The sequence below is a fragment of the Paraburkholderia sp. CNPSo 3272 genome (genome assembly GCF_024206495.1).
In the GTDB taxonomy this organism is placed as follows: domain Bacteria; phylum Pseudomonadota; class Gammaproteobacteria; order Burkholderiales; family Burkholderiaceae; genus Paraburkholderia.
This window is the reverse complement of sequence record NZ_JAMBPQ010000026.1, coordinates 1-99,659: the sequence shown is the minus strand read 5'-3', so window position 1 is coordinate 99,659 and position 99,659 is coordinate 1. Positions and strand designations below refer to the sequence as shown.

94 protein-coding genes, 1 pseudogene and 1 riboswitch are annotated in these 99,659 nt (G+C 66.3%); of the genes and pseudogenes, 43 read left to right on the top strand and 52 right to left on the bottom strand.

Annotation, left to right across the window (positions count from 1 at the left end; genetic code table 11):
- Positions 1-490 precede the first annotated feature (490 nt).
- Positions 491-1,750: an SGNH/GDSL hydrolase family protein gene (locus M3I53_RS26425; RefSeq protein ID WP_254318781.1), complete on the bottom strand. Its 1,260-nt coding sequence runs from the start codon at positions 1,748-1,750 to the stop codon at positions 491-493.
- Between the two features lie 257 nt (positions 1,751-2,007).
- Between M3I53_RS26425 and paaA the strand changes: the two genes are divergently transcribed.
- From paaA to M3I53_RS26385, 8 genes are all read left to right on the top strand, one after another.
- A complete protein-coding gene (gene paaA / locus M3I53_RS26420) occupies positions 2,008-3,006 on the top strand; it encodes a 1,2-phenylacetyl-CoA epoxidase subunit PaaA (protein WP_254318779.1) in 999 nt (332 codons plus the stop codon).
- 40 nt (positions 3,007-3,046) lie between these two features.
- Positions 3,047-3,331 carry a 1,2-phenylacetyl-CoA epoxidase subunit PaaB gene (gene paaB, locus M3I53_RS26415; protein WP_112169807.1) on the top strand — a complete coding sequence of 95 codons (285 nt, stop codon included), beginning with the start codon at positions 3,047-3,049 and terminating at the stop codon, positions 3,329-3,331.
- Between the two features lie 9 nt (positions 3,332-3,340).
- A complete protein-coding gene (gene paaC / locus M3I53_RS26410; protein ID WP_254318778.1) occupies positions 3,341-4,147 on the top strand; it encodes a 1,2-phenylacetyl-CoA epoxidase subunit PaaC in 807 nt (268 codons plus the stop codon).
- Positions 4,148-4,176: 29 nt separating this feature from the next.
- Positions 4,177-4,716, top strand: a complete 540-nt coding sequence (paaD, locus tag M3I53_RS26405; protein WP_254318776.1) for a 1,2-phenylacetyl-CoA epoxidase subunit PaaD — start codon at positions 4,177-4,179, stop codon at positions 4,714-4,716.
- 1 nt (position 4,717) lies between these two features.
- Positions 4,718-5,806, top strand: a complete 1,089-nt coding sequence (gene paaE / locus M3I53_RS26400) for a 1,2-phenylacetyl-CoA epoxidase subunit PaaE (RefSeq protein WP_254318775.1) — start codon at positions 4,718-4,720, stop codon at positions 5,804-5,806.
- 165 nt (positions 5,807-5,971) lie between these two features.
- Positions 5,972-6,796 carry a DUF1835 domain-containing protein gene (locus M3I53_RS26395; RefSeq protein ID WP_254318774.1) on the top strand — a complete coding sequence of 275 codons (825 nt, stop codon included), beginning with the start codon at positions 5,972-5,974 and terminating at the stop codon, positions 6,794-6,796.
- A gap of 6 nt (positions 6,797-6,802) precedes the next feature.
- Positions 6,803-7,405 carry a TetR/AcrR family transcriptional regulator gene (locus M3I53_RS26390; RefSeq protein ID WP_042269159.1) on the top strand — a complete coding sequence of 201 codons (603 nt, stop codon included), beginning with the start codon at positions 6,803-6,805 and terminating at the stop codon, positions 7,403-7,405.
- Positions 7,406-7,705: 300 nt separating this feature from the next.
- A complete protein-coding gene (locus M3I53_RS26385) occupies positions 7,706-8,335 on the top strand; it encodes a GNAT family N-acetyltransferase (RefSeq protein ID WP_375542586.1) in 630 nt (209 codons plus the stop codon).
- Positions 8,336-8,417: 82 nt separating this feature from the next.
- Here M3I53_RS26385 and M3I53_RS26380 read toward each other — a convergent pair whose 3' ends face one another.
- The gene (locus M3I53_RS26380; RefSeq protein ID WP_028203439.1) at positions 8,418-8,912 is read right to left on the bottom strand and encodes an Lrp/AsnC family transcriptional regulator; all 495 of its coding nucleotides are present in this window, start codon (positions 8,910-8,912) and stop codon (positions 8,418-8,420) included.
- Between the two features lie 140 nt (positions 8,913-9,052).
- On the opposite strand from M3I53_RS26380, the gene hppD reads away from it, so the two are divergent.
- Complete coding sequence (hppD, locus tag M3I53_RS26375) at positions 9,053-10,150, top strand: 4-hydroxyphenylpyruvate dioxygenase (RefSeq protein WP_254318772.1); 1,098 nt, start codon at positions 9,053-9,055, stop codon at positions 10,148-10,150.
- Positions 10,151-10,295: 145 nt separating this feature from the next.
- Here the strand turns inward: hppD and M3I53_RS26370 are convergent, their stop codons facing one another.
- The gene (locus M3I53_RS26370) at positions 10,296-10,484 is read right to left on the bottom strand and encodes a hypothetical protein (RefSeq protein WP_254318771.1); all 189 of its coding nucleotides are present in this window, start codon (positions 10,482-10,484) and stop codon (positions 10,296-10,298) included.
- 406 nt (positions 10,485-10,890) lie between these two features.
- Between M3I53_RS26370 and M3I53_RS26365 the strand changes: the two genes are divergently transcribed.
- The gene (locus M3I53_RS26365; protein ID WP_254318770.1) at positions 10,891-14,493 is read left to right on the top strand and encodes an indolepyruvate ferredoxin oxidoreductase family protein; all 3,603 of its coding nucleotides are present in this window, start codon (positions 10,891-10,893) and stop codon (positions 14,491-14,493) included.
- A 90-nt stretch (positions 14,494-14,583) separates the two neighbouring features.
- On the opposite strand, the gene M3I53_RS26360 is transcribed toward M3I53_RS26365, so the two are convergent.
- Entirely contained in the window at positions 14,584-16,869 is a 2,286-nt protein-coding gene (locus M3I53_RS26360) for an NADP-dependent malic enzyme (protein ID WP_254318769.1), read from the bottom strand.
- A 210-nt stretch (positions 16,870-17,079) separates the two neighbouring features.
- Positions 17,080-18,321, bottom strand: a complete 1,242-nt coding sequence (locus M3I53_RS26355; RefSeq protein ID WP_254318768.1) for an MFS transporter — start codon at positions 18,319-18,321, stop codon at positions 17,080-17,082.
- A 379-nt stretch (positions 18,322-18,700) separates the two neighbouring features.
- On the opposite strand from M3I53_RS26355, the gene M3I53_RS26350 reads away from it, so the two are divergent.
- The gene (locus M3I53_RS26350) at positions 18,701-19,387 is read left to right on the top strand and encodes an orotate phosphoribosyltransferase (RefSeq protein WP_254318767.1); all 687 of its coding nucleotides are present in this window, start codon (positions 18,701-18,703) and stop codon (positions 19,385-19,387) included.
- A 128-nt stretch (positions 19,388-19,515) separates the two neighbouring features.
- Here M3I53_RS26350 and M3I53_RS26345 read toward each other — a convergent pair whose 3' ends face one another.
- A complete protein-coding gene (locus tag M3I53_RS26345; RefSeq protein WP_254318766.1) occupies positions 19,516-20,223 on the bottom strand; it encodes a response regulator transcription factor in 708 nt (235 codons plus the stop codon).
- Positions 20,224-20,506: 283 nt separating this feature from the next.
- Between M3I53_RS26345 and M3I53_RS26340 the strand changes: the two genes are divergently transcribed.
- On the top strand, positions 20,507-21,031 hold the full coding sequence (locus M3I53_RS26340; RefSeq protein ID WP_254318790.1) for a YbhB/YbcL family Raf kinase inhibitor-like protein: 525 nt from the start codon (positions 20,507-20,509) through the stop codon (positions 21,029-21,031).
- Between the two features lie 160 nt (positions 21,032-21,191).
- The gene (gene argC / locus M3I53_RS26335) at positions 21,192-22,139 is read left to right on the top strand and encodes an N-acetyl-gamma-glutamyl-phosphate reductase (protein WP_254318765.1); all 948 of its coding nucleotides are present in this window, start codon (positions 21,192-21,194) and stop codon (positions 22,137-22,139) included.
- Between the two features lie 242 nt (positions 22,140-22,381).
- Here argC and M3I53_RS26330 read toward each other — a convergent pair whose 3' ends face one another.
- Positions 22,382-22,747: a response regulator gene (locus M3I53_RS26330; protein WP_254318764.1), complete on the bottom strand. Its 366-nt coding sequence runs from the start codon at positions 22,745-22,747 to the stop codon at positions 22,382-22,384.
- Between the two features lie 262 nt (positions 22,748-23,009).
- Positions 23,010-23,882, bottom strand: a complete 873-nt coding sequence (locus M3I53_RS26325; RefSeq protein ID WP_254318763.1) for an NAD(P)-dependent oxidoreductase — start codon at positions 23,880-23,882, stop codon at positions 23,010-23,012.
- A gap of 138 nt (positions 23,883-24,020) precedes the next feature.
- Between M3I53_RS26325 and M3I53_RS26320 the strand changes: the two genes are divergently transcribed.
- Both M3I53_RS26320 and M3I53_RS26315 read left to right on the top strand, forming a co-directional pair.
- A complete protein-coding gene (locus M3I53_RS26320) occupies positions 24,021-24,848 on the top strand; it encodes a Mut7-C RNAse domain-containing protein (RefSeq protein WP_254318762.1) in 828 nt (275 codons plus the stop codon).
- A gap of 116 nt (positions 24,849-24,964) precedes the next feature.
- Entirely contained in the window at positions 24,965-25,249 is a 285-nt protein-coding gene (locus tag M3I53_RS26315) for a hypothetical protein (protein ID WP_254318761.1), read from the top strand.
- Between the two features lie 74 nt (positions 25,250-25,323).
- Here M3I53_RS26315 and M3I53_RS26310 read toward each other — a convergent pair whose 3' ends face one another.
- Complete coding sequence (locus tag M3I53_RS26310) at positions 25,324-25,545, bottom strand: hypothetical protein (protein WP_028203426.1); 222 nt, start codon at positions 25,543-25,545, stop codon at positions 25,324-25,326.
- A 308-nt stretch (positions 25,546-25,853) separates the two neighbouring features.
- Here M3I53_RS26310 and M3I53_RS26305 point away from each other — a divergent pair, with 308 nt between their 5' ends.
- A complete protein-coding gene (locus tag M3I53_RS26305) occupies positions 25,854-26,780 on the top strand; it encodes a DMT family transporter (protein ID WP_375542585.1) in 927 nt (308 codons plus the stop codon).
- 499 nt (positions 26,781-27,279) lie between these two features.
- On the opposite strand, the gene M3I53_RS26300 is transcribed toward M3I53_RS26305, so the two are convergent.
- From M3I53_RS26300 to M3I53_RS26275, 6 genes are all read right to left on the bottom strand, one after another.
- Positions 27,280-28,047, bottom strand: a complete 768-nt coding sequence (locus M3I53_RS26300; protein ID WP_254318759.1) for a Sir2 family NAD-dependent protein deacetylase — start codon at positions 28,045-28,047, stop codon at positions 27,280-27,282.
- A 282-nt stretch (positions 28,048-28,329) separates the two neighbouring features.
- Positions 28,330-30,156 (bottom strand): glutamine--fructose-6-phosphate transaminase (isomerizing), encoded by a 1,827-nt coding sequence (gene glmS, locus M3I53_RS26295; protein ID WP_254318758.1) that lies wholly within the window; start codon positions 30,154-30,156, stop codon positions 28,330-28,332.
- Between the two features lie 76 nt (positions 30,157-30,232).
- Positions 30,233-31,594 (bottom strand): bifunctional UDP-N-acetylglucosamine diphosphorylase/glucosamine-1-phosphate N-acetyltransferase GlmU, encoded by a 1,362-nt coding sequence (gene glmU, locus M3I53_RS26290; RefSeq protein ID WP_254318757.1) that lies wholly within the window; start codon positions 31,592-31,594, stop codon positions 30,233-30,235.
- 196 nt (positions 31,595-31,790) lie between these two features.
- Positions 31,791-32,762, bottom strand: coding sequence for a tRNA 2-thiocytidine(32) synthetase TtcA (gene ttcA / locus M3I53_RS26285; protein ID WP_254318756.1), 972 nt, complete (start codon positions 32,760-32,762; stop codon positions 31,791-31,793).
- Between the two features lie 3 nt (positions 32,763-32,765).
- Entirely contained in the window at positions 32,766-33,161 is a 396-nt protein-coding gene (locus M3I53_RS26280; protein WP_254318755.1) for a dihydroneopterin aldolase, read from the bottom strand.
- A 203-nt stretch (positions 33,162-33,364) separates the two neighbouring features.
- On the bottom strand, positions 33,365-34,222 hold the full coding sequence (locus tag M3I53_RS26275; RefSeq protein ID WP_254318754.1) for an SDR family oxidoreductase: 858 nt from the start codon (positions 34,220-34,222) through the stop codon (positions 33,365-33,367).
- A gap of 13 nt (positions 34,223-34,235) precedes the next feature.
- On the opposite strand from M3I53_RS26275, the gene M3I53_RS26270 reads away from it, so the two are divergent.
- Positions 34,236-35,438 carry a class I SAM-dependent methyltransferase gene (locus M3I53_RS26270; protein ID WP_254318753.1) on the top strand — a complete coding sequence of 401 codons (1,203 nt, stop codon included), beginning with the start codon at positions 34,236-34,238 and terminating at the stop codon, positions 35,436-35,438.
- An 18-nt stretch (positions 35,439-35,456) separates the two neighbouring features.
- Complete coding sequence (locus tag M3I53_RS26265) at positions 35,457-35,651, top strand: DUF2905 domain-containing protein (RefSeq protein WP_254318752.1); 195 nt, start codon at positions 35,457-35,459, stop codon at positions 35,649-35,651.
- Positions 35,652-35,667: 16 nt separating this feature from the next.
- Here M3I53_RS26265 and M3I53_RS26260 read toward each other — a convergent pair whose 3' ends face one another.
- From M3I53_RS26260 to M3I53_RS26245, 4 genes are all read right to left on the bottom strand, one after another.
- Entirely contained in the window at positions 35,668-36,909 is a 1,242-nt protein-coding gene (locus M3I53_RS26260; RefSeq protein WP_254318751.1) for a multifunctional CCA addition/repair protein, read from the bottom strand.
- Complete coding sequence (locus tag M3I53_RS26255; protein WP_254318750.1) at positions 36,906-37,556, bottom strand: glutathione S-transferase family protein; 651 nt, start codon at positions 37,554-37,556, stop codon at positions 36,906-36,908. Before M3I53_RS26255 ends, M3I53_RS26260 begins: the two co-directional genes overlap by 4 nt.
- 54 nt (positions 37,557-37,610) lie before the next feature.
- Positions 37,611-38,567 carry a complex I NDUFA9 subunit family protein gene (locus M3I53_RS26250; RefSeq protein WP_254318749.1) on the bottom strand — a complete coding sequence of 319 codons (957 nt, stop codon included), beginning with the start codon at positions 38,565-38,567 and terminating at the stop codon, positions 37,611-37,613.
- A gap of 147 nt (positions 38,568-38,714) precedes the next feature.
- Entirely contained in the window at positions 38,715-40,688 is a 1,974-nt protein-coding gene (locus M3I53_RS26245; protein ID WP_254318748.1) for a lytic transglycosylase domain-containing protein, read from the bottom strand.
- A 20-nt stretch (positions 40,689-40,708) separates the two neighbouring features.
- On the opposite strand from M3I53_RS26245, the gene M3I53_RS26240 reads away from it, so the two are divergent.
- Complete coding sequence (locus M3I53_RS26240) at positions 40,709-41,323, top strand: 5-formyltetrahydrofolate cyclo-ligase (protein WP_254318747.1); 615 nt, start codon at positions 40,709-40,711, stop codon at positions 41,321-41,323.
- 15 nt (positions 41,324-41,338) lie between these two features.
- On the opposite strand, the gene M3I53_RS26235 is transcribed toward M3I53_RS26240, so the two are convergent.
- Positions 41,339-41,851, bottom strand: coding sequence for a winged helix DNA-binding protein (locus M3I53_RS26235; RefSeq protein WP_028212076.1), 513 nt, complete (start codon positions 41,849-41,851; stop codon positions 41,339-41,341).
- Positions 41,852-42,056: 205 nt separating this feature from the next.
- Between M3I53_RS26235 and pxpB the strand changes: the two genes are divergently transcribed.
- The 5 genes from pxpB (at position 42,057) to M3I53_RS26210 (ending at position 46,514) form a co-directional block, all read left to right on the top strand.
- Positions 42,057-42,716, top strand: a complete 660-nt coding sequence (gene pxpB / locus M3I53_RS26230; RefSeq protein WP_254318746.1) for a 5-oxoprolinase subunit PxpB — start codon at positions 42,057-42,059, stop codon at positions 42,714-42,716.
- Positions 42,713-43,780: a biotin-dependent carboxyltransferase family protein gene (locus tag M3I53_RS26225; RefSeq protein ID WP_254318745.1), complete on the top strand. Its 1,068-nt coding sequence runs from the start codon at positions 42,713-42,715 to the stop codon at positions 43,778-43,780. The genes pxpB and M3I53_RS26225 overlap by 4 nt, the downstream gene beginning before the upstream one ends.
- 44 nt (positions 43,781-43,824) lie before the next feature.
- Positions 43,825-44,580 carry a 5-oxoprolinase subunit PxpA gene (gene pxpA / locus M3I53_RS26220; protein ID WP_254318744.1) on the top strand — a complete coding sequence of 252 codons (756 nt, stop codon included), beginning with the start codon at positions 43,825-43,827 and terminating at the stop codon, positions 44,578-44,580.
- 240 nt (positions 44,581-44,820) lie between these two features.
- Positions 44,821-45,564: a DUF969 domain-containing protein gene (locus M3I53_RS26215; RefSeq protein WP_254318743.1), complete on the top strand. Its 744-nt coding sequence runs from the start codon at positions 44,821-44,823 to the stop codon at positions 45,562-45,564.
- Positions 45,561-46,514 (top strand): DUF979 domain-containing protein, encoded by a 954-nt coding sequence (locus M3I53_RS26210; RefSeq protein ID WP_254318742.1) that lies wholly within the window; start codon positions 45,561-45,563, stop codon positions 46,512-46,514. Before M3I53_RS26215 ends, M3I53_RS26210 begins: the two co-directional genes overlap by 4 nt.
- Positions 46,515-46,617: 103 nt before the next feature.
- Here M3I53_RS26210 and M3I53_RS26205 read toward each other — a convergent pair whose 3' ends face one another.
- From M3I53_RS26205 to M3I53_RS26155, 11 genes are all read right to left on the bottom strand, one after another.
- Positions 46,618-47,760, bottom strand: a complete 1,143-nt coding sequence (locus M3I53_RS26205) for a TraB/GumN family protein (RefSeq protein ID WP_375542583.1) — start codon at positions 47,758-47,760, stop codon at positions 46,618-46,620.
- A gap of 160 nt (positions 47,761-47,920) precedes the next feature.
- Complete coding sequence (locus M3I53_RS26200; protein WP_254318741.1) at positions 47,921-48,955, bottom strand: peptide ABC transporter ATP-binding protein; 1,035 nt, start codon at positions 48,953-48,955, stop codon at positions 47,921-47,923.
- Entirely contained in the window at positions 48,952-49,950 is a 999-nt protein-coding gene (locus M3I53_RS26195; protein ID WP_254318740.1) for an ABC transporter ATP-binding protein, read from the bottom strand. The genes M3I53_RS26200 and M3I53_RS26195 overlap by 4 nt, the downstream gene beginning before the upstream one ends.
- Positions 49,951-50,034: 84 nt before the next feature.
- Positions 50,035-50,952 (bottom strand): ABC transporter permease subunit, encoded by a 918-nt coding sequence (locus M3I53_RS26190; protein ID WP_069264285.1) that lies wholly within the window; start codon positions 50,950-50,952, stop codon positions 50,035-50,037.
- Between the two features lie 54 nt (positions 50,953-51,006).
- Entirely contained in the window at positions 51,007-52,020 is a 1,014-nt protein-coding gene (locus M3I53_RS26185; RefSeq protein WP_254318739.1) for an ABC transporter permease subunit, read from the bottom strand.
- Between the two features lie 129 nt (positions 52,021-52,149).
- On the bottom strand, positions 52,150-53,784 hold the full coding sequence (locus M3I53_RS26180; RefSeq protein ID WP_254318738.1) for an ABC transporter substrate-binding protein: 1,635 nt from the start codon (positions 53,782-53,784) through the stop codon (positions 52,150-52,152).
- Between the two features lie 331 nt (positions 53,785-54,115).
- Positions 54,116-54,946, bottom strand: coding sequence for a methylenetetrahydrofolate reductase [NAD(P)H] (metF, locus tag M3I53_RS26175; protein ID WP_069264291.1), 831 nt, complete (start codon positions 54,944-54,946; stop codon positions 54,116-54,118).
- A gap of 51 nt (positions 54,947-54,997) precedes the next feature.
- Positions 54,998-55,351, bottom strand: coding sequence for a phage holin family protein (locus tag M3I53_RS26170; protein WP_028203399.1), 354 nt, complete (start codon positions 55,349-55,351; stop codon positions 54,998-55,000).
- 162 nt (positions 55,352-55,513) lie between these two features.
- Entirely contained in the window at positions 55,514-56,932 is a 1,419-nt protein-coding gene (gene ahcY / locus M3I53_RS26165) for an adenosylhomocysteinase (protein ID WP_254318737.1), read from the bottom strand.
- 33 nt (positions 56,933-56,965) lie between these two features.
- Positions 56,966-57,073, bottom strand: a riboswitch (S-adenosyl-L-homocysteine riboswitch).
- 84 nt (positions 57,074-57,157) lie between these two features.
- The gene (locus M3I53_RS26160; RefSeq protein ID WP_254318736.1) at positions 57,158-57,880 is read right to left on the bottom strand and encodes an LrgB family protein; all 723 of its coding nucleotides are present in this window, start codon (positions 57,878-57,880) and stop codon (positions 57,158-57,160) included.
- 38 nt (positions 57,881-57,918) lie between these two features.
- Entirely contained in the window at positions 57,919-58,347 is a 429-nt protein-coding gene (locus M3I53_RS26155) for a CidA/LrgA family protein (protein WP_254318787.1), read from the bottom strand.
- A 223-nt stretch (positions 58,348-58,570) separates the two neighbouring features.
- On the opposite strand from M3I53_RS26155, the gene M3I53_RS26150 reads away from it, so the two are divergent.
- A complete protein-coding gene (locus M3I53_RS26150; protein ID WP_254318735.1) occupies positions 58,571-59,518 on the top strand; it encodes a LysR family transcriptional regulator in 948 nt (315 codons plus the stop codon).
- A gap of 43 nt (positions 59,519-59,561) precedes the next feature.
- Here the strand turns inward: M3I53_RS26150 and M3I53_RS26145 are convergent, their stop codons facing one another.
- A complete protein-coding gene (locus tag M3I53_RS26145) occupies positions 59,562-61,190 on the bottom strand; it encodes a GMC family oxidoreductase (protein WP_254318734.1) in 1,629 nt (542 codons plus the stop codon).
- 373 nt (positions 61,191-61,563) lie between these two features.
- Here M3I53_RS26145 and M3I53_RS26140 point away from each other — a divergent pair, with 373 nt between their 5' ends.
- Both M3I53_RS26140 and M3I53_RS26135 read left to right on the top strand, forming a co-directional pair.
- Positions 61,564-63,285: an isovaleryl-CoA dehydrogenase gene (locus M3I53_RS26140; protein WP_254318733.1), complete on the top strand. Its 1,722-nt coding sequence runs from the start codon at positions 61,564-61,566 to the stop codon at positions 63,283-63,285.
- A gap of 83 nt (positions 63,286-63,368) precedes the next feature.
- Positions 63,369-64,820 carry a coniferyl aldehyde dehydrogenase gene (locus M3I53_RS26135; RefSeq protein ID WP_254318732.1) on the top strand — a complete coding sequence of 484 codons (1,452 nt, stop codon included), beginning with the start codon at positions 63,369-63,371 and terminating at the stop codon, positions 64,818-64,820.
- Here the strand turns inward: M3I53_RS26135 and M3I53_RS26130 are convergent.
- The 5 genes from M3I53_RS26130 to fliE form a co-directional block, all read right to left on the bottom strand.
- Entirely contained in the window at positions 64,798-65,211 is a 414-nt protein-coding gene (locus tag M3I53_RS26130; protein WP_254318731.1) for an EscU/YscU/HrcU family type III secretion system export apparatus switch protein, read from the bottom strand. The two genes, M3I53_RS26135 and M3I53_RS26130, sit on opposite strands and share 23 nt — an antisense overlap.
- Entirely contained in the window at positions 65,211-66,770 is a 1,560-nt protein-coding gene (locus M3I53_RS26125; protein WP_254318730.1) for a flagellar hook-length control protein FliK, read from the bottom strand. Before M3I53_RS26125 ends, M3I53_RS26130 begins: the two co-directional genes overlap by 1 nt.
- Before the next feature lie 84 nt (positions 66,771-66,854).
- Positions 66,855-67,187 (bottom strand): flagellar protein FliT, encoded by a 333-nt coding sequence (locus M3I53_RS26120; protein WP_254318729.1) that lies wholly within the window; start codon positions 67,185-67,187, stop codon positions 66,855-66,857.
- Positions 67,184-67,630 carry a flagellar export chaperone FliS gene (fliS, locus tag M3I53_RS26115; protein ID WP_254318728.1) on the bottom strand — a complete coding sequence of 149 codons (447 nt, stop codon included), beginning with the start codon at positions 67,628-67,630 and terminating at the stop codon, positions 67,184-67,186. The genes M3I53_RS26120 and fliS overlap by 4 nt, the downstream gene beginning before the upstream one ends.
- Positions 67,631-67,774: 144 nt before the next feature.
- Positions 67,775-68,110, bottom strand: coding sequence for a flagellar hook-basal body complex protein FliE (fliE, locus tag M3I53_RS26110; protein ID WP_069264308.1), 336 nt, complete (start codon positions 68,108-68,110; stop codon positions 67,775-67,777).
- A 285-nt stretch (positions 68,111-68,395) separates the two neighbouring features.
- Between fliE and fliF the strand changes: the two genes are divergently transcribed.
- The 13 genes from fliF (at position 68,396) to fliR (ending at position 80,444) form a co-directional block, all read left to right on the top strand.
- Positions 68,396-70,204: a flagellar basal-body MS-ring/collar protein FliF gene (fliF, locus tag M3I53_RS26105; RefSeq protein ID WP_254318727.1), complete on the top strand. Its 1,809-nt coding sequence runs from the start codon at positions 68,396-68,398 to the stop codon at positions 70,202-70,204.
- On the top strand, positions 70,194-71,189 hold the full coding sequence (gene fliG, locus M3I53_RS26100; protein ID WP_254318726.1) for a flagellar motor switch protein FliG: 996 nt from the start codon (positions 70,194-70,196) through the stop codon (positions 71,187-71,189). Before fliF ends, fliG begins: the two co-directional genes overlap by 11 nt.
- Positions 71,182-71,859 carry a flagellar assembly protein FliH gene (gene fliH, locus M3I53_RS26095; RefSeq protein ID WP_254318725.1) on the top strand — a complete coding sequence of 226 codons (678 nt, stop codon included), beginning with the start codon at positions 71,182-71,184 and terminating at the stop codon, positions 71,857-71,859. Before fliG ends, fliH begins: the two co-directional genes overlap by 8 nt.
- On the top strand, positions 71,853-73,571 hold the full coding sequence (gene fliI / locus M3I53_RS26090) for a flagellar protein export ATPase FliI (protein ID WP_254318724.1): 1,719 nt from the start codon (positions 71,853-71,855) through the stop codon (positions 73,569-73,571). Before fliH ends, fliI begins: the two co-directional genes overlap by 7 nt.
- Positions 73,568-74,020: a flagellar export protein FliJ gene (gene fliJ, locus M3I53_RS26085; RefSeq protein ID WP_254318723.1), complete on the top strand. Its 453-nt coding sequence runs from the start codon at positions 73,568-73,570 to the stop codon at positions 74,018-74,020. Before fliI ends, fliJ begins: the two co-directional genes overlap by 4 nt.
- A 21-nt stretch (positions 74,021-74,041) precedes the next feature.
- The gene (locus M3I53_RS26080; RefSeq protein WP_254318722.1) at positions 74,042-75,592 is read left to right on the top strand and encodes a flagellar hook-length control protein FliK; all 1,551 of its coding nucleotides are present in this window, start codon (positions 74,042-74,044) and stop codon (positions 75,590-75,592) included.
- Positions 75,593-75,825: 233 nt separating this feature from the next.
- Complete coding sequence (gene fliL / locus M3I53_RS26075) at positions 75,826-76,329, top strand: flagellar basal body-associated protein FliL (protein ID WP_254318721.1); 504 nt, start codon at positions 75,826-75,828, stop codon at positions 76,327-76,329.
- A 46-nt stretch (positions 76,330-76,375) separates the two neighbouring features.
- Positions 76,376-77,374, top strand: coding sequence for a flagellar motor switch protein FliM (gene fliM, locus M3I53_RS26070; protein ID WP_254318786.1), 999 nt, complete (start codon positions 76,376-76,378; stop codon positions 77,372-77,374).
- Positions 77,367-77,825, top strand: coding sequence for a flagellar motor switch protein FliN (gene fliN, locus M3I53_RS26065; protein ID WP_069264329.1), 459 nt, complete (start codon positions 77,367-77,369; stop codon positions 77,823-77,825). Before fliM ends, fliN begins: the two co-directional genes overlap by 8 nt.
- Positions 77,822-78,487: a flagellar biosynthetic protein FliO gene (gene fliO / locus M3I53_RS26060; RefSeq protein ID WP_254318720.1), complete on the top strand. Its 666-nt coding sequence runs from the start codon at positions 77,822-77,824 to the stop codon at positions 78,485-78,487. Before fliN ends, fliO begins: the two co-directional genes overlap by 4 nt.
- A 102-nt stretch (positions 78,488-78,589) precedes the next feature.
- Positions 78,590-79,333, top strand: a complete 744-nt coding sequence (gene fliP / locus M3I53_RS26055; protein WP_254318783.1) for a flagellar type III secretion system pore protein FliP — start codon at positions 78,590-78,592, stop codon at positions 79,331-79,333.
- A 10-nt stretch (positions 79,334-79,343) separates the two neighbouring features.
- Positions 79,344-79,616 carry a flagellar biosynthesis protein FliQ gene (gene fliQ, locus M3I53_RS26050; RefSeq protein ID WP_254318719.1) on the top strand — a complete coding sequence of 91 codons (273 nt, stop codon included), beginning with the start codon at positions 79,344-79,346 and terminating at the stop codon, positions 79,614-79,616.
- 36 nt (positions 79,617-79,652) lie between these two features.
- The gene (fliR, locus tag M3I53_RS26045; RefSeq protein WP_254318718.1) at positions 79,653-80,444 is read left to right on the top strand and encodes a flagellar biosynthetic protein FliR; all 792 of its coding nucleotides are present in this window, start codon (positions 79,653-79,655) and stop codon (positions 80,442-80,444) included.
- A gap of 79 nt (positions 80,445-80,523) precedes the next feature.
- On the opposite strand, the gene flgL is transcribed toward fliR, so the two are convergent.
- The 12 genes from flgL to M3I53_RS25985 all read right to left on the bottom strand — a co-directional run bounded on the left by flgL (position 80,524) and on the right by M3I53_RS25985 (position 92,769).
- Complete coding sequence (flgL, locus tag M3I53_RS26040) at positions 80,524-81,768, bottom strand: flagellar hook-associated protein FlgL (RefSeq protein WP_254318717.1); 1,245 nt, start codon at positions 81,766-81,768, stop codon at positions 80,524-80,526.
- 11 nt (positions 81,769-81,779) lie between these two features.
- The gene (gene flgK, locus M3I53_RS26035; protein WP_254318716.1) at positions 81,780-83,807 is read right to left on the bottom strand and encodes a flagellar hook-associated protein FlgK; all 2,028 of its coding nucleotides are present in this window, start codon (positions 83,805-83,807) and stop codon (positions 81,780-81,782) included.
- A 209-nt stretch (positions 83,808-84,016) separates the two neighbouring features.
- Positions 84,017-84,787 carry a flagellar brake protein gene (locus tag M3I53_RS26030; protein ID WP_254318715.1) on the bottom strand — a complete coding sequence of 257 codons (771 nt, stop codon included), beginning with the start codon at positions 84,785-84,787 and terminating at the stop codon, positions 84,017-84,019.
- Positions 84,788-85,055: 268 nt separating this feature from the next.
- Complete coding sequence (gene flgJ, locus M3I53_RS26025) at positions 85,056-86,048, bottom strand: flagellar assembly peptidoglycan hydrolase FlgJ (protein WP_254318714.1); 993 nt, start codon at positions 86,046-86,048, stop codon at positions 85,056-85,058.
- Positions 86,049-86,058: 10 nt separating this feature from the next.
- Positions 86,059-87,258 (bottom strand): flagellar basal body P-ring protein FlgI, encoded by a 1,200-nt coding sequence (locus M3I53_RS26020; RefSeq protein WP_254318713.1) that lies wholly within the window; start codon positions 87,256-87,258, stop codon positions 86,059-86,061.
- Positions 87,252-87,983 (bottom strand): flagellar basal body L-ring protein FlgH, encoded by a 732-nt coding sequence (locus tag M3I53_RS26015; protein ID WP_375542584.1) that lies wholly within the window; start codon positions 87,981-87,983, stop codon positions 87,252-87,254. Before M3I53_RS26015 ends, M3I53_RS26020 begins: the two co-directional genes overlap by 7 nt.
- A gap of 14 nt (positions 87,984-87,997) precedes the next feature.
- Positions 87,998-88,786 (bottom strand): flagellar basal-body rod protein FlgG, encoded by a 789-nt coding sequence (gene flgG / locus M3I53_RS26010; protein WP_069264346.1) that lies wholly within the window; start codon positions 88,784-88,786, stop codon positions 87,998-88,000.
- A 65-nt stretch (positions 88,787-88,851) separates the two neighbouring features.
- Positions 88,852-89,610 carry a flagellar basal-body rod protein FlgF gene (flgF, locus tag M3I53_RS26005; RefSeq protein WP_254318711.1) on the bottom strand — a complete coding sequence of 253 codons (759 nt, stop codon included), beginning with the start codon at positions 89,608-89,610 and terminating at the stop codon, positions 88,852-88,854.
- 27 nt (positions 89,611-89,637) lie between these two features.
- Positions 89,638-90,876: a flagellar hook protein FlgE gene (flgE, locus tag M3I53_RS26000; protein ID WP_254318710.1), complete on the bottom strand. Its 1,239-nt coding sequence runs from the start codon at positions 90,874-90,876 to the stop codon at positions 89,638-89,640.
- A gap of 26 nt (positions 90,877-90,902) precedes the next feature.
- A complete protein-coding gene (locus tag M3I53_RS25995) occupies positions 90,903-91,547 on the bottom strand; it encodes a flagellar hook assembly protein FlgD (RefSeq protein ID WP_254318782.1) in 645 nt (214 codons plus the stop codon).
- Positions 91,548-91,734: 187 nt separating this feature from the next.
- Positions 91,735-92,160 (bottom strand): flagellar basal body rod protein FlgC, encoded by a 426-nt coding sequence (flgC, locus tag M3I53_RS25990; protein WP_028203363.1) that lies wholly within the window; start codon positions 92,158-92,160, stop codon positions 91,735-91,737.
- 93 nt (positions 92,161-92,253) lie between these two features.
- Positions 92,254-92,769 carry a flagellar basal body protein gene (locus M3I53_RS25985; RefSeq protein ID WP_254318709.1) on the bottom strand — a complete coding sequence of 172 codons (516 nt, stop codon included), beginning with the start codon at positions 92,767-92,769 and terminating at the stop codon, positions 92,254-92,256.
- Between the two features lie 246 nt (positions 92,770-93,015).
- Between M3I53_RS25985 and flgA the strand changes: the two genes are divergently transcribed.
- The 3 genes from flgA (at position 93,016) to M3I53_RS25970 (ending at position 95,330) form a co-directional block, all read left to right on the top strand.
- Positions 93,016-94,314, top strand: a complete 1,299-nt coding sequence (flgA, locus tag M3I53_RS25980; RefSeq protein WP_254318708.1) for a flagellar basal body P-ring formation chaperone FlgA — start codon at positions 93,016-93,018, stop codon at positions 94,312-94,314.
- Positions 94,315-94,492: 178 nt separating this feature from the next.
- Complete coding sequence (flgM, locus tag M3I53_RS25975; protein WP_254318707.1) at positions 94,493-94,837, top strand: flagellar biosynthesis anti-sigma factor FlgM; 345 nt, start codon at positions 94,493-94,495, stop codon at positions 94,835-94,837.
- 49 nt (positions 94,838-94,886) lie between these two features.
- Positions 94,887-95,330, top strand: coding sequence for a flagella synthesis protein FlgN (locus M3I53_RS25970; RefSeq protein WP_254318706.1), 444 nt, complete (start codon positions 94,887-94,889; stop codon positions 95,328-95,330).
- A gap of 162 nt (positions 95,331-95,492) precedes the next feature.
- Here the strand turns inward: M3I53_RS25970 and M3I53_RS25965 are convergent, their stop codons facing one another.
- From M3I53_RS25965 to flhF, 3 genes and pseudogenes are all read right to left on the bottom strand, one after another.
- Complete coding sequence (locus tag M3I53_RS25965) at positions 95,493-96,224, bottom strand: RNA polymerase sigma factor FliA (protein WP_028203358.1); 732 nt, start codon at positions 96,222-96,224, stop codon at positions 95,493-95,495.
- A gap of 295 nt (positions 96,225-96,519) precedes the next feature.
- Positions 96,520-97,362, bottom strand: a pseudogene (locus M3I53_RS25960) (MinD/ParA family protein); the annotation flags it as partial.
- Complete coding sequence (gene flhF, locus M3I53_RS25955; RefSeq protein ID WP_254318705.1) at positions 97,355-99,472, bottom strand: flagellar biosynthesis protein FlhF; 2,118 nt, start codon at positions 99,470-99,472, stop codon at positions 97,355-97,357. The gene flhF and the pseudogene M3I53_RS25960, both read right to left, overlap by 8 nt.
- Positions 99,473-99,659 lie beyond the last annotated feature (187 nt).

Below are 99,659 nucleotides of genomic sequence, written 5' to 3'. Positions count from 1 at the left end.
GAGCCAGGATCAAACTCTTCAGTTCAATACCTGTTACTGTTTTCGGTCTCTCTCGAGACCGGTCGCTCACTCAAAGCTGACAGGTTCTGAATAAATTCAAAAACCTGACTTACTTTAGTGTGAGACTCTTGATACTTTTGCTGCTCCCGATATCGCTCCGAAGAACCATATCGGGTCGCCACCGCATCAAGCGCCCACACTTATCGGCTGTAAATTTTTAAAGATCGTTCGCGAAAGCGCCGTTAAAACTGCTCGACTACCGGCTTCTTTCTGCGTTGCTGCGTCTGCAGCAGAGAAACGAGATTATGAAGAATCCTTTTCGCTTCGTCAACCCCTTTTTTTCGCTCACCGCTTGAAAAAGCTTGCTGACTCCTGCGTCCGCCGGTTTCCGCGGCGGCCCTCGCTGCCTGACGTCTGAGAGACATCGAACGAAGGGGGCGAATCTTATCGCCCCCGCCGAAGCCGTGCAAGGGGGTAGCGAAAATATTCCTCACTTCCGGGTAAGGACCTCCAGCGGCACTGCGTTCGCCATCGCGGCGTAGCCGGCGTCGCTTGGATGGATGTGGTCGCCGCTGTCATAGCCGTAACGCAGTCGCGCCGGATCCGCGGGGTCCCGCAGCGCCGCGTCGAAATCGACCACGCCGTCGAACGCCCCGCCAGTCCGGATCCACTGATTGACCGCCGTGCGGATTGCCTCGCGCTCCGGCGGCAGCGATGCCGGCGTGAGCGTCGCGCCGAAAATGCGTACGCCGCGCCCGTGCGCCTGCGCGATCACGCGGCGGTAGCCCGCGATCACGTCGTTCGCGTCCACGTGCGTATGAGGAAAGTCGCAGTCGAGACCCGATCGCGCCGGCATCGCCTGGAAGTTGATGTCGTTGATGCCGATGAGCAGCACCACGGTCTTCACGCCCGGGTGACCGAGCGCGTCGCGGCCAAAGCGCCGCTCGAGCGCCTCGCCGTAGCAAGGCGAATCGCTCAGCAACCGGTTGCCGCTAATCCCGAGATCGATCACGGCGAGATCCGTGCGCGGCGACTGCGCGATGCGGCGCGCCAACGCGTCCGGCCAGCGACGGTTCTGATTGAGCGAGGAACGCATGCCATCGGTAATGGAATCGCCGATCGCCGCGACCGTCGACGCCCCCGGCGCCTCGACCGCCAGCCCCGTCACCCACGCGTACTGCGTAAAGCGCTGGGCGAACGCACCAATCGACGGATCCGCGACGTGATTGCCCGGACGCGAGACGTAATCCACCTGACTCGCCACGCGGTGCCACGCGACCATCTTTTGCTCGGGTCCCATATAGGAACTGATGGCGTAGGGTGCGTGCGCCTTCAGATCGATCTGCACCGGATCGCTATCGAGCGCAGCACCGGGAGGCACCGACACCGCCGGCCGCCCGCCGAAGGTCACATGCGCCATACCTGCCTCGCTCGCCGCCGCGCCGCCCGCAGACGGCGCAATCGCCATCGCCTCGATCACGAGCGGCGCGCGCCCGTAGAGGTTGCTCAAATGCACGCGCGCAACCGTGCCACCCAGCGACGGATAGACGATCTGCCGAACGGTACGCCCGGCGACCTCGGGCGCGCGGTACAGCGCCGGGAGCGCGTCGCGCTCGGGAATCGACTGCAGGGCCGTCGCCCAGCTCGTGACCCAAGGGCCCGGGGCTTGATCAGCGAACGCGGCAGACGCGCCGCCAAGTGAAATTAATACTGCGGCCGCAGCCGCGAGGGGAGCAAAAGAAATCTTCATCCGTGAACGAGTGCGCAGGCAAAGGCGCATTGTGCCCCATGGCCCGGCGCACAGCCTTCCATCCGCCTGACAGTTCAGCACATCAACGCGTGCAAATGCCCGCGCACAAGGGCCCAAAATTCCAGGCACCCCGCTGCCGCCCCGCTAAAACTGAGCTGTCGGTCCGAATTTCTTTGCCTCACCTCAAAAAATTCATTTACCGACCGGTCGGTTGATTTATACTGCGCGACATACCCAACTTCGACGAGAGCGTCTCCATGTACACGCAATCCCTCGACATCCCCGGCAATGTTGCTCCGCCCGACGCGGACGCAATCTCGCCGGAGCAAGCGCAGTTCGACGCCATCATGGCCGCCGACGGCAAGATCGAGCCGCAGGACTGGATGCCCGACGCCTATCGCAAGACGCTCGTGCGCCAGATCTCGCAGCATGCGCACTCGGAAGTCGTCGGCATGCTGCCGGAAGGCAACTGGATCTCGCGCGCGCCGAGCCTCAAGCGCAAGGCGATCCTGCTCGCCAAGGTGCAGGACGAAGCGGGCCACGGCCTCTATCTTTATAGCGCGGCGGAAACGCTCGGCGTTTCGCGCGACCAGCTAGTCGACGCCCTGCACGCCGGCAAGGCCAAGTATTCGAGCATCTTCAACTACCCGACGCCCACGTGGGCCGATGTCGGCGTGATCGGCTGGCTCGTGGACGGCGCGGCGATCATGAACCAGATTCCGCTGTGCCGCTGCACGTACGGCCCGTACGCGCGCGCCATGATCCGCATCTGCAAGGAAGAGTCTTTCCACCAGCGCCAGGGCTTCGACGCCCTGCTCGCCATGATGAGCGGCACCGAGGCGCAGCGCGAACTCGTTCAGCAATCCGTGAACCGCTGGTGGTGGCCGGTGCTGATGATGTTCGGCCCGAGCGACGCCGATTCGGTCCATAGCAACCAGTCGGCCAAATGGGGCATCAAGCGCATCTCGAACGACGATCTGCGCCAGAAGTTCGTCGATGCCACGGTCGAGCAGGCGAAGGTGCTGGGCGTCACGCTGCCCGATCCCGATCTGAAATGGAACGAAGCGCGCGGCCACTACGACTACGGCACGATCGACTGGGAAGAATTCTGGCGCGTCGTGAACGGCGACGGCCCGTGCAACCGCGAGCGTCTCGGCACGCGAGTGAAGGCGCACAACGAAGGCGCGTGGGTGCGCGAAGCCGCCCTCGCCCACGCCGAAAAGCAGCGTCAGCGCGCCGAAAAGCACGCAGCTTGAGCACACCTCATACATGAATCAGGAAGGAAGGAGATCCACGATGAACAAGGAATGGCCGATCTGGGAAGTGTTCGTGCGCAGCAAGCAGGGCCTCGACCACAAGCACTGCGGCAGCCTGCACGCCTGCGACGCCTCGATGGCGCTGCGCATGGCGCGCGACGTCTACACGCGCCGCCAGGAAGGCGTGAGCATCTGGGTGGTGCCGTCGTCGGCAATTACGGCATCGGATCCGAACGAAAAGGCCGAGCTCTTCGAGCCGGCCGGCGACAAGATCTATCGCCACCCGACGTTCTACACGCTGCCCGACGAAGTCAACCACATGTAAGAGCGCAACATGACGACGCCCACGCCCGAACAACTCGCGTACGTGCTACGCCTCGCCGATACGGCGCTGATCCTCGGTCAGCGCAATACGGAATGGTGCGGCCACGGCCCGATCCTCGAAGAAGACATCGCGCTCGCCAACATGAGCCTGGACCTGATCGGTCAGGCGCGCCTGCTCTACACGCATGCCGCTACGCTCGAAAAGGCGCTCACCGGCCGCGAGCGCACCGAGGACGACTACGCCTACTTCCGCGCAGAGCGCGAGTTCGCGAACTACACGCTCGCAGAGCTGCCGCACTTCGGCCCGCTCGCCGGCACGACGCATTCGGCCAACGACTACGCCGTGACGATCGTGCGCAATTTCCTCTACGCCACGCTGATGGGGCATCTGTGGACCGCGCTGCTGCGCTCCGCCGACCCGCAACTGGCCGCAATCGCCGAGCGCTCGATCAAGGAAACGCGCTACCACGTGCACCATGCGCGCGAGTGGCTGATCCGTTTCGGCGACGGCACCGACGAATCGCACCGCCGCGCCCAGGCCGCCATCGACTGGCTGATGCCGTACACGCGGGAGTTCTTCAGCACCGACGCCGTGGAAACGGCCGTGGCCGAAGCCGGCATCGCACCGCTCACGGCGCAGTTCGAAGCGGCGTGGCGCGCCGACGTGGAAGCCGCGCTCGAAGAAGCCACGCTTACGCTGCCAGAGCAGGTGTTCCACATCACGACCGGCAAGCACGGTGAACACTCGGAGCACATGGGTTTCGTGCTGGCCGAGATGCAGAGCCTCGCGCGCCAGCACCCGGACGCGCGCTGGTAAGCACCCCCGCAGGAACAGAGGAAGTCACGATGCAAGCAACGGCAGATCACGCGCTCGAACGCGCCTGGGAAGTGCTGGAATCGGTGCCCGATCCGGAGATTCCGGTCGTGTCGATTCGCGAACTGGGCATTCTGCGCGACGTGCGCCGCGCCGACGACGGCCAGATCGAAGTGATCATCACGCCCACCTACTCCGGCTGCCCCGCCATGTCGCAGATCGCGGAGGACGTCGCGCACGCGCTCGACGCCGCCGCGCTCGCGCCCTACCGCATCGCGACGACCCTCACGCCCGCGTGGACCACCGACTGGATCACCGACGAAGCGCGCGAGAAGTTGCGCGCCTATGGCATCGCGCCGCCAACGGGTAACTGCGGCTTTGCGCCGCAATCGGCCGAGCAACCGATCACCTTCATCGCGAAGCCGAAGCCGAAGCCATTGCCCGCGCCCGCCTGCCCGCACTGCGGCTCGCAGCATACCGAGCGCCTCGCGCAGTTCGGCTCGACCGCGTGCAAGGCGCTCTACCGCTGCATCGACTGCCGCGAACCCTTCGACTACTTCAAACCGTACTGATATGGCCACTCCGCAATTCCATTCGCTGCGCATCCGCGAAGTGCGGCCCGAAACCGCGGACGCGGTCTCTGTCGCTTTCGAAGTCCCGCCCGAGCTGCGCGAGGCGTTTCGCTTCACCCAGGGGCAGTTCGTGACGCTCAAGACGCACATCGATGGCGAAGAAACGCGTCGTTCGTACTCGATCTGCGTGGGCGTCACCGACTACGACCGCGATGGGGAGCTGCGCATCGGCATCAAGCGCGTGCGCGGCGGGCGTTTTTCGAACTTCGCGTTCGATCAGCTCGCGCCCGGCCACGAGATCGACGTGATGACGCCCGATGGCCGCTTTTTCACGCACCTGAATGCCGAGCACGGCAAGCACTACGTGGCCTTCTCGGGCGGCTCGGGCATCACGCCCGTGCTCGCGATCATCAAGACGACGCTAGAAACGGAGCCGCGCAGCGCGTTCACGCTCGTGTACGGCAACCGCAGCGTCGACTCGATCATGTTCGCCGAAGAGCTGGAAGACCTGAAGAACCGCTTCATGAGCCGCTTGCGCCTCTATCACGTGCTTTCGGACGACCTGCAGGACGTCGAACTCTTCAACGGCGTGCTCGATCAGGCCAAGTGCGCGGCGTTCCTCGAAACGCTCTTGCCCGCCGACGAGATCGACGAAGCCTTCATCTGCGGCCCCGGCCCGATGATGGACGCCGCCGAAGCCGCGTTCAAGGATGCGGGCGTGCCGCCTCAGAAGGTGCACGTGGAGCGTTTCGGCTCGCCGCTGCCGCAGGCGGGCGTGGCGAACGTCGAGATCACTGAAAACACGCCGGCCGCCGACCTCGAAATCGTCATCGACGGCAAGAAGCGCAAGATGCGCCTGCCGTACGAGGGCGTGAGCCTGCTCGACGTCGGCCTGAAGGCGGGTCTGGCGCTGCCTTACGCCTGCAAGGGCGGCGTGTGCTGCACCTGCCGCGCCAAGGTGCTCGAAGGCGAAGTGAAGATGGACAAGAACTACACGCTCGAGGAGCAGGAGGTGAAGGACGGCTTCGTGCTCACCTGCCAGTGCCATCCGGTCAGCGAGCGTGTGGTCGTGAGTTTCGACGAACGTTAAGGCGTTAGAGCAACAGCACGCTTTCGGCCCGCAGGCGATCCGCTTACACTAGGGGCCGCCCGCGGGTGTTGCAGCGCAGCGCTGCGACACCCGCGGGCGGCTCCTTTTGTTATTTGCGCGCTTTCGGGCTTACAGGGCGTTCAGCGTGAACGCAACGAGTTGTCGATGACCACGATTCACCTCATTTACGGCGAGCCGGCCGTGACGGCGCTACGACAGGCTCTCGAAGCGGCAGGCCGTCCGGACCGCGTGATCGCCCTGCGCGATGACCTGACGGTCGGTCCGTTGCGCGACATCGACGTGGCGGGCGACCCAGGCGTCGCGCAACGCGCCGCCTTCTGGGAGCGCCTAAGCGATGCGCCGCCCGCGCTTGCCTACGACGACTGTGCGGCGCTGAATGCGCTCGAAGCCGACGACTCCCATGTGGTGATCTGGCACACGCACGACGCCGCGCACCAACTCGCGCTGCGCCGGGTCTGCTACCGCTTGCGCGACGTCCCGCAGCGCCTGAACGAAGTGCGCCTGACCACCGACGAAATTTCGGGTCTGAACGCTGCAGCCCGCATCGAGGCGCGCTTGCCCGATGCCGCGCCGATCTCGGTACTGCGCATCACGCGTCTCGCGCTGGAGTGGCAAGAAGCCAAGTTCGCCAACGGGGAGACGCGCCGCTGGCGCGACAACACCTTTACGAGCGGCACGTGGAGCGACCTCGACGCGATGATCCTCGACGTGCTCGACGCCTATGAAGACCGTCCGGCGGGCGCATCGTGGCTTCCCAGCGACGCGCTAGGCGAAGCGCTCACGCGTGGCGGCGCCGGCTTCACGGTTGGCGAGCCGGTCGTGCTGTGGCGTCTGCGCGAACTGTGCGCGGCCGAAGAACTGCGCCTGCGCGACGATATGTGCGCCGCCTGCGCCCCGCTTGCCGCCGCCGCGCGCGCCGCGCGTCCGCCCCTGCCGCAAACCGCCGCGCATCTTTCCCTCCCCCGCTGAATTCCCATGGCACGCACCCGAGCGCCCGACCACGAAACCCAACGCGACCAGATCCTCGAGCTCGCCGCCGCCAAATTCGCGCAGACGAGCTACCCGAGCACCTCGATGTCGGATCTCGCGGCCGCCAGCGGCACTTCGAAGGCGCGGCTCTATCACTATTACGAGAGCAAGGAAGCGATCCTCTTCGACCTGCTCGATCGCTACACCAAGCGGCTCATGCTGATCATCGCGGAGGTGGAAGGCGCGAGCCAGCGTCGTGGTCACGACGAGCGCGAGAGCTTCGCGGAGCTGATTCGCGCGTTTCTCGCCGAGTACGAAACCTCGCACAGCCGCCACGTGGCGCTCCTGAACGACGTCAAATACCTCGTCGACGCCCAGCGCGAGATCATCCTGAACCGCCAGCGCGACGTGGTCGCCGCCTTTACGCGTCAACTCGCGCGCGCGTACCCCGGCCAGGTCACGAGCGAAAACCAGACCGCGCTGACGATGATGGTGTTCGGCATGATCAACTGGACCTTTACGTGGCTCAAACCCGGCGGCCGCATGGGCTATCGCGATTTCGCCGAGCAGGTGATCGCCATGGTCGATCACGGCCTAAAGGGCGCCTGAGGGTTGGCTGGACGGTGCTTCGGGCGGCCGATCATTTCGGGCCAGATTGCTGCAATGCGACATGATGCGTCAGGACAACAGTTGACGCGTCAAACGACTCACTCAGAATAAACATTAATAATCAAACGCTTGCGCTCGTATTTTTATTAATTAGGCGCAACACTCAAATTTGCACTCCGGGTTTTCCCTAGAGCGCACCCAGGGTTTCCGCTAGAATGCGTTTTGCGCTGCATCATGCGGCATGCATTCTAAGGAGAACCCACCATGAACCCGCTTTCGACCAAAGCCAACGTGCCGATCATGTCGTCCGTTCGTCCGCTGACGTCCGGTCATGCGCCCGTCATGGTGCGAGTGCTCACCTCGGCAGACCGCGAACGCCTGCTCGCGCACTTTCTCTCGCTCGACAGGGACGACCGGCTGCTGCGCTTCGGCCAAGCCGCGCCGGACCACGTGATCGAAAAGTACGTGCGCTCGATGGACTTCACGCGCGACACCGTGTTCGGCGTGTTCAACCACCAGCTGCAACTCGTCGGCGTCGGCCATCTGGCCTACCTGCCGGCGGACGGCAACGGCCGCACGGCCGAGTTCGGCGTGTCCGTGCAAGAAAGCGCGCGCGGCCAGGGGATCGGTTCGAAGCTCTTCGAGCGCGCAGCGATCCGCAGCCGCAACACGCACGTCACCACGCTCTATATGCACTGCCTGTCGCGCAACTCGACGATGATGCACATCGCGAAGAAGTCGGGTATGAAGATCGAGTACGCCTACGGCGAAGCCGACGCCTATCTGTCGCTCGAACCGGCCGACCAGACCAGCATCATCGCCGAAATGCTCCAGGAACAAGCCGCCGTGTTCGACTACGCGCTCAAGCGTCAGGCGCGCCAGGCCAGCAAGCTGATGGAATCGATCCTGCCGCAGGCTGTCGCGGCGTGACTCCTGCCCTTCGGGATCGGCTGACGCACTGAAAAAGCGGCCTCGGCCGCTTTTTTTGCGGCTGCTGCACGGCGCCGCGCAGTCAGCGGATCGGCAAAGCCGTCGTTTCCTTGAACGTGTCGAGCGAAAAGCTGGACTTCACGTCGATCACCGAAGGATGGTGCAGCAACTGGTCCTGCACGAAGCGCGAAAAGTGCGCCATATCCTCCACCTGCACGCGCAGCAGAAAATCCATGTCGCCCGTCATCGCGTGACAGGCCACCACCTCCGGCCAGGTCTGCACCGCCGCACGAAACAGCTCGGCGTGCGTCACGCCTTCGCGCCCCGCCGCTGTCGGCCCGCGCTTTTCCAACCGCACGTTCACATAGGCAAGCAGGTCCAGCCCCAGCTTCTGCGCATCGAGCAGCGCCACGTAGCTGCGGATCACGCCGCTTTCCTCGAGCCGCCGGATGCGCCGCAAACACGGGCTGGGCGAAAGATTCACGCGCTCGGCGATCTCCTGGTTCGAGAGCCGGCCATTCTCCTGAAGGATTGCGAGAATGCGCCTGTCGATCGCGTCCAATTCGATGCTTGCCATTTTCTGCCTTCCGAACATTCATTGAGGGCAGTTTATAGCGCAGATCGACAGCAGCGCGACCCAACTCGCAAGTTTTCTCCCGATACGGCGGACTACACTGTGCAACACGAAATCTGATCTACATCAGCCAGGAGACAACCATGCAGGTCCCCAACTGGGAGAACCCCGTCGGCACCGACGGCTTCGAATTCATCGAATACACCGCGCCGGACCCCAAGGCGCTCGGCAAACTGTTCGAACGCATGGGTTTCACCGCCATCGCGCGCCATCGCCACAAGGACGTGACGCTCTACCGCCAGGGCGATATCAACTTCATCGTCAACGGCGAACCCGATTCGTTCGCCCAGCGCTTTGCGCGCCTGCACGGCCCGTCGATCTGCGCGATCGCCTTCCGCGTGCAGGACGCCGCCAAAGCCTACAAGCATGCGCTCGAACTCGGCGCGTGGGGCTTCGACAACAAGACGGGCCCGATGGAACTGAACATTCCGGCCATCAAGGGCATTGGCGACTCGCTGATCTATTTCGTCGACCGCTGGCGCGGCAAGAACGGCGCGGCGCCGGGCAGCATTGGCGACATCAGCATCTATGACGTCGACTTCGAGCCGATCGCGGGCGCCGAGCAGAACCCGGTCGGCCACGGCCTCACCTATATCGACCACCTCACGCACAACGTCCATCGCGGCCGCATGAACGAATGGGCCGAGTTCTACGAACGCCTGTTCAACTTCCGCGAAATCCGCTACTTCGACATCGAAGGCAAGGTCACCGGCGTGAAGTCGAAGGCGATGACCTCGCCCTGCGGCAAGATCCGCATTCCGATCAACGAGGAAGGCGGCGAGACGGCGGGCCAGATCCAGGAATACCTCGACGCCTATCACGGCGAAGGCATCCAGCACATCGCGCTCGGCACGAACGACATCTACCGCACCGTGGATGGCCTGCGCGCCAGGGAGATCGCGCTGCTCGACACGATCGACACGTACTACGAGCTCGTGAACCGCCGCATTCCGGGCCACACAGAGCCGCTGGAAGAGCTCAAGAAGCGCAAGATCCTGATCGACGGCATGCCCGAAGACCTGCTGCTGCAGATCTTCACGGAAAACCAGATCGGCCCGATCTTCTTCGAGATCATCCAGCGCAAGGGCAACCAGGGCTTCGGCGAGGGCAACTTCAAGGCGTTGTTCGAGTCGATCGAGCTCGACCAGATCCGCCGTGGCGTGGTGCAGGACAAGGCATGACGCGCCCGCGCCGGTAATTTCGGCCAAGGCCAAACAGAAAGGGCGAAGATCGCACGATCTTCGCCCTTTTTGACTTTTGAATCCGCCGCCGCACACCTCCGCGCCGGATTCGGATGAATGGAATGCTGCGCGGATCAGCGCGGCATCAGGACTTGCGTTCGGCCTTCGCGGCCGGCATGGCGTTCGTATCAGCCTTCATGCTCAGCGTGTACTGGGCGCATCGGGTCGTCGCACTCTCGGCGCTCTTCGTGCTGGCGTTCGAATGCAGTGGCGCGCTCATGGCAAAGAACGCAGCCGAGACCGTCAGGAAGGTCTGGATATGTCGATTATTCATGCTGGACTCCTTTTTTAGACTGCCTGTCGCAGTAGTGCCCCTTTTAATAACTGTTAACAGCCAGGGAAGCTGCGCGGTTCGCACAGGTGAGGGAGTTAGACAGGATATTCAAGTCTGGTTCCCAAGTAGTGCAAGTTTTACACGTTGTTACTCCTCTGAGGAATTCGATACATCCGTTATTACACAAGAGTTTCAGACCGCTTGCGCGACACGGCGCCACAGGCCCGAAACATGCAGCGCAATGCGGGGCGGCGCTCGGACCGCTCGAAGCGGCGGGTTTATCCGAGTGCTACTATCAAAAGAAAGAAGCCAATATGGCGACCCCGGCCCAAGCATTCACAAGATGCCGAGGCCCTGATGTTCTGGCGATCCCACAACGGATTGGTTGGATGGAGGAAGACACATAATGAATGCCCCGCTAGACGCAGGTCAGCGCGCTTCGCTCGAAGCCGCACTCGCTTCCGTCACGCTCGACGATAAATACACCCTCGAACGCGGCCGCGCGTACATGAGCGGCATCCAGGCGCTGGTCCGCCTGCCGATGCTGCAGCAGGAGCGCGACAAGGCCGCCGGTCTCAATACCGCGGGGTTTATCTCCGGCTATCGTGGCTCGCCGCTCGGCGGTCTCGATCAGTCCCTCTGGAAGGCGAAGCAGCATCTCGCCGCGCATCAGATCGTTTTTCAGCCAGGCGTGAACGAAGACCTCGCCGCGACCGCCGTGTGGGGCTCGCAGCAGGTGAACCTGTATCCATCCGCGAAATACGACGGCGTGTTTTCGATGTGGTACGGCAAGGGACCGGGCGTCGACCGCAGCGGCGACGTGTTCAAGCACGGCAATTCCGCCGGCTCGTCGCCGCACGGCGGCGTGCTCGTGCTTGCCGGCGACGACCATGCGGCCAAGTCGTCCACGCTCGCGCACCAGTCGGAGCACGTCTTCAAGGCCTGCGGACTACCGGTGCTGTTCCCCTCGAACGTCCAGGAATATCTCGACTTCGGCCTGCATGGCTGGGCGATGAGCCGTTACTCGGGCCTCTGGGTCGCAATGAAATGCGTGACCGACGTGGTGGAATCGTCGGCTTCGGTCGAACTCGACCCGCATCGCACCAACATCATCCTCCCCGAAGACTTCGCAATGCCCGAGGGCGGCCTGAATATTCGCTGGCCCGATCCGCCGCTCGTGCAGGAAGCGCGTCTGCTCGACTACAAGTGGTACGCGGGGCTCGCCTATGTGCGCGCCAACAAGCTCGACCGCGTCGAGATCGATTCGCCGCACGCGCGCTTTGGCATCATCACAGGCGGCAAGGCATACCTGGACGTGCGCCAGGCGCTCACCGACCTCGGCCTCGACGACGAAACCTGCTCGCGCATCGGAATCCGGCTTTACAAGGTGGGCTGCGTGTGGCCGCTCGAAGCGCAGGGCGCGCACGCCTTCGCGCGCGGCCTGGAAGAGATTCTCGTGGTCGAGGAAAAGCGCCAGATTCTCGAATACGCGATCAAGGAAGAGCTGTACAACTGGCCCGACGCCCAGCGTCCGCGCGTGTACGGCAAGTTCGACGAAAAGGACGGCGCGGGCGGCGAATGGTCGGTGCCGATGGGCAACTGGCTGCTGCCCGCGCACTACGAGCTTTCGCCCGCGATCATCGCCAAGGCCATCTCCACGCGGCTCGACAAGTTCGAATTGCCCTCGGACGTGCGCGCGCGTATCGCGGCGCGCACGAGCGTGATCGAGGCCAAGGAAAAGGCGCTCGCGAAGCCGCGCGTACAGGCGGAGCGCAAGCCGTGGTTCTGTTCTGGCTGCCCGCACAACACGTCGACGAACGTGCCCGAGGGCTCGCGCGCGATGGCCGGCATCGGCTGCCACTACATGACGGTGTGGATGGACCGCAGCACGAGCACCTTCAGCCAGATGGGCGGCGAAGGCGTGGCGTGGGTCGGCCAGGCGCCGTTCACGAACGACAAGCACGTGTTCGCCAACCTCGGCGACGGCACATACTTCCACTCGGGCCTGCTCGCCATCCGCGCGGCGATTGCCTCGAAGGCGAACATCACCTACAAGATTCTCTATAACGATGCGGTCGCGATGACGGGCGGCCAGCCTGTCGACGGCACGCTGACCGTGCCGCAGATCACGCATCAGGTCGCGGCCGAGGGCGCTGCGAAGATCGCGATCGTCACCGACGAACCCGAGAAGTACGAAGGCGAACCCGCCACGAAGCTCGCGCCGGGCGTGACGATCCACCACCGCGACCAGCTCGATGCGATCCAGCGCGAACTGCGCGAGATTCCCGGCACGACGATCCTGATCTACGACCAGACCTGCGCCACCGAAAAGCGCCGCCGCCGCAAACGCGGCGCGTATCCGGACCCGGCCAAGCGCGTGGTCATCAACGAGGCCGTGTGCGAAGGCTGCGGCGATTGCTCGGTGCAGTCGAATTGCCTGAGCGTCGAGCCGCTCGATACGGAATACGGCACGAAGCGCCAGATCAACCAGTCCACCTGCAACAAGGACTTCTCGTGCCTGAAGGGCTTCTGCCCGAGCTTCGTGACGGTGGAAGGCGGCCAGCTACGCAAGCCGAAGACGAGCAGCGTCGCGAACGAAGCGATGCCGACCGTCCCGACGCCCGACGTGCCCGCTATCGACCGTCCCTACGGCGTGCTCGTGACGGGCGTGGGCGGCACCGGCGTGGTGACGATCGGCGCATTGCTCGGCATGGCCGCGCACCTCGAAGCCAAGGGCGTGACCGTGCTCGACGTGACCGGCCTCGCGCAAAAGGGCGGCGCGGTGATGAGCCACGTGCAGATCGCCAACCGGCCCGGCGATATCCACGCCACGCGCATCGCCATGGGCGAGGCGAACCTCGTGATCGGCTGCGACGCCATCGTGACGGCCGGCGACGACTGCGTCTCGCGCATGCAGGAAGGCATGACGCACGTGGTGCTCAACAGCGCGCCCACGCCGACCGCCGAGTTCATCAAGAATCCGCAGTGGCAGTTCCCGGGCTCCAACACCGAAGCCGACGTGCGCGCCGCGGCGGGCACGGACCACGTCGCGACCGTCGATGCGAACCGCTACGCGCTCGCGCTGCTCGGCGACGCGATCTACACGAACCCATTCGTGCTCGGCTACGCGTGGCAAAAGGGTTGGCTGCCGCTCACGCACGAGTCGCTCGTGCGCGCGATCGAGTTGAACGCGGTGCAGGTCGAGAAAAATCTCGCGGCGTTCGAATGGGGCCGCCGCGTGGCGCACGATCGCGCCGCCGTGGATCAGCTCGTGAAGAAGCCGATGCCCGAGCAGAACGCCGAAGCGGCCGGCGCGAAGATCGTCTCGCTGCACACGCCAAAGGCGCTCGACACACTCATCGAAAAGCGCGCGCAGTATCTCGCCGCGTATCAGAGCGCGGCATACGCGCGGCGCTATCGCGCGTTCGTCGAAAGCGTGCGCGAGGCCGAAGCGAAGCTCGAGCACGTCGACGGCCAGTCTCCGCTCACCGAGGCTGTTGCGAAGAACCTGCACAAGCTGATGGCGTACAAGGACGAGTACGAGGTCGCGCGCCTCTACGCGGACCCGGCGTTCATCGAGAAGATCAAGGCGAGCTTCGAAGGCGACTGGAAGGTGAATTTCCATCTCGCGCCGCCCTCGCTCGCGAAGCATGACGACAAAGGCCAGCTCGTGAAGAAGCAGTATGGCCCGCGCATGCTCACGGCCATGCGCGTGCTCGCGAAGTTCAGGTTCCTGCGCGGCACGGCGCTCGACCCGTTCGGCCGCACGGAGGAACGCCGACACGAACGCGCGTTGATCGGCGAGTACGAAATGCTGATGCGCGAAGTGATCGGCGGTCTGAGCGAGGCGAATCTGCCGCTCGCGCTGGAACTCGCGAACCTGCCCGACGCGATTCGCGGTTACGGCCATATCAAGGAGAACAACCTCAAGGCCACGCGTGCGAAGTGGGCCACGTTGCTCGCGAAGTGGCGCTCGCCGGAAAACGGCGCAGCGCGGCACGCGGCTTGACGTTCGCCTGATTTGAGGCGGTAAAAACAAAGGGCGCTCCGTGCAATACGGAGCGCCCTTTTCACATCAGGCGTTTCACGCCAAAGCGATTTACTTCGCCGCAGCCTTCGCCACGTTCGCGTTTGCCGAAGCCACCGCCGTCATGTTGATGATGCGTCGCACGGTGGCCGCCGGCGTGAGGATGTGCACCGGCTTCGACGCGCCCAGCAGGAACGGGCCGACCGTCACGCCTTCGCCGCCGATCACCTTTAGCAGGTTGTACGCGATGTTGGCCGCTTCCACGTTCGGCATGATCAGGAGGTTCGCTTCGCCCGTGAGCGTCGTGCCCGGGAACGACTGCTTGCGGATCAGCTCGGAGAGCGCCGCGTCGCCGTGCATTTCGCCGTCCACTTCGAGCTGCGGATCGCGCGCGGCGATCAGCTCGCGCGCGGCCTGCATGCGCTGCGAGGTCGACGAACGCACGCTGCCGAAGTTCGACGACGACAGCAGCGCGACCTTCGGCGTGATGCCGAACTTCTCGATTTCGCGCGCGGCGAGGATCGTCATGTCGGCGAGCTGCTCGGCGCTCGGCACTTCGTTCACGTAGGTGTCGCTGATGAAGATGTTGCGGCCCGGCAGCATCAGCAGGTTCATCGCCGCGTAGTTCTCGGCTTCCTTCGCCTTGCCGAACACCTGATCGATGAACTTGAGGTGATAGTCGAAGCTGTTGAGCAGGCCGCAGACCATGCCGTCGGCGTCGCCGAGGTGCACGAGAATCGCGCCGATCAGCGTGTTGAACTTGCGCACCGAAGCCTTCGCCACGTCGGGCGTGATGCCCTGACGCGCGCCGAGTTCGTGGTACGCCTGCCAGCTCTTCTGGAAGCGCGGATCGTCTTCGGGATCGACGATCTCGAAGTCGGTGCCCGGACGCAGCTTCGAGCCCATCTTCTTCAGGCGCATTTCCACGACCGACGGACGGCCCACGATGATCGGCCTGGCGATCTTCTCGTTGAGCACGAACTGCGCGGCGCGCAGCACGCGCTCGTCTTCGCCTTCGGCGAACACGATGCGCGCGCAGTTGGCCTTCGCCGCCGCGAACACCGGACGCATCACCATGCCCGAGCGGTAGACCGTCGCGCCAAGCTGCTCGCGATAGGCATCCATGTCCTGGATCGGGCGCGTGGCCACGCCCGAATCCATCGCGGCCTGCGCCACGGCCGGCGCGATCTTGATGATGAGGCGCGGATCGAAAGGCTTCGGAATCAGGTACTCCGGGCCGAATTCGAGCGTGTGGCCTTCATAGGCCTTCGCCACTTCGTCGCCCTGATCCGTTTCCTCGGCGAGTTCCGCGATCGCGCGCACGCACGCGAGCTTCATCTCTTCGGTGATGGTCGTCGCGCCCACGTCCAGCGCGCCACGGAAGATGAACGGGAAGCACAGCACGTTGTTGACCTGGTTCGGATAGTCCGAACGGCCCGTGGCGATGATCGCGTCCGGGCGCACCTTCTTCGCTTCTTCCGGGCGGATTTCCGGCTCCGGGTTCGCGAGTGCGAGGATCAGCGGCTTGTCGCCCATCTCCTTGACCATCTCGGGCTTGAGCACGCCTGCGCTCGAGCAGCCGAGGAACACGTCGGCGGCCTTGATCGCGTCGCCGAGCGTGCGCGCTTCGGTGTTGGCCGCGTAACGCGCCTTAGAGGGATCGAGATTGCCACGACCTTCGTAGATCACACCCTTCGAATCCGTGACGAGGATATTCTCTTTCTTCAGACCGAGCTTCACGAGCAGGTCCAGACACGCGATCGCCGCCGCGCCCGCGCCCGAGCACACGAGCTTCACGCTGCCGAGATCCTTGCCCACGACCTTCAGGCCGTTGAGGATCGCAGCCGACGCGATGATGGCCGTGCCGTGCTGATCGTCGTGGAAGACCGGAATCTTCATGCGCTCGCGCAGCTTCTGCTCGATGTAGAAGCACTCGGGCGCCTTGATGTCTTCGAGGTTGATGCCGCCGAGCGTCGGCTCGAGCATGGCGATGGCGTCGACCAGCTTGTCCGGGTCCAGCTCGTCGAGTTCGATGTCGAACACGTCGATGCCGGCGAACTTCTTGAAGAGGCAGCCCTTGCCTTCCATCACCGGCTTGGCAGCGAGCGGACCGATATTGCCAAGGCCGAGCACGGCCGTGCCGTTCGTCACGACGCCGACGAGGTTGGCGCGCGAGGTGTACTTCTGTGCATCGAGCGGCTCTTCGTGAATCGCCATGCATGCAGCGGCAACGCCGGGCGAATAAGCAAGCGAAAGATCGAGCTGGTTCGAGAGCGGTTTGGTCGGTGTGACCGAGATCTTGCCGGGCCTCGGATTCTGGTGATACGCGAGCGCGCTTTGCTTCAGTTGTTCATCCATTTTTCAGGCCTGCCTGGACGTGAGAGACGTGAGAGAGAGAATCTTTTATGGTCGTAGGCCCGCCGGTTCGCACGGCACGAGCGTTCCAGCAGGGCCGATTAGTGTACACCTGGCGCCGTTCGCGTCCACGTGGGTAAAGACTGATACCGGGAATACGCGCGGCCGATATTGCGGGATGTGCGGCGCTTTCGTCTTACGGATGCGCGCTGCTTATTCGAGCGCGGCGCCGCGGCGTTCGGGAATCAGGAAGAGCGTCGCGAGGATGTCGAGCACGTAGATGGCGGCGAGCATGCCGAGCGCCGCCGTGAAGGAATAGCGCGCGGCCAGCGCGCCCACGGCGAGCGGCCCGAAGCCGCCCACGGCGCGGCCGATGTTGAACAACACGTTCTGCGCGGTGGCGCGTGCCGCGGTCGGATACAGCTCGGAGATGAGCGCGCCATAGCCGCCGATCATGCCGTTGACGAATACGCCCATTGCCGCGCCGCCAATCAACAGCGCGAACGGCGTGGAAAGCTGCGCGTAGACGAACACCATGAGGACGGCGCCCGCCTGATAGAACAGGAACGCGGGCCGTCGGCCGAACCGGTCGGCAGCGATGCCGAACAGCCAGATGCCGAGCGCCATGCCGGCAACCGTCGCGGCGGTCCACAGCCCCGACTTGGTGAGCGAATAGCCGAAGGACTTCGAAAGGTACGCGGGCAACCAGATCATGAGCCCGTAGTAGCCGAAGTTCTGCACCGAGCAGAGCACGGCCACGCCGAGGCTCGCGCGCGCAGTGCGCGCGTCGGCCACGAGCATGCGCAGGGCGCGGGGGCGCTCGGCCCTGGCGGCGGCGGCCGTGCGCCGCGCATGCGCGACGAAAAGCTCGGGCTCCTCCACGCGCCGCCGCACCACGAACGAAACGACCGCCGGCAGCAGCCCGATGGCGAACATGCCGCGCCAGCCGATCACCGGGAGCAGCAGCGGCGTGAGCAGTGCCGCGGCCAGCACGCCCAGCTGCCAGCCGAGCCCGACATATGACGACGCCCGCGCGCGCAGCTGCGCGGGCCACGCCTCGGCAACGAGCGCCATGCCAATGCCGAACTCGCCGCCCAGCCCGATGCCTGCGATCGTGCGGTAGACGAGCAAGTCGCCGTAGCCGCGCGCCAGCGCGCACATGCCGGTGAAGACGGCGAACAGCAGAATGGTCCACGTGAGCACGCGCACGCGCCCGTAGCGGTCGCTCAACAGCCCGAACCCGATACCGCCCACCACCGCGCCGACGAGCGTCCATGTGACGAGCGCGCCCGCCTGCGCGCCGGACAGATGCAAATCGGCGCTGATCGCGGGCAGCATGAAGCCGAGCATCAGCAGATCGAAGCCGTCCATGGCGTAGCCGAGCACCGAGGCGACGAGCGCACGCAGGGCGTGGCCGCGCGTGGCGGCGGCCGGGTTGGTGGAAACGGCGGTCATGTGGGCAGTACTGAGAAATATGCGCGCGCGGGGAGCGCAAACCGGCGTGAGTGTAAAGCTGTGGCCGGGCCGTCACAACCGCGACGCCAACCGCGCGCCGCGGCGCGCCGCCAGCGTTCGCGCCCCACATCGCTGCCGGCGCGTGGCTGTGCGACTCGTCGGCGAACGTCAAGTCGGGTAAAATACCGGCCTACGCGCGCAAGAGAAGCCGTCCGGACCGGGCGAGTCGCCTTGACCCCATGCAGTGAAAAAGGTCAGACGATCCACGCCTTTCGGGCCGCGCACCGCAGGCGCCGAAGCCACGCTTCGTGCCCGCCGTGCCAGCGCCACTGGGCCCCGCGCCCACCCTCCTCCCGCACTCATATCCAAGGATTCGCCCATGACAGGCTACGATCGCCAGACGATCTCGGACGCAACCGCGAAAATGCTGCTCGAAGTGAAGGCCGTGCACTTCAACGCCGAAAAGCCCTTCATCTTCACTTCTGGCTGGGCGAGCCCGGTCTATATCGACTGCCGCAAACTGATCTCGTATCCGCGCGTGCGCCGCGGCCTGATGGAAATGGCCGAAGCCACGATCCTGCGCGACGTTGGCTACGAGCAGATCGACGCCGTGGCCGGCGGCGAAACCGCGGGCATCCCGTTCGCGGCATGGCTCTCCGACCGCCTGATGGTGCCCATGCAGTACGTGCGCAAGAAGCCGAAGGGTTTCGGCCGCAATGCACAGATCGAGGGCCTGCTCACCGAAGGCCAGCGCGTGCTGCTCGTCGAAGACCTGACCACCGACAGCCGCAGCAAGATCAACTTCATCAACGCGCTGCGCACGGCCGGCGCGCAGGTGAACCACTGCTTCGTGCTGTTCCACTACAACATCTTCAAGGAAAGCGTCTCGGTCCTGAAGGACATCGACGTCGACCTGCACGCGCTCGCCACGTGGTGGGACGTGCTGCGCGTCGCCAAGCAATCGGGCTACTTCGAAACGAAGACGCTCGACGAAGTCGAGAAATTCCTGCACGCGCCGGCCGAGTGGTCGGCTGCGCACGGCGGCGCGACGTCGGCGCCGCAGTAAGCGCACAAGCCCCGCGCGCGAGCGCGAGTGCATGGCAAAAAGGTCATCTGCCTCCTGGGCAGATGGCCTTTTTTTCTGGCCGGTGTAGAGATCGAAAGCGGGAGTAAAGCGCGTGTAGCGCGGCAGGATCAACGCGCCGTTTCTGCTTCGCCGCCTGCTTCGGGCACATCGGGCGTATATGAGGAGAGGTTGAGCAAGCCATTGCTCTGCGCATACTGGAAAAGTTCGGAGTCTCGATCGAGTCCGAGCTTGCGCATCGCCGTGTTCTTCTGAGTACTAATCGTCTTAATACTGCGGTTCAGCTTCTCGGATATTTCTTTAATCGTCATGCCCGAAACAAAGAGTCGCACGACCTCGAGTTCCCGCTTTGAGAGAATTACTTCATCGGTTTTCCCGCCGCTGTTGATGCGTAATTGATCGAGCGCAAACTTCACCTGTGGACTCATATATCCGAGATTGCGGCTCACATGCTGCACCGCGAGGCCGATGTGACTCAGGTCGTCGGATTTGTGCACTACCGCGATCACACCGAGTTCACCGAGGCGTTTGAGCAGCGCGGGATTTTCGAGCATCGTGAGGACGACGATGGGAACGTTCGGGAAGTTGCGCCGCAGGTAGCCGATGAGCGGCAAACCGTCGCCGTACTGCCCGCCCGGCATGGCAAGGTCAGTCACCAGCACGTCGCAGGGGCCCGTTTGCAACGCCTTGACGAGTTCGGTGGACTGGCGGGCGCGGCCGACGACCTTGATGCCGGGAAAGTTGAGCAGTGCATGTTCCGCACCAAACAAGATCACCGGATGATCGTCGGCGACTACGACCCTGATTGGTTGCTGCATTCACCCTCCGTGTAGGTGCCGCCGATGGCACCGCTCGCCCGTGCAGGGAGAATATAGAACTATAGCGGAATCCTCCGGCACGTCCGATTACGCGCGCAAGCGAAAGCTCGCTCGCTTAAACCGCTATATTGGATCAAATTCGGATGCGGGAACAATTCAAATAATTCCGTCAGGAAAACGTGGGCCGAATTTTACAAACATGCGGGAGAGCTCGCTGATGCGTACTCCATATGACTTTCAGCCTGGTTGCGCGCGCCGTGCGCGCCTATGCGCGTGGCTCGCAATGGCGAGCGTTGCGGCAACAACCCATTTAGCCTATGCAGGTGAGAAGTTCACGGTATCGAGCATCGATTTCAGCGATGGCGGCAAAATCGGCCCGCGCCAGGTCTTCAACGATGCGGGCTGCAATGGACCGAACCAGTCGCCCAGTTTGACCTGGCGCAATGCTCCTGCAGCTACGCGCAGTTTTGCCATTACGATCTTCGATCGGGACGCGCCAGGACGCGGCTGGTGGCACTGGGCCGTCGCGAATATTCCGGCAGGCGTGACGAGCCTGCCGGAGAACGCCAGCGCCGCGGGCGCGCTGCGCAAGCTCGGCGCGATCGAGGCGCGCAACGACTTCAACATCGAAGGCTATGGAGGACCGTGCCCGCCGCCGGGCAATCCCCACCGCTATGTCGTCACCGTGTACGCGCTGGGCGTCGATACGCTCCCACTCGCGCAAGGCCGCCCGGCAGCACTGTTCGATCGCGAGATCAGCGGCTCGACGCTCGCAAGCGCGCAAATCACCGTGACGTACGGCCGATGACCGGGAGCGGTTGCGCTCGACTGGCGCCAGAGACGTTACGGGTAAGCCCCGGTTTTTTTCCGGACGCGTTCACACGCGCGTCCGCATGACGTCTTAAAATACCGTTCCACCACCGCCCCGGGTGATGGCGCCCCGCAATCCCGCGTTCAGAGAGACTGAGATGAGCACGAAAGTTTTTGTCGACGGACAGGAAGGCACGACCGGCCTGAAGATTTTTGAATACCTGTCGCCGCGCGCCGACGTCGAGATCCTGCGTATCGACGATGCGAAGCGCAAGGACGTCGAGGAACGCCGCCGTCTCATCAACGCTTCGGACGTCACGTTCCTGTGCCTGCCGGACGTCGCCTCGCGCGAGTCGGCCTCGCTCGTCGAGAACGATCGCACCGTGCTGATCGACGCGAGCACGGCGTTCCGCACCCAGGCCGACTGGGCCTACGGCCTGCCCGAGCTGACCAAAGCCCAACGCGACAAGGTGCGCAAGTCGAAGCGCATCGCGGTGCCCGGCTGTCACGCATCGGCGTTCATTCTCGCCATGCGTCCGCTCGTCGAAGCGGGCCTCGTCGCGCCGGATTTTGCCGCGCACAGCTACTCGCTCACGGGCTACAGCGGCGGCGGCAAGAAGATGATTGCGGAGTACGAAGCGGGCGGCAACGCGAAGCTCGCGAGCCCGCGCCCGTACGCGCTCGGCCTCGCGCACAAGCATTTGCCGGAAATGGCGGTGCACGGCGGCCTGAAGTCGGCGCCGGTGTTCACGCCGATCGTCGGACCGTTCTACAAGGGCCTCGCGGTCACGACCTATTTTTCGCCGAAGCAACTCACGCGCAGCGCAAAGCCGCAGGACGTGCAGGCGCTCTTCGCCGAGTACTACGCGGGCGAGCCGTTCGTGCATGTGGCGCCGTTCAACGCGGATGAGAACCTCGACGCCGGCATGTTCGACGTGCAGGCGAACAACGACACGAACCGTGTCGACCTGTTCGTGTTCGGCAACGACGAGCAGTTCGTCACCGTCGCCCGCCTCGACAACCTCGGCAAGGGCGCTTCGGGTGCCGCGATCCAGTGCATGAATCTCGCGACTGGCGCGGCTGAAAATACCGGCCTGCATGCCTGAAGCGGCGGGACTTGCCGCGCAAAAAGACCGGCTCGCTGAGCCGGTCTTTTTTTGCCCCTAGGCCCCTCGCCTTGCGCCCATGCAAAACCCGCAGACGAAAAAAAGCCCGCCAATGGTTGGCGGGCTGAATCCATATCAGAGGAGACATGGAGGAGACAAGAACCAGTATATCGACTAGCGTGATGCAATGCAACATGTAAAGTAGTGCGCACCCTGAATGTTGCGCAACAACAACATGGCCGTCATTGTCCTGTCATCGAGAGAATGAACATTAGCTGATCGAGCCCCACGGGCCGCACGAGATGTACGTCGAAGCCCGCGGCAAGCGCCTCGTCGCGGTGGCGCGACTCTCCCCAGCCTGCGAGCGCGATCAGGAGCGGCAGCCGTGCGCCGCCCAGCGCACGCAATTGCCGCACGATCGTTCCGGGCTCGTCCTGGGCTAGCGAAAGCGCCACGATTGCCACGTCGGGCGCGCCGCGCACGGCAAGATCGCGTGCCTCGTCGAGCGTGCGGGCCACAGATACGCCGTAGCCGAGATCGGTCAGCAAGTTGCTGAGCCCGTCCAGCGACTTCTCGTCGTTATCGGCGATCAGGATGCGCGTCTCCATCCGCCGTTCTCCTACCCTGAAAATGGCCTCGCAGCCGGATCTCCCGTCGGATCCGGTGCGTGCCGTGTCGTCGTCATCGGTTCCCCGTCCCAACATCGCGGGCAGCGCCCCCAATCCGGCCGCCATCCCTCGAGATGCGTCACATTGTGCTCAGCCGCACTCCGGGTCTTTGTGCGTCACCGCGCGGTCGTCTGCAAATTTTGATCGCAAAGCGCCCCCGAACGTTCGCCGCGCCTCATTGCGCCCCTTCATGTCACGCTCGTCAGCCGCGGCCCGCGCGCCGCGCGGCCACCTTGCCGAGCACGGCGAAATCGGAGTCGCCGTCGCCGTGCGCCACGGCTTCGAGCAGGCTGTCGCGCAGCACGCTCGCGAGCGGCATCGGCGTTGCGGCCGCGTCGGCCGCTGCCAGCGCGAGCCGCACGTCCTTCAGACCGAGGCGCGCCTTGAAGAGCGCGGGCTCGTAGCGCCGCTGCGCGATCATGCCGCCATAGCCCGCATACACCGGGCCCGGAAACGGGCCGCCCGTCACGACGTCGAGGAAGTCGCGCATTGCGACGCCGTAGCCGTCGAGCAGCGCCGCCGCCTCGCCGAGCGACTCGACGGCCGCCGCCAGCATGAAGTTCGCGGCGAGTTTCATCACGTTTGCCTGCTGCGGCTCGGCGCCCACGCGCCACGTTTTCTGGCCGATCACGTCGAATAGCGGCTGCACGCGGTCGATCGCCTCGGTCGCCCCTGCCGCCATGATCGTGAGTTTCGCCGCCTGCGCGGCGTCCGGGCGCCCAAGTACCGGCGCCGCCACGTAGTGCAGGCCGCGCCCGCCATGGGCCTGCGCAAGCGCTTCGGCCAGCGCGACGGAAATGGTCGCCATGTTTACGTGCACGAGGCCTTGTGGCGCATGGTCGAGCAGCGACGCGTCGATGACTTCACGCAGCGCGGCGTCGTCGGCGAGCATTGAGAACACGGCGTCGCCGGCAAAGGCCTCGTCCGGCGTGCCGACGATGCGCGCGCCCGCGTCGGCAAGCGCCTGCGCCTTCGCGGCCGTGCGGTTCCACACGCGCACCGCGTGGCCCGCCTTCAGCAGATTGCCGACCATCGCGCCGCCCATTTCGCCAAGCCCGATAAATCCGATGTCCATCGCCTGCTCCTTCCGTGTAAAACGAGGGGAAACCCGGGGCAAAAGTGCAGTACAGCACAAGACGGGCCGCGCTGCAGGCGGGCTCTCACGCCGCGCGATCGCACGCGCGCTCCGGCAGGCGGTGCGATACTGCTTTGCATGGTCACCGCCACCTTCCGCTTTTACGAGGAGCTGAACGACTTTCTTGCGCGGCCGCTGCGCCGGCGGGCGTTCAGCTGCGCCTGCGCGCGCAACGCGACGGCGAAACATATGATCGAAGCGCTCGGCGTGCCGCATACGGAGGTCGAGCTGATCCTCGTGAACGGCGAATCGGTGGGTTTCGATCATCCGCTCGCGGACGGCGACCGCGTGGCCGTCTACCCGAAGTTCGAGGCGCTCGACATCCGGCCGCTGCTGCGCGTGCGCGACGCGCCGCTGCGCGAACTGCGCTTCGTCGCCGACGCGCATCTCGGCGGCCTCGCACAACTGCTGCGGCTGACCGGTTTCGATACGCTCTATGACAACCACTTCCCCGACGACGAGATCGAGGCGCTCGCCGCCGCCGAGCACCGCATCGTCCTCACGCGCGACCGGGAACTGCTCAAACGGCGCAGCATCACGCACGGCTGCTACGTGCGCGCGCTCAAGCCGCGCGCCCAGGTCCACGAGATTTTCGAGCGGCTCGACCTCGCGGCGAGCGCGCGGCCGTTCCGGCTCTGCCTCATGTGCAATGCGCCGCTGCGGCCGATCGAGCGCGCCGCGGTGCGCGAGCGCGTGCCCGCCGGCGTCTACGACCGGCAGACGCGCTTCGCGACCTGCGACGTCTGCCGGCGAGTGTTTTGGGAAGGCTCGCACTGGCAGCGCATGCGCACACTGATCGACGCCCTCACGCGCCCCACAGACGAAGCGCACGAGGCACATGACCGGCACGAGCGGCAGGACCGGCACAACGGCCATGAGGCGCCGGACCGCGGCGGCGGCGCGTAGTGGTATTCACGGGTACTCAATGCGGCTGAATGGCGCCCGGGGGCAAGTCGCCGCGATGGACGCACGCGGGCGTTTGCGTACAATGCGCGCCACCGCCCAACACCGGAGCACGATATATGGCCATGAAGAAAACCGACCTTGAGAAGAACAAGGCACTGAAACTGATGCAAGCGACGCACAAGAGCGGGCCCGACCGCTTCGGCAAGGGCGCGGCGCAACCGGCGCTGGACCGCCGCGAACAGCGCAAGCTGGACCAGGCGCAAGGGCTCGTGCCGTTCGCGTGCAAGCTCAACGCCGATCTCGTCGAGAAGCTGAAGGCTCGCGCCGAGGGTCACCCCGGCGGCGTGAACGGCCTGCTGACCGAATTGCTGGAGGCCGGGCTCGCACGCGACGCGTCCTGAGCTCGTGCTCGCAGCTAACGCGCAAAAAAAAGCCAGAGCAGATGCTCTGGCTTTTTTTACGACTGAAGGGCGCTTTAGTTTGCCTGGCCCTTGTCTGCCGTACCGGCGGCCGATGCGCCTTCCGACACAGCGGCACGCTTGCCGTGGTGCTTGAGTTGCTTGTGCTGCTTCTTGGCCTTTGCGGGCGCGCTGGCTGCCGGTGCGGTTGCAGCGGGAGCCGAAGCGTCTTGTGCGAATGCCGAAGCCGTGACCAGTGCGAACGATGCTGCGATGAGCGAGGCGAGAATCTTTTTCATCTGTTGTTCCCCAAAACCTGACAAATATGACCGGCACGTTGTGAATTAGAACAGCGTGAAACCGCGAAACGATCCGTTTGCCGATCTAGGCGGGCGTTTCGCGCGAAGCAGTATTACGCAGCGTAGGGCGTTTGTCATCCGCTAATGGCCCGGTGTATTTTCCGGGAGACAATTCCCTTTCAATTCGGATACGATCGACCTTTACGCGTCCGTTTTCCTGAAGAAAAACGCTCTCGCGCCCGCCCCCCGCGAAAAGAGATCTCCGCTTGCAATCCACCTCCCGCCGCCACCTGCGCGCCAATCTGCTGATGCTGACCGCCGCGCTGATCTGGGGCTCGGCGTTCGTCGCCCAGCGCCTGAGCCTCGACGCCATCGGCCCGTTCCTGTTCACCGGCCTGCGCTTCCTGCTGGGCGCCGGCGTTGTCTCGATCTTTGTGCTTGCCCGCCGCCGCGTCAGCGCGCGCGGCGCAGCGGACAGCAGCAACGCGGCGGCGCCGGCGCTGTTCAACGGCGCGCTGCTGCGCTCGGGCACCGTGCTCGGCCTCGTGCTGGCCGTCGCCATCTCGCTTCAGCAAATCGGGCTCGGCTACACGAAGATCGCCAACGCCGGCTTCATCAGTTCGCTGTATGTCGTGATCGTGCCGATGCTCGGCGTGCTGCTGCGCCATCGCACGGGCATGGGCACATGGCTCGGCGCCGGCCTCGCCGCGGTTGGGCTCTACTTCCTCAGCATCAACGAACACTTTTCGGTGATGTACGGCGACTGGTACCAGCTCGGCTGCGCGCTCGTGATCTCGATCCAGGTCATGCTCGTGGGCCACTACGCGCCGCGCCACGATCCGCTCGCGCTTTCGATCGTGCAGTTCGTCGCCTGCGGCGTGGTGTGCCTCGCGATAGGGCTCGCGTGCGAACCGCTGCGGGCGGCCGACATTGTGCGCGCCGCGCCCACCATCCTCTATGGCGGCGCGCTTTCGGTGGGCATCGGTTATACGCTGCAGGTCGTCGCGCAGCGCGACGCCGCGCCCGCGCACGCCGCCGTGATCTTCAGCATGGAAGGCGTGTTCGCCGCGCTTGCGGGCTGGGCCGCACTCGGCGAAACGCTGACGCCGCGCGCACTCGCCGGCTGCGCGCTCATGCTCGCCGGCCTGCTAGCTTGCCAACTCCTGCCGGCCTGGCAAGCGCACTTGCTCGCGAAACAGCGGCGCGCCGCAACGCAACCTGCCGAAACGGCCTAGAAACGCGCCATGATTTCCCGGCGTTGATCTCGCGCTCCGCACTGTTTCGACGAATGGCGTCGCTTTCGAGCGACGCCATTTTTTTTCATGTGGATAACGCTAGATTGCGCCGCGCCGGACCAGGTTATCCACGCCTCCCTCTGGACAACCTGGGGACGACCTGGCGAACGACCTGTGGACCACTTCTTGATAACCACGCATCTGGCGTTGCGGCCTGAAAAGTTATCCCAGCAGCTCGCAACGCGTACAAACTTTGTCCGCATGGCTATCCGTTTTGCATCGGTATGAGCCGACAGGCAATTCTCGTGTTGTCCACAGTTAATGCCAGGACTTGTTAACTGCTACTACTTATAAATATAAATACTGAAAAGACTATGGGATAGACGCGACGCTCGCTGCGCTCGCGTGCTGCGCATTCGCGCAAAGCCATTCAAAAAAAAGCGTACCTACCGAGGTGGCACGCCCTTACCGGAATGCATCGCTGAGAACACCGTGGGGGCTACTCGCCCGCCATCATCCGCTCGATAGTCGGCTCGAGGTCGAGCAGACCGATGGTCGCGGGCTTGGCTTCGACGACGCCGAAGCATTCAGTGCGCCGCGGCGCCGGATCGACGAGAAAATTGCGCGCGTAATGCCCGCAACGCGCAGGCGGCAGAAGCCGCTCAGGCGGGATCACCTCGAACGCCGTCCCCACGGCGATGAAGAGATCGTCGGGCGTCATGTCGCCCTGAATGCGCCAGAGCGTTTCGTATTCGGGCGCGGCCTCGTTGAAGAACACCACGCCGGGTTTCACGCCCTCGACCTGCCCGCACGACGGACAGGCCGCTTGCGGATCGAGCGCGCGGCCGGACACGGGAAACCGATAGTCGCAGTCGGTGCACAGCAGCGAAATCATGTCGCCGTGCAGATGCGTCACCTGGCGCGCGCCGGCCTGCTCGAGCATGTCGTCGATGTTCTGGGTGATGAGATGCACGCGCTCCGTGCCCCAGGCGTCCTGCCACTTCGCGAGCCGGTCGTGGGCGGCGTTCGGGCGCGCGTCGCCGCATTCGGCGATGCGCTGGTTGTAGAAACGGAACACCGCGGGCCGGTTGCGGCGCCACGTGAGGTAATTGCAGACCTCGTCGATGCTCGCGTGGGACCAGATGCCGTCGCCGGTGCGGAACGTCGAAATGCCGCTTTCCGCAGACAGTCCCGCCCCGGAAAACACGAACAGGCGGGGGAGTCTGCCGGACTGCCCTGGTTGCCGGGATTGCGCCACGTTTGCCACTTTCGCCTCCTTGATCGAACGGCGACATTATGACCGTCAAGAGGCGTTTCGACAGAGGTTCGCCATGGCGGTGAGGCGAAGGGTCCCGACGAGCGCGTTGCGCGCCCTCAGAGGCGGCGTAACGTGTGTGGCCACCCCTGCCCTCGCACTGAACCGCGGCAGCCGCCTGAGCGGCCTCTGAGCACCTCCTGCTGCGATCGACCGAATAGAGTGGTCCAACAAAAAGGGGATGCCGCAATGGCATCCCCTTATTCAACCGGCCCGATCAGCGCGCGAACGACCTCACTCCACCGTCACCGACTTCGCGAGATTGCGGGGCTTGTCCACATCGGTGCCGCGCACGCACGCCGTGTGATACGCGAGCAGCTGCAGCGGCACGACGTGCAGGATCGGCGACAGCAGCCCGTAGTTTTCCGGCATGCGGATCACGTGGATGCCGTCTTCGCTCGTGATGTGCGTATCGGCATCGGCGAACACGTAGAGCTGGCCGCCGCGCGCGCGCACTTCCTGCATGTTCGACTTGAGCTTCTCGAGCAGCGCGTCGTTGGGCGCGACCGTCACCACGGGCATCGCCTCGGTTACGAGCGCGAGCGGTCCGTGCTTGAGTTCGCCGGCCGGATACGCCTCGGCGTGGATGTACGAGATTTCCTTGAGCTTGAGCGCGCCTTCGAGCGCGATCGGGTAATGCAGCCCGCGCCCGAGGAACAACGCGTTTTCCTTGCGCGCGAATTCTTCGGACCACGCGATGATCTGCGGCTCCAGCGCGAGCACGCCGTTGAGCGCGGCCGGCAGGTGGCGCAGCAGTTTCAGGTGCGCGCTTTCCTGTTCGGCATTCACATGGCCGCGCAGCTTGCCGAGCGTGACGGCGAGAATGAAGAGGCCGACGAGCTGCGTGGTGAACGCCTTCGTCGACGCCACGCCGATCTCGCGCCCTGCGTGAGTGAGGAACTTGAGCGCGGTGAGTCGCACCATCGCGCTCGTCGCCACGTTGCACACGGCGAGCGTGTGCGCCATGCCGAGCGACTGCGCGTGCTTGAGCGCGGCGAGCGTGTCGGCGGTTTCGCCCGACTGCGAGATCGTCACGACGAGCGCGCGCGGATTCGGCACCGACTCGCGATAGCGGTATTCGCTCGCGATCTCGACATCGGTGCGGATCTTCGCCACGGATTCGAGCCAGTACTTCGCCGTGAGGCCTGCGTAATAGCTCGTGCCGCACGCGAGAATCAGGATGCTGTCGATGCCCTTGAACACCTCGCCCGCGTTCTCGCCGAAGAGTTCGGGCGTGAAGGCGTCGGTGGCGGGAATGGTGTCGGAGATCGCCCGCGGCTGCTCGAAGATTTCCTTCTGCATGTAGTGGCGATACGGACCGAGATCGACCGCGCCGCCATACGCGCCATAGGCCTGCACGTCGCGCACTTCGCGCGTCACGAGGTTGCCGGCGCGATCGGCGATGCGCACGCCTTCGAGCGTGATCTCGCACACATCGCCCTCTTCCAGATAGCTGATGTGCTCGGCGCTGCCCGCGATGGCGAGGCCGTCCGATGCAATGAAGTTCTCGCCCTTGCCGTAGCCCACCACGAGCGGCGAACCGGCGCGCGCGCCGACCACCGTATGCGGCTGGCTTTTGTGCACCACGCCGATCGCATACGCGCCCGCGAGTTGCTGGACGGCTACGCGCACGGCGGCGAACAGGTCGCCCTGATACAGGCTGTGGATCAGATGGGCGATGACTTCGGTGTCGGTCTGCGAAACGAATTCGTAGCCCTTCGCGCGCAGCATTTCGCGCAGCGATTCGTAGTTCTCGATGATGCCGTTGTGCACGATCGCGAGCGTGTCGCGCGAGAAGATCGGGTGCGCGTTGTTCACGGTGGGCGCACCGTGCGTGGCCCAGCGCGTGTGCGCGATACCGGTCACGCCTTCGAAGTGCGCCTCGCGCACCTGCTCGTCGAGCTCTGCCACGCGCGCCACGCTGCGCACGCGCTGCGGGCCGTCGGCCGTCACGACGGCCACGCCGCACGAGTCGTAGCCGCGATATTCGAGCCGCCGCAGTCCTTCGATCAGGACAGGAACGATGTTACGAAGCGCTACCGCGCCGACGATGCCGCACATGGATTCGATCCTTTGCAATGAGAGGCGTGGGCGCCGCGCGCTTGTCGCGCGATATGCGGCGCCGGGTTTCAACCGTTCAGTTCTTTTTCTTCACCGGGCGAACGTAGCCGGTTTTGGCGATCTGCGTTTTTTCGTTGAGCGCGAGCGTGGCTTCCGGCACGTCCTTCCACACCGTCGTGCCCGCCGCGATGGTCACGCCGCGCCCCACGCGCACGGGCGCGACGAGCTGCGTATCCGAACCCACGAACACGTTGTCCTCGATGATCGTGCGGTGCTTGTTCGCGCCGTCGTAATTGCAGGTGATGGTGCCCGCGCCGATGTTCACGCCTGCGCCGACATCGGCATCGCCCACGTAGCTCAGGTGATTCGCCTTCGAGCCCACGCCGATGTTCGCGTTCTTCACCTCGACGAAGTTGCCTACGTGAACTTCATCGGCGAGCTTCGCGCCGGGACGCAGGCGCGCATAAGGCCCGAGCACCGCGTTCGCGCCGACCGCCGCGTTTTCGATATGGGTGTAGGCGTCCACGCGCGTGCCCGCGCCGATCGACGCGCTGCGAATCACGCAGTTCGGGCCCACGCTCACGTTGTCCGCGAGCGTCACCTCGCCTTCGAATACGCAGTTCACGTCGATGAACACGTCGCGCCCGCAGGTGAGCGAGCCGCGCACGTCGATGCGCGCCGGGTCCGCGAGCGTCACGCCCGCCACGAGCAGCGCTTCGGCCACGTTGCGCTGATGCACGCGCTCGAGTTCGGCGAGCTGCTGCTTGCTGTTCACGCCGAGCGTTTCCCATTCTTCGTCGGGCTGCGCGGTCACGGCCGGATGACCGGCGGCGATCGCGGCTTCCACCACGTCGGTGAGGTAGTACTCGCCCTGCGCGTTGTCGTTCTTCAGCGCGGCCAGCCAGTCCGCGAGCGGCGCGGTCGGCGTCACGACGATCCCCGTGTTGATCTCGGCGATCTTGCGCTGCGCTTCGTTCGCGTCCTTCTGCTCGACGATGCGCTCGACCTTGCCCGCTGCGTCGCGCAGGATGCGGCCGTAACCGGTCGGATCGCCGAGCGTGACGGTGAGGATGCCGTAGCCGTTCTCGCCAGCGGTCTCGACGAGACGCTTGAGCGTCGACGCGCGCGTGAGCGGCACGTCGCCGTAGAGCACGAGCGTGGGCACGTTCGCGTCGAGGAGCGGCAGCGCCTGCGCGAGCGCGTGGCCCGTGCCGAGCTGCTGCGCCTGCAGCGCGAACTGGACGTCGGGCGCGCCGACGGCTTCGCGCACGGCTTCGCCGCCATGGCCGACCACGACGACGAGGCGAGTGGGCGACAGCGTGCGGGCAGTATCGATGACGTGCGAGAGGAGCGGCTTGCCGGCGAGCGGATGGAGCACTTTCGGCAGCGCGGAGTGCATGCGTTTGCCCATGCCTGCCGCGAGGATCACGATGTTCATTGCATCAGTGACTGAATGAGGATGAAGCGGCCGATTTTAGCATGCGGGATATCCCCGACACGCCGGCCGGCCGGGCTCTCGTGCCCCGAAAAACACTGTTTTACAACTGCTTTTCTTCGGATCGGCAGGCGGAAGTAAAAACGCTCCGATGCGGGGTCGGAGCGTTTCAGAACCACAGAGACGATCTGAAGTAGGCTCAAAGATCGTCGAACGGCGTGAACTTGATCGCCGTGCCTTCCGCTGGCACCGGGTCGGTGGAACACGGCTCTTCGTCGAACGCGATGTCGCCGGCCGGATCGGCCACGCCCGTCGCGCGCAGGTCCGCGAAGTTGAACAGGTTCGCGTCCATGAGGTGCGAAGGCACGACGTTGCCTAGCGCGTTGAACATGTTCTCCACGCGGCCCGGGAAGCGCTTGTCCCACTCGCGGATCAGCGCCTTCATCTCCGCGCGCTTCAGGTTCGGCTGGCTGCCGCACAGGTTGCATGGAATGATCGGGAATTCGCGCAGCACCGCGTACTTCTCGAGATCGGTTTCCTTCACATAGGCAAGCGGCCGGATCACGACGTTCTTGCCGTCGTCGGACTGCAGCTTGGGCGGCATGCCCTTGAGCTTGCCGCCGTAGAACAGGTTCAGCAGCAACGTCTGAAGAATGTCGTCGCGGTGATGGCCGAGCGCGATCTTGGTCGCGCCCAGTTCGCCCGCCACGCGGTACAGAATGCCCCGACGCAGACGCGAGCACAGCGAGCACGTGGTCTTGCCCTCGGGTACGAGGCGCTTGACGATGCTGTACGTGTCCTGGTTCTCGATGTGGTACGGCACGCCTACCTTGTCGAGATATTCGGGCAGCACGTGCTCCGGGAAGCCCGGCTGCTTCTGGTCGAGGTTCACGGCCACGATGTCGAAGTCGATCGGTGCGCGCTCGCGCAGGCGCAGCAGCACGTCGAGCAACGCGTAACTGTCCTTGCCGCCCGACAGGCAAACCATGACCTTGTCGCCGTTCTCGATCATGTTGTAGTCGCCGATCGCCTGGCCGACCTGACGCACGATGCGCTTGAACAGCTTGTTGTTCTCGTAGGCTTCCTTCTGCTCGCGGCGCGTGAGCACCTGGCGGCCCGTCTCTTCGGTCGCGGCGTCCTCGCCAACGGGTAGCGTTTCGGGGGCGTTCATGAATCAGTCCTCTTTGATGCGAAAGACCTCGACGCCCACCGCGTCGCAGTCCGGATAAACGTCGGGCTTCTCGGTCGAGACGCGCACCGCGCGCACGAGTTCGTGCGAAAGCAGCGCCGCGGCGAGATCGTCGCAGAGCGTCTCCTGCAGATGGATATGACCCTTGCCCACGCGTTCGGCAACGGTCGAGCGCATGAAGTCGTAGTCCACGACTTCGCGCAGCTTGTCCTCGTGCGGCGTGGTCGAAGCAAGCGGCACGAACAGGTCGACATTGATGACGACGCGCTGTTCGCCGCGCTTCTCGAACTCATGCACGCCGATGTTGATGTGCACTTCGTAGTCGCGCAGGAAAAGCCGGCGGCAATCGGCGAGCCGGGGGTGGAGCAAAACGGTGGACATACAGGTTCCAGTCGATAAAAGCGTGCGTTCTCTCGCACGTATGCCGGCGCGGCGCGCCCGGCGGGTCGTTCAGCCGGTCTGCAAAACCGCTCGTGCGCGGCGGCTTGCATTCCTTTGTCTTCGTCAGCACCGCTGGCTCGCCGTTCTGCGCGCAGCGGGCTATGCATTTAGTTGCAAAACTAGATGCAATCCACGTTCGGGCGTCAGCCGCCCGTCAAAAACATCACGTCGCGGGGCAGCGGCAGGAGATGCTGGCCGCCGTCCACGACGAGCGTCGTGCCGGTCACGCCGGTTGCCCGCGCCAGATACAGCGCGGCTTCCACGAGATCGGCGGGCCGCGACGCGCGCTTGAGCGGCGTGACCTGATGCGCGGCGGCGAAGCTCGCCGGCGTCTGGTCGCCCGACTGCAGCGTGAGGCCGGGCGCGAGCCCCACCACGCGCACCTTCGGCGCGAGCGCCTGAGCGAGCGCGACGGTGGCGTTCTGCAGCGCGGCCTTCGTCAGCGTGTACGACAGATAGTCGGGATTCATGTTGTACAGCTTCTGGTCGAGCACGTTGATCACACACGGGCGCAGCGTCTCGTCGTCCGCCGCCGCTTCGGGCGTTGCCTCGTACAGCATGCGCGAGAGCACGAGCGGCGCGCCCACGTTGATCGCCATGAGCTGCAGCAGCTTCGTGTAGCCCACATCCTGCGCCGTGTCCTCGTCGAAGCGCGACGCATTGTTGAGCACGCACGCGGGACGACCGAGCGCCGCCGTGCAGTCCGGCACGAGCCGGGCCACCTGGGCTTCGTCGCCAAGGTCGGCGTGCAGCGCCACGGCCCGGCGGCCCAGCGCCGCGATCTGCGCGACGACTTCGTCGGCGGCTTCGCGCGACTCGCCGTAATGGACCGCGACGTCCCAGCCGCGCGCCGCAAAGCCGAGCGAGAACTCGCGGCCAATGCGGCGCGCTCCGCCCGTGACCAGCACGACGGGCGCCGCTACGTCAGAATCGGGGCGCGATCCTTCGCAGGATGCGCTCAGGTCGGCGTCAGCCGGGCGGATGCCGGGAGTTGCGCTCATTTACAATGCCGGGATGAATCCGAAAGCTCACGAACCCGATAGTTTACCTGTTCCCGAGCCGATCGCGCTCGCACAGTCCGAGGCACTCGCGGCCACGTTGCGCGCCGAGATCGCCGCGGCGGGCGGGTGGCTCCCGTTCGACCGCTACATGGAGCGCGCACTCTACGCGCCGGGACTCGGCTACTATGGCGGCGGCGCGCGCAAGTTCGGCCTGTTCGCCGATGACGGCAGCGACTTCGTGACCGCACCCGAGCTTTCGCCGCTGTTTGCCGCAACGCTCGCGCGCGCCGTGGGCGAAGCGCTCGCCGCCAGCGGCACGCACCGCCTGATGGAGTTCGGTGCGGGCACGGGCCGCCTCGCGGCGGGCGTGATGCTCGCACTCGACGCAGCAGGCGTGGCGTTCGACTCCTACGCCATCGTCGATCTGTCCGGCGAGTTGCGCGAACGCCAGCGCAAGACCATCGCGCAGCTCGCGCCGGCACTGCTGAGTCGCGTAACGTGGCTCGATGCGCTGCCCGCGCAGTTCGAAGGCGTGGTGATCGGCAACGAGGTGCTCGACGCCATGCCGGTGCGCCTCTTCTCGCGCAAGGACGCGGTATGGCACGAGCGCGGCGTGAGCGCGAACGCAGAAGGCGCCTTCGTCTTTTCCGATCAGCCGGCGAACTCCGGGCGCGATGCCAACTGGCCCGAGAGCGCGCTCGCAGGCGTGGAAGGCAGCGAAGACTACGTGACCGAAACGCACGAAGCCGCACTCGCCTTCACGCGCACCGTGTGCGCGATGCTCCAGCGCGGCGCGGCGTTCTTCATCGACTACGGATTTCCGCGCCACGAGTACTACCATGCGCAGCGCGCGCAAGGCACGCTGATGTGCCACTACCGGCACCGCGCGCATGGCGACCCGTTCCTCTATCCCGGTTTGCAGGACATCACCGCGCACGTGGAATTCACGGGCATTGCCGAAGCGGGCGTCGAAGCGGGCGCGGAGCTGCTCGGCTACACCACGCAGGCGCGCTTTCTGATGAACGCGGGCATCACCGACGTGCTGAGCGAGATCGATCCGCACGACGTGCAGCGCTTCCTGCCCGCCGCGAACGCGGTGCAGAAACTCGTATCGGAGAGCGAGATGGGCGAGCTGTTCAAGGTGATCGCGTTTTCGCGCGGCATCGACGAGACCATCGCGGCGTTCGCGCGCGGCGACCGCAGCCATACACTCTGAGGCTCACGCCACGCAACCATGATCCGCTGGTTTCTCACCACCTTCATCGCCGTGGCGATCCTCTCGAGCGCCCAGCCGTGGCTCAGAAAGCTCGGCATCGGGCGCCTGCCTGGCGACATCACGCTGCGCATTTTCGGCCGCGAGTATCCGCTGCCCTTCATGTCGACGCTCGTGCTTTCGATGGCGCTTTCGTTTATCGTGCGCGCGCTCTGAGGGAGCGCGCAACCGATCAAGCCGTAGCGAGCGCGCCTTCCACCGCCGCCACGCGCGCCTCGTGCACCGCTTCCTTGATCTTCTCGGCGCCGCCGTGTTCGATCGAGCGCGCAATCGCCCCCGCATCGACGCCGCGCGCAGCCACGAGCGCGACGCGCAGGCGCTCCGCCTGCGGGTAAGGCGCGTTCTCCCAGTTCAGCCGCCCGCGCAAATCCGCCTCGCAGGCCTGCAGCGCCTCGGCAAAACGCGCGGGTTTGCGCAGCGCGTCGCAACGTTCGAGCATGCGCACGAGCGCCGCCGCGCCCATCTCCATCACGCGATGGACGTTGCCGTGCTCGCGCGCGACCAGCACCGCCAGCTCGCGGCAGTCGTTGGGCACGCGCAGACGGTCGCACAGCGGCTTGAGCAGATCGACGCTGCGCCCTTCGTGGCCGATGTGACGCGGCAGCACGTCCTCGGGCGTCGTGCCCTTGCCGAGATCGTGCGTGAGCGCGGCGAAGCGCACCGGCAGCGTGTAGCCCTGCGCGGCCGCATGGTCGATCACCATCATCACATGCACGCCCGTATCGATTTCCGGATGATAGTCGGCGCGCTGCGGTACGCCCCACAGCGCGTCGACCTCGGGCAGCACGCGCGCGAGCGCGCCGCAATCGCGCAGCACCTCGAACATGCGCGAGGGCTTCGCTTCCATGAGACCGCGGGCGATTTCCTGCCAGACGCGCTCAGGCACGAGTGAATCGACTTCGCCTGATGCGACCATCTCGCGCATGAGTTCGAGCGTTTCGGGCGCGACGGTGAAATCGGCGAATCGCGCGGCGAATCGCGCGATACGAAGAATGCGCACGGGGTCTTCGAGAAACGCGTCGCTCACGTGGCGGAACACGCGCGCCTCGAGATCGCGCGCGCCGCCGAACGGATCGACGACCTCCCCCGTGAGCACGCCGCCCGGCTGCACTTCGCGCGCCATCGCGTTGATGGTGAGGTCGCGCCGCGCGAGATCTTCCTCGAGCGTCACGTCAGGCGCGTAGAAAAACTGGAAGCCGTGATAGCCCGCCGCCGTCTTGCGCTCGGTGCGCGCGAGCGCGTACTCCGCATGCGTTTCGGGATGCAGAAAGACCGGAAAGTCCTTGCCCACCGGACGATAGCCCTGCGCGGCCATCTGCTCGGGCGTCGCGCCCACCACGACATAGTCGCGGTCGCGTACGGGCAGCCCGAGCATCTCGTCGCGGATCGCGCCGCCTACGACATAGATCTTCATTCGTCGTCGCGTTCGTCGTCGGCGACGATGTGCGTCTCGCGGCGCGCCGCCTCGACCCACTCGATCACCGCGGGCAGTGCGCTCACCCGCTGCGCGTACGCCGCCGCTTCGGGCGAGAGCTTCGGCTGGTAGCTGTTGAAGCGCATGACGACCGGCGCGTACATCGCGTCGGCAATGCTGAACTCGCCGAACAGGAACGGCCCGCCGCTCGCGGCGAGACATTCGCGCCAGAGCGCGTCGATGCGCGCGACGTCGGCGAGTGCGCCCGGCGTTGCACCTGCGCCTGGCTTCACCTTGCGGATGTTCATCGGCATGTGGTTGCGCACTTCGCCGAAGCCCGAATGCATCTCCGCGCTGACGCTGCGGGCGCGGGCGCGCGCGTTCGCGTCGCGCGGCCACAGCGCGTGCTGGGGGAAGCGCTCGGCGAGCGTCTCGGCAATCGCAAGCGAATCCCACACGGCGAAGCCGTCGTCGCCGACGAGGCACGGCACCTTGCCCGAGGCCGAGAACGCGAGGATCGACGACCTGGTGGCCGGCTCGTCGAGCTCGATCAGCACCTCCTCGAACGCGATGCCGAAGTGCTTGAGCAGCACCCACGGGCGCATCGACCACGACGAATAGTTTTTGTCTCCGATTACGAGCTTCATTGTTCCAATGACCGTTGTGAGTTGAATAAGCGCCGGCTGATAGTCCGCTTACGGCTATCGGCCGGCACTGGCGCGAAAGATGTTCAGCCGCGAACGCAGCGAGGCGTCGGCGAGATAGAGCGGCGCGATCGTCTCGATGCTCGCGGGCTCGATATCGAGCTCGGGGGCGAGCGGCCCGGTCAGCACGCTGTCCACCTTCATCGAATCCAGATTATCGCGCGTGAGGACCGGCACGCCCGGCGCCATTTCGAACGAGAGCGCCTGCAGGCGGCCAAACGCGTCGGGCAGCCGCACGATGCGCGCGTGCCGGCCCACCACTTCCCCGCAATACTGCAGCAACTGTTCGAGCGTGTAGACCGTCGGGCCGCCGAGTTCGTAAGTGTGCCCGCTCGCGGCGTCGAGATCGAGCACGTTGACGATCGCCTTCGACACATCGCCCACGAACACCGGCTGGAACTTCGCCTCGGGCATGGCGAGCGGGATCATCGGGAAGAGCCGCTGCAGGAGCGCGAAACGGTTGAGAAAGGTGTCCTCGGGACCGAACACGACGGAAGGCCGGAAGATGGTCGTGGCGAGCGCCGGGGCCGCGTGCACGGCTTTCTCGCCGTCGCCCTTGGAGCGCAGGTACATGCTCGGCCCGCGCGGGTCGGCGCCGAGGGCGCTCACGTGGATCAGGCGATGCACGCCCTTGCCCTCGCAGGCGGCGACGATCTTCGTCGGCAAGTCGACGTGCAGCTTCGCGAAGCCGGGGCCGTAGGGATCGCCGCGCCCGCCGTTGAGCGTGCCGACAAGATTGATGACCGCGTCCGCGTTTTCGACGAACGCCGCGAGCGCGACCGGATCGGACACATCGGCCTCGATCACGTCGACGGGCAGCAGGGTGAGATGGCGGGCGTTGTAGCGGCGTCGGGTGGCGACGCGCACGTCCTTGCCCGCCTCGACGAGCGCGTTGACGAGATGGCTGCCGATGAATCCCGAACCGCCGATGACCGCAATGGCTTGATGTCGCATCTTCGACCTCCTCGGGCAGACGGCGCCGCCGCGTACGAGGTCCGGTTCGTCCCGCAGCGCGCCAATCAGACAACGGAGCACGCAGCGTGCCGTCACGCCGCGCGGTTTCCGTATGAAGGGAAGCGGCGCGGCCCAGCGGCCCGGCGCTTACGGCGAGATATAGCCGAGACGCGCCTTCAGCGATTGCGGACGGCCCTCGAACAGCGCCGCATAGTAGACCGTGTTCGACAACACGTTTTTTACGTAATCGCGGGTTTCCTGAAACGGAATGGTTTCCGCGAAGATGGCGCCCTCGACGCCGCCCTGCAAAGTCTGGCGCCATGCGCGCGGGCGGCCCGGCCCGGCGTTGTAGCCCGCGGTGGCGAGCACAGCAGAGCCGTCGAACTGATTGTAGATCATCGACAAATAGTTCGTTCCGAGCAGGATATTGGTGTCGAGATCGTTGAGCTGGTCGCGCGACAGGGGCCCGAGGCCGATCTTCTTCGCCACCATCTGCGCCGTGGCCGGCATGATCTGCATGAGGCCGCTCGCGCCCACGCCCGACTTCGCATTGAGAATGAAACGCGATTCCTGGCGAATCAGGCCGTAGGCCCATTCGATGTCGAGGCCGTTGGTTTGCGCGTCGCGCTCCACGACGTCGCGGAACGGCGCGAGATAGCGCAGCGAGAAGTCGTGCTCCGTTTGCGTGCGGTCGGCCGTGTTGACGGTGCGATCGAGCAGCTGGATGCGCTTCGCGTATTCGGCGACGGCGAGCAGTTGCCGATCGCTCATGCCGCGCAGCGGCCAGTTCCATTCGCGATTGCCTTCGAGCCGCAGATTGAGCGCATAGAAGCGCTGCGCGAGCGCGAAGCCCGGCGTTTGCGCAGCCTGGGCGATGTCCGCGTCGCTCACCGTGGTCTTCGGCGGGATGGTGATCTTCTGGCCGAGTTCTTCGGTGGCGAGCTGGCCGTAGAAGTTATAGCCCTGCGAAATCGACGCGAATTCCTGGTTCGCTGCGCCCGCTTCGCCGGCCTGCTTGAGCGCGCGTGCGTGCCAGTACACCCACGACGGCTGCGCGCGCAGCGCGGCCGGCATCTGTTCGATCGACCAGCGCACCATGGTCCAGTCGCCGCCCAGCAGCGCGGCGCGCGTACGCCATTCGTAGGCCGGGTTCGAGAGAGGCGCATTGGCCGAGAGGCGATACCAGCCGAGCGAAGCGGGCAGGCGCTTCAACGCCCCTTGATAGCCGATCGTGCCCCAGCCTGTCGCGCGCTCCGGCGAACTGAGCTGGGGTGCGACGGTGGCGAAGGTGGCCGCCGCCATGGCCGGATCGTTGGCCGCCATCACGGTGACGGCGAGTAGCGCGAGCTGGTGCGACTGCGGGTCGGCGGTAACGCCTTGCGCGAGCGTGAGCGGCGGCGTACTCACGGCCTGGCTGAACGCGGTCGGGTCGGGGCGCTGCGAAAGGCCGTCGAGCAGCTTCGCGCCGGTCGAGGTCTGGTTCTGCTCGTAGGCGAGGCGGATCTGCTGCCACACGTCATCGCTCGAGAACTGGCCTTTGATGGCAAGCGCGGTGATGAGATCGACGCAGCCGTCGCCGTAATAGCGCGGCTCCGTGAGCAGCGCACGCGCGTCGTTCGCGACGTTCTCGCCGCGCGCCGCGCGCGACTCCAGCGCGTAGCACTTCACCTGCGTGTCGTCGTTAAGCACGAAGCGCGAATATTGCTGGTCGAAGTTCGCCCAGTCGTGGCGCGCCCCGAGCACGGTCAGATAGTCGTTGCGCATGCGGTCGGCGATCGCCTGGCCGTCGTAGCGCTGGAGGAACGACAGCACCGGCGCATCGGGCGCGTCGATGCGCGCATGGCCCTGCGAATCGAACAGCTGCGGCTTGAGCTGAAAGTATTCGAGGTACGACGGCGCCGGGTAATCCGGAATCATCGCAGCGAGTTGCGCGGCGCGCGCCGGATCGTTGTTGCGCGCGGCTTCGCGAAGCTGGATGAAAGTCTGATCGTCACTGGAAAGGACTGCGCCTACGGGCAGTGCGACGGGGCGCACGGCGTCCGCCGTGCTGCATGCTACGAGTGCCGCGGCAGTCAGTGCGAGACCGACCACGCGATATACTCGGACAAGGCGTTTGGACATCGTTATTTCTGGAGCGCGAGGTGAACCCAAGCATAGCATGCAACCCTCACACGGAATCCAAAAAGGACTGGCGTGCAAGGCTGCTTCCTCGGCGAATTGAAGCCGCTTCCGACGTGGCAATCGGTGCGGCACTCGCGGCTCGACTCGATGCGCTCGTCGCGCAATTTTCACCGCTCTCGATCGGGTTCTACTGGCCCTTGCGCGGCGAGTTCGATGCGCGCGCCTGGATCACTGCCTGGCTCGCCGCCGATGCGTCACGCCGCGCCGCCCTGCCCGCCATTCCCGAGCGCCATACGCCGCTCGTCTTTCACGCCTGGACGCCCGATGCACCGATGCGCGAAGGCCATCACGGAATCCTCGAGCCGCAAGCGCAGCAAGTGATCGTGCCCGATCTTCTCCTCGTGCCCTGCGTGGGTTTCGATCGCGACGGCTATCGCCTCGGTTACGGCGGCGGCTACTACGACCGCACGCTGGCCGCATGGCCGGGCGTTGCGTTGCCCGTCACAGTTGGCATTGCGTATGAAGCATGCCGCATCGACGACGGCGTGCTTGCGCGCGAGGCGCACGACCTGCCGCTCGACGCCGTTTTGACCGAAGCGGCCACGCATCTTTGCCAGCGTTCACGCGAGCGCTGAAAGCGCGTTGGCTGCTCAGAGCGAGGCCGCCGCGCGCGCGGCCGTGTCGTAGAGCCCCGACGCATTGCGCATGAGTTGCGCGGCGTCGCCGATCTGCTGGTTCGTGAGGCCGCTTTCCTTGAGCGTCGCGATGAGGCAACTCTCGCGCACGTCGCGATAGCGCAGGCACAGCGCCTGGCCCTCCGGCGTGACCGAAAAGAAGACTTCCTTGCCGGTCTTTTCGCTTTTTACATACCCTCTTGAGACGAGCTTCTTCAACGCATACGTGGCCACGTGCGTGTCCTCGATATTGAGCACGAAGCAGATATCCGCGAGCTTTTTGCGCCGCTCGCGATGGCCGACGTGATGGAGCAGCGACACCTCGATCGGCGTCATGTCCTTCACCCCCGCCGCCGACATGCAGCGCACCATCCAGCGGTTGAACGCATTGCTCGCCATGATGAGCGCGTACTCGAACTCGGAAAGCTCGGCGCTCGACTCGGAGACGAGATGTTCGGACGAAACGATCTTGGTCGGCTGGCGCGACATGGCAGATAACCCGGTAGTCGGTGTTCGAAAAGGCAAAGCGGCGTGGCGTGAGTGTAAATGCAGCGCGTTTGCCGTGCGCCTGGCGAAAACGCTTATTGATAATTTGTGGATAATTTATCGACAATGTACGCTAGGAAGGAACGGCACCGGCCGTCCCGATGCGCCCAATTCTCGACCGGTCGAACCGTCCCCTGATCGATCCAACATGCCGAATTCTTACCCTCGCATTTTTCCTCTCGGTGACGAAGCGCTCGTCTGCGAAGCGCCGCCGCCCGCCACGCTCGAGGTCCAGCGCCGCGTCTGGGCGGTGGCCGCGCTCGCGCGCGGCTGGGCGCCGGTGCGCGAAGTGGTGCCCGGCATGAACAACCTGACGATCACCTTCGATCCGCTCTCGGCCGACGCCGCGGCGCTCGCGCTCGCCCTGCGCGATGCCTGGAGCGAGGCCGAGGACGCGAGCGCGGCAGGCCGCGAAGTCGAGGTCCCGGTGGTCTACGGCGGTGAAGACGGCCCCGATCTCGAAGCGGTCGCGCAGCACTGCGCGCTTGCGGCCGCCGACGTCGCCGCGCGCCATGCGGCGGGCGTCTATACGGTGTTCTTCCTCGGCTTTCAGCCCGGCTTCGCCTATCTCGGCGGCCTCGAACCCGCGCTGCACACGCCGCGCCGCCGCGAGCCGCGCCTGGCCGTCCCGGCCGGATCGGTGGGCATTGGCGGAGAGCAGACGGGCATTTATCCGGCCGCCTCGCCAGGCGGCTGGCAACTGATCGGCCGCACCGCCGCGAAGCTGTTCGACCCTTCGCGCAATCCGCCTTCGCTGCTCATGCCAGGCGACCGCGTGCGTTTCACCATCGCGGAGCTCCACGCATGATCGAAGTACTGCGCGCGGGCCTGCTCACCACGGTCCAGGATCTCGGCCGCCCCGGCTACCGGCATCTGGGCGTCGCCACCGGCGGCGCGCTCGATACGCTCGCGCTCGAAGTGGGCAACCGCCTCGTCGGCAACCGGGCCGACGCCGCCGGCGTGGAAATCACCTTCGGCCCTGTCGCCCTGCGTTTCGCGCGCGCCACACGCATCGCCATCACCGGCACCGACTTCGGCGCGACGCTCGGCGCCCGCCCGGTCTGGTCGTGGTGGAGCCTGCCCGTGGCCGCCGGCGAGGAACTCGTGCTGAACGGCGCGAAGCGCGGCATGCGCGCCTATGTCTGCGTGGCCGGCGGCGTCGACGTGCTGCCCATGCTCGGCTCGCGCAGCACCGACCTCGCGGCGGGCTTCGGCGGCCTCGCGGGCCGCGCGCTCAAGGACGGCGACCGCCTCGCCACGGGCGCCTCGTTCGCGCCTGGCCGCGAGCGCGCCGCGCTCGACCCCGGCGCGCCGGCCTTCGGCGTGAAGGCGCCCGTGTGGTGCAACTTCGCGCTCGCGGACGAGCCGCATCACCGGCGCGGACGCCATCCGGACGGCATGGCCTGGGCCGTGCCCGTGCGCGTGCTGCGCGGCCCCGAGTACGACAGCTTCACACCCGAGGCGCAGCGCGCGCTCTGGTCCGATGAATGGCAGATCACGCCCAACAGCAACCGCATGGGCTTTCGGCTCACGGGAACGCCGCTCGCGCGCGAGAACGGCGCGGATCTGCTCTCGCACGCGGTGCTGCCGGGCACGATCCAGGTGCCGCCGAGCGGCCAGCCCATCGTGCTGATGGCCGACGCGCAGACCACGGGCGGCTACCCGAAGATTGGCTCCGTGATTCGCGCCGACTGGTGGAAGCTCGCCCAGGTGCGGCTCACGGGGGGCGTGCGTTTCGTGGAAGCGACGCCGGCCGCCGCGCGTGTGGCGCTGGAAGAGGAACGAGCGTATTTGCGGCAGATCGACACCGCGATCGCCATGCACGACGAACGCCTTGCGAGCCGCCGCGCGAACGCGGCCGCGAGCGCGTGATTTTCAAGCACCATCGGTAAGACGAGCAGCAAGAGGAACACATCATGACCACCATCGATCTGAACGCCGATCTCGGCGAAGGCTGCGGCTCCGACGAGGCGCTGCTCGACCTCGTGAGCTCCGCCAACATCGCGTGCGGCTGGCACGCGGGCGGCGCCAACGCCATGCGCGAATGCGTGCGCTGGGCCGTGGAGAAAGGCGTGTCGATCGGCGCGCATCCGAGCTTCAACGACCCCGAGAACTTCGGCCGCAAGGAGATGAACCTGCCGCCCGAGGAAATCTACGCGGGCGTGCTGTATCAGCTCGGCGCGCTCTCCGCCATCGCCCAGGCCGAAGGCGGCCGCATCGCCCACGTGAAGCCGCACGGCGCGCTCTACAACCAGGCCGCGCGTGACCCGCAGATCGCCGAGGCCATCGTCTCCGCGGTGCACGACTTCGATCCGTCCGTGACGGTGTTCGCGCTCGCGGGCAGCGGCCTCGTGACGGCGGCGCGCGAGGCAGGGCTCGTCGCGATCGAGGAAGTGTTCGCCGACCGCGGCTATCGCGCGGACGGCTCGCTCGTGCCGCGCAGCGAGCCGGGCGCGTTGCTCGACGACGAAGACACCGTGCTCGCACGCACGCTCGCGATGATCCGCGAGCAGCGCGTGCAGGCCGTCAACGGCGCCTGGGTGCCGCTCAATGCGCAGACCATTTGCCTGCACGGCGACGGCCCGCATGCGCTCGCATTCGCGCGGCGCATTCGCACGGCGCTCGACGACGCAGGCATCGGCGTGCGCGCGGCGGGGGCCGGCGAAGCCTGACGCGCGCAAGTTTTAACGCAGCAAAGCGCGCGGCATGCGCCGCGCGCCGCTCGAGCCGTATCACCGAAGGTTTTCACAAGGCAATCCCCCGGCAGCGCAAGCTTGCCAGGCGTAGTTGTACCGAGCAGGTTCGTAGTTGCACCCAGCAGGTTCGTAGTTGTGCGAACGGCCATCAGAGCCGTGAAGTCAACGCCGCTATCCGCGGCAATCAATGACAAGCCAATACGTTTGGAGATCCACATGCAGAGCACCGTCAACTTATGGCCGCTGATCGGCGTGGCCGTCATCATCGCCGGCTTCCTGTTACGCTTCAATCCGATGCTGATCGTCGCCGCGGCGGCCGTCGTCACTGGTTTCGCCGGCGGCTTTCCGGTCGCGAAGATTCTCGCCGCCATCGGCACCGGCTTCATCAAGACCCGCAACATTCCCCTCATCATCCTGTTGCCGCTCGCCGTGATCGGGCTGCTCGAGCGCCACGGCCTGCGTGAGCGCGCGCAGATCTGGATCGGCAGCATCAAGGCGGCCACCGCCGGGCGTCTGCTCGTCGTCTATTTGCTCGTGCGCGAGCTGACCGCCGCCGTCGGCTTGACGGGCCTCGGCGGCCATCCGCAGATGGTGCGCCCGCTCATCGCGCCGATGGCCGAAGGCGCCACCGAAAACCGCTTCGGCAAGCTCTCCGACGCCGTGCGCTACAAGCTGCGCGCCTACTCGGCCGCGACCGACAACGTGGGTCTCTTCTTTGGCGAGGACATCTTCGTCGCGTTCGGCGCCATCGTGCTGATGGTCACGCTGCTCAAGGAAGCGGGCGTTTCGGTCGAGCCGATCCACGTGGCGTTCTGGGGCATACCCACGGCGATCTGCGCGTTTCTGATTCACGGTTTCCGGCTCTGGCTGCTCGACCGCAAACTCGAACGCGAACTGGGCGCCATGCGCAACGGGGTCGACGCCAAGGCTGCAAACCGCGCACAGGGAGACGAAGCATGACGCTCACCCTCAATTGGCTCTTCTGGCTGCTCGGCATCGTGCTGCTCATCGTCGGCGGCATGATCGTGATGGACCGCGAGCATCCGCGCCGCTTCACCGCGGGCGGCTTCTGGCTGCTCTACGCGCTCATCTTTCTAGTCGGCGACTTGCTGCCCGCCGAAGTCGTGGGCGTGCTCGTGCTCGCCATGGCGCTGATCGCCGGCGTCGGCGGCGTGACGGCCGCGAAGCCCAAGGTGCTCGCGCTCGAAACGCGTATCGCCAGCGCGAAACGACTGGGCAACAAGCTCTTCGTGCCCGCGCTCACCATTCCCGTCATCACCGTCGTGCTCACGCTCGCGGCCAGCCATCTCGTATTCGGCGGCAAGCCGCTCTTCGACCCCAAGAACGTCACGCTGATCGGCTTCGGCATTGGCTGCGTGATCGCGCTCGCGATTGCCTGCATCATCACGCGCGACAGCGTCGGCCAGTCGATGAAGGAAACGCGCCGACTCGTCGACGCTCTCTCGTGGGCCGCCGTCCTGCCGCAGATGCTCGGCATGCTCGGCCTCGTGTTCTCGGACGCGGGCGTGGGCAAGGCCGTGGCGCACGTGACGACGTCGTACATCAACATGGACGTGCGCTTCGTCGCCGTCGTGGTCTATTGCGTGGGCATGGCGCTCTTCACGATCATCATGGGCAACGGCTTCGCCGCGTTTCCGGTGATGACGGGCGGCGTAGGCGTACCGGTGCTGGTGGGCGTGTTCCACGTCAATCCGGCGATGATGGCCGCCATCGGCATGTTCTCGGGCTACTGCGGCACGCTCATGACGCCGATGGCCGCGAACTTCAACATGGTGCCCGCCGCGCTGCTGGAGCTGCCCGACAAGAACGCGGTGATACGCGTGCAGGTGCCGACGGCGCTCGGCATCCTCGTGGCGAATATCGTGCTGTTGAATGTGTTCGGGTTTTGACCCGCGTACGCATGCGCTCGCAAGAAGAGCCGGCGAAAGCCGGCTTTTCCACATTCAGGCCGCGCGCGAGCACAAGATGCGAGCGCGAAGGACCCAACCCGGCTCAACCCGGGTCGACGTTGAAGCCACGCTGGCGCAGCAGCTGCAGCACGCCTTTAGGTCCGCCCAGGTGCAGCGCGCCGACGGCGACGAACAGCGGCTTGCTGGGCGCCACGTACTGCTGCATGCGCGAAACGAAGCGCCGGTTGCGCTCGTAGACGATGCGGTTATCGACTGACGCCGCCACCCGCGCATCGTGCGAGAGCTTTTCGGTGCGCGCCGTTTCCCATGCGGCGATCGCGTCGGCGTCGCCCACGCGCCACAGGTGCAGGAGCGTCTGCACGTCGGAGACGTTTTGCGCCGGCGTCTGCGCGAGGTCCTGGGCGAGCATCTCGCGCTGCTGCGCGAGGCTCAGGTTCGTGAAGGCGCGCATCTGCTCGGCGAGCGTCTCCAGCCCGACGATGCGGCGGCCCTTCCAGCGCAGGAAAACGTTCTGCAACTGCGCCTCGGTGCCGTACTCGGTCTGCAGGCCGGCGCTCAGCGAATCGTAGGTTTCCACGAGCAGCGAGGCGAGCCACGGCCGCATCTTGCGGATTTCGGCGAGCGCCTCGGGATTACCACGCATGCGCGCCTCGAGTTTCTGCCAGAGCGGATCGGGCAACAGGCCCGGCAGGCAAGGCCGTCTGCACACCCCGTATTTCGAGACGTCGTCCTGGGAAACGAGCAGATCGTCGGGGGAAAGCTCGAGCGCGAGAATCGGCGACGCGGCGAGCGCCGCGAGAATCTGCGGCCGAAACGGCTGGCCGGGTGGGTAGTCGGCTGGGTCGCCCACATGGAGCGTGCCGAGCAGATAGATCGTGAGATTGCCGCGCGTGGCGACGTAGAACGGCATGCGCGCAGGCTGCGTGCGCACGGGGCCGCCAGCCGTCGTGCCCGATGCGTAGCTCGGCACGGCGGGCGCGGCGTGAAAGCCGGGGATGCCGCCGTTCGCGCCGCGAGCGGAGCCGGGCGGCATGGGCACGGCCGGGTGCACCCCGGGCGTGTTGGCGACGGCGCCGCCAGCGAACGCCTGGCCCGAGGCGCCTGCGAGCACGCCGATCGCAAGGACCAGCGTGAGCGCCGCGCGCGCCACACCGCTCGACGCTTTCTTCAACGCCGCACGCAACGCCCCGGCGAATGCCACACCGAAAGCCACACCGAATGTCACACGAACAGCCGTACACAGCCCGGCCACCAGGGCAAACGCGGCAGCCGGAATGATTGAAAGGACGGCGGAGAAAACGGTGGGAAAAACAGTGAAAAAGGCGGCACGACGGCCGCCCATCAACTGGCGGCGCGTAGCAATAAAACGACGCGCCGCCGTCGCTTCAGGCCGGCATGGGCCGCCCATCCTCTTCCCCCACCTCCTCTGCACGATGGCAGGATACCTGACGGCCGTCCACTTCGCGAAGAACAGGCACTTCCTTACGACACCGCTCGACTGCGTATGGACAACGTTGATGGAACGTGCAACCAGACGGCGGGTTCAGCGGCGAAGGCAATTCGCCCTCGAGCTTGATCTTCACGCGGCGGTCCGCTTCGAAGATCGCGGGCGTGGCCGAAAGCAGCGAGCGCGTGTACGGATGGCGCGGCCGCGAGATCACCGTGTCCTTGTCGCCCAGTTCCGCCACGCCGCCCAGGTACATCACCATCACGTCGTCGGCAATGTGTTCGACCACGGCCAGGTTGTGCGAAATGAACACGTAGCTCGTGCGGAACTGCTCCTGCAAGTCCATGAACAGATTGAGAATCTGCGCCTGGATCGAGACGTCTAGCGCGGAAACCGGCTCGTCGGCCACGACGATCTGCGGGTCGAGAATCATGGCCCGCGCGATCGCGACACGCTGGCGCTGGCCGCCCGAGAACATGTGCGGATAGCGCTTGGCGTGCTCGGGACGCAGGCCGACGATGCGCATCATGTGCGCGATGCGGTCCGCGCGCTCGTTCGCCGTGAGCCGCGTGTTGATGGCGAGCGGCTCGCCTAGCGTCTGCTCCACGGTCTTGCGCGGATTGAGCGAGGCGAACGGGTTCTGGAACACCATCTGCACGCGGCGGCGCAGCGCGGCGATCTTCGCGGCGTTTGCGTGCGCAACGTCCTCGCCGTCGATGGTCAGCTTGCCCGCGGTGGGCGGCTCGATCATCGTGAGCTGGCGCGCGAGCGTCGATTTGCCGCAGCCGGACTCGCCCACCACGGCGAGCGTGCGCCCGCGCGTGAGCGAGAACGACACGCCGTTGAGCGCCTTCACGGTGCCCGTGCCGAACATGCCGCGCTTGACGGTGTAATGCTTCTTGAGATCGTCGGCGATGAGAACCTTGTCGTCCTGATGGTCCTGACGAGCCGCGTGTTGCTGGACTGCGTTCATCGCGCGCCTCCACTGGATTGAGTCAGCGCCGCGTTCAGCGGCTTGATGCAGCGCACTTGCGCGTAGCCGCTTTCATCGGTCACCGCGTCGAGCGCGGGCCGCGCCTTCATGCAGTCGTCCACCACATACTTGCAGCGCGGCGCGAACAGACAGCCGCTCGGCCGGTCGTCGCGGCCGGGCACCATGCCGGGCAGCGCGGCGAGCCGCATCGCCCCCTTGTTGTGCTCGGGAATCGCGGCGAGCAGCGCTTCCGTGTACGGATGATGCGGACGCGAAAAGATGTCCGGCACGCGGTTCGTCTCGATGATCTCGCCCGCGTACATCACGGCCACGCGTTGCGCGACTTCGGACACCACGGCCAGATCGTGCGAGATCAGCACGAGCGCCATGCCGCGATCCTTCTGCAGACGCACGAGCAGCTCCATGATCTGCGCCTGGATCGTCACGTCGAGCGCCGTGGTGGGCTCGTCGGCGATCAGCAGCTTCGGGTTGCAGGCCACGGCCATCGCGATCATCACGCGCTGGTTCATGCCGCCCGACATCTGGTGCGGAAAGTTGTCGATGCGGTTCTTCGCGTCGGGAATGCCGACCTGGTCGAGCAGTTCGATTGCGCGCGCATGCAGCGCCGAGCCGCGCAGGCCCTCGTGCAGCTTGAGCACTTCCTTGATCTGATAGCCGACGGTGTAGCTCGGGTTCAGGCTCGTGAGCGCGTCCTGGAACACCATGGCGATGTCCTTGCCCACGATGCGGCGGCGCTCCTTGCCCGTGGCGTTGAGCAGATCGCGGCCGTCGAAGGTGATCGAATCCGCCGTCACCTTGCCGGGCGCGTCGATGAGGCCCATCAGCGCCATCATCGTCACGCTCTTGCCCGAGCCCGATTCGCCGACGATGCCGAGCACTTCGCCAGGCGCGACCGACAGATTCACGCGGTCAACGGCGGGCAAGCCGTTGAAGTTCACCGCCAGATTACGGATGGTCAAAAGTTCTTTGTTCATGTCAGTCCTCGCCGGGCCGCCCCAAGAGGACTGACGCCCCCTCGGGGGGCAACGACCGAAGGGAGTGTGGGGGTCGTTTTCATGTCAGGCCATCCGCTTGAGCTTGGGATCGAGCGCGTCGCGCAGCCCGTCGCCGAGCAGGTTGATCGCGAGCACCGAAATGAGGATGGACAGACCCGGCATCGTGACGATCCACCATGCGCTGTCGATGTAGTCGCGCGCCGAGGCGAGCATCGCGCCCCACTCCGCACGCGGCGGCTGCACGCCGAGGCCCAGGAAGCCGAGCGCGGCGGCGTCGAGAATCGCCGAGGAAAAGCCGAGTGTCGCCTGCACGATGAGCGGAGCCGTACAGTTGGGCAGCACCTGCGAGAACATCAGGCGCAGCGTGCCGGCACCGGCCACGCGCGAAGCGGTCACGTACTCCTTGTGCAGTTCGCCGAGAGCCGAACCGCGCGTGAGACGCACGTAGCCGGGCAGCGCCACGATCGCGATCGCGAGCATCGTGTTCGTGAGACCCGGACCGATGATCGCGACCACCGCCACCGCGAGCAGCAGCGAAGGCAGCGCGAGCAGCACGTCCATGAGACGCATGATCGGCGTGTCGGCCCACTTCTCGAAGAACGCGGCCACGAGCCCGAGCACGATGCCCGGAACCAGCGCGAGCACGACCGAGACGCAGCCGATCCACAGCGAAAGCCGCGCGCCGTACATGAGACGCGAGAGGATGTCGCGGCCCGCTTCGTCGGTGCCGAGGATGAACTTCCAGTTGCCGCCGTCGAGCCAGGCGGGCGGAATCTTCACGTAGTCGCGGTATTGCTCGATGGGGCTGTGCGGCGCGATGAGCGGCGCGAAGATCGCGATGACGATCAGCGCGAGCACGATCACGCCCGCGCCCACGGCGCCCCTGTTGCGCGAGAAGTTCGCCCAGAATTCGCGCAGCACGAGTGCGCGGCCCGAAGGCGGCGTAACGGCGCGAGGCACGGTGTTCTGAATGTCAGCCATCATGCCTCCTGGTGTTGAATGTGGTGTTGTGGGGTTCGCATTTTCATGGCTCGCTTACCTCGTATGTCGAATGCGCGGGTTGAGCACGCCGTACAGCAGATCGACGAACAGGTTCACGACGATCACGAGCGTCGCGATCATGAGAATGCCGCCTTGCACCACCGGGTAGTCGCGCCGGCTGATCGCGTCGATCAGCCATTTGCCGATGCCGGGCCAGGAGAACAGCGTTTCGGTGAGCACCGCGCCCGCGAGCAGCGTGCCGACCTGCAGGCCGATCACGGTCACCACGGGAATGAGCGCGTTGCGCAGCGCATGCACGACGATCACGCGCACGGGCGAAAGCCCCTTGGCGCGCGCGGTGCGGATGTAGTCCTCGCGCAGCACTTCGAGCATGGACGAGCGCGTCATGCGCGCGACCACGGCGAGCGGAATCGTGCCGAGCACGATGGCCGGCAGGATCAGGTGGCTCAGCACCGACCTGAACGCGCCTTCGTCGGTGCCGGGCAGCAGCGAGTCGATCAGCATGAAGCCGGTCACGTGCGGAATGTCGAATTCCACCGCGATGCGGCCCGACACCGGCGTCCAGCCGAGCTTCGACGAGAACACCATGATGAGGATGAGCCCCCACCAGAAGATCGGCATGGAGTAGCCGGTGAGCGCGGTGCCCATGACGCCGTGATCGACGACGGTGCCGCGCCGCAGTGCCGCGAACACGCCGGCGGGCAAGCCGATCACGAGCGCGAAAATGAGCGCGCAGATCGACAGCTCGACGGTGGCGGGAAAGCGCGCGAGAAACTCGCCCATCACGCTCGTGTTGGTGATGATCGAGGTGCCGAGATTGCCGTGCACGGCGTGCCAGACGTAGTGCACATACTGCATCGGCAGGGGCTCGTCGAGTCCCAGGCGATGCAACGCCTCGGCGTGCATTTGCGGATCGACGCCGCGCTCGCCCATCATCACTTCGATGGGGTCGCCCGGAATCAGGTGGATGAGTGCGAACGCAAGGATGGTGATACCGATGAACGTGGGTATGACCATGCCGATGCGGCGCAATACGAAGCGGAACATGTGGTGTTCCCCCAAAAGCTTGAAATGAAACGCAACCGGCGACAGGGGCTCGTGACCCCGGTCGCCGGACCATTTTCCGCCGGTCCTGGCTGATATGCGGACCGAGCGGAAAGTCTTACCCGATTATCCTTACTGCATGCCCACGCCGTCGAAGCGCGCGTAGCCGAGCGGTTCGATGCGCATATCGGTCACCTTCTTGCTGACCGGCTGGTAGACGGTCGAGTGAGCGATCGGCGAGAACGGCAGTTGCTGCGCGAAGATCTGCTGCGCCTGCTGGTAGAACTTGGTGCGCTGCGCCACGCCCGAGGTCTGACGGCCCTTCTGGATCAGGTCGTCGAACGGCTTGTAGCACCACTTGCCGAAGTTGTTGCCGTTCACCGCTTCGCAGCCGAGCAGCGTGCCGAGCCAGTTGTCGGGGTCGCCGTTGTCGCCCGTCCAGCCGATCAGCATCGAGTCGTCCTCGCCCGCGTGAGCGCGCTTGATGTACTCGCCCCACTCATACGTCACGATCTTCGCCTTCACGCCGATCTTCGCCCAGTCGGCCTGAATCATCTCGGCCATCAAGCGCGCGTTCGGGTTGTAGGCGCGCTGCACGGGCATCGCCCACAGCGTGATCTCGAAGCCGTTGCCCTGACCCGCCTTCGCGAGCAGCGCCTTGGCCTTTTCCGGATCGTACGAATTGGCCGGCAGGTTCTTGTAGTACGACCACTGCGTCGGCGGCATCGGGTTGGTCGCGAGCTGGCCCGCACCCTGGTACACCGACTCGATGATCGCCTTCTTGTTGATCGCCATGTCGAGCGCGTGGCGCACGTCTGCGTTATCGAGCGGCTTGTGCGTGACGTTGTACGACAGGTAGCCCAGGTTGAAGCCCGGCTGCGACGGCATCGCGATGTTCGGTTCGGCCTTCAGCGGCGCGATGTCGGCGGGACGCGGATAGCTCATCACCTGGCATTCGTCGCGCTTGATCTTCTGCACGCGCACGCTGGCGTCCGGCGTGATCGAGAAGATCAGCTTGGAGAGCTTCACGGCGCCCGGCTTCCAGTAGTCGGGGTTGCCGTCGTAGCGGATGGTCGCGTCCTTCGTGTAGCTCTTGAAGATGAACGGACCCGTGCCGACCGGGAACTGGTTGATGTCGGCGGCCTTGCCGGCCTTCATCAGTTGATCCGCATATTCAGCCGAGAGGATCGAGGCGAATTCCATCGCCATGTTCTGGATGAACGGCGCGTTCGGCTCGTTCAGCGTGAACTTGACCGTGTACGGATCGACCTTTTCGATCTTGGCGATCAGCTTGTCGAGGCCCATGTCCGTGAAGTACGGGAACGATACCGGGTAGGCCTTGCGGAACGCATTGTTCGGGTTGAGCATGCGGTCGAACGAGAACACGACGTCGTCCGCATTGAATTCGCGCGTGGGCTTGAAGAAGGAGGTGGTCTGGAACTTCACGCCATGACGCAGATGGAACGTGTAGGTCTTGCCGTCCTGGGACACGTCCCACGATTCTGCGAGACCCGGTTCGACCTTGGTGCCGCCGCGCTCGAACTCGACGAGGCGGTTGTAGACGGTGAACGTGTTCGCGGTGAAGTCGGTGCCGGTCGTGTATTGGGCCGGGTCGAAGCCAGCGGGGCTGCCTTCCGAGCAGTAGACGAGCGTCTTGTTCGGAATGCTTTGCGCGGCGTGCGCGAGCGGGGCTCCAGCAATCGATGCCGCTGCGAGCGCCACGAGAGACGTCAATCGGGCAGCCCGCAACAGTTTGTTTTCTTTCATGTTTCCTCCAGTTCAATGCCGGCTTGCGCCAGCGTAGCGCGATCTTACTTGAGCACGTGCCGCAGTCACAAGCAAGCCAAAAAGTCCCGTCGCTTGTGGAAAACGCCGGGTTGACAGGCGTCATTGTTGCAGCATGCTGCGGTGCAACCTGGGTTCACGGCTTTTTTTCTTGCCGGATCAGGAACATAGCGCGCCGTAATGCTACGCGCAGCCAGGCCGCGCAGCCTTGCTGATGCAAATCGCGCAATCGCGTCTCAATAAAAAACCGCGCGGCCCGGGAGTCCGGGAGCCGCGCGGTTCGTCGCCGTTTGGTGGGTCGAGCGTGAGCGCCCTAGAAGCCCAGCCGCTCGCAAATGGCCTTGGTGGCCGGCGCCGCGTTGAGCGTGTAGAAGTGGATGCCCGGCACGCCTGCCTCGACGAGACGGCGGCACAGGTCGGTCACCACGTCGAGCCCGAACGCGCGGATCGACTCCCGGTCGTCGCCGAAGCTTTCCAGACGCTTGGCGACCCAGCGCGGCACTTCGGCGCCGCACATCTCCGAAAAGCGCATGAGCTGCGAGTAGTTCGTGATCGGCATGATGCCGGGCACGATGGGAATGTCCACGCCCAGCTTCTTCGCATCGTCGACAAAGCGGAAATACGCATCCGCGTTGAAGAAGTACTGCGTGATCGCCGAATTGGCGCCCGCTTTCACCTTTTGCGCGAACGCTTCGAGGTCGTGACGCGGCGAACGCGCCTGCGGGTGGTACTCGGGATACGCGGCCACTTCGATGTGAAACGCGTCGCCGGTCTCCTCGCGGATGAACGCGACGAGTTCCGACGCGTAGCGCAGTTCGCCCACCGCGCCCATGCCCGAGGGCAGGTCGCCGCGCAGCGCCACGATGTGGCGGATGCCGTGCGAGCGGTACTCGCCGAGAATCGCGCGCAAGCTCTCTTTCGAGGAGCCGATGCACGAGAGATGCGGCGCCGCCTCGATGCCAGCCTTCGCGATATCGACGACGGTGTCGAGCGTGCCCTGTTGCGTCGAGCCGCCCGCGCCGAACGTCACCGAGAAAAACTTCGGCTTGAGCGTGGCAAGTTCCGCCCGCGTAGCGCGCAGCTTTTCCAGGCCGTCCGGCGTCTTCGGCGGGAAGAATTCGAATGAGAGTTCGATCGGTTTCATGTTGATGAGGCCAGTGAGGCCGGGCCGCGAAAGTGGGCGACCCGGCCCGCGTCAGCCGAGGCTGCGGTTGCCGAAAATCAGCGCCGACAGCAGCCACGACACGATGCTGTACAGGATCGAGCCGAAAAATGCCGACCAGAAGCCCGACACCTCGAAGCCCTTGAGGAGCGACGCCGCCAGCCAGAAGCACAGCGCGTTCACCACGAGGATGAAGAGACCGAGCGTGAGGATGGTCACGGGCAGCGTGAGCACGATCAGCAGCGGGCGCAGCACGGCATTGATGAGCCCGAGCACGATCGCGACGATGAGCGCGGTGCCGAAACTGCGAATATGGATCGACGGAACGAGCCAGGTGATGATCAGGAGCGCGAGCGCGTTGATCAGCCAGGTCAGCAGCACGGTCATAAGGACTCCTTTTGCGTCGTTGCTTTTGTATCGCCAGGTGCCGGCGGCGGATGCCGCCCGCAGTCCCCACACGTGGCGCGCGCAGGGATTGAGGTCAGCATCCGCTTGACCGCTTAAAGCGGGCTTAAAACGGCATCCCGCTTTGTATCGCGTTGTATCTGCTTAGTAGCGATAGTGGTTCGGCTTGAACGGACCGTTCTTGTCGACGCCGATGTACGAAGCCTGGTCGTCCGACAGCACGGTCAGGTTCGCGCCGATGCGCGCGAGGTGCAAACGTGCAACCTTTTCGTCGAGGTGCTTCGGCAGCACGTACACCTTGTTCTCGTACTTCTTGCCCTGCGTGAACAGTTCGATCTGCGCGAGCGTCTGGTTCGTGAACGAGTTCGACATCACGAACGACGGGTGGCCCGTGGCGCAGCCGAGGTTCACGAGGCGGCCTTCGGCCAGCAGGATCACGCGCTTGCCGTCCGGGAAGATGATGTGGTCGACCTGCGGCTTGATGTTTTCCCACTGGTACTGACGCGTGGAAGCGACGTCGATTTCCGAGTCGAAGTGGCCGATGTTGCAGACGATGGCGTTGTGGCGCATCGCCTTCAGGTGATCGTGGTTCAGCACGTGGTAGTTGCCCGTGGCCGTCACGAAGATGTCGGCCTTGTCGGCGGCGTATTCCATCGTCACGACGCGGTAGCCTTCCATCGCGGCCTGCAGCGCGCAGATCGGATCGATTTCCGTGACCCACACCGTGGCGCCGAGGCCGCGCAGCGATTGCGCGCAGCCCTTGCCCACGTCGCCGTAACCGGCCACGACCGCGATCTTGCCCGCGATCATCACGTCGGTCGCGCGCTTGATGCCGTCCACGAGCGACTCGCGGCAGCCGTACAGGTTGTCGAACTTCGACTTCGTGACCGAGTCGTTGACGTTGATGGCCGGGAACGGCAGACGGCCTTCCTTCTCCATCTGGTACAGGCGGTGCACGCCGGTCGTGGTTTCTTCGGTCACGCCCTGGATGTGCGAAAGGCGCTTCGAGTACCACTGCGGATCGACGTCGAGGTGCGCGGCGATCGACTTGTACAGCGCCACTTCTTCTTCGTTCGTCGGCTTGGCGATGACCGAGCGGTCCTTTTCAGCCTTCGAGCCGAGGATCAGCAGGAGCGTGGCGTCGCCGCCGTCGTCGAGCATCATGTTGGCGAACTCGCCGTTCGGCCATTCGAAGATGCGGTGCGAGAACTCCCAGTATTCGTCGAGCGATTCGCCCTTGAATGCGAACACCGGCACGCCGCCCTGCGCGATCGCGGCGGCGGCATGGTCTTGCGTCGAGAAGATGTTGCACGAGGCCCAGCGGACGTCGGCGCCGAGCGCGGTGAGCGTCTCGATCAGCACGCCTGTCTGGATCGTCATGTGCAGCGAGCCCGCGATGCGCGCGCCCTTGAGCGGCTGCTGCGCCTTGTACTCTTCGCGGGTTTGCATGAGGCCCGGCATTTCGGTCTCGGCGATATTGAGTTCCTTGCGGCCCCAGGCGGCAAGCGACATATCGGCGACGATGAAATCTTTGGCTTGATCTTGCGGAACTGCGGCGTTCATCACGCCCTCCTTTCTAAAAGTGACTAGAAATTAAAGACGTGAGCGCCGTTTCAGTGCGGTCGATTCAGTGGATTCAACCGGATTGAAGCACTTTCGAGCCTGGCGGGTCACAGAAAACCCGTCGCAACGCTCCTCGAAAGCGAGCCGAGATTGTAGCAAATCGGGATGGCGTCCGCGCGCGTGCGCATAGGCCAAAAAAGCGGGCGCGAACGCGCCCGCAGGACTTCAAACCGGCAAGAAACTGAGCGCCGGCGCGAGCAGCACCATCACCACGCCCGCGATCATCATCGTGAGGCTCGCCACCACGCCCTCTTCGCTGCCCAGTTCACGCGCCTTCGCAGTGCCCACGCCGTGCGCCGCCGCGCCGAAGAGCGCGCCGCGCGCGAGGCGCGTGCGCAGCGGCACGAGGCCGAGCACCAGTTCGCCGAACAGCATGCCGCACACGCCCGTGGCGATCACGAACAGCGCGGTGAGGTCGCGCGGCGCGTGGATCTTGTCCGACACCGCGAGCGCGAACGGCGTTGAGATCGAGCGCGTCATCAGGCTGCGCTGCAGATCGGGCGACAGGTGCAGGAGCTTGGCTAGCGCGAGCGAGCCGCCCACCGCCACGATGATGCCGACCGTCACGCCCACGGTGAGCGAGATCCAGTGGCGCTTGAGCAGATCGCGGTACTCGTAGATCGGCACCGCGAAGGCCACGGTGGCCGGGCCGAGCAGCCACATGAGCCAGCGCGTGTCCTGGAAGTACACGGGGTACGGAATATGGAGCACCAGCACGAACACGCCGAGCACGGCGGGCACCGCAACGAGCGGCGTGAGCCAGGGCGAGCGAAAGCGCGCATAGAGCGCCTTCGAGGCGAAATAGAGCGCAACGGTGAGGATGAAGCAGCCGGCCGCGATGAGCCGCGCCGCGTCGTCGGCGAACAGGGACGAATAAAACGTGTTCATGACGGATTCCCCCTCACACTATTGAGGACGTTGCAGCTTCAAGCCCGCGCCAGATGGCGCGAGTGCCGCGAATCGCGCACGCGCTGCAGCGCGAGGCGCCGCTCGAGCTTCGCGGCCTGTTCGACTGCGAACGCCACGGCCACCATCACCATCAGCGTGCCGCCGACCACGACGAGCGCGAGACGCCAGCCGTCGGCGCGAAAGAGGCCGCCGTATTTCACGGCTGCGACGGCGGCCGGGATGAAGAACAGCAGCATGTCGGAGAGCAGCCAGTCGGCGCCCGCCTTCACCCAGCGCGGCGTGACGCCGCCGCAAAAGAGCAGCGCCAGCAGCAGCACCAAGCCGACCACGCCGCCCGGCACCGGCAGGTGCGTGAAGCGCGTGAGAGCGTCGGCGGCGTACCAGACGCCCGCGAGCAGCGCCGATTGCACGGTAATGCGTCCGATACGGCGCCCGAAGCTCGCCATGCCGCCCACGTTGCCGACGTTGCGTTCAGCGCTTTCAGGGACTTTCGCGGCCGGGGCGGAGGTAGTCATGGCAAACCCTAAGTGACACTGGAATGGAAGTCAGTATAGGGTGCAGCGCAGCATAAACATAATGACTTAAGATCATCTGCTACATTCCCTATTGGAATGCACCAACTCAGCTCCCGGCTGAGCGTGTTTCCTGCACATTTGTGGAGTCCCGATCGTGGAACTGCGCGCGCTTCGCTATTTCATCGAGGTGGTGCGGCAACAGAGCTTCACCGCCGCGGCCGAAAAACTGCATGTCACCCAGCCGACCATCAGCAAGATGGTGAAGGCGCTCGAAGACGAGACCGGCACCCAGCTCCTGCTGCGCGACGCGCGCCAGATGGTGCTCACCGACGCCGGGCGCATCGTCTATCAGCGCGGCCAGGAGGTGCTCGCCGCGCAGGCGCAGCTGCAGGCCGAACTCGCCGATCTCGGCACGCTCGGGCGCGGCGAACTCACCATCGGCATCCCGCCGATGGGCGGCTCGCTCTTCACGCCCGCCATCGCCACGTTTCGCCAGCGCTATCCCAAGATCGAGCTGAAGCTTTTCGAGCAGGGCTCACGCGCCATCGAAGCCGCGCTGATCTCGGGCGAGCTGGAGCTGGGCGGCGTGCTGCTGCCCGTCGATCCCGCGCTGATCGACGTCTTGCCGATCTCGCACGAGCTGCTGTGGCTCGTCGCGCGGCGCGGTTCGCGCTGGGACAACAAGCTCGCCGTGCCGCTCGCGGAGCTGGCCGGCGAGCCGTTCGTGTTCTACGGCGAAAGCCTCGCGCTCAACGACGTCGTGCTGAACGCGTGCCGCACGGCCGGCTTCGTACCGCAGGTGGTGGGACGCAGCGGCCACTGGGACCTGATGGCAGCGCTCGTGCTCGCGGGCGTGGGCATTGCGCTGCTGCCCGCGCCGTACGTGCGCCGGCTAGACGCCGAGCGCTTCACCTGCCTGCCGGTGAGCGAGCCGCAAATCACCTGGGACATGGCGATCGGCTGGAAACGCAGCGGCTATCTCTCGCATGCGGCGCGCGCGTGGCTCGACGTCGCGCGCGCGGAGTACGGCAAGCCCTTCACGTTTCTCGACGACTTCGTGCACCCGCCGGGGATGGAGAAGCAGCCGGGCAAGCCTGGCTGAAGCCTTCGGTGAGCCATGGCATCGGCACAGGAAACGCGCAACGTCAGGCGTCGACGTGCTGAAGCGCCGTATCGCGCTCGCATCTCGTTTGTGCGATGAAGTCGGCCGCACGCTCGCCGATCATCACGCTGGGCGCATTCGTGTTGCCGCCGATGAGCGTCGGCATGACCGAGGCGTCGGCAATGCGCAGACCCGTCACGCCGCGCACCCGCAACTGCGGATCGACGACGGAGCGCGCGTCGCCGCCCATGCGGCAGGTCGCCACGGGGTGATAGATCGTGTCGGCATGGCGCGCGATCGTCTCGCGCAATTGCGCGTCGCTCTGGTCGCCATGAGTGTAGAGTTCGCGGCCGCCAAGCCGCGCCAGCGCGGGCGCGTCGAGTATGCGCCGCGCGAGGCGCGCGCCCAGCACGAGCGCGTCGAGATCGCGCGTATCGGAGAGAAAGCGCGGGTCGATCATGGGCGCCACGCGCGCGTCGGCGCTCGCGAGCGTGACTGTGCCGCGGCTCGCCGGGCGCAGTACGCACACGTGCAGCGAATAGCCGTGGCCCCAATGCAGGCGGCGGCTGTGATCGTCGACGAGCGCCGTGCAAAAGTGCAGCTGCAGGTCGGGCCGGTCGAGTTCGGGGCGGCTCTTCAGGAAGCCGCCCGCCTCCGCCACGTTGGTCGTGAGCATGCCGCGCCGCCCCCGCAGATATCGCCAGAAGCCCGCGGTCATGCGCGCCGCGCCGCGCAGCGAGTAGCCCACGGTGTCGCTCGAATGCACGCGCTTATTGAAGGTGAAATCGATATGGTCGATCAGGTTGCGGCCGACTTCGGGCGCGTCGTGGCGCACTGCAATGCCGTGCGCGCGCAGCTCGTCGGCGGGACCGATGCCCGAGCACATCAGCAATTGCGGCGAGTTGAACGCGCCGGCCGCGAGGATCACCTCGGCGCGCGCTTGCAGGGTCTCGATCGCGCCGCCGCGCGCAAGCTCCACGCCGCTCGCACGCGCGCCGTCGAAGCTCACGCGCAGGACCGTCGCGTCGGCGATCAGATGCAGGTTCGGCCGCTCGCGCCCGTACAGATACGCGCGCGCCACCGTGCAGCGTTCGCCCCCGCGCTGCGTCACCTGGTAGAAGCCGACGCCCTCCTGTTCCTCGCCGTTGAAGTCGTCGTTCAGGCGAAAGCCCGCCTCGCGCGCGGCCTCGACGAAGCGCGCGGCGACCGGATTGCGCTCGCGCAGGTCGGCCACGCACAGCGGGCCGCCAGCGCCATGCCAGGCGCTCGCGCCGCGCTCGTTGTCCTCGGCGCGCAGAAAGTACGGCAGCACGTCGCGCCACGCCCAGCCCGTGCAGCCGAGCTGCGCCCATTCGTCGTAATCGAGCGGATGGCCGCGCGTGTAGATCATCGCGTTGATGGTGCTCGAGCCGCCGAAGCCGCGGCCGCGTGGCTGGTAGCCGCGCCGTCCGGCGAGTCCCCGCTGCGGCACGGTTTCATAGGCGTAATTGTTTTTCGTGCGAAACGGGACGAGCGCGGCGACGCCGAGCGGCATGTTGACGAACGGATTGCGCGCCGTGTGCGGCCCGGCTTCGACGAGCGCGATGCTCGCCTGCGGGCAACGGTCGGCCAGTCGCCCCGCCAGCGACGCGCCGCCCGAGCCGCCGCCTACGATGATGTAATCGTATTGCATCGTCTCCCTCCTGTCGGCTTGCCTCTTACGAGGCACCGGCGCGCTATTTGCACGCTCGTTCGTTTTCGGCTTCAATGGCGCATTGTAGGAAGCGTCTGATTCCGAGGTCAGCTTATATGTCAGAGCATCCCCTCTAAATCTGACGGCGGATCGACGCCTATGATGGAAGGCGGTTCGGCCGCCAGAGCCGAAACCCGCAAAGATTCCAGCAAGCAGCAAGGGGAGCGCTGGGGCGCACAAGAATCACTCACCTCACGGGCGCTTCCCATGGAGCGGCCACTGCGCACGCCTCCCCGTCACGACAGCGAACACAACACGAACGGCCGCGCGTGAAGCCGCCGCGCACCGCAAGCCTTGCATCGGAGACACGCAGATGAACCCGACGGAAGTCACGCATCGCCCCGGCACGACCCACGAAGTGACGAACCAGGCGCCGCCGCTCGTCGACTACAACCTCTTCACCACCGACGCCGCGCTCGGCGAGGCCCTCGCGCGCGCAGGCGCGAACTGGCACCGCGAAACGCTAGCGCGCCATGGCGAGACGCTCGGCAAGGCGCAAACGCTCGCGCTCGCCGACCTCGCCAATCGCCATGAGCCGGAACTGCACACGCACAGCCCGCGCGGCGAGCGTATCGACGCGATCGAATTCCACCCCGCCTGGCACGAACTGCTCGCGCTGCTGCGCGAGCAGGGGCTGCATGCACTGCCGTATTCGGACCCGCGGCCCGGCGCGATGGCCGCGCGCTGCGCGGGCTACTTCCTGCACGCGCAGCTCGAATCGGGCTCGTTGTGCCCGCTGACCATGACGTTCGCGAGCATCGCCGTGCTGCAGCGCGAACCGGCGCTGTTCGAAACGCTGCGCGCGCCGCTCTACACGCGCGAGCACGACGCGCGCGATCTGCCGCTCGCGCAGAAGCGCTCGATGATGATCGGCATGGGCATGACGGAGAAGCAAGGCGGCTCGGACGTGCGCAGCAACCGCACCGAGGCGCGAGCCGCGGGCATCGAAACCGGACGCGGTGCGGCGTATCTGCTCACCGGTCACAAGTGGTTTTTCTCGGCGCCGCAGTGCGACGCGCATCTCGTGCTCGCGCGCACCACGGAGCACGATGGACTCTCCTGCTTCTTCGTGCCGCGCTACCGGCCGGACGGCACGAAAAACGCGGTCAATGTGCAGCGCCTGAAGAACAAGCTCGGCAACCGCTCGAACGCGAGCAGCGAAGTGGAGTTCTTCGATGCGTACGGCGTGATGATCGGCGACGAAGGCCGCGGCGTGCCGACCATCATCGAGATGGCGAACTACACGCGGCTCGACTGCGTGATCGGCAGCGCGGCGCTCATGCGCGCGGCGCTCGTGCAGGCGATCCACCACGCGCGCCACCGCAGCGCGTTCGGCCGCGTGCTCGCCGAGCAGCCGCTCATGCAAAACGTGCTCGCCGATCTCGCGCTCGAATCGGAAGCGGCGACGGCGCTCTTCATGCGTCTTGCGCGCGCGTTCGAAGACAGCGCCGACGCGAAACCCGGCGATACGGACGATAAATCGCTCGAAGCGCGCGCATGGCGGCGCATCGTCACGCCCGCGGCGAAGTTCTGGGTCTGCAAGCGCGCGCTCGCGTTCACGGGCGAGGCCATGGAAGTCTGGGGCGGCAACGGCTACGTCGAGGAAGGGCCGATGGCGCGCTTCTACCGCGAAGCGCCCGTCAACTCGATCTGGGAAGGCTCGGGCAACGTGATGTGCCTCGACGTGCTGCGCGCGCTGGAGCGCGAGGCCGACGCTGCCCAGGCGCTCTTTCTCGCGTGGCGGCGCGACGCGCAGACCCACCCGGTTCTGAACGCCGCGCTCGACCGCCTTTCGGTACTGCTCAACGGCGCGCCGGGTACGCGCGAGACGAGCGCGCGGCGCATCGCGCAGCAGATCGTGCTGATCGCACAGGCCATGCTGCTGCGCGACGGTCCGCCGGAGATCGCCGAACCGTTCATCGCGACGCGCCTCGACGAGCACGACGCCGACTGCGACCGCGTATTCGGCACGCTGCCTGCGCGCTTCGATCATGCCGCGATCATCGAGCGGGCTTTTCCGTCGCGCTCGGCATGACCCTCAGTGTCATCCGACAACACGAGCCGATTTTTCCGTTCGCCCGCGCGCCACAGCGCGCGCGAACGCCACGAGGACCGACCATGAAGCAGGACCTGCCCGAAGACTTCGCCCGCAGCGCGAACGACACGCCCGACGACCCGCGCGCCGCGCTAGATACGCTGCTCGCCGCGCAGCGCGAAGCCTTCCTGCGCGACCCGTTCCCGTCCTGGGACGCACGCGCGCGCAATCTCAAGGCGCTGCGCGACGTGCTGTTCTCCAACCGCGACGCGCTCGCCGAGGCGATGAACGCCGACTTCGGCCAACGCGCGAAGGCGGAGGTCGCGCTCGCGGAATTCGTCGTCCTCAAGCAGGAGATTGATGCGGCGCTCAGGCACGGCGCGCGCTGGATGAAGCCGCGCCGCAGACCGGTCGGCAAGTGGCTGCTCCCCGGGCGCGCGAAGCTGGTGCCGCAGCCCCTTGGCGTGGCGGGGATCGTCGTGCCCTGGAACTATCCGCTGCAGCTGGCCGCGAGCCCGCTCGTGTGCGCGCTCGCGGCGGGCAACCGCGCCATGATCAAGATGTCGGAGCTGACGCCGCGCACGTCGACGCTGTTCGCGGAGCTGATCGGCAAGACCTTCGCGCGCGACCACGTGGCGGTCGTGAACGGCGACGCGTCGGTCGGCGCCGCCTTCAGCGCGCTGCCGTTCGACCATTTGCTCTTCACCGGCTCGACGCGCGTGGGGCACGAGGTCATGCGCGCGGCCGCCGCGAACCTCACGCCGGTCACGCTCGAGCTGGGAGGGAAGTCGCCCGTGATCATCGGTGAAGACGCGCGCCTGAACTACGCCGTGGACAGCCTGCTGCTCGGCAAGACGCTGAACGCGGGGCAAACCTGCATCGCGCCCGACTACGTGCTGCTGCCGCGCGGCCAGGAGGCGGCGTTCATCGCTCGTGCGCGCACGCGCTTCGCGCACCTCTATCCGGACTTCGCGAACAACCGCGACTACACGTCGATCATTTCGGCGCGCCACTTCGAGCGCCTGCAACGCCTCGCCGATGAAGCTCAGGCGAGCGGCGCGCAACTGCACGCGCTCGGCACCCACGACGCCGCCACGCGGCGCTTCGCGCCCGTTATCGTGACGAACGCCGGCGCGCAGACGGCGCTCATGCAGGAGGAAATCTTCGGGCCGCTCCTGCCGCTCGTGCCCTACGACACGCTCGACGAAGCGTTGCGCTACGTCAATGCGCGCCCTCGCCCGCTTTCGCTCTACCTCTATGCCGACGACGCGCGCACGGTCGAGCGCGTGACGCACGAAACGGTGGCAGGCGGGATGTCGGTGAACGAGACGCTCATGCATATCGCCGCCGAGGGACTGCCGTTCGGCGGCGTCGGCCCGAGCGGCATGGGTGCGTATCACGGCTACGAGGGCTTCGTCACGTTCTCGAAGATGAAGCCCGTCTTCACCCAGGCCCGGCTGAACGCGCGCGGGCTCATCGCGCCGCCCTACGGCAAGCGCGTCGCCTGGCTGATCAAGTTGATGTTGAGGGGTTGAAGGGCAGCGCGGGGCGAGTGCCGCCGACCCTGCGAATGTCGCTGATCTCGCGCGGGGCGGCGCCGGCCGAGGCGCCGGCCGGCATGGCGGTTTGCGCTTGCGCGGCCGCCTTGGCCTTCGCGTCGTTGTCCGCTTCGAGCCGGTGCAGCCAGGCGAGCAGTTCGGCCACCGCCTGATAGAGCTGCGGCGGAATCTTCGCATCGAGGTCGACGCGCATGAGCAGCGAGACCATCTCCGGCGCTTCGTGTACGTAGAGGCCCGCTTCCTTTGCGCGTTGCACGATCATCTCCGCGACGAGGCCGTAGCCCTTCGCGACCACGCGCGGCGCGCCGTCGCCTTCGGGCGCGTCGTAGGCGAGCGCGGCGGCGCTCTTGCGGTGCGTGCGGCTCATCACAACTCCCAGTCGGGGTCGAGGCGGCGGTTGCGCGCATCGGCCGCGTCGGCGCCCGGTCGCGCGGCGGACGCATCCGCCGGGGCGCCTGCCTGCGCCGTCTGCGCGGCGGATGCGGCGGAAGTGGTTTGTGCGGCGTAGGCGCTCGCAGCGCTCGCGGCCCTTGCCGCCTCGGCGGGGCTCGCCGCAGCGCCGCTGCCGATCTCGCGGATCGAGAGCCCCGCGAGCGTGAGCCCGAGTGCTTCGAGCCGCCCGCGCAGCGACTCGCTGTCCGCTGTGAGGCGCGCGGCGCCGCCCGCGTTCGCCTGCACGCGCACGGCGAGCGTCGAGCCCGTCAGCGTCAGTTCCGCGTCGACGGTGCCGAGCTTCGGCAGCGCTAGCGTGAGCCGCGTGCGCCATGGGATGTCGTCGGCGTCCCCGCCGCCTGCGCCCGAGTGCGGGTCGCGGGCGTCGTAGTCGTCTTGCTGGATGCTCCAGTCCACCCGCACGCCCGGCCAGGCCTCGCCGTTCCAGCGAAACTCACCGGTGGCGAGCAGATCGAGCTGCTGGCGCACGAGCGGAATCACTGCCGGATGGACCGACGGGCCGGCGGCCTGCGCGGCGGCGTCGTGCATGGCAGGCAGCAGGGTGTCGGCAAGCGTCGCGCGCGCCTGCGCCTGGCTCGCGGCCGCGTCGCCGTGCAGATCGGCCAGCCCGGGGAGGGTCCGCGCCAGTGCGGCATTGAGCGCGTTCGCCGCGTTCCGGGCATAGCCCGCTTCGCCGCCCGCGGCGCCCGGCGCGTCGGAGAACGTCTCGGTCCACTGCACGTCGTCGATGTCGTCGTCGGCCGGGCTCCAGTCGAGCGGCAGTTGCGCGTGCGCGCCGAGCAGTCGGTTCTGCGGCTCGTCGGCGAGTTCGGCGGGCGAAAGCTGGCCGCGCAACCATTGGGCGAGGTGGGCTTCGTAGAAGAGTCCGCTCGAGCTCACCGTCTGCGCGAGCGACGCAGCGAGTGCGGCGACCGGACCGGCTTGCGCGGCGGCGGCGGTTTGCGCCGTTTGCGCCGTTTGCGCCGTCTGCGCCGTTTGAGCGGTTTGTGCGGCCTGCGGGTTTTGCGAGGACGCCGTTTGCGCGCTGGCTCCGGTCCCGGCGTCGGCCGCCCCGGCCAGCGCTTCGCCGGCCAGACCTTGGGCCGCGAGCGCCACGTCTGCGAGCAGCGCCGCTTGCGCCGCCTGCGCCTGCTCGCTGGCAAGACCCGGCAGCGGCAACGTGGCCGTGCCGGCGGGCGCCGCGTCGGCATCGGGGCTGGCCCAGAGCGGCGCGCGGCCCACCACGGCAGGCGTCGCTTCGCCGCCCGAGCGGATGATGGCGTCGAGCGCCAGCGCAACCGCCGAAAGCACGGTCTCCGTGGAGTCCTGCGTGCTGCTGGTGTTGGCTGCGGTGTCGGCGAGCGCGGCGGCGCCCGTTGCGAGCGCGGAGACGCCCGTCTGCGCCGCGCCGGAGGCGCTCTGCGGCCCGACCGGCGTGAGCGCCGCGATGCGGCTCGCGAGGAGCGCGGCGGCTCCGGTGTCGATTCCGTTCATGGTGTTCCGGATCTGCGCACGGCGCTGACCTGCCGGTTCATGGGGCGTTGCGCGCCGTTGCCTCGCGAGGCGCCATGCGCCGCGCTAGCGGGCTCCGTAGATTTCCTGCAAGACCCGCGCGGGCTGCACGGTGCCGTAAAAGAGCGCCGAAAGCCGTGCCATACAAGGGCTTGCGAGATCGCGAATGGCGGCGTCGTCGGCGAGGATCTGGCGGATCAGCTCGTACTTGCGCGCCCGCTCGGAAACCGTGAGCCGCACCACGGCTTCGGCGTCCCTCAAGGCATCGACGAGGATCCTGTACTCCTCCTGCAAGCCGATCAGATCGTTCCAGTGCGCATCGCGCGCCGCATGGAGCATCTGCTCCGACACGGCCGCTATCGCTTCGTAGCGGGCGAAGTAGTCTGCTTTTGAACTCATCTCATCAATGAGCCGGGCGCTGACGCGGATGCCTGTTCGGCCATCCTCGCCACTTCCGGCGCTATCCCCAACCAGGCTTCTTCGAGCGTAGCCAGCAGTCTATCGACCTCGACCAGCATGGTCTCGCTCTGTTTGATATTGGCTTCCAGCAGGCGCCTCGTCATGTAGCTGTACAGCGCATTCAGGCGTTGGGCGATCTCGCCGCCCGCCTCGACGTTCAACGCGAGCTGAAGTCCGCTCTCGACAATCCGGATCGCCTTGGCGATCGCCTCGCAACGCGGGCCGACATTGCCGGCCTGCAAATGCATACGCGCCTGCGCGATGGCCTGGCGCGCTCCCTGGTACAGGAGCACGATCAGCTTGTGCGGGCTCGCACCCATGACCCCCGTTTCGACGCCCACGCGTGCATAGGCGTTAGCTCCAGATTGGGCAGGGGAAAACATCGGCGCTTCTCCTTGATACGTTTGGCTTGAATGCGGTCGTCCGACGCGCTGTGCAAGCACGAGCGGCGGACTCTTCTAGCCGGGTTATCGGAACGTAGGGGGAGAAGCTTTAGCGCGTTGCGCGGGCGAAGGCTTCGGGCACCGTCACACCTGAATCTGCATGATGTCGGTGTAGGCGGCCACGAGCTTGTTGCGCACCTGCAAGCCGAACTGGAAGCCGATGTTGGCTTTCTGCATGTCGACCATGACGTCGTTGAGCGACACGTTGTTCGCGCCCAGTTCGAATGCCTGCGACTCGCCAACCGCCTTCTGCTGGGCGTCGCTGATCTGGTCGAGCGACGACTTGAGCGCCGCCGCGAACCCGCCGGCCGTGGCCGCGCCCGATTTTTCGTCGGCTGCGGTGGGGCCGCCGGCCGCCTGAGTCGCCATCGACTGCATTTGCGCCAAGGCGGACGTGAGCGGGGATACTGGCACGGTCATGTTTGCTCCACGAAAAGGGGACAGCAGGGTATTCCGGGGCGAGCCCCAGGGCCGGAGTTTCAGTGATTGCGCGGCAATCCTGCGGGCCCGGCCGAGACGGCGCACTGACAGGACGCCGAATCTGGAGGAGAGCATAGCAGCGGGTCCGTTTCCGCAGCCCCGAAACTAGGGGGAAAACCCGGCTCTATTCGCGCAATCGGCTTGCCAGTGGCCCCGGATAATGCGTCACGTGAAAGTCTCCGCCATGCAAGGCGAGACCTGGAAGCCTCCGGAGATACCCGTCGCATGGATTCGACTGCCAATTCTTTGATCAACCCCGACGCCCGCATGGGCCTCGCCACCTCTGGCGCGGGCGCCGCGCCCGGCGCTGGCGCGGGCGCAGGCCTGGGCGGCGCGGATGACCTCGGCGGCGGCTTCGCGCAACGCCTCGGCTCGCTCTCGTCGTTGCGCAACGTGCGCGGCAACCCGCGCGCGCCGCTCATTTTTGCCGTGGCGGTGCTCGTGGCCGTGATCGCGGGTCTCGTGCTGTGGTCGCGCGCGCCCGACTACAAGGTGCTGTACAGCAACCTGTCGGACCGCGACGGCGGCGCCATCATTACTGCCCTCCAGGCCGCAAACGTTCCCTACAAGTTCTCGGACGCCGGCGGCGCCATTCTGGTGCCCGCGGAGCAGGTCAACGAAATGCGCCTGCGCCTCGCCTCCCAGGGCCTGCCGAAGAACGGCTCGGTCGGCTTCGAGCTGATGGACAACCAGAAGTTCGGGATCAGCCAGTTCGCCGAGCAGGTGAACTACCAGCGCGCGCTCGAAGGCGAGCTCGAACAAACGATCCAGTCGATCGCGAGCGTGAAGTCGGCGCGCGTGCATCTGGCCATTCCGAAGCCTTCGGTGTTCGTGCGCGAGCGCGAAGCGCCCTCCGCCTCGGTGCTGGTGAACCTCTATCCGGGCCGCATTCTCGATGACGGCCAGGTCGCCGCGATCACGCACATGGTGGCTTCGGCCGTGCCGGACCTGCCGGTGCGCAACGTGACGGTGGTCGACCAGGACGGCAACCTCCTCACCCAGAGCGCCACGGGCGTGGGCCTCGACGCCTCGCAGCTCAAGTACGTGCGCCAGGTCGAGCACGACACCCAGGCGCGCATCGACGCGATCCTCGCGCCGCTGTTCGGCGCCGGCAACGCGCGTTCGCAGGTGAGCGCGGACCTGGACTTCTCGAAGCTCGAGCAGACCTCCGAAGCCTACGGTCCGAACGGCAACCCGCAGGGCGCCGCCATCCGCAGCCAGCAGCAGAACATTTCCACGGAAATGCAGCAAAGCGGCGCGGGCGGCGTGCCCGGCGCGCTCACGAACCAGCCGCCGCAGCCGGCCTCGGCGCCCATCAGCGCGCCGGCGGGCGCGAACGGCGCGTCGGCTCCGGTGCCGGTCTCCGATCATCGCGACACCACCACGAACTACGAGCTCGACAAGACCGTGCGCCACTATCAACAGGCGCCGGGCGACGTGAAGCGCCTATCGGTCGCCGTGATCGTGAACTATCAGCCGAAGGTGGATGCCAAGGGCCACGCCACCATGCAGCCGCTCGACGCGCAGAAGCTCGCGCAGGTCGAGCAGCTCGTGAAGGACGCCATGGGCTACGACGCCAAGCGCGGCGACTCGGTGAACGTGGTGAACGCCGCGTTCCAGACCGAAGTCGACCCGAACGCAAACCTGCCGTGGTGGCGTCAACCCGACATCCTCGCGCTTGCCAAACAGATTGCGACGTGGCTCGGCATTGGCGCGGTGGCTCTCTTCCTCTATTTCGTGATGGTGAAGCCGGCGCTGCGCCGCGCGTTCCCGCCGCCCGAGCCGGTCGCGCCCTCGCTGCCTGGCATGGCCGACGGCGAGCCGCTGCTGCTCGACGGTCTCCCCGAAGCCGTGCGCATTGGCGGCACCGGCGCGCAAGGCGAAGACAACGCGGAAAACGAAGCCGCCATGCTCGCCTTCGAAAACGAGAAGAACAAGTTCGAACGCAACCTGGAATACGCGCGCAACATCGCGCGCCAGGATCCGAAGATCGTCGCAACCGTCGTGAAAAGCTGGGTGAACGATGAACACTGAAGGCGCAACCAAGAGCGCGCTGCTGCTCATGTCGATCGGCGAGCAAGAGGCCGCCGAGGTCTTCAAGTTCCTCGGTCCGCGCGAAGTGCAGAAAATCGGCGCCGCCATGGCTGCGCTCAAGAACGTCAAGCGCGAAGAGATCGAAGTCGTCTTGCAGGATTTCGTCAAGGAAGCCGAGCAGCACACCGCCTTCTCGCTCGACTCGAACGACTACATCCGCAATGTGCTCAACAAGGCGCTGGGCGAGGACAAGGCCGGCGCGATCATCGACCGCATTCTGCAAGGCGGCGACACGAGCGGCATTGAAGGCCTCAAGTGGATGGATTCGGGGTCGGTGGCCGAGCTCATCAAGAACGAGCACCCGCAGATCATCGCGACGATTCTCGTGCACCTCGACCGCGACCAGGCCTCGGAAATCGCTTCGTGCTTCACCGAGCGCCTGCGCAACGACGTGCTGCTGCGTATCGCGACGCTCGACGGCATCCAGCCGCAGGCGCTGCGCGAACTCGACGACGTGCTCACGAACCTCCTCTCGGGCAGCGACAACCTCAAGCGCAGCCCGATGGGCGGCATCCGCACGGCGGCCGAAATCCTCAACTTCATGACGAGCCAGCACGAAGAAGGGGTGATCGAGAACGTTCGCCAGTACGACGCGGAACTCGCGCAGAAGATCATCGATCAGATGTTCGTGTTCGAGAACCTGCTCGACCTCGAAGACCGCGCGATCCAGCTGCTGCTCAAGGAAGTCGAGTCGGAGTCGCTTATCATTTCGCTCAAGGGTGCGCCGCCCGCGCTGCGCACCAAGTTCCTGTCGAACATGTCGCAGCGTGCGGCCGAACTGCTCGCCGAAGACCTCGACGCGCGCGGTCCGGTGCGCGTGTCGGAAGTCGAGGCACAGCAGCGCCGCATCCTGCAGATCGTGCGCAACCTCGCCGAGAGCGGTCAGATCGTTCTAGGCGGCAAGGCAGAAGACGCTTATGTCTGACACCAGCTCCGCGAACAGCCATCGCTCGGCGTACCAGCGCTGGGAGATGGCCTCGTTCGACCCGCCGCCTCCCGCGCCGCCGCCGCCCTCGCCCGACGAGACGGCCGCGTTCGAGGCCCAGCTCCATGCGCTGCGCGACGCGGCGCACCAGGAGGGGCTGCGCTCCGGCCACGTGGCGGGCCAGGCGCTCGGCTACCAGGCCGGTCACGAACAGGGCCGCCAGCAGGGCTTCGAGCAGGGCCAGGCCGAGGCGCGCGCGCAGGCCATGCAGCTCGCGCTGCTGGCGCGACGCTTTAGCGACGCGCTCGAAACGGCGCAGGCCGGCGTGGCCGAGACGCTCGTGGAACTCGCGCTAGATATCGCGCAGCAGGTCGTGCGCCAGCACGTTCAGCACGACCCGACGGCGCTCGTCGCGGTCGCGCGCGAAGTGCTCGTGGCCGAGCCGCAGCTCGCCGGTTCCCCGCAGCTCGTGGTGAGCCCCGCCGATCTGCCGATCGTCGAGGCTTATCTGCTGGACGACCTTCAGGCGCGCGGCTGGAGCGTGCGCACGGACCCGACGATCGAGCGCGGCGGCTGCCGCGCGCAGGCCGCGACGGGCGAAACCGACGCCAGCATTCGCACGCGCTGGGAGCGCGTGACGGCCGCGCTCGGCAAGGCGCGGCCATGGTGAACCATCCCCAGCCGCCGAGCCATCAGACCATCCACACGGGCGGTCTCACGCCGCTCGAGCAGGAACTCGCGCTCGCCTCGTTCGGCCCGCTCGCGAGCGACCCCGCGCAGCTTGGCGCGTTGCTCGTGGGCGACCTCGACGTCCCGGGCAAACCGACCAGGCGCGAGGCACGCGGGCTGGGCGCCGCCGACACGCTCGACGCGATCGACGCGGCGCTTGCCGCGGACGCGGCCGATGCGCCGCCGGGACTGACGGGCCTGACGGATCACGCCGCGCCGGTAGCGGCCGAAACCTCGAGCGCGCCCTACGTGCCGCCGGCGAACTACGACCCGACCAACCCGTTCCTGACCTCGTGGAACGCGCAACTGCGCGGCGTGCGCGAGCGCAATGCGCTCGCCCTGCCGCTGCGCGGCTGCGGGCGTCTCACGCGCGCGGCGGGCCTCGTGCTCGAAGCCGTGGGGCTGCGCCTCTCCGTGGGCGCCGAGGTGATGATCGAACTGCCGCCGGGCAGCTCGCTGCCGATGGCCGAAGCGGAAGTGGTCGGCTTCGGCGGCGACAAGCTCTTTCTGATGCCGACGACCGAAGTCGCGGGCCTGTTGCCCGGCGCGCGCGTCTGGCCGCTGGAAACCGCGCCGATCGCCGATCCCAAGGCCGGTGCGAAGCGCCTGCCCGTGGGCTGGGGCATGCTAGGCCGCGTGGTCGATGCCTCGGGCCGCCCGCTCGACGGCCTGGGCCCCTTGAACACCGAGGCCGACGCGCCGCTCACCGCCCCCGTCATCAATCCGCTGAACCGCGAGCCGATCCACAAGGTGCTCGACGTGGGCGTGCGCGCGATCAACTCGCTGCTCACGGTCGGGCGCGGCCAGCGCATGGGCCTCTTCGCGGGCTCGGGCGTCGGTAAATCGGTGCTGCTCGGCACGATGGCGCGCGCAACCAGCGCGGAAGTCATCGTGATCGGCCTGATCGGCGAGCGGGGCCGCGAAGTGAAGGAATTCATCGAGCAGATCCTGGGCGAGGACGGCCTCGCGCGCTCGGTCGTCGTGGCCGCGCCGGCCGACGTCTCGCCGCTCCTGCGCATGCAGGCCGCCGCGTACACGACGTCACTGGCCGAATATTTCCGCGACCAGGGCAAGCACGTTCTGCTGCTCATGGACTCGCTCACGCGTTACGCGATGGCCCAGCGCGAGATCGCGCTCGCCATCGGCGAGCCGCCCGCGACCAAGGGCTATCCGCCTTCGGTGTTCGCCAAGCTGCCGGCGCTCGTCGAGCGCACCGGCAACGGCCCCGAGGGCGGCGGCTCGATCACGGCGTTCTACACCGTGCTCACCGAAGGCGACGATCAGCAGGACCCGATCGCCGACTCGGCGCGCGCGATTCTCGACGGCCATATCGTGCTTTCCCGCGCGCTCGCCGAAGCGGGGCATTATCCCGCCATCGACATCGAGGCCTCGATCAGCCGCGCGATGACCGCGCTGATCGACGACCAGCATCTGAACCAGACGCGCGCGCTCAAACAGATGCTTTCGCGCTATCAGCGCAACCGCGACCTCATCAACGTGGGTGCGTACGTGAGCGGGCGCGACGCCGTGCTCGACCGCGCGATCGCGCTGTATCCGCGCATCGAGGCCTTTCTTCAGCAGGGTTTTCGCGAAACCGCGAACTATGATCAGAGCGTCGAGATGCTCGGCCAGCTGATCGGAGCCAGGACATGACGAAACAGACCGCGCTGCAAACCCTGATCGGCCTCGCGCAAGACGACGTCGACGCCGCCACGCAAAAGCTCGGGCGCGTGCAGCGCGAGCGCGTCGAGGTCGAAAAGCAGCTCGAGGCGCTCATCACCTACCGTGACGAGTACCACACGCGTTTCACCGAATCGGCGCGCAGCGGCATGGCCGCGGGCAACGTGCGCAACTTCCAGGCGTTCATCGACACGCTCGACGCGGCGATCGAACAGCAGCGGCGCCTGCTCGAGCAGGCCACCGCGCGAGTGGAAGCCGCCAAGCCCGAGTGGCAGCGCAGCAAGCAGAAGCTCGGCTCGTACGAGGTTCTGCAAACCCGCCATGACGATGTGCAGGCCCGCAAGGACGCCCGCCGCGAACAGCGCGACGCCGACGAGCACGCCGCCCGCGTGCTGCGTATGCGCACGTCGCAACATCCGTAACACATTTGCGAGGCCGCCAGTATGTCGCTGCTCTCTTCCCTTTCTTCGCTGTTCGGCGCCGCCACGGACGCGGTGTCGGGCAATTCCGCATCGAACGCCGTGTCGAACACGGCATCGAACTCCATCAGCCAGGCGGATGCCGCCAGCCAGGGCTTCGCGCAGACGCTGCAACAGCAGATGAATGCGCAAAGCGCGCAGGCCAGCCAGAACGCCCAGGCGGCGCAAAGCGCGCAGTCGAATGCGTCGGCGCAGTCCAATTCGAACGCGTCGAGCAGCAGCGCCTCGCAGAGCAGCAACAGCAGCAGTGCTTCGCAGACGTCCAGCTCGAACTCGAGCCAGGCCTCGCAAGGCACGTCGAGTGCCGATCACCGCGCCGCCGCCGCGCGCGCCCAGCAAAAACAGGCCACTGACGCAGGTGCGCAAGCCGCCGCGGCTCAAGCCCAGCAGGCGCAGCAAACGCAGCAGGGCCAGCAGACCCAGGACGGCACGAGCACCGACGCGAACGCCGACGGCAGCCAGGCGAGCAGCGACAGCACGCTCGCCGGCGTCGCTTCCGCCGCGGCGGCAGCGGCCGCCACGGCAGCCACAGCAGTTGCCGGCGCGGCAGGCGACGGCACGGCCACGGGCAGCGCCGCGAGCAACACCTCGACGTCGGTACACGACGCCCTGCAAGCCGCGCTCGCGCAACTGCGCGGCGGCGCGGCTACGCTCGCCACGCATGCGGTGAGCACGGCCGGGTCGGCTGCGAATGGCGCAACCACGGCCAGCACGGGCTCGGGTTCGAACATCGTCAGCAGCTTCGCCTCGCATTTGAGCGCGACCGCCCAAAGCAAGGCGTTCAGCACGGCCGCCAGCAGCGGCGCGAGCGCCGACGCGCCCAAGGGCGCGACGACCACCGCGACCGACGCCGCCAAGGCCGCCACCGACGCGCTCACGGCAGCCACGCAGCAGCAGGCAGGCGCCGCCACGCAGACCGACGCCACGGCGAGCACCGCGACCACCGACGCGCTCGCCGCCACCCAGGCCGCAGCGGTCGCCGCCGCGACGGCCGCGCAAGCCCAGGCCGCCCAGGCGGCCAGCGCAACCGCGAATCCGACGGCGGCGGCCGCCTCCGCGTCGATTACGCCGCAGGTCGGCACGAACGACTGGGAAGACGCGCTCAGCCAGAAAGTCGTGTTCCTCTCGAACGCGCACCAGCAGTCGGCGGAACTCACGCTCAATCCGAAGGATCTCGGACCGCTCCAGGTGGTGCTGCAGGTTTCCGACACCCACGCGCACGCCCTCTTCGTGTCGCAGCACCAGCAGGTGCGCGAGGCCGTCGAGGCGGCCTTGCCGAAGCTGCGCGAGGCGATGGAGCAAAACGGCATCGGCCTTGGCAGCGCGAGCGTGAGCGACGGTTTCTCGCGGCAGATGAACCAGCAGGCGCAGCAGGACGGCAGTGGTTCGGGCCGCTCTAGCCGTTCCGGTTCGGGCTCGGGCAGCGCGCTCGCCGCAACGGACGCTGAGGACGACACGAGCAGCGTCGCGAGCGTCACGACGCGCTCCGTCGGTCTGATCGACACGTTTGCCTGACACCTTCCTGACACCCCGCCTTACGCAGCCGCACCCGGCGGCTGCGTACGCTGACCTCGCGCCCCCACGCGAAAGGCTTGCCGCGGCGCTCAACAAAACCACGAGATAGCCGGAATTCCCCCGTCTATTCTTCCCATCGCTGAAAGGCAAAAGCCGGAACAATGCAGCATGCCCGGACTGACCACCAGGTCGGTGCCCCGGACCCTTGCAAGCATCCAGGCTGACTTTTCGACATGGCGACCACCACCGCATCCCAGCAAGCCGCGCCCCAGGGCGCGAAACCCGGACCGATGAAGCGCATTATCGTCATCGCGCTCATTGCGATCCTCGCCGCCGCCGCGGCGGCCGGCGCGACGTGGTTCTTCATGTCGCGCCACGCCCCGAGCGCGCCGGCCACGCCGGCCGCAGCACCCCCGGCCATGCCCGTGTATTACGCGCTCGAGCCGATGACCGTCAATCTGCAATCCGACGACGGCGAGTCGCACTACCTGCGCATCGGCCTCACGCTCAAGCTCGACAGCCAGGCCACCCAGGACGCGCTCGTCGCGCGCATGCCCGAGATCCGCAGCCGCCTGTTGCTCGCGCTCTCAAACAAGCATCCGTCCGACCTCGCACCGCTCGACGGCAAGCGTGCGCTCGCCACGGAACTCGCCGTGCTGATCTCGCAGCCTGCCGCCGCGAACGAGAAGTCGATGCACGTCGACGACGTGCTGTTCACCGAATTCGTCGTCCAGTGAGCGTGGCTGACATGATTCCCGCGATGGAGGGCCAGTCATCATGACGATGGGTCACGACGAGTTCATGTCCCAGGAGGAGGTCGATGCCCTCCTGAAAGGCGTCACCGGCGAAGTCGATTCCGATTCGGGCGGCTCCGAGAACAAGGGCGTACGGCCCTACAACATCGCGACGCAGGAACGGATCGTTCGCGGCCGGATGCCCGGCCTCGAAATCATCAACGAGCGCTTTGCGCGCCTGTTGCGCGTCGGCATCTTCAATTTCATGCGCCGCACCGCCGAAATCTCGGTCGGTCCGGTGCGCGTGCAGAAGTACAGCGAGTTCACCCGCAACCTGCCGATCCCGACGAACCTGAACCTCGTGCACGTGAAGCCGCTGCGCGGCACGTCGCTGTTCGTGTTCGATCCGAACCTCGTGTTCTTCGTCGTGGACAACCTGTTCGGCGGCGACGGGCGCTTTCACACGCGAGTGGAAGGCCGCGACTTCACGCAGACCGAGCAGCGCATCATCGGCAAGCTGCTCAATCTCGTGTTCGAGCACTACACGAACGCGTGGAAAAGCGTGCGGCCGCTGCAGTTCGAATACGTGCGTTCTGAAATGCATACGCAGTTCGCAAACGTTGCCACGCCCAACGAGATCGTGATCGTCACGCAGTTCTCGATCGAATTCGGGCCGACGGGCGGCACGCTGCACATCTGCATGCCCTACTCGATGATCGAGCCGATCCGCGACGTGCTGGCCTCGCCGCTGCAAGGCGAAGTGCTCGACGTGGACCGCCGCTGGGTGCGCGTGCTGTCGCAGCAGGTGCAGGCCGCCGAAGTCGAGCTCACGGCCGACCTTGCGCAGGTGCCCGTCACGTTCGAGCAAATCCTGAACATGAAGAAGGGCGACGTACTGCCCATGAACATTGCGGAGCACATCACCGCCAAGGTGGACGGCGTGCCCGTGATGGAGTGCGGCTACGGAATTTTCAATGGTCAATACGCGTTGCGGGTCCAGAAGATGATCAGCGCAGCCGACACGATGAAGGAAGGTGGATATGAGTGACATCAACGGCACGAGCGCAGACGAGCCGGTGCTCGACCCGGGTTTCGAGGCCGCTGCGCCGGAAGCGGGCAGCGACTCGATGGACGACTGGGCGAGCGCGCTTGCCGAGCAGAACAGCAACGAAGCGCCCGCCGCACAACCGGCAGCCGTGTTCCAGCCGCTCTCGAAGGTCGATTCGACCAGGACGGCCAACGACATCGACATGATTCTGGACATTCCCGTCCAGATGACCGTGGAGCTGGGCCGCACCAAGATCGCCATCCGCAACCTGCTGCAGCTCGCGCAGGGCTCGGTCGTGGAACTCGACGGCATGGCCGGCGAGCCGATGGACGTGCTCGTGAACGGCTGCCTCATCGCCCAGGGCGAAGTGGTGGTCGTGAACGACAAGTTCGGCATTCGTCTCACCGACATCATCACGCCGTCCGAGCGGATCCGGAAGCTGAACCGATGAAACCCCAGGCTGTTCCCGGCGCCGCTTCTAGCACCGCCTCTGGCGCCGCTTCTGGCATCAGGATGCAGCGCACGCGCAAGTCGCGCGGCACGCGCGTGCTGCGCTTCTCGTGGCGCCTCGCCGTGCACCTCTCGCTCGCCGGCGCCGCCGTTTTCGCGGTCATGAGCGCGCGGGCCGCCGACCTCCAGGCGCTCAACGAAGCCACGCGCGCGGCATCGGGTGCCTCGGGCGCCTCCGCCGTGATCGCCGGCAGTGCGGTCCCCGCGCTCGGATTCGGCGCGGTCGTGCAGACGGTGCTGGGTCTGGCGCTCGTGATCGCCGTAGTGTTCGGCTGCGCCTGGCTCGCGCGGCGTCTCGGCCTGCAAGGCGGCCCGAAGAACGCGCTCGTGAAGACCATCGGCGGCGCATCGCTCGGCGGCAAGGAGCGCGTGGCCGTCGTCGAGATCGGCGACACCTGGCTCGTGCTGGGCGCCGCGCCCGGCAACGTGCGCCTGCTCCACACGCTGCCCGCGGGCGAGCTTCCCGCAGGCGTCGCAGCGGCCGCTCCCAACGCCCCCGCCCTCTCGGGCACCTTCGCACAGCGCTTTCGTGACGCGCTGAAAAGCGAGGCGAACAAACGCATCAACGCGCGTTTCATGCGTCACGACGGCGGAGCGCAGTAAATGCACGGCAGTTCCCTTCATGCGCCGGGCGCAGGCGGCGATGTCCGCGCGCGCGCGGCTACCCTCGCGAAGATCGCCAGAACGGCGCTTCCGTTCGCGCTGATGCTCGGCGCGGGCGCCTTCGCCCTCGCGCTGCCGCACCTCGCACACGCGCAGAGCGCGGGTGGCCCGCAAGGCCTCCCCGCCTTCAACACGAGCCCTGGCCCCAACGGCGGAACGACGTACTCGCTGAGCGTGCAGACGATGCTGCTGCTCACGATGCTGTCGTTCCTGCCGGCGATGGTGCTGATGATGACGAGCTTCACGCGCATCATCATCGTGTTTTCGCTGTTGCGCCAGGCGCTCGGCACGACGACCACCCCGCCCAACCAGGTGCTCGTGGGCCTCGCGCTCTTTCTGACGCTGTTCGTGATGTCGCCGGTGCTCGACAAGGCCTACAACGACGGCTACAAGCCGTTCTCGGCCGGCACGATTTCGATGGACGACGCCGTGACGCGCGGCGTCGCGCCCTTCAAGACCTTCATGCTGCGCCAGACCCGCGAGTCCGATCTCGCGCTCTTCGCGCGCATCTCGCACGCGGCGCCCATGCAAGGACCCGAGGACGTGCCGCTCACGCTGCTCGTGCCCTCGTTCGTCACGAGCGAACTGAAGACGGGCTTCCAGATCGGCTTTACCATCTACATTCCGTTTCTCATCATCGACCTGGTGGTGGCGAGTGTGCTGATGTCGATGGGCATGATGATGGTCTCGCCCGCGACCATTTCGCTGCCCTTCAAGCTCATGCTGTTCGTGCTGGTGGACGGCTGGCAACTGTTGATCGGCTCGCTCGCGCAGAGCTTCAGCTAAGGAGTCAACGATGACACCCGAAATGGTCATGACGATTGCCCACGAGGCGATGTACGTCACCCTCCTGCTTGCCGCACCGCTGCTGCTCGTGTCGCTCTGCGTGGGTCTCGTGGTGAGCCTTTTCCAGGCGGCCACACAAATCAACGAAACCACACTCTCGTTCATCCCCAAGCTGATCGCCATTGGCGTGACGCTCGTGATCGCCGGTCCGTGGATGCTCTCGACGATGGTCGATTACATGCATCGCATGTTCACGAGCATCGTCTCGGTCGCGGCGGGCTAGCGCGCCGCTGCCACGCAGCTTTTTTCTGCACGCTCCATGTTCACCGTCACCTACGCGCAGCTCAACGCCTGGCTCACGGCCTTCCTCTGGCCGTTCACGCGCATTCTGGCGCTCGTGGCGGTCGCGCCCGTGTTAGGCAATCGCTCTGTGCCGACGCGTGTGAAGATCGGCCTCGCGGGCTTCATCACGCTGATCGTCGCGCCCACGCTCGGCGCCATGCCGCAGGTCACGGTGTTTTCCGCCGAGGGCGTGTGGATTCTCGTCAACCAGTTCCTGATCGGCGTGGCGCTCGGCTTCACGATGCAGCTCGTGTTCGCGGTCGTGACCGCGGCGGGCGACATGATGAGCCTCGGCATGGGTCTGGGCTTCGCGAGCTTCTTCGACCCGCAGGCCAGCACCAGCTCGCCCGCTCTCTCCTCGTGGCTGAACATGATGGCGATGCTCGCCTTCCTCGTGTTCGACGGCCATCTGCAGATGATCGCGGCGCTCGTCGCCACGTTCCAGACGCTGCCAGTCACGGCGAGCGTGCTCGGCGCCTCGGGCTGGCAGCTGATCGCCAACTATGGCGCGACGATCCTCACCTCGGGCCTGCTGCTCTCGCTGCCGGTAGTGGTCGCGCTTCTCATCACCAACCTTTCGCTCGGCATTCTGAACCGCGCGGCTCCGCAGATCGGTATCTTCCAGATCGGCTTCGCACTCACGATGCTCGTGGGCATGCTGCTCGTCCAGCTCATGATGCCGAACCTCATTCCCTACTTCGCGCGACTGTTCGACAGCGGCATCGACCAGATGGGGCGCGTGGCCGGCGCGCTGCGTCCGCCGGGTTGAGACGGATTTCGCCGACGCGAATGAAACAATAAAAAAGCGGACCGAAGTCCGCTTTTTTCGACCGCTCAATGCCTCATGATCAAGGATTGATGTACTGGAACAGCGAGAGATTCTGCGTGGCGGCAAAGCTTTTCTGCGAAGCCGTGAGCGCGTTCGACAGCTGCTCGAACTGGCTGATCGCGGCCACCGTGTCGGTGCTCATGAGGTCGGAGAGGTTCGACGTGACCTGCAGCGAGTTGGTCGACGTGACCGTTTGGAGCGCCTTCACTTCCTGCTCGCGGCCGCCGACGGAAGCCTGCACCGTGATCACGTTCGACAGCGAGTTGCCGATCTGCGTGAGGCCGGTGTTCAGCGCGTTGTTGAGGTTGGCGACCGCAGCGGTGGAGCCGCTCGTGGGCGTGTTCAGCGCGGCGATGATGCCGTCGATGCTCGCGAACACGTCCGTGTTCTGCGACGCCGTGGCGGGCGTGACCGAGAACGAGTCGCCCGCGCTGGGCGTACCCGACATCGTCACGCTCATGCCCGAGCCGAGCGAGATCGCATTGCCAGCGGTGTAGTTGGCTGGCGTCGTCGTCGTCGCGGGGCTGGCGCTGTTGTCGGTCACCGTGTAGGTGAGCGCACCCGTGGTCGCGTCGGTGGCGAACGCGATCGAGTAGTTGTCGTTGTTGGTCGCCTGGGTCGGGTCCGTCACCGTCACGCCGCTGATCACGCCCGTGCCCTTGTTCGACGAATTGCCCGAGGCCACGTTGGCCGAACCCACGGCCTGCACACTCTGGAATACCGTCGTGCCGGTGTCGCCGACCGCGATGTTGCGCGTGCCGGCCACCTGCATCACGCGCTGGCCCGCGTCGCCGTTGTAGGTCACTCCGCCGCCCGACTTGTTCGAGAACACCTGCGAGGTGCTCTGGAAGCCGGAGAAGATGTAGTTGCCCGCGCCGTCCGTGGTGTTGGCGAGCGAGAGCAGCTGGTTGCGGTCGCCCTGCATCTGCTGGGCGATCGCCTGGCGCGCCTGGTCCGTGAGCGAGCCGTTCTGCGCTTCGATGATGAGCGAGTGGATGCTCTGCATCGTGCTCGTCACGCTCGAGAGCGTCGTGTCCTCGAGCTGCAGCGCGGTGAGCGCCGTAGTCTGGTTCGACGTGTACTGCGTGAGCGTCGCGCTCGTGGCGGAAAGCGTCACGGCCTGCGCGGCGCCGAGCGGATTGTCGCCGGGATTCGAAATCGCCACCCCGGTCGAGATCTGCTGCTGGACCTGAAGGAGCTGAGCCTGCTGGTTCTCCATCGTCGACAGACTGGAGGAAAAAATCTGGGAAGTCGCGATACGCATGGGTCAGCGCCTCACTGGAAAATGCCGAGCAGGGTCTGGAACAGCGATGCCGCCGTCTGGATCACCTTGCTGTTGGCCTGATAGAGCTGTTGATACTGCAACAGGTTCGCGGCTTCCTCGTCGAGGTTCACACCCTGGACCGACTGTTGCTGCGAAGTGAGCTGCGTCACGAGCGACTGCTGCGACGTGTTCGACGCCTGCAGCTGGCTAGCGGTGTTGCCGATCGAGTTGACGTAGTTCGCATACGCCGTGGTCAGCGTGGTCGATCCCGTGTACGCCGTGCTCGACGTGAGGTTCGAGAGCGCGAGCGCGTTGCGGCCGTCCTGCGTGCCGCTCTTGTTGCCCGCCACCGTAAACGTGTCGTTGTTCGAGGGGGTGCCCGTCATCGTGAAGCTCACGTTGGTCGCGGTGGCGTTCGCGCCGGTCGAATCCGTGAGGTTCGTGATGGTGAAGGTTGCGCCCGTGGTCGGGTTGTAGGGCACGCCGGTCACCGGCGGGGTCGCGGCGCTGTTGATCGTCACGGTGCTGGTGGTCGTCGACCCCGGCGTCGTGATCGTGACCGTCGTGCCGTTGGGCAGACCGGTCAGCGTGCCGGACGTCGAGTTGTACGTCAGCGTGACCGGCAGGTTCGTCGTCGAATAGCCCGTGCCCACCGCGCCTTGCGTCACGGTGGCCGTGCCTGCGTTCTTCGTGGACGCCGACACAACGACCGGCGTGGCCGCCGCGATGGCCGCGGGGTCGCTGGTCGCGACCGAGAAGCTCGCGAGTGCGCCGGCCGTCGGCTGGATCATGAACGAATCGCCCGCGCTCACCGTGCCCGAAGGCGTAATCGAAAAGCCGCCGATCGTGATCGGCGCGGCGCCGTTCGGCTGGGTCGCGACCAGCGAGTTCGTCGTCGTGTCGGTGAGGTTCCAGTTCGTGCCGTCGTAGCTCAGCTTGTAGTTGTCGGTGAGCGGCTGCGTGCTGTTCGTGAGCGTCGCGCTGACCGTGGTCTGCGTGTCGGGGTTCGTCGAGCTGGACGTGACGAGCGGGTTGCCCACCGTGAACAGATTGCCGCCCGCGCCGCCCGAGAGCGTGAGACCGAGTGCGTTCTGCGAGTTCACCTGCGCGGCGAAGCTCGTCACGATCGCGCCCAGTTGCGACTCCGCCGGATCGAGCGTGGACGAGACGAACGAAACGAGGCCGCCCACGGTGCCGCCCTGCAGCGCGGCCGACGACAGCACCTGCGGCGCGCCTTGCGATGCGGCGCTCGCGCCATTCAGGCCCTGCCAGGTCACGGCCAGCTCCTGCGGGTTGGAACTCGACGGCTGCGTGCCGAGGTTGTAGCTCTGGCTGCTGACCACGAGCGGCTGGCCGTTGCCGAGGAATACGCTGTAGCCGGTGCTGCCCTGCACGACCTGAACGCCGACCAGCTTCGAGAGATTGGCCACGGCCAGATCGCGCTGATCGAGGAGCTGGTTCGGCTGCTGGCCGCCCGAGCTCGCGGACGTGATCTGCGCGTTGAGGCTCGCGATCTGCTGCGTGTAGGTGTTGATTTGCGAGACCGCGCTCGTGAGCTGCGTGTTCACGCTTTGGCGCATCGCGTCGTACTGCTGGCTCGCGGCGTTGATCTGGGTGGCGAGCGTCTGCGCGTCGGAGAGCACGGTTTGCCGCGCTGCGGTATCCGAAGGCGAATTCGAGACGTTCTGCAGGCCCGTGAAGAAGTTCGTGATCGCGGTGGCGATGCCCGAGGTCGGGCTGCCCACGAGGTTCGAGAGCTGCGTGGCGAGGTTATACGAAGCCGTGTACGAACTGCTGGCCGTCTGCGCATTGTTGACGGCCGTCGTGAGGTACTGGCTGTAGGCGCGCTGCACGGTGGCAGTGGTGACGCCGCTGCCGAGATAGCCGCTCGACGTGTACTGACCCGCCGATTCCTGGTACACCGGCGTCTCGACGGTGTAGCCCGCGGTCGTCGAGTTGCTGATGTTCTCGCCGGTGGTCGAGATACCAATCTGCGCCGCCTGCAGGCCGCTCAGACCGATCGAGAAAATGTTGGACATGCGTGATCCTCGAAAGCGGCCTGCCCCCCTGGCAAACCGCGTGGTGTACTCACGGTATAACGGCAACGCACTGCAAAAATTGAGCGCCCGATGAGGACGAAAACGTTAGCGAGCGAGCGCGTGCGCGGCTGCCGCGCGTCGGGCGAACCGGCGCAACCTGCGCTGCGCCGGCCAGGGTGTGGCGGATCGTGCGGGTAAGGCTGTGCCGCTCAGACGCGCGCGAGCGCGCGGCGCTTCATCTCGAGCTGCGTGATATAGCGCTGCAGCGTGTTCTCGGAGGCGCCGGGCAGCGCGTCGAAGCGAAAGCCCATGTGATAGCGGCGGTCGCCGTTGGGCAGATCGATGAAACGCAGCACGACGAGCGCGAGATCGACGCGCAGCTTGCCGTGCGCGCGCAGGTCGAGTTCGACGTCGGGCAGCACGAGCCCCATGGCGAGATCCGCGACGCGCTCCTCGGTCGTACGCAGCCCGAGGCCGCCGAGCGAGAGGTCGTGCACCTCGTACGCGAAGCGTGGGCCGCCGCTCGGCAGCTCGCCGCGGCAGATGCACGGCTCGAGCACGGGCGTGTCGACGCGGAAGTACTCGCGCCGCTGCACGTAGAACAGCACTTCGGGGAAATCGGCTTCGAACGCGGGGCGCCCTTCGAACTCGGTGCGCCGCGGCGTAGCCGTCTTGAACTCCACGCGTACGCCGTCGGGCGAGGCGTGGAACTGGCACTCGGGCGCGGCGAGCACGCCCGTGTTCTGCTCGGGGATCGCGCCCCAGTCGAACACGAAAGTGCGCTCGCGTCCGTTGACGGCCAGAATGCGCGTGACGAGCTGTCCGCCGCGATACTGGAGGGTCAGGAAGTCACCGCGATTGACGAGATTGCGTAGCTGGACGCCGATCTCGAGCGGATTGCGGCGCCCAAAATCGTGGGAGCCGTCGGCACCCTCGGCGCCCTCTCCTGCTTCCTGTGGATTCGACTGAACGGTATTCATCGGCCTGCCGGAAATTCGTGAACGTGCCGGCGCGAGAGCGGACCCTTTCCGCACGCGCCGTTCGGGCGGTCCGACCGCCCGGATTGCTTTTCCATCTTGCCTGCATTAGCGGCAGACATTCCGAAAAATTTAGGGATTGGGCGTAAAAAAAATGTGCCTTTTCCCTGCATGAAACACGCGTGTGCGGATTCTTCCGGCAACTGCGCCGAGGCAACGTTTGCGGTTGCCTAATTGACGTCAACCGCGGCGCCGGCCGTCGAATCGATCGTCAGGCCATCCGCTGCATGATGGTCAGCAGTTTTTTCGCATAGTGCGGGTCGGTCGCGTAGCCCGCGCGCTGCATGCCGTGCGCGAAGCCTTCGGCGCTCTTCGAGCCGTTGATCACCGACGCGTAGCGCGGATTGTTCTTGAGCAGCGTGGCGTAGTCGGTCATCGCGTCTTCGTACGAGTCGTAGGCGCGGAACTTCTCCACCACGCGATGCGGCTGGCCGTTCACGTACTCGGTCGTGACCGTCGAGACGGTCTTGCCGGTCCAGTCCTTGCTCGCCTTGATGCCGAACACGTTGTGGCTCGCGGAGCCGTCGGCGTTCTTGATCTCGCGCTTGCCCCAGCCCGATTCGAGCGCGGCCTGGCCGAGAATGAAGCGCGCCGGAATGCCTGTGGTCGAGCTGGCCTGCTGCGCGGCGTTGGCGAGCTTGTCGACGAAAGCGTCCACCGAGGCGTCGCCGTTGCCCTTGATGGGCGGCGTGAGCGCGCTGTTGCCGCTGTAGCCCGAGCCGTTGGCTAGCGCGCCGTTGGCGGCCGCGTTGCCGTAGGCGCGGCCGAGCGCGCCCAGCATCGCGAGGTTGCCTTCGCTCGCGTCCTTACCCGAAAGCCCCGAGATCGCGCCCGCCACGCCGCCCGCACCGCCGGCGCCATCGGCACCGGCAGCGCCCCCCATGCTGCGCATGAGCTGCTTGAGCATCGCGTTCGCCACGCCGATGCCCTTGTTCGACATCTGCTGGGCGAGCTGCTGGTCCATCATCGAGGTGAACTGCGCGCCGTCGTGCGAGTCGAGCGGGCCGTCGTCGGGCGTCGCGTCGCGCATGCTCTTGAGCATCATCTGCGTGAAGACCGCGTCGAACTGCTTCGCGGCCATCTTCACGCCCTGCTGGGGCGAGGCGTTCGCCGCCGCGCGCATCGAGTCGAACCCCTGCACGTCGAGCGCGAAGCGGTTGGAGAGGTCGAGGCTGCCGCCGCCGATGTTCTTCGTATTATCCAAGTTGCACCCCTTAGATGATCTCGAGGTCGGCGCGCAGTGAACCCGCCGCCTTCATCGCCTGCAGGATCGACATCAGATCCGCCGGCGTGGCGCCCAGCGCGTTGAGCGCCTTCACGACCTCGGCGAGATTGGCGCCCGCCGTGACGAGCTTGAGCGCTCCGTTGTCCTGCTTCAGCTGGATCTGCGACTGCCGCGTCGCCACCGTCTGGCCATTGGAGAACGCGCCGGGCTGGCTCACCGCCGTCTGCGTGTTCACGACGACCGAGAGATTGCCGTGCGCGACCGCGCAGCTCTCCAACGTCACCATCTGGTTCATGACGATGGAGCCGGTGCGCGCGTTCAGGATCACCTTCGCGGCCGGCGTGGCCGGATTCACGTTGAGGTCCTGGATCTGCGCGATGAAGCCCACCTGCGACCCCGGATCGGCCGGCCCGTGCACCTGGATCGTGCGGCCGTCGAGCGGCGAGGCCGTGCCCGGGCCGAACATGTTGTTGACGGCCGAGACGATGCGCTGCGTCGTGTCGTAGTCCATGTCGTTGACGGTCAGCGTGAGCAGACCGCCTTGCTGCGAGACCGGCGAGATCACCGCGCGCTCGACGATCGCACCGCCCGCGATGCGGCCCGCGGCGAGCTGGTTCACCTGCACCTTGCTGCCGTTGGCCGAGGCGCCCGCGCCGCCCACGGCCACGTTGCCCTGCGCGAGCGCGTAGACCTGGCCGTCGGCGCCCTTGAGCGGCGTTAGCAGCAGCGTGCCGCCGCGAATGCTCTTCGCGTTGGCGAGCGACGACACCGTGATGTCGATCTGCTCGCCCGGCCGCGCGAACGGCGGCAGCACGGCCGTCACCATCACCGCGGCGACGTTCTTCAGCTGCATGTTGTTGAGCGTCGACGAGGAGCCCGACGAGCTAGACGTGTTGTTGATCGAGATGCCGAGGTTCGCGAGCATGTTCGCGAGCGTCTGCGTGGTGAACGGCGCCTGGGTCGTCTGGTCGCCGGTGCCGTCGAGACCCACCACGAGGCCGTAGCCGATCAGCGGGTTGTCACGCACGCCCTGGAAGGTCGCGAGGTCTTTCACGCGCTCGGCGCGCGCCGGCGTCGCGTAGGCGACGAGTGCGCCGCAGGCCAGCACGAAGCCGAATGCCACGCCGAGCGAGGCGAGCACGTCCTTCACGCGCGAGCGGCGCGAACGATGGAAGCGGATCTTCACCATGGCGCGATGTTCAGGAAAAAGCGTTGCAGCCAGCCCATCGTCTCGGCCTCGTCGATCACGCCTTTCGCGGAGTATTCGATCTTCGCGTCGGCGACGTCGGTCGAGAGCACGGAGTTGTCTCCGGCAACGGTGTTCGGATTGACGACGCCGGAAAAGCGTACGTATTCATTGCCCTGGTTGATGAGCATCTGCTTCTCGCCGGACACGACGAGATTGCCGTTGGGCAGCACGTTCGTCACGGTCACGGTAATGACGCCCGTGAACGTATTCGAGGCGTTGGCGCCGCCCGTGGCGTCGAACTGGTTCGCGCCCGTCGTATTCAGGTTCGCGCGGTTGAAGAAGCCCGGCAGGAAGTTCGCGGTGCCCGAGAAGCTTGCGCTGGTGCCGCGCTTGGTGGCCGCGCCCGACGACTTGGTCGCGTTGATGTTTTCCGAGATGACGATCGTGAGAATGTCGCCGGTATTGCGCGGACGCTGGTCCTCGAAGAGCGGCCGTCCCGCGTAGCCCGGGTTGTAGATCGCGCCCGGCGAGGTGTTCACGGGCGGCGGGGGCGGCACGGCCGTCATGGGCTGCTGCGTGATCGGCTGCCGGTTGGGTAGGTAGGCGCAGCCCGCCAGCATCGCGAGCGCCACAGCCGCCACGAACGCCCGGGGGGTGCCCGGATGCCGCGCGCGGATGCGAGGATGGTTTCGAACGGACTGCGACATATTCTTCACCGACTTGATTAACCAGGGAGACCTCAGACCTGCATCTGGCTGAGGGTTTGCAGCATCTGGTCAGAAGTGGTGACCGCCTTGCTGTTGATTTCGTAGGCGCGCTGCGTCTCGATCATGTTCACGAGTTCCTGCACGACGTTCACGTTCGACGATTCCACGTAGCCCTGATTGAGCGTGCCCGAACCGTTCTGGCCCGGCGTGGAAACCGTGGGCGCGCCCGACGATGCCGTCTCCGACAAGAGGTTCTGCCCGTTCGACTGCAGCCCGGCCGGGTTGATGAACATGGCGAGCTGCAGGGTGCCGATGGTCGTGTTGTTGCTCGAGCCCGGCGTCGTGACCGTCACTACGCCGTCGCTGCCGATGGTGAGCGAGGTGGCGTTCGCGGGCACCGTGATCGCCGGCATCACCTGGTAGCCGCTCGCCGTCACGAGCTGGCCTTGCGCGTTGGTCTGGAACGAGCCGTCGCGCGTGTAGGCCGTCGTGCCGTCGGGCATCTGCACCTGGAGGAAGCCGGCGCCGTTGATCGCCACGTCCTTCGAGTTGCCGGTCTGCTGCAGGTTGCCCTGCGTGTAGAGACGCTCGGTCGCCACCTGCTGCACGCCCGTGCCCACCTGGCTGCCCGAAGGCAGTTCGGTTTGCTGGGTCGAGTTCGCACCCGGCTGGCGCAGCGTCTGGTACATGAGGTCCTCGAACACGGCGCGCGAGCCCTTGAAGCCATTGGTGCTCACGTTCGCGAGGTTGTTCGAAATCACGTCCATCTGCGCCTGCTGGGCGTTCATGCCGGTGGCGGCGATGTAGAGCGATCGGTTCACGGTGTCTTTCTCCCGGTCCGGCCTCGCGCGCGGCGCGAGGCGGCCTTCATTTAACTAGAAATGGCTTAGCTGAAGTTGAGCAGCTGGTTCGCGCTCTGCTCGTTCTGGTCCGCGTTCTGGAGCAGCTTGGTCTGCATCTGGAACTGGCGCGCGTTGGTAATCATCGAGACCATCGCCGCCACCGGGTTCACGTTGCTGCCCTCGAGCGACTCGGTCGCGACCTGCACGGTCTGGTCCGCGTCGGCGGGGTTGCCGTCCGACGTGTGGAACAGGCCGTCGTCACCGCGCGTAATCGCGCCTGCCGGCGGGTTGACGAACTTGATCTGGTCGATCATGGCGATCGCGTTGGCGGGGCTGCCCGGCGCGATGGCCGATACCGTGCCGTCCTTGCCGATCGTGACCGCCGAACCGGGCGGCACCGCGATCGGGCCGCCGCCGCCGATCACCTGCAGGTTGTTGGCCGTGACGAGCTGGCCGTTTTCATCGACGTGCAGGTTGCCCGCACGCGTATAGGCCTCGTTGCCGTCGGCCGTCTGCACGGCCATGAAACCCTGGCCCTGAATCGCGATGTCGAGCGGGTTGCCGGTATGCGAGATCGCTCCGGGCGTCATGTCCGAGCCAGGCGTCGCCGAGAGCACATAGGTGCGCGTAGTCTGGTCGTTCACCGTCGAGCCGTCGCCGAACGACATCGGCACGGCGCGAAAGTTGGCGAGCTGCGCGCGAAAGCCCGTGGTCGAGACGTTCGCGAGGTTGTTCGCGACGACGGCCTGCTGCTCGAGCGCCTGGCTCGCGCCCGTCATCGCGGTATAGATCAGTCGGTCCATGATGTGCCCGGTACGTGGTTAGACGCGTTACATCTGCAGCAGCGTCTGGTCGACGGTCTGCTGCGTCTTGATGGTCTGCGCGTTCGCCTGATAGTTGCGCTGGGCCGTGATCAGGTCGACGAGCTGGTTCGTCAGGTCGACGTTCGACGCTTCGAGCGCGCCGCCCGTGAGCGTGCCGTGGTTCGTGCTGCCCGGCGTGGAGACCTGCGCGACGCCCGAGGCCGCCGTTTGCTGGAACTGGTTGCCACCCAGGTTCAAAAGGCCGTTCGGGTTGTTGAAGTTGGCGAGCACGATCTGACCGAGCGACATGGTCTGGCCGTTCGAGTAGTTGCCGGTGATGGTGCCGTCCGCGCCGATCGAGAAGTTCGAAAGCGTGCCGCTCGCGTAGCCGTCCTGGGCGAGGTTGTTCACGCCGTTGGCCGAGCCGTACTGCGTCGTGCCCGCGAGGTCGAGCGTCAGCGTCTGGGGCGCCGTGGAGCCGTCCGTCGGGTTGATGTTGAAGGTGAACGACGTGGTGCCGTTGGTCGTTGCCGGGGCGCTGGCCGCGATGCTCTGGAGCGCGCCGGACGAGCTGAACTGTGCGGTGCCGAGCTTCGTCACCGAGCCCGGCTGACCGGCATACACGTCCCACTGGCCGCTCGTCGCGTCTTTCGCGAAATACATGTTGACCGTCTGTGCGCCGCCGAGCGTGTCGTAGGCCGTGACCGACGTCGAATACGTGTAGCTCGTCGAGTCGGTTTCGCTGAAGAGCGCGGTGGTGGGCGTCGTGGCCTGCGCGTTCAGGTTCAGCTGCGCCGTGATGTTCTTGGTCGCAACCGGCGCGATGTTGGTGGTCGGCACCTGCAGCGGCACGGTCTGAGCGGTGTTGATCACGCCGGTCGAACTGGCGGCATAGCCCATCAGGTCATTGCCCGACGCGTCGGTGATATAGCCGTTCTTGTCGAGCTGGAACACGCCGTTACGCGAATACGTGATCGTGCCGTTGTTCGACATCTGGTAGAAGCCGTTGCCGTTGATGGCGACGTTCAGCGCCTGGCCCGTCGTGCTGATCGTGCCTTGCGCGAAATCCTGCTGCACGGTCTGGAGCGAGGCGCCGAGGCCGATCTGGTTGCCCACCGACGTCGCGATGGTGTTCGCGTAGACGTCGGCGAACTGCGCCGTGCTCTGCTTGAAGCCGACGGTGTTCGCGTTGGCGATGTTGTTGCCGATCACGTCGAGGTCGTTCGACGACGCGGCGAGGCCGCTCAATCCTTGCTGGTAGCCCATGGTTGTCTACTCCGCGTTTATCGTGTTCAGAGAATGGCGCCGACGCTCGTAAGCGCGACGGTCTTGCCGTTGGCGAGCGAGAGGCTCGGGGTGCCGTCGGACTTCTGGACCACGCCTTGCACCTGGCTCGCGACGAGCGCGGTTGCCGTGGCGGACTGGCCGTTGGTCGTCGCGCTGGCGCTGATCGTGTAGGTGCCGTCGGCGACCGTATTGCCCGAGCTGTCCTTGCCGTTCCAGGTGACCGGCACGGTGCCGGCCGACTGCGCGCCGAGGTCGAGCGTGTTGACGACCTGCCCTGCCGAATTGGTGATCGTGAGCTTCACGTCCGAGACCGCCGAAGGCAGCGTCACGCCGAGCTGCGGCGCGCTGCCGCTCGACACGGCGGCGCTGCTGCCCGGGGCGAGCACGGTCGAGCCGATCAGCAGCGCGGCCTGCGCGTTCTGGCCCGCCGAAAGCTGCGTGGAAAGCGACGACAGCGACGTGTTGAGCTGCTGGATGCCCGACACCGTGTTGATCTGGGCGAGCTGCGAGGTCATCTGCGAGCTGTCCATCGGATTGGTCGGGTCCTGGTTCTGCAGCTGGGCGACGAGCATCCGCAGGAACGTGGACTGCAGGTCGCTCGCGCTCGTGCCGCTCGACGACGACGCCGAACTCGAGCTCGTGCCGTTCATGGTGTCGAGCAGTTGCTGCGACACGGTGGCGGTGCTGCCGCCAATGGTTGTATTGCTGGAACTCAACGCGTTCTCCCTCGATTGCGCTTCGTGCTTGGCGTGTGGTGGTGGCGGGCGCGGTGTCGTTGCGCGCCCGCTGGTCTCTGTATGTACTGCGGTGTCCGTACTGACTGCGGCTTGCCGTGCTTCAGGTTCCGATCGTGAGCGTCTTGAGCATCAGCGTCTTGGCCGTGTTCAGCGTTTCGACGTTGGCCTGGTACGAGCGCGACGCCGAGATCATGTTCACCATCTCCTGCACCGGATCGACGTTCGGCATCGTCACGTAGCCGTCCGCGTTGGCGGAAGGATTGTCGGGGTCGTAGGTCTCTTTCATGGGCGTGGGGTCGTCCACGACGCCGGTCACCCGCACGCCGCCCACCTGCTGGCCCGAGGCCGTGCGCGCGCCGCCGAGCGGGTTCACCGCGAACACGACTTGCTTCGCCTTGTACGGCTGGCCGTCGGGGCCGGTCGTGCTGTCGGCGTTGGCGAGGTTGGACGCCGTCACGTTCAGGCGCTGCGATTCCGCCGTCATGGCGGAGCCAGCAACGCTGAAGATGTTCATCAGGGATGGCATGGTTTCATTGACCTCACATCAGGTGCGCGTCACGCGCGCGTTGGTCGTTCATGGCTTCGTTACTGCGTTTTTCGGCCGCGCCGCGTCTGGCGATCAGCTCGAACCCGAGGTGATCGCGGAGAGCATCGTCTTGATCTGCTGCGAGACCACCGTCATGCCCGACTCGAAGTGCAGCGCGTTGTCGGCGAACTGCACGCGTTCGGTGTCGAGATCGACCGTGTTGCCGTCGAGCGCCGGCTGCACCGGCGTGCGGTACATGAGCTGGCTCTTGTAGGTGTCGGCCGGGCCGCCCGTCGGGATCAGCTTCGCGTCGCCGGCCATGTGGCCCGACTCCGTGGACGCCATGCGCATGCCGCTCGTCACGCCCGCGGGCTGCGCCATGGCGAGCGGCTGGACGTTGCCGCCCGAGGTGGCCGTCATGCCCACCGTGCCGCCGGCACCCGTCTGGCGCAGCGCGCCAGCGAGCGACGCCGCGAAGTCCACGTCGCGCGCCTGGTAGCCCGGGGTGTCGGCGTTCGCGATGTTCGAAGAGATCAATGCCTGCCGCGTGGCGCGCACATCGAGCGCTTCGCGCCCAAAGGCGAATTCGGCATCGAGTTTGTCCAGCATCGGGCGTTCTCCGTGAAACGAAAAAGGATTCGGCGTGAGCGCGGCGGGGTCGCCAAAAGGCGGCGAAAGCACGCAAACGTTAGGCGCGTGGTCCGAAGGCCTTTGCGCATGGAGTGGAATATTAGGCGGGGGTGGCAAGAACCAATCGGACGAATAGCCGGTAAAGCGCCCCTCTATTCGACGCTAGCGCGCGGGGGCCGCCGCCTAGAATGCGAGGCGTGTCAATGCATTCGATGGAGAACGACAATGCCGCAGACTGCCACCTTGCATAGGCCGCACGCCGGCCTGGAGCGGCGTGTGCGCGCGCTGTCGTGGCGCGCGTCCTGGACGTGCGTGCTCGCCTGCGCCTTTGGCGGTGCGCTCGCTCATGCACAAACTCCGGCGCAACCTGAAGCGGCCGGCGGCCAGATCTTCATTGCGGGCCCGGGCGACCGCTCGGGCGCCGACGCCGCGCAGATGAACGCGCTGCTCGCGAGCAACGCGAAGAAGCCCGCCGCGGCTGCGGCCAGCAATACTCCCCCCAATGAACCCGCCGTTGAAGCCGCGCCGCTGCGCGCGGCCAGCTACGCCGACCTGAATTCGCGCGGCGTGCCCGAAGATGCGCGCGCGGGCATCGAGTCGAACGGCATGATCACGATTCCGGGTCCCGGCGAACGCGCGCCCCAAGGCGACGCGCCGCGCATCGTCACGGTTCCCGCGCCCGGCGCGAGCGCCCAGCCCATGCGCGTGCCGGCGGCCAATGCGACCAACGCGGGCACGCTCCAGCGCGTGAACCTGGCGAGCGCCGCGAACCGCGTCGCCCCGGTGGTCGTGGATGCCGGCGCGGGGACGCTCGCGAAGCCGGTTGCCGGCGCAAGCGCCGGCGCGCCGCCGAATCCCAATACGAGCGCCGTCGCCACGAACGTGCAGGCCACGCCGCCGGGCCAGCAGGACGGCGAATCGATCCGCGCCGCCGCGCTCGCCTTCCTGCAGCAGCAGTCGGCGGGCTTGCCGGGCCACGTGAGCATCACGGTCGCGCCGGTGTTTCCGCGCGGCCTCGCGGCCTGCACCTCGCTCGAGCCGTTCATGCCGCCGGGCGCGCGCACTTATGGCCACACGACCGTAGGCGTGCGCTGCATCGGCGCGAAGCCGTGGACGCTCTATGTGAGCGCGCGCATTGCCGTGGACGTGACCTACTACGTGGCCTCGCGCCAGATCGGCGCGGGCGAGGCACTTTCGGCCGCCGATTTCATGCCGCGCGCGGGGGACCTCGCGAACCTGCCGCAGACCATCATCACCGATCCCAACCAGGCGACCGGCGCCGTCGCGCTCGCGCGCATTTCCGCGGGACTGCCGCTGCGCACCGACATGCTGCGCAGTGCCGCCTCGGTCGTCATTGGACAGACGGTCAAGGTGATCGCCGTGGGCAGCAACTTCACGATCTCCGCCGAGGGCAGCGCGCTCAACAACGCCGAACCCGGCCAGCAGGTGCGCGTTCGCACGAGCGGCGGCCAGATCATCTCGGGCGTGGTCAAGGACGCAGGTACCGTGCAGGTGCAGATCTAGCGCCGGTAAGCCCTCGTAAGGGCCGGATCAGCGTCTTCCGAGCCCCGCCCGGCGGCCCGATCCGGCCTTCCGGCTTGGTGCGCCAGCACACGTAACAGCATGTAACGGTGGGATTTTCGGCTAAAGTTCGGCCCGACCTGTGCCGTTATCAAGGTCAAATCGATCAGGAACGCCCATCGTGAAAGTTGACTCCTCCACCCGCAATGATTCGCGCACGCTGCAGGATGGCCTCGCGCGCTCGCAAGCCGATTCGACCGGCGTAAGCACCGACACCGCGGCCACCTCCGGCGCGGCGGGCAGCACGACCGCCGCCGCTCAGGGCGGCGCGAACGTGAGCCTCTCGTCGCTCTCGTCGACGATGCGCTCGCTCGCGGCGAGCGGTGCCGCCGACATCGACACGGCGCACGTGCAGTCGATCAAGGACGCGATCCGCAACGGCACGTTGCAGATCGACTCCGGCAAGATCGCCGACGGCGTGATCCAGACCGCGCGCGACCTGATGAAGCCGACGTCGGGCAACTGACGCCCGATGCGCGAGCGCCGCGCAAACTTCGCTTTTTTGGTGCCTTGCAATGAAAGATGCCCTGTTGGCCACACTGATCGACGAACACGCCACGGTCGAGGCGTTCGCGTCGCTGCTCGCCTATGAAGAGAAGGCGCTCGTGTCGGCCGACGGCATGGAGGCGCTGCCGCAGATCGTCGAACAGAAGACGACGCTCACGCAGCGTCTCGCGGGCCTGGAAAAGGCGCGCGACACGCAACTGGCCGGCCTCGGCCTGCCGGGCGGCCGCAAGGGCATCGAAATGGCCTGCGACGGCGACGCGCGTCTGGCAAGCCAGTGGGCGCTGCTCAAGGGGTCGACCGAACGCGCGCGCCGCAAGAATCTCACCATTGGCATGATGATCCGCACGCGCATGGAGCATAACCGCCGCGCGCTGTCGATCCTGCGCGGCGAGACGGGCAACGGCTCGATGCTGTACGGTCCTGATGGGCGGCTGCCGGCCTTTGGGCTGTAAACGCGCACGTAGATCGTTCGCCAAAGACAAAAGCCGAAGCAGTGATGCTTCGGCTTTTTTTTTTGCGCGGATAGTCCACTGACAAAAAGCCGGAGCGCTCACGCACCCCGGCTCTTTCACCGCGTCAGTCCGCGCTGGCAGCCGCGCGGAGCGTCTATCGCCTCAATTCTCCTGGCCGGCCCACGACATCTCGCGCAGCCGCGTGCGCAGGCGCGCCACCGCCTGGCTGTGCAGCTGGCACACGCGCGATTCGCTCACCTCCATCACCGCGCCGATTTCGCGCAGGTTCATGCCGCGCTCGTAATAAAGCGACATCAGCAGCTTCTCGCGCTCGGGCAGCCGGTCGATCGCCTCGACGAGCGCGCCGCGCAGGCTGTCGTCGAGCAGCGCCGAAAGCGGGTCCGAATGATCGACGCAGTAGCGGTCGAGGAACGGTTCGTCCTCGGCAGAGCGGTCGAAGTCTTCGTAGTAGATGAGCTGGCTGCCATGCAGCTCCTGCAGCATGCTCTGATACTCGTCGAGCGGCATGCTCAGATGCTCGGCGATCTCCGTCTCGCTCGCCGAGCGCCCGAGCCGCTGCTCCACCTTGTGCACCGCGCTTTCCACTTCACGCGAGGTGCGGCGCAGGCTGCGCGGCAGCCAGTCGTTGCTGCGCAGCTCGTCGAGCATCGCTCCGCGAATGCGCTGGCTCGCATAGGTCTCGAACTGCGCGCCCTGATCTTCCTTGTAGCGGTTGGCCGCGTCGAGCAGGCCGATCATGCCGGCCTGGATCAGGTCGTCGAGGTCCACGCTCGCCGGCATCTTGGCGACGAGCTGCAAGCCGAGCCGTCTGACGAGCGGCGCGTACTTCGCGAGCACGTCGGCCTGCGAAATTTTTCCTTGAGCGTTATACATCGTGCTCTCCACTTCTCATCTCCCTGTTGGCGTCGTCGTGCGCACGTCAGACGTGCTGCGGCGACGTCCGCTGCGCGGGCGTATCGGTCCGCCAGCCCGCATGGGCCGGCCCGGACGCGGATGTTGCGTTGGGTGCGGGATGCACACCCGTCACGGCCGCTACGAACGAATCGGCGTTCGCGGCGAGCGTGCTGTGTGCGGCGTTTGTTGCATGCGTAGCGTGGGGCTGGACGCCGTCTTGCGGCGCGCCGTCCAGCTCGTCGGCGGGTGCGTGGCCCGCCGCTTCATGTTCTTCGTGCGTCGCGCCGAACAATGCGTTGGCGCGCGCCGTGGCCGGCGAACACGCCGAGACCGCCGGTCGCATCGGCCAGTGCGGCAGTTCGGCAGCCACGTGGCGGAAATCGCGCGCGGCGGCCGTCGACGGAAAGGCATCGACGATGCAGCGCGCTAGCCTGAGCGCCTGCGCCATGTGCTGATCGGCAGTGACGCTTCCGGCGCTTTCGAGCGACACGCTCAGGTAGCGGCTCGCCACCCCTGCGAGGTTCTCGATCGCGGCCTGCGCGTCGCTCGCGTTCGCCACATGATTCGCGAGCACGCGAAATTGCGCGATCGCATGCGCGAAGTGCAGCCGTTTCATGCACGCGTAGGCGTCCGTGATCGACTGCGCACCGATGCGCATCACGATCAGCACGTCGTGCGCGTGCATGGCGAGCGGCGAAAGCGCGCCATCGGCGTCGAGCTGCGCGTCGATCAAGACGATGTCCGCGGGGCCCGAAATGACCTTCCGAAGCTGGGCAGCCGTGTACTGCGCGCGGTTGTCGCGCGAGGCGGCCAGCACGCCGAAGCCGAGCGCATGGCGGCCCACGGCTTGCTCGAGCGTGCGCTCGCCGCGCATGACGGCGGCGAAGTTGCCTGCGCCGCGCACGCCGCCCACCTGCGCGCAAACGGAGCGCGGTCCCAGACACTCGTCGATCACCAGCACGTCCTTGCCCTGCGCGGTGAGCGCCGCCGCGAGATTCACCACCGCGGTCGTGCGCCCGGGCGAACCTGCACCGCCCGTCACCGCCACCACGCGCGAGCCTTCGCGCGCGAGAAGCCGCCGCAGCCCTTCGGCCTGATCGATTACGAACTTATCCAAACCTGACCTCGGGAGCCTGCGAATTCGAACGCGTCGAGAGTGCCGACAGCAGCGCCGGAATATCGTCTTCGTGCGGCACGAACGGCGAGCTCTCTCGCGGAATGCAGAAAGCGCTGCGGATCAGGAAGCGGCGCGTCGCCACGTAGAGGTTCTCGGGGACCTTCTGGCCCGTCGAGACGTAATACACCGGCAGCTTGTAGCGCAGCACAGTATCGAGCGCGCTGCCGAGGTTGGTCGCCTCGTCGAGCTTGGTGAGGATGCAGCCCGTGAGCGGCGCGTTGTCCGGGCCGCTCTGGTAGGCCTGCACGACTTCGTTGAGCGTGTCGCCGTGGTTGGTCGCCGAGAGCAGCAGAAGGCGCTGCACCGGGCGGCCCGCGCCGCACAGCATGGCGATCTGGTCGGCCACGGCGCGGTCGCGCTGGCTCATGCCGATCGTGTCGATCAGCACGATGTGCTTGTTCTTGAGTTCGGTGAGCGCGAGCTGGAGGTCCGCGCCGTCGCGCACCGCGTGCACCGAAACGCCGAGGATCTTGCCGAAGATGCGCAGTTGCTCGTGGCCGCCGATCCGGTAGCTGTCGGTCGTGAGCAGCGCCACCTTGCTCGCGCCGAAGCGCATCACGCAGCGCGCGGCGAGCTTCGCCGTAGTCGTAGTCTTGCCCACGCCCGTCGGGCCCATCAGCGCGAACACGCCGCCGCGCTCCATGAGCGCTTCTTCGTCTTCGAGCACGGGCAAATTCGATTCGAGCACCGACTGGAGCCACTCCATGCCGGCCTCTTCGGTCTGCACGTCGGGCAGGCGGTCGATCATCATCTTCACGAGCTGCGCCGAGAAACCGGCGGCGAACAGCTGCTTGGTGAGCGCGCCCTGCACGGGGCTGCGGCGCTGGCGCTCGCCCCACAGGAGGCCCGCGAACTGCTCTTCCATCATGCCGCGCATGGAGGCGAGCTCGTTCATCACGGTTTCGTTGACGACCTGCTCGATGCGAGCGCGGATCGCTTCGCTCACGGTTTGCGCCGCATCGGCGCCCTGCGCATTGCGGTTGGCGGGCGCGGGGCCGGCGGCTTCCGGACCGTGGCCGAGGCGCTGCGCTGCGCGGCGCGCGGCGACATGAGCGGCCTCGAGCGCCCAGTCGGGCGTGCTCGCGTCGACGTCGGGCGGCAACACCGGGTCGGCGACGCTGCCAAGGCCGCGCGCGGCGGCGGCGGCGGGCGTCATGCCCGATACGCGCGGCGCGTTCTGCTGGTTCGCGATGCGGCGGGCGTGGTCGATCAGCCAGGGATTCGATTCGGCCATCGTGCGCGGCGCGTCGCTCGCCGCCGCGGCGGCGGCCTGTTCGAGCCGCGCTGCGGCTTCACGTGCGGCGGCCTGGGCGCCGGCGTTCGCGGCCGGCGACGTGGACGCAGACGATGGCGCAAAGGCTGGCGAGGCGAGCGATTCGGTCGCGGCCTGCAGCGCCATTTGCAGCGGCGATTGTGCATGCGGAACAGCTTGCTGCGAGTGTTGAGGTTGCGCGGCCTGCAGCGCGGATTGCAGCGTCGGCGGCATCGCCGATTGCGCGGCCTGCTGGCCCGCCGCGGCACGCGAAGGCGACGAAGTCGAAAGCGGCGCGATCGCGGCCGATGCGGCCGCCGCCTCCTTGCCGAGCGAGACGGCGGTGTCGGCGGCGTGGTCGCCATCGGCATCGGCATCGGCGTCGGCCCTTGCGCCGCCGTTTTCGACGCCCACTTCCGGGCTCGCGCCGAACACCGAGGAGAACACATCCGGCATGCCGCTCGCGTAGGGGTTCGCACCGCCCATCGGGGCGGCGAGCGCCGCGGGAGCGGCGCCAGGCGCGGTGCGCGGCGCGCGCGACATTTGCGTCATGGCGGCGGAGGGCTGCGCAAACGGGACGCCTTGACCACCTTGCGCCACGAGGCTACCCAGGCCTTGCGCGGCGGCAGCATCGGCCGGCGCGATCGCCGCGAGATCGCGGTCCGCGAGCGCGACGATTTCGACGCTGCCGTCGTCGAGCGTACGGTTCGACAGAACGACGGCGTCCGCACCCAACGCTTCGCGTACGAGCCGTAACGCGTCGCGGCTGGTGCCACCGATGAATTTGCGAATGTTCAAGCTAAGCCCCTGATGAGGTGAGCGGCCAATGCCGCCGCCGGTCGTCTGTTGCTGGAATGGCGCTGGATTGCTGCCGGCCTGGCGTCCTGTGCAAGGCCTTTTCCGATGTTGGAATTATTTCGAAGGTGAGCCCTCCATGATCGATGGATCAGGGCGGAGAAATGCGGGCAATTCACGGAATCGGCGG

Bases quoted from the DNA above. Each gene is read 5' to 3' on its own strand.
- M3I53_RS26425 (WP_254318781.1), bottom strand. From the start codon at position 1,750: ATGAAGATTTCTTTTGCTCCCCTCGCGGCTGCGGCCGCAGTATTAATT.
- paaA (WP_254318779.1), top strand. From the start codon at position 2,008: ATGTACACGCAATCCCTCGACATCCCCGGCAATGTTGCTCCGCCCGAC.
- paaB (WP_112169807.1), top strand. From the start codon at position 3,047: ATGAACAAGGAATGGCCGATCTGGGAAGTGTTCGTGCGCAGCAAGCAG.
- paaC (WP_254318778.1), top strand. From the start codon at position 3,341: ATGACGACGCCCACGCCCGAACAACTCGCGTACGTGCTACGCCTCGCC.
- paaD (WP_254318776.1), top strand. From the start codon at position 4,177: ATGCAAGCAACGGCAGATCACGCGCTCGAACGCGCCTGGGAAGTGCTG.
- paaE (WP_254318775.1), top strand. From the start codon at position 4,718: ATGGCCACTCCGCAATTCCATTCGCTGCGCATCCGCGAAGTGCGGCCC.
- M3I53_RS26395 (WP_254318774.1), top strand. From the start codon at position 5,972: ATGACCACGATTCACCTCATTTACGGCGAGCCGGCCGTGACGGCGCTA.
- M3I53_RS26390 (WP_042269159.1), top strand. From the start codon at position 6,803: ATGGCACGCACCCGAGCGCCCGACCACGAAACCCAACGCGACCAGATC.
- M3I53_RS26385 (WP_375542586.1), top strand. From the start codon at position 7,706: ATGTCGTCCGTTCGTCCGCTGACGTCCGGTCATGCGCCCGTCATGGTG.
- M3I53_RS26380 (WP_028203439.1), bottom strand. From the start codon at position 8,912: ATGGCAAGCATCGAATTGGACGCGATCGACAGGCGCATTCTCGCAATC.
- hppD (WP_254318772.1), top strand. From the start codon at position 9,053: ATGCAGGTCCCCAACTGGGAGAACCCCGTCGGCACCGACGGCTTCGAA.
- M3I53_RS26370 (WP_254318771.1), bottom strand. From the start codon at position 10,484: ATGAATAATCGACATATCCAGACCTTCCTGACGGTCTCGGCTGCGTTC.
- M3I53_RS26365 (WP_254318770.1), top strand. From the start codon at position 10,891: ATGAATGCCCCGCTAGACGCAGGTCAGCGCGCTTCGCTCGAAGCCGCA.
- M3I53_RS26360 (WP_254318769.1), bottom strand. From the start codon at position 16,869: ATGGATGAACAACTGAAGCAAAGCGCGCTCGCGTATCACCAGAATCCG.
- M3I53_RS26355 (WP_254318768.1), bottom strand. From the start codon at position 18,321: ATGACCGCCGTTTCCACCAACCCGGCCGCCGCCACGCGCGGCCACGCC.
- M3I53_RS26350 (WP_254318767.1), top strand. From the start codon at position 18,701: ATGACAGGCTACGATCGCCAGACGATCTCGGACGCAACCGCGAAAATG.
- M3I53_RS26345 (WP_254318766.1), bottom strand. From the start codon at position 20,223: ATGCAGCAACCAATCAGGGTCGTAGTCGCCGACGATCATCCGGTGATC.
- M3I53_RS26340 (WP_254318790.1), top strand. From the start codon at position 20,507: ATGGCGAGCGTTGCGGCAACAACCCATTTAGCCTATGCAGGTGAGAAG.
- argC (WP_254318765.1), top strand. From the start codon at position 21,192: ATGAGCACGAAAGTTTTTGTCGACGGACAGGAAGGCACGACCGGCCTG.
- M3I53_RS26330 (WP_254318764.1), bottom strand. From the start codon at position 22,747: ATGGAGACGCGCATCCTGATCGCCGATAACGACGAGAAGTCGCTGGAC.
- M3I53_RS26325 (WP_254318763.1), bottom strand. From the start codon at position 23,882: ATGGACATCGGATTTATCGGGCTTGGCGAAATGGGCGGCGCGATGGTC.
- M3I53_RS26320 (WP_254318762.1), top strand. From the start codon at position 24,021: ATGGTCACCGCCACCTTCCGCTTTTACGAGGAGCTGAACGACTTTCTT.
- M3I53_RS26315 (WP_254318761.1), top strand. From the start codon at position 24,965: ATGGCCATGAAGAAAACCGACCTTGAGAAGAACAAGGCACTGAAACTG.
- M3I53_RS26310 (WP_028203426.1), bottom strand. From the start codon at position 25,545: ATGAAAAAGATTCTCGCCTCGCTCATCGCAGCATCGTTCGCACTGGTC.
- M3I53_RS26305 (WP_375542585.1), top strand. From the start codon at position 25,854: ATGCTGACCGCCGCGCTGATCTGGGGCTCGGCGTTCGTCGCCCAGCGC.
- glmS (WP_254318758.1), bottom strand. From the start codon at position 30,156: ATGTGCGGCATCGTCGGCGCGGTAGCGCTTCGTAACATCGTTCCTGTC.
- glmU (WP_254318757.1), bottom strand. From the start codon at position 31,594: ATGAACATCGTGATCCTCGCGGCAGGCATGGGCAAACGCATGCACTCC.
- ttcA (WP_254318756.1), bottom strand. From the start codon at position 32,762: ATGAACGCCCCCGAAACGCTACCCGTTGGCGAGGACGCCGCGACCGAA.
- M3I53_RS26280 (WP_254318755.1), bottom strand. From the start codon at position 33,161: ATGTCCACCGTTTTGCTCCACCCCCGGCTCGCCGATTGCCGCCGGCTT.
- M3I53_RS26275 (WP_254318754.1), bottom strand. From the start codon at position 34,222: ATGAGCGCAACTCCCGGCATCCGCCCGGCTGACGCCGACCTGAGCGCA.
- M3I53_RS26270 (WP_254318753.1), top strand. From the start codon at position 34,236: ATGAATCCGAAAGCTCACGAACCCGATAGTTTACCTGTTCCCGAGCCG.
- M3I53_RS26265 (WP_254318752.1), top strand. From the start codon at position 35,457: ATGATCCGCTGGTTTCTCACCACCTTCATCGCCGTGGCGATCCTCTCG.
- M3I53_RS26260 (WP_254318751.1), bottom strand. From the start codon at position 36,909: ATGAAGATCTATGTCGTAGGCGGCGCGATCCGCGACGAGATGCTCGGG.
- M3I53_RS26255 (WP_254318750.1), bottom strand. From the start codon at position 37,556: ATGAAGCTCGTAATCGGAGACAAAAACTATTCGTCGTGGTCGATGCGC.
- M3I53_RS26250 (WP_254318749.1), bottom strand. From the start codon at position 38,567: ATGCGACATCAAGCCATTGCGGTCATCGGCGGTTCGGGATTCATCGGC.
- M3I53_RS26245 (WP_254318748.1), bottom strand. From the start codon at position 40,688: ATGTCCAAACGCCTTGTCCGAGTATATCGCGTGGTCGGTCTCGCACTG.
- M3I53_RS26235 (WP_028212076.1), bottom strand. From the start codon at position 41,851: ATGTCGCGCCAGCCGACCAAGATCGTTTCGTCCGAACATCTCGTCTCC.
- pxpB (WP_254318746.1), top strand. From the start codon at position 42,057: ATGCCGAATTCTTACCCTCGCATTTTTCCTCTCGGTGACGAAGCGCTC.
- M3I53_RS26225 (WP_254318745.1), top strand. From the start codon at position 42,713: ATGATCGAAGTACTGCGCGCGGGCCTGCTCACCACGGTCCAGGATCTC.
- pxpA (WP_254318744.1), top strand. From the start codon at position 43,825: ATGACCACCATCGATCTGAACGCCGATCTCGGCGAAGGCTGCGGCTCC.
- M3I53_RS26215 (WP_254318743.1), top strand. From the start codon at position 44,821: ATGCAGAGCACCGTCAACTTATGGCCGCTGATCGGCGTGGCCGTCATC.
- M3I53_RS26210 (WP_254318742.1), top strand. From the start codon at position 45,561: ATGACGCTCACCCTCAATTGGCTCTTCTGGCTGCTCGGCATCGTGCTG.
- M3I53_RS26200 (WP_254318741.1), bottom strand. From the start codon at position 48,955: ATGAACGCAGTCCAGCAACACGCGGCTCGTCAGGACCATCAGGACGAC.
- M3I53_RS26195 (WP_254318740.1), bottom strand. From the start codon at position 49,950: ATGAACAAAGAACTTTTGACCATCCGTAATCTGGCGGTGAACTTCAAC.
- M3I53_RS26190 (WP_069264285.1), bottom strand. From the start codon at position 50,952: ATGGCTGACATTCAGAACACCGTGCCTCGCGCCGTTACGCCGCCTTCG.
- M3I53_RS26185 (WP_254318739.1), bottom strand. From the start codon at position 52,020: ATGTTCCGCTTCGTATTGCGCCGCATCGGCATGGTCATACCCACGTTC.
- M3I53_RS26180 (WP_254318738.1), bottom strand. From the start codon at position 53,784: ATGAAAGAAAACAAACTGTTGCGGGCTGCCCGATTGACGTCTCTCGTG.
- metF (WP_069264291.1), bottom strand. From the start codon at position 54,946: ATGAAACCGATCGAACTCTCATTCGAATTCTTCCCGCCGAAGACGCCG.
- M3I53_RS26170 (WP_028203399.1), bottom strand. From the start codon at position 55,351: ATGACCGTGCTGCTGACCTGGCTGATCAACGCGCTCGCGCTCCTGATC.
- ahcY (WP_254318737.1), bottom strand. From the start codon at position 56,932: ATGAACGCCGCAGTTCCGCAAGATCAAGCCAAAGATTTCATCGTCGCC.
- M3I53_RS26160 (WP_254318736.1), bottom strand. From the start codon at position 57,880: ATGAACACGTTTTATTCGTCCCTGTTCGCCGACGACGCGGCGCGGCTC.
- M3I53_RS26155 (WP_254318787.1), bottom strand. From the start codon at position 58,347: ATGGCGAGCTTCGGGCGCCGTATCGGACGCATTACCGTGCAATCGGCG.
- M3I53_RS26145 (WP_254318734.1), bottom strand. From the start codon at position 61,190: ATGCAATACGATTACATCATCGTAGGCGGCGGCTCGGGCGGCGCGTCG.
- M3I53_RS26140 (WP_254318733.1), top strand. From the start codon at position 61,564: ATGAACCCGACGGAAGTCACGCATCGCCCCGGCACGACCCACGAAGTG.
- M3I53_RS26135 (WP_254318732.1), top strand. From the start codon at position 63,369: ATGAAGCAGGACCTGCCCGAAGACTTCGCCCGCAGCGCGAACGACACG.
- M3I53_RS26130 (WP_254318731.1), bottom strand. From the start codon at position 65,211: ATGAGCCGCACGCACCGCAAGAGCGCCGCCGCGCTCGCCTACGACGCG.
- M3I53_RS26125 (WP_254318730.1), bottom strand. From the start codon at position 66,770: ATGAACGGAATCGACACCGGAGCCGCCGCGCTCCTCGCGAGCCGCATC.
- M3I53_RS26120 (WP_254318729.1), bottom strand. From the start codon at position 67,187: ATGAGTTCAAAAGCAGACTACTTCGCCCGCTACGAAGCGATAGCGGCC.
- fliS (WP_254318728.1), bottom strand. From the start codon at position 67,630: ATGTTTTCCCCTGCCCAATCTGGAGCTAACGCCTATGCACGCGTGGGC.
- fliE (WP_069264308.1), bottom strand. From the start codon at position 68,110: ATGACCGTGCCAGTATCCCCGCTCACGTCCGCCTTGGCGCAAATGCAG.
- fliF (WP_254318727.1), top strand. From the start codon at position 68,396: ATGGATTCGACTGCCAATTCTTTGATCAACCCCGACGCCCGCATGGGC.
- fliG (WP_254318726.1), top strand. From the start codon at position 70,194: ATGAACACTGAAGGCGCAACCAAGAGCGCGCTGCTGCTCATGTCGATC.
- fliH (WP_254318725.1), top strand. From the start codon at position 71,182: ATGTCTGACACCAGCTCCGCGAACAGCCATCGCTCGGCGTACCAGCGC.
- fliI (WP_254318724.1), top strand. From the start codon at position 71,853: ATGGTGAACCATCCCCAGCCGCCGAGCCATCAGACCATCCACACGGGC.
- fliJ (WP_254318723.1), top strand. From the start codon at position 73,568: ATGACGAAACAGACCGCGCTGCAAACCCTGATCGGCCTCGCGCAAGAC.
- M3I53_RS26080 (WP_254318722.1), top strand. From the start codon at position 74,042: ATGTCGCTGCTCTCTTCCCTTTCTTCGCTGTTCGGCGCCGCCACGGAC.
- fliL (WP_254318721.1), top strand. From the start codon at position 75,826: ATGGCGACCACCACCGCATCCCAGCAAGCCGCGCCCCAGGGCGCGAAA.
- fliM (WP_254318786.1), top strand. From the start codon at position 76,376: ATGGGTCACGACGAGTTCATGTCCCAGGAGGAGGTCGATGCCCTCCTG.
- fliN (WP_069264329.1), top strand. From the start codon at position 77,367: ATGAGTGACATCAACGGCACGAGCGCAGACGAGCCGGTGCTCGACCCG.
- fliO (WP_254318720.1), top strand. From the start codon at position 77,822: ATGAAACCCCAGGCTGTTCCCGGCGCCGCTTCTAGCACCGCCTCTGGC.
- fliP (WP_254318783.1), top strand. From the start codon at position 78,590: ATGCTCGGCGCGGGCGCCTTCGCCCTCGCGCTGCCGCACCTCGCACAC.
- fliQ (WP_254318719.1), top strand. From the start codon at position 79,344: ATGACACCCGAAATGGTCATGACGATTGCCCACGAGGCGATGTACGTC.
- fliR (WP_254318718.1), top strand. From the start codon at position 79,653: ATGTTCACCGTCACCTACGCGCAGCTCAACGCCTGGCTCACGGCCTTC.
- flgL (WP_254318717.1), bottom strand. From the start codon at position 81,768: ATGCGTATCGCGACTTCCCAGATTTTTTCCTCCAGTCTGTCGACGATG.
- flgK (WP_254318716.1), bottom strand. From the start codon at position 83,807: ATGTCCAACATTTTCTCGATCGGTCTGAGCGGCCTGCAGGCGGCGCAG.
- M3I53_RS26030 (WP_254318715.1), bottom strand. From the start codon at position 84,787: ATGAATACCGTTCAGTCGAATCCACAGGAAGCAGGAGAGGGCGCCGAG.
- M3I53_RS26020 (WP_254318713.1), bottom strand. From the start codon at position 87,258: ATGGTGAAGATCCGCTTCCATCGTTCGCGCCGCTCGCGCGTGAAGGAC.
- flgF (WP_254318711.1), bottom strand. From the start codon at position 89,610: ATGGACCGACTGATCTATACCGCGATGACGGGCGCGAGCCAGGCGCTC.
- flgE (WP_254318710.1), bottom strand. From the start codon at position 90,876: ATGGGCTACCAGCAAGGATTGAGCGGCCTCGCCGCGTCGTCGAACGAC.
- M3I53_RS25995 (WP_254318782.1), bottom strand. From the start codon at position 91,547: ATGAACGGCACGAGCTCGAGTTCGGCGTCGTCGTCGAGCGGCACGAGC.
- flgC (WP_028203363.1), bottom strand. From the start codon at position 92,160: ATGCCATCCCTGATGAACATCTTCAGCGTTGCTGGCTCCGCCATGACG.
- M3I53_RS25985 (WP_254318709.1), bottom strand. From the start codon at position 92,769: ATGCTGGACAAACTCGATGCCGAATTCGCCTTTGGGCGCGAAGCGCTC.
- flgA (WP_254318708.1), top strand. From the start codon at position 93,016: ATGCCGCAGACTGCCACCTTGCATAGGCCGCACGCCGGCCTGGAGCGG.
- M3I53_RS25970 (WP_254318706.1), top strand. From the start codon at position 94,887: ATGAAAGATGCCCTGTTGGCCACACTGATCGACGAACACGCCACGGTC.
- M3I53_RS25965 (WP_028203358.1), bottom strand. From the start codon at position 96,224: ATGTATAACGCTCAAGGAAAAATTTCGCAGGCCGACGTGCTCGCGAAG.